Source organism: Paenibacillus sp. Z6-24 (genome assembly GCF_054161335.1).
This window is the reverse complement of record NZ_CP096398.1, coordinates 173,014-288,356: the sequence shown is the minus strand read 5'-3', so window position 1 is coordinate 288,356 and position 115,343 is coordinate 173,014. Positions and strand designations below refer to the sequence as shown.

93 protein-coding genes and 2 riboswitches (2 of these 95 only partly in view) are annotated in these 115,343 nt (G+C 50.1%); of the genes, 39 read left to right on the top strand and 54 right to left on the bottom strand.

The genetic code is table 11. The features are described from left to right. From pepT to M1D61_RS01220, 4 genes are all read left to right on the top strand, one after another. Nucleotides 1-811, top strand: partial view of a peptidase T gene (gene pepT / locus M1D61_RS01235; RefSeq protein WP_458120822.1) — the 3' portion only. It extends 419 nt beyond the left edge of the window; only the last 811 of its 1,230 coding nucleotides appear in the window; the start codon falls outside the window, past its left edge; the stop codon is at nucleotides 809-811. 93 nt (nucleotides 812-904) lie between these two features. Beyond that, complete coding sequence (locus M1D61_RS01230; protein ID WP_458120821.1) at nucleotides 905-2,026, top strand: 5-methyltetrahydropteroyltriglutamate--homocysteine S-methyltransferase; 1,122 nt, start codon at nucleotides 905-907, stop codon at nucleotides 2,024-2,026. A gap of 55 nt (nucleotides 2,027-2,081) precedes the next feature. Next, entirely contained in the window at nucleotides 2,082-2,348 is a 267-nt protein-coding gene (locus M1D61_RS01225) for a YkgJ family cysteine cluster protein (protein WP_458122390.1), read from the top strand. Between the two features lie 345 nt (nucleotides 2,349-2,693). Continuing rightward, the gene (locus M1D61_RS01220) at nucleotides 2,694-3,536 is read left to right on the top strand and encodes a methyl-accepting chemotaxis protein (RefSeq protein ID WP_458120820.1); all 843 of its coding nucleotides are present in this window, start codon (nucleotides 2,694-2,696) and stop codon (nucleotides 3,534-3,536) included. 107 nt (nucleotides 3,537-3,643) lie between these two features. Here the strand turns inward: M1D61_RS01220 and gntK are convergent, their stop codons facing one another. The 7 genes from gntK to M1D61_RS01185 all read right to left on the bottom strand — a co-directional run bounded on the left by gntK (nucleotide 3,644) and on the right by M1D61_RS01185 (nucleotide 12,622). Further along, entirely contained in the window at nucleotides 3,644-5,197 is a 1,554-nt protein-coding gene (gene gntK, locus M1D61_RS01215) for a gluconokinase (protein ID WP_458120819.1), read from the bottom strand. Between the two features lie 140 nt (nucleotides 5,198-5,337). Next, a complete protein-coding gene (locus M1D61_RS01210; protein WP_458120818.1) occupies nucleotides 5,338-6,699 on the bottom strand; it encodes a GntP family permease in 1,362 nt (453 codons plus the stop codon). A 303-nt stretch (nucleotides 6,700-7,002) separates the two neighbouring features. Next, nucleotides 7,003-7,674: a GntR family transcriptional regulator gene (locus M1D61_RS01205; RefSeq protein WP_458120817.1), complete on the bottom strand. Its 672-nt coding sequence runs from the start codon at nucleotides 7,672-7,674 to the stop codon at nucleotides 7,003-7,005. A 344-nt stretch (nucleotides 7,675-8,018) separates the two neighbouring features. Beyond that, nucleotides 8,019-8,636, bottom strand: a complete 618-nt coding sequence (locus M1D61_RS01200; RefSeq protein WP_458120816.1) for a class I SAM-dependent methyltransferase — start codon at nucleotides 8,634-8,636, stop codon at nucleotides 8,019-8,021. A 253-nt stretch (nucleotides 8,637-8,889) separates the two neighbouring features. Further along, the gene (locus M1D61_RS01195; protein ID WP_458120815.1) at nucleotides 8,890-9,987 is read right to left on the bottom strand and encodes a carbohydrate ABC transporter permease; all 1,098 of its coding nucleotides are present in this window, start codon (nucleotides 9,985-9,987) and stop codon (nucleotides 8,890-8,892) included. Beyond that, a complete protein-coding gene (locus tag M1D61_RS01190) occupies nucleotides 9,987-11,087 on the bottom strand; it encodes a carbohydrate ABC transporter permease (protein WP_458120814.1) in 1,101 nt (366 codons plus the stop codon). Before M1D61_RS01190 ends, M1D61_RS01195 begins: the two co-directional genes overlap by 1 nt. Nucleotides 11,088-11,194: 107 nt before the next feature. Beyond that, nucleotides 11,195-12,622: an ABC transporter substrate-binding protein gene (locus M1D61_RS01185; protein ID WP_458120813.1), complete on the bottom strand. Its 1,428-nt coding sequence runs from the start codon at nucleotides 12,620-12,622 to the stop codon at nucleotides 11,195-11,197. Nucleotides 12,623-13,092: 470 nt separating this feature from the next. On the opposite strand from M1D61_RS01185, the gene M1D61_RS01180 reads away from it, so the two are divergent. Continuing rightward, a complete protein-coding gene (locus M1D61_RS01180) occupies nucleotides 13,093-16,950 on the top strand; it encodes an immunoglobulin-like domain-containing protein (protein ID WP_458120812.1) in 3,858 nt (1,285 codons plus the stop codon). Between the two features lie 259 nt (nucleotides 16,951-17,209). Beyond that, nucleotides 17,210-20,329 carry an immunoglobulin-like domain-containing protein gene (locus M1D61_RS01175; RefSeq protein ID WP_458120811.1) on the top strand — a complete coding sequence of 1,040 codons (3,120 nt, stop codon included), beginning with the start codon at nucleotides 17,210-17,212 and terminating at the stop codon, nucleotides 20,327-20,329. Nucleotides 20,330-20,538: 209 nt separating this feature from the next. Here M1D61_RS01175 and M1D61_RS01170 read toward each other — a convergent pair whose 3' ends face one another. The 4 genes from M1D61_RS01170 to M1D61_RS01155 form a co-directional block, all read right to left on the bottom strand. Beyond that, entirely contained in the window at nucleotides 20,539-23,247 is a 2,709-nt protein-coding gene (locus M1D61_RS01170; RefSeq protein ID WP_458120810.1) for a S9 family peptidase, read from the bottom strand. Continuing rightward, nucleotides 23,247-23,600: a cupin domain-containing protein gene (locus tag M1D61_RS01165; protein ID WP_458120809.1), complete on the bottom strand. Its 354-nt coding sequence runs from the start codon at nucleotides 23,598-23,600 to the stop codon at nucleotides 23,247-23,249. Before M1D61_RS01165 ends, M1D61_RS01170 begins: the two co-directional genes overlap by 1 nt. A gap of 53 nt (nucleotides 23,601-23,653) precedes the next feature. Further along, complete coding sequence (locus tag M1D61_RS01160; protein ID WP_046212560.1) at nucleotides 23,654-24,895, bottom strand: MFS transporter; 1,242 nt, start codon at nucleotides 24,893-24,895, stop codon at nucleotides 23,654-23,656. Between the two features lie 116 nt (nucleotides 24,896-25,011). Next, complete coding sequence (locus tag M1D61_RS01155; protein ID WP_458120808.1) at nucleotides 25,012-27,354, bottom strand: tetratricopeptide repeat protein; 2,343 nt, start codon at nucleotides 27,352-27,354, stop codon at nucleotides 25,012-25,014. Nucleotides 27,355-27,954: 600 nt separating this feature from the next. On the opposite strand from M1D61_RS01155, the gene M1D61_RS01150 reads away from it, so the two are divergent. Next, nucleotides 27,955-28,890 (top strand): aldo/keto reductase, encoded by a 936-nt coding sequence (locus tag M1D61_RS01150; protein WP_458120807.1) that lies wholly within the window; start codon nucleotides 27,955-27,957, stop codon nucleotides 28,888-28,890. Between the two features lie 170 nt (nucleotides 28,891-29,060). Here the strand turns inward: M1D61_RS01150 and M1D61_RS01145 are convergent, their stop codons facing one another. The 5 genes from M1D61_RS01145 to M1D61_RS01125 all read right to left on the bottom strand — a co-directional run bounded on the left by M1D61_RS01145 (nucleotide 29,061) and on the right by M1D61_RS01125 (nucleotide 32,903). Beyond that, the gene (locus M1D61_RS01145) at nucleotides 29,061-29,570 is read right to left on the bottom strand and encodes a DinB family protein (protein WP_458120806.1); all 510 of its coding nucleotides are present in this window, start codon (nucleotides 29,568-29,570) and stop codon (nucleotides 29,061-29,063) included. A gap of 67 nt (nucleotides 29,571-29,637) precedes the next feature. Continuing rightward, the gene (locus M1D61_RS01140; protein WP_458120805.1) at nucleotides 29,638-31,011 is read right to left on the bottom strand and encodes a sodium-dependent transporter; all 1,374 of its coding nucleotides are present in this window, start codon (nucleotides 31,009-31,011) and stop codon (nucleotides 29,638-29,640) included. A gap of 153 nt (nucleotides 31,012-31,164) precedes the next feature. Further along, a complete protein-coding gene (locus M1D61_RS01135) occupies nucleotides 31,165-31,746 on the bottom strand; it encodes a GNAT family N-acetyltransferase (RefSeq protein WP_458120804.1) in 582 nt (193 codons plus the stop codon). A 27-nt stretch (nucleotides 31,747-31,773) separates the two neighbouring features. Continuing rightward, entirely contained in the window at nucleotides 31,774-32,097 is a 324-nt protein-coding gene (locus M1D61_RS01130) for a hypothetical protein (protein WP_458120803.1), read from the bottom strand. Between the two features lie 125 nt (nucleotides 32,098-32,222). After that, entirely contained in the window at nucleotides 32,223-32,903 is a 681-nt protein-coding gene (locus M1D61_RS01125) for an oxidoreductase (protein WP_458120802.1), read from the bottom strand. A 174-nt stretch (nucleotides 32,904-33,077) separates the two neighbouring features. On the opposite strand from M1D61_RS01125, the gene M1D61_RS01120 reads away from it, so the two are divergent. Beyond that, nucleotides 33,078-33,242 carry a hypothetical protein gene (locus M1D61_RS01120; protein WP_458120801.1) on the top strand — a complete coding sequence of 55 codons (165 nt, stop codon included), beginning with the start codon at nucleotides 33,078-33,080 and terminating at the stop codon, nucleotides 33,240-33,242. A gap of 115 nt (nucleotides 33,243-33,357) precedes the next feature. Beyond that, a complete protein-coding gene (locus tag M1D61_RS01115) occupies nucleotides 33,358-34,011 on the top strand; it encodes a universal stress protein (protein ID WP_458120800.1) in 654 nt (217 codons plus the stop codon). On the opposite strand, the gene M1D61_RS01110 is transcribed toward M1D61_RS01115, so the two are convergent. Continuing rightward, nucleotides 34,006-34,197 (bottom strand): hypothetical protein, encoded by a 192-nt coding sequence (locus M1D61_RS01110; protein WP_458120799.1) that lies wholly within the window; start codon nucleotides 34,195-34,197, stop codon nucleotides 34,006-34,008. The genes M1D61_RS01115 and M1D61_RS01110 overlap by 6 nt on opposite strands. A gap of 35 nt (nucleotides 34,198-34,232) precedes the next feature. Between M1D61_RS01110 and M1D61_RS01105 the strand changes: the two genes are divergently transcribed. Together M1D61_RS01105 and M1D61_RS01100 are read left to right on the top strand one after the other, a co-directional pair. After that, nucleotides 34,233-35,123 carry a DMT family transporter gene (locus tag M1D61_RS01105; protein ID WP_458120798.1) on the top strand — a complete coding sequence of 297 codons (891 nt, stop codon included), beginning with the start codon at nucleotides 34,233-34,235 and terminating at the stop codon, nucleotides 35,121-35,123. Nucleotides 35,124-35,156: 33 nt separating this feature from the next. After that, the gene (locus M1D61_RS01100; protein WP_458120797.1) at nucleotides 35,157-35,606 is read left to right on the top strand and encodes a hypothetical protein; all 450 of its coding nucleotides are present in this window, start codon (nucleotides 35,157-35,159) and stop codon (nucleotides 35,604-35,606) included. A 108-nt stretch (nucleotides 35,607-35,714) separates the two neighbouring features. Here the strand turns inward: M1D61_RS01100 and M1D61_RS01095 are convergent, their stop codons facing one another. Both M1D61_RS01095 and M1D61_RS01090 read right to left on the bottom strand, forming a co-directional pair. Next, nucleotides 35,715-36,119, bottom strand: coding sequence for a hypothetical protein (locus M1D61_RS01095; protein WP_458120796.1), 405 nt, complete (start codon nucleotides 36,117-36,119; stop codon nucleotides 35,715-35,717). A 64-nt stretch (nucleotides 36,120-36,183) separates the two neighbouring features. Beyond that, on the bottom strand, nucleotides 36,184-37,929 hold the full coding sequence (locus tag M1D61_RS01090) for a DUF4153 domain-containing protein (protein ID WP_458120795.1): 1,746 nt from the start codon (nucleotides 37,927-37,929) through the stop codon (nucleotides 36,184-36,186). Nucleotides 37,930-38,274: 345 nt separating this feature from the next. Between M1D61_RS01090 and M1D61_RS01085 the strand changes: the two genes are divergently transcribed. Both M1D61_RS01085 and M1D61_RS01080 read left to right on the top strand, forming a co-directional pair. Further along, nucleotides 38,275-39,993: an ABC transporter substrate-binding protein gene (locus tag M1D61_RS01085; protein WP_458120794.1), complete on the top strand. Its 1,719-nt coding sequence runs from the start codon at nucleotides 38,275-38,277 to the stop codon at nucleotides 39,991-39,993. Between the two features lie 239 nt (nucleotides 39,994-40,232). After that, on the top strand, nucleotides 40,233-40,565 hold the full coding sequence (locus M1D61_RS01080; RefSeq protein ID WP_458120793.1) for a KGG domain-containing protein: 333 nt from the start codon (nucleotides 40,233-40,235) through the stop codon (nucleotides 40,563-40,565). An 88-nt stretch (nucleotides 40,566-40,653) separates the two neighbouring features. Here M1D61_RS01080 and M1D61_RS01075 read toward each other — a convergent pair whose 3' ends face one another. From M1D61_RS01075 to M1D61_RS01050, 6 genes are all read right to left on the bottom strand, one after another. Beyond that, on the bottom strand, nucleotides 40,654-41,115 hold the full coding sequence (locus M1D61_RS01075; protein WP_458120792.1) for a hypothetical protein: 462 nt from the start codon (nucleotides 41,113-41,115) through the stop codon (nucleotides 40,654-40,656). Continuing rightward, nucleotides 41,115-42,116 (bottom strand): asparaginase, encoded by a 1,002-nt coding sequence (locus tag M1D61_RS01070; protein WP_458120791.1) that lies wholly within the window; start codon nucleotides 42,114-42,116, stop codon nucleotides 41,115-41,117. Before M1D61_RS01070 ends, M1D61_RS01075 begins: the two co-directional genes overlap by 1 nt. A 320-nt stretch (nucleotides 42,117-42,436) precedes the next feature. Continuing rightward, a complete protein-coding gene (locus M1D61_RS01065) occupies nucleotides 42,437-43,072 on the bottom strand; it encodes a DinB family protein (RefSeq protein ID WP_458120790.1) in 636 nt (211 codons plus the stop codon). A gap of 117 nt (nucleotides 43,073-43,189) precedes the next feature. Then, complete coding sequence (locus M1D61_RS01060) at nucleotides 43,190-44,131, bottom strand: helix-turn-helix transcriptional regulator (RefSeq protein ID WP_458120789.1); 942 nt, start codon at nucleotides 44,129-44,131, stop codon at nucleotides 43,190-43,192. 213 nt (nucleotides 44,132-44,344) lie between these two features. Continuing rightward, nucleotides 44,345-45,691 (bottom strand): nucleobase:cation symporter-2 family protein, encoded by a 1,347-nt coding sequence (locus tag M1D61_RS01055; protein WP_458120788.1) that lies wholly within the window; start codon nucleotides 45,689-45,691, stop codon nucleotides 44,345-44,347. Continuing rightward, nucleotides 45,691-46,389, bottom strand: coding sequence for a xanthine phosphoribosyltransferase (locus M1D61_RS01050; RefSeq protein WP_458120787.1), 699 nt, complete (start codon nucleotides 46,387-46,389; stop codon nucleotides 45,691-45,693). Before M1D61_RS01050 ends, M1D61_RS01055 begins: the two co-directional genes overlap by 1 nt. A 193-nt stretch (nucleotides 46,390-46,582) precedes the next feature. Next, nucleotides 46,583-46,686: riboswitch (purine riboswitch) on the bottom strand. Between the two features lie 727 nt (nucleotides 46,687-47,413). Here M1D61_RS01050 and M1D61_RS01045 point away from each other — a divergent pair. After that, nucleotides 47,414-48,970, top strand: a complete 1,557-nt coding sequence (locus M1D61_RS01045) for an ABC-F family ATP-binding cassette domain-containing protein (protein ID WP_458120786.1) — start codon at nucleotides 47,414-47,416, stop codon at nucleotides 48,968-48,970. Nucleotides 48,971-49,163: 193 nt separating this feature from the next. Here M1D61_RS01045 and M1D61_RS01040 read toward each other — a convergent pair whose 3' ends face one another. The 3 genes from M1D61_RS01040 to M1D61_RS01030 form a co-directional block, all read right to left on the bottom strand. Further along, nucleotides 49,164-50,099 (bottom strand): dihydroorotate dehydrogenase, encoded by a 936-nt coding sequence (locus M1D61_RS01040; RefSeq protein ID WP_458120785.1) that lies wholly within the window; start codon nucleotides 50,097-50,099, stop codon nucleotides 49,164-49,166. Continuing rightward, nucleotides 50,080-50,856 carry a dihydroorotate dehydrogenase electron transfer subunit gene (locus M1D61_RS01035; protein ID WP_458120784.1) on the bottom strand — a complete coding sequence of 259 codons (777 nt, stop codon included), beginning with the start codon at nucleotides 50,854-50,856 and terminating at the stop codon, nucleotides 50,080-50,082. The genes M1D61_RS01040 and M1D61_RS01035 overlap by 20 nt, the downstream gene beginning before the upstream one ends. Nucleotides 50,857-50,939: 83 nt before the next feature. Further along, complete coding sequence (locus M1D61_RS01030) at nucleotides 50,940-51,959, bottom strand: YdcF family protein (protein WP_458120783.1); 1,020 nt, start codon at nucleotides 51,957-51,959, stop codon at nucleotides 50,940-50,942. A gap of 176 nt (nucleotides 51,960-52,135) precedes the next feature. Here M1D61_RS01030 and M1D61_RS01025 point away from each other — a divergent pair, with 176 nt between their 5' ends. The 5 genes from M1D61_RS01025 (at nucleotide 52,136) to M1D61_RS01005 (ending at nucleotide 56,940) form a co-directional block, all read left to right on the top strand. Further along, nucleotides 52,136-52,306 carry a hypothetical protein gene (locus tag M1D61_RS01025; protein ID WP_458120782.1) on the top strand — a complete coding sequence of 57 codons (171 nt, stop codon included), beginning with the start codon at nucleotides 52,136-52,138 and terminating at the stop codon, nucleotides 52,304-52,306. Nucleotides 52,307-52,433: 127 nt separating this feature from the next. Next, nucleotides 52,434-53,141, top strand: coding sequence for a response regulator transcription factor (locus M1D61_RS01020; RefSeq protein WP_458120781.1), 708 nt, complete (start codon nucleotides 52,434-52,436; stop codon nucleotides 53,139-53,141). Continuing rightward, entirely contained in the window at nucleotides 53,138-54,130 is a 993-nt protein-coding gene (locus M1D61_RS01015) for a sensor histidine kinase (protein WP_458120780.1), read from the top strand. Before M1D61_RS01020 ends, M1D61_RS01015 begins: the two co-directional genes overlap by 4 nt. Nucleotides 54,131-54,323: 193 nt before the next feature. Then, the gene (locus M1D61_RS01010) at nucleotides 54,324-55,088 is read left to right on the top strand and encodes an ABC transporter ATP-binding protein (RefSeq protein WP_458120779.1); all 765 of its coding nucleotides are present in this window, start codon (nucleotides 54,324-54,326) and stop codon (nucleotides 55,086-55,088) included. Beyond that, nucleotides 55,063-56,940 (top strand): FtsX-like permease family protein, encoded by a 1,878-nt coding sequence (locus tag M1D61_RS01005; RefSeq protein WP_458120778.1) that lies wholly within the window; start codon nucleotides 55,063-55,065, stop codon nucleotides 56,938-56,940. The genes M1D61_RS01010 and M1D61_RS01005 overlap by 26 nt, the downstream gene beginning before the upstream one ends. Nucleotides 56,941-57,174: 234 nt before the next feature. On the opposite strand, the gene M1D61_RS01000 is transcribed toward M1D61_RS01005, so the two are convergent. Continuing rightward, nucleotides 57,175-58,266 (bottom strand): metallophosphoesterase, encoded by a 1,092-nt coding sequence (locus M1D61_RS01000; RefSeq protein ID WP_458120777.1) that lies wholly within the window; start codon nucleotides 58,264-58,266, stop codon nucleotides 57,175-57,177. Nucleotides 58,267-58,629: 363 nt separating this feature from the next. Next, nucleotides 58,630-59,118 (bottom strand): transcription elongation factor GreA, encoded by a 489-nt coding sequence (gene greA / locus M1D61_RS00995; protein WP_046212531.1) that lies wholly within the window; start codon nucleotides 59,116-59,118, stop codon nucleotides 58,630-58,632. 306 nt (nucleotides 59,119-59,424) lie between these two features. Here greA and M1D61_RS00990 point away from each other — a divergent pair, with 306 nt between their 5' ends. Further along, nucleotides 59,425-60,918, top strand: coding sequence for a peptide MFS transporter (locus M1D61_RS00990; RefSeq protein WP_458120776.1), 1,494 nt, complete (start codon nucleotides 59,425-59,427; stop codon nucleotides 60,916-60,918). A 152-nt stretch (nucleotides 60,919-61,070) separates the two neighbouring features. On the opposite strand, the gene rlmN is transcribed toward M1D61_RS00990, so the two are convergent. Next, nucleotides 61,071-62,177, bottom strand: coding sequence for a 23S rRNA (adenine(2503)-C(2))-methyltransferase RlmN (rlmN, locus tag M1D61_RS00985; protein WP_458120775.1), 1,107 nt, complete (start codon nucleotides 62,175-62,177; stop codon nucleotides 61,071-61,073). Nucleotides 62,178-62,704: 527 nt separating this feature from the next. Here rlmN and M1D61_RS00980 point away from each other — a divergent pair. Beyond that, a complete protein-coding gene (locus tag M1D61_RS00980) occupies nucleotides 62,705-64,123 on the top strand; it encodes an amino acid permease (RefSeq protein WP_458122389.1) in 1,419 nt (472 codons plus the stop codon). 187 nt (nucleotides 64,124-64,310) lie between these two features. Here M1D61_RS00980 and M1D61_RS00975 read toward each other — a convergent pair whose 3' ends face one another. The 5 genes from M1D61_RS00975 to tenA all read right to left on the bottom strand — a co-directional run bounded on the left by M1D61_RS00975 (nucleotide 64,311) and on the right by tenA (nucleotide 69,031). After that, entirely contained in the window at nucleotides 64,311-65,096 is a 786-nt protein-coding gene (locus M1D61_RS00975; protein ID WP_458120774.1) for a cyclase family protein, read from the bottom strand. Between the two features lie 291 nt (nucleotides 65,097-65,387). After that, nucleotides 65,388-66,128 carry an energy-coupling factor transporter transmembrane component T family protein gene (locus tag M1D61_RS00970; protein WP_458120773.1) on the bottom strand — a complete coding sequence of 247 codons (741 nt, stop codon included), beginning with the start codon at nucleotides 66,126-66,128 and terminating at the stop codon, nucleotides 65,388-65,390. Beyond that, nucleotides 66,125-67,774, bottom strand: a complete 1,650-nt coding sequence (locus tag M1D61_RS00965; protein WP_458120772.1) for an ABC transporter ATP-binding protein — start codon at nucleotides 67,772-67,774, stop codon at nucleotides 66,125-66,127. Before M1D61_RS00965 ends, M1D61_RS00970 begins: the two co-directional genes overlap by 4 nt. Then, nucleotides 67,752-68,348 (bottom strand): ECF transporter S component, encoded by a 597-nt coding sequence (locus M1D61_RS00960; RefSeq protein ID WP_458120771.1) that lies wholly within the window; start codon nucleotides 68,346-68,348, stop codon nucleotides 67,752-67,754. Before M1D61_RS00960 ends, M1D61_RS00965 begins: the two co-directional genes overlap by 23 nt. After that, nucleotides 68,345-69,031 (bottom strand): thiaminase II, encoded by a 687-nt coding sequence (gene tenA, locus M1D61_RS00955; RefSeq protein WP_046212520.1) that lies wholly within the window; start codon nucleotides 69,029-69,031, stop codon nucleotides 68,345-68,347. Before tenA ends, M1D61_RS00960 begins: the two co-directional genes overlap by 4 nt. A 168-nt stretch (nucleotides 69,032-69,199) precedes the next feature. Beyond that, a riboswitch (TPP riboswitch) is annotated at nucleotides 69,200-69,302 on the bottom strand. 413 nt (nucleotides 69,303-69,715) lie between these two features. Here tenA and M1D61_RS00950 point away from each other — a divergent pair. The 5 genes from M1D61_RS00950 to M1D61_RS00930 all read left to right on the top strand — a co-directional run bounded on the left by M1D61_RS00950 (nucleotide 69,716) and on the right by M1D61_RS00930 (nucleotide 75,271). Continuing rightward, nucleotides 69,716-70,624 (top strand): SDR family NAD(P)-dependent oxidoreductase, encoded by a 909-nt coding sequence (locus tag M1D61_RS00950; RefSeq protein ID WP_458120770.1) that lies wholly within the window; start codon nucleotides 69,716-69,718, stop codon nucleotides 70,622-70,624. Between the two features lie 127 nt (nucleotides 70,625-70,751). Continuing rightward, on the top strand, nucleotides 70,752-71,669 hold the full coding sequence (locus M1D61_RS00945; RefSeq protein WP_458120769.1) for an SDR family NAD(P)-dependent oxidoreductase: 918 nt from the start codon (nucleotides 70,752-70,754) through the stop codon (nucleotides 71,667-71,669). A 596-nt stretch (nucleotides 71,670-72,265) separates the two neighbouring features. Further along, on the top strand, nucleotides 72,266-73,153 hold the full coding sequence (locus M1D61_RS00940) for a TIGR01777 family oxidoreductase (RefSeq protein ID WP_458120768.1): 888 nt from the start codon (nucleotides 72,266-72,268) through the stop codon (nucleotides 73,151-73,153). 165 nt (nucleotides 73,154-73,318) lie between these two features. Further along, nucleotides 73,319-73,627: an ArsR/SmtB family transcription factor gene (locus M1D61_RS00935; protein WP_458120767.1), complete on the top strand. Its 309-nt coding sequence runs from the start codon at nucleotides 73,319-73,321 to the stop codon at nucleotides 73,625-73,627. Nucleotides 73,628-73,897: 270 nt separating this feature from the next. Continuing rightward, the gene (locus tag M1D61_RS00930; RefSeq protein ID WP_458120766.1) at nucleotides 73,898-75,271 is read left to right on the top strand and encodes a hydroxysqualene dehydroxylase; all 1,374 of its coding nucleotides are present in this window, start codon (nucleotides 73,898-73,900) and stop codon (nucleotides 75,269-75,271) included. 140 nt (nucleotides 75,272-75,411) lie between these two features. Here the strand turns inward: M1D61_RS00930 and M1D61_RS00925 are convergent, their stop codons facing one another. Both M1D61_RS00925 and M1D61_RS00920 read right to left on the bottom strand, forming a co-directional pair. Further along, nucleotides 75,412-76,743 (bottom strand): hemolysin family protein, encoded by a 1,332-nt coding sequence (locus tag M1D61_RS00925; RefSeq protein WP_458120765.1) that lies wholly within the window; start codon nucleotides 76,741-76,743, stop codon nucleotides 75,412-75,414. A gap of 250 nt (nucleotides 76,744-76,993) precedes the next feature. Next, nucleotides 76,994-77,767: a sugar phosphate isomerase/epimerase family protein gene (locus M1D61_RS00920; RefSeq protein WP_458120764.1), complete on the bottom strand. Its 774-nt coding sequence runs from the start codon at nucleotides 77,765-77,767 to the stop codon at nucleotides 76,994-76,996. A gap of 257 nt (nucleotides 77,768-78,024) precedes the next feature. On the opposite strand from M1D61_RS00920, the gene M1D61_RS00915 reads away from it, so the two are divergent. Next, nucleotides 78,025-80,706, top strand: coding sequence for an EAL domain-containing protein (locus M1D61_RS00915; protein ID WP_458120763.1), 2,682 nt, complete (start codon nucleotides 78,025-78,027; stop codon nucleotides 80,704-80,706). A gap of 131 nt (nucleotides 80,707-80,837) precedes the next feature. Here M1D61_RS00915 and ypfJ read toward each other — a convergent pair whose 3' ends face one another. Beyond that, nucleotides 80,838-81,689: a KPN_02809 family neutral zinc metallopeptidase gene (ypfJ, locus tag M1D61_RS00910; protein ID WP_458120762.1), complete on the bottom strand. Its 852-nt coding sequence runs from the start codon at nucleotides 81,687-81,689 to the stop codon at nucleotides 80,838-80,840. Between the two features lie 700 nt (nucleotides 81,690-82,389). Between ypfJ and M1D61_RS00905 the strand changes: the two genes are divergently transcribed. The 4 genes from M1D61_RS00905 (at nucleotide 82,390) to M1D61_RS00890 (ending at nucleotide 86,670) form a co-directional block, all read left to right on the top strand. Then, the gene (locus M1D61_RS00905; protein WP_458120761.1) at nucleotides 82,390-84,723 is read left to right on the top strand and encodes a glycoside hydrolase family 65 protein; all 2,334 of its coding nucleotides are present in this window, start codon (nucleotides 82,390-82,392) and stop codon (nucleotides 84,721-84,723) included. Then, on the top strand, nucleotides 84,723-85,409 hold the full coding sequence (pgmB, locus tag M1D61_RS00900; RefSeq protein WP_458120760.1) for a beta-phosphoglucomutase: 687 nt from the start codon (nucleotides 84,723-84,725) through the stop codon (nucleotides 85,407-85,409). Before M1D61_RS00905 ends, pgmB begins: the two co-directional genes overlap by 1 nt. Before the next feature lie 402 nt (nucleotides 85,410-85,811). Continuing rightward, a complete protein-coding gene (locus M1D61_RS00895; protein ID WP_458120759.1) occupies nucleotides 85,812-86,372 on the top strand; it encodes a hypothetical protein in 561 nt (186 codons plus the stop codon). Nucleotides 86,373-86,412: 40 nt separating this feature from the next. Continuing rightward, nucleotides 86,413-86,670 carry a hypothetical protein gene (locus tag M1D61_RS00890; RefSeq protein ID WP_046212509.1) on the top strand — a complete coding sequence of 86 codons (258 nt, stop codon included), beginning with the start codon at nucleotides 86,413-86,415 and terminating at the stop codon, nucleotides 86,668-86,670. A gap of 263 nt (nucleotides 86,671-86,933) precedes the next feature. Here the strand turns inward: M1D61_RS00890 and M1D61_RS00885 are convergent, their stop codons facing one another. From M1D61_RS00885 to M1D61_RS00830, 12 genes are all read right to left on the bottom strand, one after another. Next, nucleotides 86,934-87,764, bottom strand: a complete 831-nt coding sequence (locus M1D61_RS00885; RefSeq protein ID WP_458120758.1) for an energy-coupling factor transporter transmembrane component T family protein — start codon at nucleotides 87,762-87,764, stop codon at nucleotides 86,934-86,936. Then, nucleotides 87,761-89,467: an ABC transporter ATP-binding protein gene (locus M1D61_RS00880; protein WP_458120757.1), complete on the bottom strand. Its 1,707-nt coding sequence runs from the start codon at nucleotides 89,465-89,467 to the stop codon at nucleotides 87,761-87,763. The genes M1D61_RS00885 and M1D61_RS00880 overlap by 4 nt, the downstream gene beginning before the upstream one ends. An 83-nt stretch (nucleotides 89,468-89,550) precedes the next feature. Next, nucleotides 89,551-90,111 (bottom strand): ECF-type riboflavin transporter substrate-binding protein, encoded by a 561-nt coding sequence (locus M1D61_RS00875; protein WP_458120756.1) that lies wholly within the window; start codon nucleotides 90,109-90,111, stop codon nucleotides 89,551-89,553. Nucleotides 90,112-90,392: 281 nt separating this feature from the next. After that, on the bottom strand, nucleotides 90,393-90,548 hold the full coding sequence (locus tag M1D61_RS00870) for a hypothetical protein (RefSeq protein WP_458120755.1): 156 nt from the start codon (nucleotides 90,546-90,548) through the stop codon (nucleotides 90,393-90,395). 39 nt (nucleotides 90,549-90,587) lie between these two features. Next, the gene (locus M1D61_RS00865) at nucleotides 90,588-91,985 is read right to left on the bottom strand and encodes a contractile injection system protein, VgrG/Pvc8 family (protein WP_458120754.1); all 1,398 of its coding nucleotides are present in this window, start codon (nucleotides 91,983-91,985) and stop codon (nucleotides 90,588-90,590) included. Nucleotides 91,986-92,003: 18 nt separating this feature from the next. Further along, a complete protein-coding gene (locus tag M1D61_RS00860; RefSeq protein ID WP_458120753.1) occupies nucleotides 92,004-93,236 on the bottom strand; it encodes a hypothetical protein in 1,233 nt (410 codons plus the stop codon). Nucleotides 93,237-93,258: 22 nt separating this feature from the next. After that, the gene (locus tag M1D61_RS00855) at nucleotides 93,259-94,461 is read right to left on the bottom strand and encodes a glycoside hydrolase family 19 protein (protein WP_458120752.1); all 1,203 of its coding nucleotides are present in this window, start codon (nucleotides 94,459-94,461) and stop codon (nucleotides 93,259-93,261) included. A gap of 18 nt (nucleotides 94,462-94,479) precedes the next feature. Then, nucleotides 94,480-95,586: a discoidin domain-containing protein gene (locus tag M1D61_RS00850; protein WP_458120751.1), complete on the bottom strand. Its 1,107-nt coding sequence runs from the start codon at nucleotides 95,584-95,586 to the stop codon at nucleotides 94,480-94,482. After that, on the bottom strand, nucleotides 95,587-98,409 hold the full coding sequence (locus M1D61_RS00845; RefSeq protein ID WP_458120750.1) for a phage baseplate assembly protein V: 2,823 nt from the start codon (nucleotides 98,407-98,409) through the stop codon (nucleotides 95,587-95,589). Between the two features lie 29 nt (nucleotides 98,410-98,438). Next, nucleotides 98,439-98,816, bottom strand: a complete 378-nt coding sequence (locus tag M1D61_RS00840) for a DUF4280 domain-containing protein (protein ID WP_458120749.1) — start codon at nucleotides 98,814-98,816, stop codon at nucleotides 98,439-98,441. Between the two features lie 42 nt (nucleotides 98,817-98,858). Continuing rightward, nucleotides 98,859-99,380 carry a hypothetical protein gene (locus M1D61_RS00835; protein ID WP_458120748.1) on the bottom strand — a complete coding sequence of 174 codons (522 nt, stop codon included), beginning with the start codon at nucleotides 99,378-99,380 and terminating at the stop codon, nucleotides 98,859-98,861. A gap of 53 nt (nucleotides 99,381-99,433) precedes the next feature. After that, a complete protein-coding gene (locus M1D61_RS00830) occupies nucleotides 99,434-100,048 on the bottom strand; it encodes a hypothetical protein (RefSeq protein ID WP_458120747.1) in 615 nt (204 codons plus the stop codon). 162 nt (nucleotides 100,049-100,210) lie between these two features. Here M1D61_RS00830 and M1D61_RS00825 point away from each other — a divergent pair, with 162 nt between their 5' ends. The 4 genes from M1D61_RS00825 (at nucleotide 100,211) to M1D61_RS00810 (ending at nucleotide 106,659) form a co-directional block, all read left to right on the top strand. Further along, nucleotides 100,211-100,738, top strand: coding sequence for an RNA polymerase sigma factor (locus M1D61_RS00825; protein ID WP_458120746.1), 528 nt, complete (start codon nucleotides 100,211-100,213; stop codon nucleotides 100,736-100,738). Next, nucleotides 100,725-102,422 carry a DUF4179 domain-containing protein gene (locus M1D61_RS00820; protein ID WP_458120745.1) on the top strand — a complete coding sequence of 566 codons (1,698 nt, stop codon included), beginning with the start codon at nucleotides 100,725-100,727 and terminating at the stop codon, nucleotides 102,420-102,422. The genes M1D61_RS00825 and M1D61_RS00820 overlap by 14 nt, the downstream gene beginning before the upstream one ends. Before the next feature lie 386 nt (nucleotides 102,423-102,808). Further along, entirely contained in the window at nucleotides 102,809-105,568 is a 2,760-nt protein-coding gene (locus M1D61_RS00815; RefSeq protein ID WP_458120744.1) for a DUF4084 domain-containing protein, read from the top strand. A gap of 92 nt (nucleotides 105,569-105,660) precedes the next feature. Further along, nucleotides 105,661-106,659 carry a catalase family peroxidase gene (locus M1D61_RS00810; protein WP_458120743.1) on the top strand — a complete coding sequence of 333 codons (999 nt, stop codon included), beginning with the start codon at nucleotides 105,661-105,663 and terminating at the stop codon, nucleotides 106,657-106,659. A gap of 131 nt (nucleotides 106,660-106,790) precedes the next feature. On the opposite strand, the gene M1D61_RS00805 is transcribed toward M1D61_RS00810, so the two are convergent. Next, nucleotides 106,791-107,642 carry a DUF6612 family protein gene (locus M1D61_RS00805; RefSeq protein WP_458120742.1) on the bottom strand — a complete coding sequence of 284 codons (852 nt, stop codon included), beginning with the start codon at nucleotides 107,640-107,642 and terminating at the stop codon, nucleotides 106,791-106,793. A gap of 203 nt (nucleotides 107,643-107,845) precedes the next feature. Then, nucleotides 107,846-108,631 carry a class I SAM-dependent methyltransferase gene (locus M1D61_RS00800; protein WP_458120741.1) on the bottom strand — a complete coding sequence of 262 codons (786 nt, stop codon included), beginning with the start codon at nucleotides 108,629-108,631 and terminating at the stop codon, nucleotides 107,846-107,848. A gap of 409 nt (nucleotides 108,632-109,040) precedes the next feature. Between M1D61_RS00800 and M1D61_RS00795 the strand changes: the two genes are divergently transcribed. Further along, nucleotides 109,041-109,865, top strand: coding sequence for a YkgJ family cysteine cluster protein (locus M1D61_RS00795; protein ID WP_458120740.1), 825 nt, complete (start codon nucleotides 109,041-109,043; stop codon nucleotides 109,863-109,865). A 112-nt stretch (nucleotides 109,866-109,977) separates the two neighbouring features. Continuing rightward, the gene (nudC, locus tag M1D61_RS00790; RefSeq protein ID WP_458120739.1) at nucleotides 109,978-110,823 is read left to right on the top strand and encodes an NAD(+) diphosphatase; all 846 of its coding nucleotides are present in this window, start codon (nucleotides 109,978-109,980) and stop codon (nucleotides 110,821-110,823) included. A 324-nt stretch (nucleotides 110,824-111,147) separates the two neighbouring features. On the opposite strand, the gene M1D61_RS00785 is transcribed toward nudC, so the two are convergent. Next, nucleotides 111,148-112,179 (bottom strand): hypothetical protein, encoded by a 1,032-nt coding sequence (locus tag M1D61_RS00785; protein ID WP_458120738.1) that lies wholly within the window; start codon nucleotides 112,177-112,179, stop codon nucleotides 111,148-111,150. A gap of 333 nt (nucleotides 112,180-112,512) precedes the next feature. On the opposite strand from M1D61_RS00785, the gene M1D61_RS00780 reads away from it, so the two are divergent. Both M1D61_RS00780 and M1D61_RS00775 read left to right on the top strand, forming a co-directional pair. Continuing rightward, nucleotides 112,513-114,693, top strand: coding sequence for an NAD-dependent epimerase/dehydratase family protein (locus M1D61_RS00780; RefSeq protein WP_458120737.1), 2,181 nt, complete (start codon nucleotides 112,513-112,515; stop codon nucleotides 114,691-114,693). Beyond that, a protein-coding gene (locus M1D61_RS00775) for a hypothetical protein (protein ID WP_458120736.1) crosses the window boundary here: on the top strand, nucleotides 114,686-115,343 show its 5' portion. It continues 242 nt past the right edge of the window; the window shows 658 of its 900 coding nt (coding positions 1-658); the start codon lies at nucleotides 114,686-114,688; its stop codon lies beyond the right edge, outside the window. Before M1D61_RS00780 ends, M1D61_RS00775 begins: the two co-directional genes overlap by 8 nt.

The following is a 115,343-nucleotide window of genomic DNA, read 5'->3' as shown; positions in this document are numbered from 1 at the left end:
GGACAACAAAGCCGGCATCGCCGAGATCATGACGGCCATGCACCATTTGATCCGCAATCCGGAGATCAAGCACGGCAAGATCCGCGTCGCCTTTACCCCGGATGAGGAAATCGGACGCGGTCCGCACAAGTTCGATGTGGCTGCCTATGGCGCACAGTATGCCTACACTGTAGACGGCGGTCCGCTCGGTGAACTGGAATATGAGACATTCAACGCAGCGGCAGCCAAAGTGATCTGCAAAGGCACCAATGTGCATCCCGGCACCGCCAAAGGCAAAATGATCAATGCCGCCAAGATCGCCATGGAGCTGCACCGTCGCCTGCCGGTGGAGGAAGCGCCCGAATTTACAGAAGGCTACGAAGGATTCTATCATCTGACCTCCATCCATGGTGATGTGGAACAGACACAGCTCTCCTACATTATCCGCGACTTTGACCGTGAAGCTTTTGAACATAAGAAAAATACGCTGACCAGCATTGTACACGAGTTCCGCCAGACCTACGGCGAAGACAGCATCCTGCTCGAAATCAACGATCAGTATTATAATATGCGCGAGAAGATCGAACCGGTTATGCATATCGTGGATACAGCCGAACAGGCGATGAAAAATCTCGGCATTACGCCGCTGATCAAGCCGGTACGCGGCGGTACGGATGGAGCCCAGCTGTCCTATATGGGACTGCCTACACCGAATATCTTTACCGGAGGCGAGAACTACCACGGCAGATACGAATATGTCTCTGTCGATAATATGGTCAAATCCACTGAAGTGATCGTTGAGATCAGTCGTCTGTTCGAAGAGCAGGCTTAATCGGCTTCGATTCATCTGACCGTTTACATCACCTGCAATCTCTGCTACGATGCAATATAATATTATTCCCATCCAGAAAGTAGGTTATAATCCATGACTTCTTCTCCATCTTCCCTGCTGCGTACGACTGCACCTTTTCGTGCAGATCATGTAGGCAGCCTGCTTCGTACTGACAAAATCAAACAAGCCCGTCTTCAGCAGTCTTCCGGCGCAATTACCGCCGAACAGCTGCGCCAGATCGAAGACGAAGAGATTCGCCGTATCGTCGCCAAGCAGGAGGAAATCGGCCTGCAGTCCATTAGTGACGGTGAATTCCGCCGGGCATGGTGGCATTTTGACTTCCTGGAAAATCTGGATGGCGTTGAAGCCTTTGAAGCGGAACAGGGGATCCAGTTCCACGGCGTAACGACCAAGGCACGCGGGATCAAAGTCGTCGACAAGATTGACTTTACCGGTCATCCGCACCTGGACGATTACCGCTTCCTGCACAGTGTGGTCAGCCCGGATCGTACCGCTAAAATGACGATCCCAAGCCCGAATATGCTGCAGTTCCGCGGCAAAATCGAATCCGATCTGTACGCAGACAGCGATGTACTGCTGAATGATCTCGGTCTCGCCTACCAGAAAGCGCTGCGCGCCTTTTACGATGCGGGCTGCCGTTATCTGCAGCTGGATGATACGTCCTGGGCAGCCTTCTTCTCTGACGAAGCCAAAGCCAAGCTGCGTGCGGAGGGCAAGGACCCGGATCGTATGCTCGCCGATTCTGTCAAGCTGGTGAATCTGGCTGTTGCGAACCGTCCGGACGATATGGTTATTACGATGCATATTTGCCGTGGTAACTTCCGCTCCACCTGGACCGCTTCCGGCAGTTATGATGGTGCGGCGGATGCGATTATGGATCAGCTGAACCTGAATGGACTGTTCATGGAATTTGACGATGAGCGTTCCGGTTCACTCGATGTACTGCGCCATGTGAAGCGTCGTGATCTGCAGATCGTACTCGGTCTCATCACTTCCAAACATGGGGAGCTGGAGAGTACGGATGATATCAAGCGCCGGATCGATGAAGCGGCCAAGTATGTCAATCTGGATCAGCTGTGCCTGAGTCCGCAGTGCGGATTCGCTTCCACCGAGGAAGGCAATCTGCTGACCGAAGAGCAACAATGGGAGAAGCTGCGCCATGTCATCCAGATCGCCGAGGATGTATGGAAATAAAACAGCTCCGGCTGGCAGCCCCTTCCGCATCATGAACCCGACAGGAGAGATTACAATGGAATGCCGTCCCGGCTGTGCAGCATGCTGTATCGCCATATCCATATCATCACCGATTCCCGGTATGCCGGAAGGCAAGCCTGCCGGTATCCCCTGTATCCATCTGACCTCCGAACGCCGCTGCGGTCTGTTCGGCCGGCCGGAGCGCCCGGATGTATGCAGTGGACTGGCTGCCTCACTGGAAATGTGCGGTACGTCGGACGAGCATGCTTATGCCTATCTGGAAGAGCTGGAGCGTCTGACTGCACCGGATGTACATCAGTAACAGGCAGCTGCGATTGCGGATGATACTTTCTTCATCATAGAACACTTTTATACTGGAATCCTGTACTTACAGGAGCGGCTGACTAGGGTTGGCCGCTCCTTTTTTATTAGGTATAAGACTTCGAAAAAATATTCTCACTTCCTTTATTAACGTATTTTGCCTGTTATTTATGGAAATGAGGTGGATTGCAGCGCATTATCAACGTATTCCGTCCGTATTTTTGCACATTATGGATAAATCGCACTATTATCCATATATTACTAATTGTAAGCAGCTAAGTATTATTTTGTTTCTCGCCGATAAATAGGGTAATGTACTGCAATTGACCGAAAAGGAAGGGATAATATGAGTGTTGTCGATGCTCTGATTAGCGTAATTCCATACTTCACCAAAGGTCTGCGTGAAAAAGCCGCCGTCTCCGTATATGATCACGAGAAGATCCTGTTCTACGAACAGCTGGGAGATTTTAACCTCGGGTATTCGACAGGCAATGCGCTGGACCCCAGCTTTCAGAACTTTAACGGTGTAAAAGATAAAAAGAATCCATCCATCTCTTTCTTCCCCGCCGAGGTATTCGGCTATCCGCTGGAAGGCATTTCGGTGCCGATCATCGAGAACAACAAACTGGTAGCGATGTTCAATGTGTTTTATGAACAAACGACCGCCATTAATCTGGATATAATTGTGGATGAGAGCCGCTCCATCTCCAACAGCCTCTTCGATATGGTTCAGCATGTGGCTGCCCATGCCGAAGAGCTGCAGGCAACCAGCGAGCAGATTCTGCAAAACAGCAAAACGACTGTACAAAAGTCGTCCAAAATCAATGAAGTGGCAACCCTGATCAAGGAAATCTCCGAACAAACCAACCTGCTCGGTCTGAATGCAGCGATTGAAGCTGCCCGTGTCGGCGAACTGGGTGCAGGCTTTGGCGTCGTGGCGACCGAAGTGCGCAAGCTGTCCGTCAATGCCAAGCAGGCGACCGGCGATATCGAGACGGCACTTCGTGATGTACAGGAGTCGATCCGCAACATGGAGCGGGAAATCGAACAGATCACCTCTTCCTCCAAGGAGCAGGCAACGCTGGTCAGTTCCTTTACCGATGTGATTGAACGTCTACAGAATACCAGTGCGACCATGCAATCACTGGCTGACAATCTGTACCATTACAGCATACCGAAAACCAAGTAAGTCGCTGTATGCTTATTGTATCTTTGTTTTACAGAACAACAAAAAAGACGCTCTGTCCATCAGAGCGTCTTTTTGCTGTGTTTTCCATACGTCTTTTTTTCTAAAATTCAGGACTCTGCCATACGGTTCTGGAATTCGGCTATAGCGCTGTACTGCTGCTCCAGACTGCGGAAGATGGAGATATAGATCGGCAGCAGCTGGTGATAGACAGAGGTCGCTTCCGGCTGCGGCGGATGACTGTGAGTAGAGCCAATCATCCCCGACACGATATCCAGTGAATCGATCCGTCCAGTGCCATACAGTCCAAGCACCACCGCACCCAGACAGGAGCTCTCGATACTCTCCGGCACAATCACTTCCTGATCAAAAATATCCGCCATCATCTGGCGCCACAGCGAGGAACGGGCGAATCCGCCGGTCGCATGAATACGGGCTGGGCGTCCGATCTGCTCTTCCATTGCCAGCATGACGGTATACAGGTTGAAAATAACCCCTTCCAGCACCGAGCGGATCATATGCTCTTTGCGGTGCTTCATCGTCAGCCCGATAAAGGAGCCCCGTGCATCCGGATTCCACAGCGGTGCCCGTTCTCCGGTCAGATATGGATGAAACAGCAGTCCGTCCGAGCCGGGCCGCACCTGCTCGGCGATCCGTGTCAGCACATCGTACGAGTCAATGCCCAGACGCTTGGCCGTCTCCACTTCCGAGGCGGCGAACTCATCCCGTACCCAGCGGAACAGCATCCCGCCATTATTGACCGGTCCGCCGATGACCCATTTGTCTTCGGTCAGTGCATAGCAGAAGATGCGTCCCTTCGGATCGGTCACCGGCTCATCCACCACGGTGCGGATCGCACCGCTTGTCCCGATCGTCACCGCGACGACACCCGGCTCAATCGCACCCACACCCAGATTGGACAGCACCCCATCACTGGCACCCACGATAAATGGCGTCGACAGCGCCAGCTTCATCTCTGCAGCGGCTTCGGCATTCAATCCTTCGATCAGATGCGTGGTTGGTACCAGCGTCGACAGGCGATCCGGCGTAATACCGGCCAGACGAAGTGCTTCCGCATCCCAGTTCAGCTGCTTGAGGTTGAGCATGCCGGTACAGGAAGCGATCGAATGATCGACAATATACTGACCGAACAGACGGGCAAATACATACTCCTTGATCGAGATAAATTTGGCGGTCTGGCTGAAAATCTCCGGATGCTCTTCACGCAGCCAGATCAGCTTGGTGATCGGGGACATTGGGTGAATCGGCGTACCGGTGCGCAGGTAGAGCTCATGTCCATTCCACTCTTCCTTGAGCTTGCGGGCATAGGGTGCGCTGCGGTTATCCGCCCAGGTAATGCAGCGGGTCAGCGGTGCCCCGTCTTGGTCGACAGCGATCACACTGTGCATGGCCGAGCTGAACGAGACGAACAGAATGTCATCTGCCTTCGTACCACTCTGCTCCATCACACCGGCGATCGTATGCAGCACAGCGCGGTAAATTTCTTCCGGGTCCTGTTCGGCAGTGGCAGTGGTTGGCGTGTACAGCGGGTAGCCGATATTGGTCGAAGTGACGACGGTGCCGTCCTGCTCGAACAAGACCGACTTGGTGCTGGTCGTTCCGATATCTACGCCGATCATTCGTTTCATGGTGGAGTCTGTCATTGGTATCAACCTGCTTTCATTGTAATGTGGTGCCGATAGGGCAAATACGCAGTAAAGCAGAACGGGTAAGGTGTATCTTCCCGCTCTGCTTTCCGGTTGGTGTGCTGCATGTGATTTCGATAGGATGATCCAGATTTGTATTAGACGAATACGCTCAGGATCATAATGAAGATCAAGCCGACGACGGACAGGATGGTCTCCATGGCTGTCCAGGATTTCAGGGTTTGACCGACGGTCATGCCGAAGAATTCCTTGATCATCCAGAAGCCTGCATCGTTGACGTGGGACAGGATCAGTGAACCTGCACCGGTGGCGAGTACGACCAGCTCAATATTGACGCCAGTGCTGACGGCCAGTACCGGCGCGACGATACCTGCTGCGGTTGTCATCGCGACGGTAGCCGAACCGGTAGCGATACGGATCAGTGCCGCTACGAGCCATGCGAACAGGATGACGTTGATATGGGTCTGGCTGGCGATATCGGCGATTGCGCCGCCGACGCCGCTGTCGATCAGTACCTGCTTGAAGGCACCGCCGCCGCCGATGATCAGGATGATGCTGGCGGTAGGAGCCAGACATTCACTGGTGAAGCGGGATACATCTTCCTTGCTGAATCCGCGGGCGAATCCCAATGAGAAGAAAGCAAATACGGCCGAGATCAGCAGGGCAATCACTTCATGTCCGATAAATGCTGCGACATGGGTAAATCCGTTCACACCCTGCGGGTCCATGATGTCGGCAATCGATCCGATCAGCATCAGGATGACCGGCAGCAAAATCGTGAACAGGGTAATACCGAAGCCCGGCAGCTGGCGGTCTTCCTTGGAAGCAAACTGGTCTGCCAGTTCCTGCGGCGGATGTACAATAATACGGTTACCGATAAATTTACCGAAGATCGGGCCGGCGATAATCGCTGTCGGCAGGCCGACGATCAGGGAATACAAAATGGTACGGCCCAGATTGGCATTGTATGCTTCGATCGCAATCATCGGTGCTGGATGCGGAGGCACCAGTCCGTGTACCGTCGACAGACCGGCCAGAATCGGAATCCCGATTTTGAGCAGGGACATGCCTGTCTTGCGGGCGACCAGGAAAATAATCGGGATCAGCAGGATGACACCGACCTCAAAAAATACCGGAATGCCGACGATAAAGCCGACAATCATCATCGCCCAGTGGACGCGTTTGACACCAAAACGGTCGATCAGTGTAGTGGCGATTCGCTCGGCACCGCCGGATTCGGCCATCATTTTACCGAGCATTGTACCCAGACCGATAACGATCGCTATCGTTCCGAGCGTTCCGCCCAGACCGCCGGTGACGGACTTGATCAGATCCTGCGGATCCATGCCTGCCAGCAGCCCGAGCATCAGTGCGGACAGCAGCAGTGTGACAAATGGGTTCCATTTAAACTTCGCAATCAATACGATCAGGAATACGATCGCAATCAGTGTCCAGATAAGCAGTGTTGCATTATGACTGAGTCCAAATAATTGATCCAACGCGAAAACCTCCCTGTTTTCCTGCCTGAAGCCGGATGACTTCGGCTCTATTTATGATGCCATGAAAAACTTTCAATCCTCTTTATGAAAATTTGAAATATTTTACGTAAAATTATAGAGCGCTTTCAATACGCATGAATAATCCACATAAAATTTAATTGTATACTTGTCGACAAGTTAGATATGAATATCCCGATTTATCGCAGACATTCATTACTACATACCGATTCGACAGCTTATCATTCGCTGTATGTGCTGCCGAATTCTGGTGCTGCCCTTGTTCTACTCCGTCCAGCCTGCCAATCAAGGCAGGCTGCGTTTGAGCGTCTGGGCAGAATCCGCAAAGTAGTTATTGACTACTTTATGAATAACTTCGGGGTCATGGGAACGCAGGCCGTCGAGGATCATGTAATGCTTGTCTGCGACCCAGTTCATCCGTTCCTCACCGGTCTGAAATCCCTTCTCGGTGGTGATCAGGATAACCGTCATCACAATCTGGCGAATGCTGTTCCACAGGTGGATCATCCGCTTGTGCTGTGCCTGCAGAACCAGCGTCTCATGAAACGTAAAATCCTGATACGCAAAGTCCACATAATCCCCATGCTTCACAGCGAGTTTCATTTTATCAATGATCCGGTCTAACTGTATCACCAGCGCTGCATTATCCTGCTCTGCCAGCTGCTGCTGGGCAAAGCTCTCGATCAGATAACGCACATCATACAGTTCTTTGACATCTTCCAGATTAAGTCCCAGCACAACCGCACCCATTCGCTCCAGCCGGATCAGTCCTTCACCCGACAGCGTCTTGAGCGCATCCCGTACCGGCGAGCGGCTCGTACCGAAGTCGGCAGCGACCCGGTTCTCGGAGATGATCTCCCCCGGCTTGATCTGTTCATTTATAATTTGCAGCCTGAGCTGGCAGGCGATCGCTTCCCCGCGGGAAGCTCCCTGCATCCAGGCAGATGGATATTGCATGATCCAACGTCTCCTCTTATGCATAATAGGCACTGGCCGAACCGGTAAGCTGCGATAGGTAGATGTTCCATCCGGCTCTGACGGCTGCTGCCGTTTCTTATTAATTCTAGCATAGATTCATGCGTGGGATGCATCCTCTTGCGTATTCCCAATTCCGGGTACAGGCCTCACTTCCTTACCTTGATTAATAACAGGATACAAACGGCAAGCTGCCATTTTCAAGCATCAGTATACTTGTATACAACTTTGAATATAATCTTACTACTCCCGATTTGCATTTGTAAAGAATAAATTGTAAGCGTTTCATAGCCGGGAGTATTACGGACTTTAATCTATACCCTTTTTTACACCTTATAAACCCGGCTGCCGGTACGATAGATATAAATACGTGTCCGATGCACATCCTGGCACGTAATCACCTGCTCCGGTTCCCAGTCCGGCAGGGCAAAATAAACGCTGATAATATAAGTGCCCGGACGGGTCCGTTCGCGGAGGATAGGACTCAGCCGGGTCATCGCACCGGGAAATAAATAACAGACGATCATATCCCCCTGCCCATAGGGATACTCATACATATCACCTCGGATCAGACGAATGGGAGCATGCCCCGGCAGCAGAGCAAGCAGCCGTGAGACCACCAGCGGTACGAGCGAATTCTCAATACCCACTACACGGCATGGCTGACAATAACGTGCCAGATGCAGCACCATCGTTCCCCAGCCGGAACCGGCTTCGATGATCAATGGACTGGCTGCAGATCTATTTTCTTTCTCGGCATCGGCATACCGGCCGATTGCCTGCTGAACAGCCGCAAGCCGTTTCACTTCCCGCTCTACCTGACGGCGCAGAATGAGTGACGATGGCAGCGGCGAGATGCCGTTGCGCCAGCTGTAATAGACGATCGACAGTAACATAAATAAAGCCATGATGAGCAGCAGCATTGATATTGCAGCAGAGAGCATATCCACATCTCCTTCATTACCGTGCGGGGTGCAGGTCATTATGTATTTTTCGTATAGTATCCCATCTATTGTACTCCACATCTTCCCAGCAAATAAAATCCGCCTCCCTGTAAGGAAGGCGGACAACTACTGCATCCAAATGCGATATAGCCGGATATTCGGCGGCTATACGCTGTTCCAATCATCTTGCAGACGTTACCTTATGAAGCGATCCAGCCGCTGCTTGCACAGCAACGGGATCATCGCTTTGCTCTTATCCTTTGACCGATCCACCAAGCAGTCCGCGTACAAAGTACTTTTGCAGAGCGAAGAATACAGCCAGCGGTGTCAGCATGGAGACAAATGCAGCTGCGGTCAGCAGATGCCAGTCACTGCCACGTGATCCGACCAGGTTGGCAATACTCATGGACAGTACCTGTACTTCCGGCTGGGAGCCGAGGAAGATAAGCGATACCAGATAGTCATTCCATACCCACAGGAACTGGAAGATACAGATCGAGGCAAGCGCCGGTACAGACAGCGGCAGAATCAACTTGGAGAAGATCGTAAAGTTGCTCGCGCCGTCCATAAAGGCCGATTCGAACAGATCCTTGGGCAGCTGGCTGATCGAATTATACATAAAGTACGTAATCAGCGGCAGACCAAAAGCGGTATGCGCCATCCATATCCCAAAGTACGTCCCGTTCAGTCCAAGTGCGGTATAGTCACGCAGGATCGGGATCAGTGCAACCTGCAGCGGTACGACGAGCAGTGCAATAACGACGATAAAGAATGCTTTGCGTCCCTTGAACTTCAACCAGGCAAACGCATAAGCGGCAAAGGAGGCAATAAAGATCGGAATAACGGTCGACGGTACAACGACCGCGATCGTATTCCAGAAGGAGCGGCCCATACCGCTGCCCTGCTCTGTCTGCACCGTACCGTCCGGCTGGGTGATTTTGTACTCTTTACCACCGAGCACGGTCTCATAGTTCTGCAGAGTAAAGTTGGTCGAAGAACCCCATTTCTTTTCCTGCACGTCTACCGTACGAGAGCGGCGATTTTCCCAGATCAGACGCTGGTCGCCCACCTCTACCCCTGCTTTGAGCTGATCATCCTGAAACGTCTGTCCGTTCACCTGAATCGGCTTGCGCAGATCGGTCTCACGGTCCAGCTTGATCTGGCCGACGCTGTCCCACTGACGATGCGGGATAACGGTCCACCAGCCGGTCTGCAAAATATCTGCGGCCGGACGTACAGAGGAGATCAGCAGCCCCAATGTCGGGATGAACCAGACAACGCAGATAATGCCTAGAATCAGATTGACCAGCCAGTGACCTTTGCGGCGTGGAGCTTTGACTTTTTTGCGCATTAGAGGTTGCCTCCCTTCTGAAGCTGGCGAACGTTTAGGATGATGACCGGAATAACGGCGATCAGCAGCACGATCGCAAGTGTGGAACCGTAACCGGCATTCTGGTACATGAACAGCTGACGATAGAACTCGGTCGCGACGACCTCGGTACCATACTGACCGCCAGTCATGATCATGACCACATCAAATATTTTCAGTGTAAATACAATAATGGTTGTTGTTACAGCGAGCACAGTGCCCGAGATCACCGGCAGCATGATTTTGAAGAAAATACGGATCTCGCCCGCGCCGTCCATCCGTGCCGCTTCCAGCATATCTTCGGGAATCCCTTTGATCGCCGCCGAGAAAATAACCATCGCGAACCCGGTCTGCATCCAGACGAGGATGACGATCAAGAACAGGTTATTCCACGGCTGCACCATACTGAGCCAGCCCTGCGGCTGGAAGCCAAACTGGATAATAATCGCATTCAGCAGACCGATCTGTTCGTCGCCCGGCTGGTAGTAGTAGATAAATTTCCAGATAACCCCGGCAGCGACAAAGGAAATCGCCATCGGCATAAATACAATCGCTTTGGCCAGCCGCTCAAAGCTGCTGCGATCCGCCAGTACAGCGACCAGTAGTCCCAGAATGACGCAGGCCAGCGTGCCGATGACGACCCACATCAGGTTATTGCGCAGCGCGGTCAGCAGCAGTCTGTCGGTAAAGACCGCCCCAAAGTTGGCCAGTCCGACAAATTTGGTGGAGTCCGCGTTAAAAAAGCTTAGATACAATGTACGCAGCGTCGGCAGGAACAGCAGCCATCCGAGCAATAGCACAGCAGGTCCGACGAATACATACGGGGTGACCCTTTCTTTCCATTTATCCGGATACTGCTCAACGACCCAGTTCAGGGTAAAGTAGATGGAATAGATGCCGAAGATCCCCCAGATTACAGCCAGCAGTGCATTAAACATCGGAGGAAGACCAGAGTCACGGAAGAACAGGAATATTAGCGTATGCACTCCCAAATTCAGTAAAGGAACGAGGATGGATAACAGAATCAGGCGCGGTGTGAAGCGCTGTTTGCCCCTTACATTGATTTCATTGCCTGCGTCCATTTGCTTTCCCCCTTTGGCATTTGCAAAAATGCTCCCTTAATCACACCAAACGGACCGATCAATACCGGTCCGTCTGACGTGTTGATCTCATGTTGTATAAAGGCCGGTTATTTCTTCCAGCCGGATTGGATTTCCTGCATGGCCTCATCCAGATTGGCTGTACCGCTCACATAGTCGGTCATGCCTTTCCAGAACGTACCTGCGCCGACAGAGCCTGGCATCAGGTCAGAGCCATCAAAGCGGATGGTGTCTGCAGTCTGTACAAATTCGGACATGCGGCGTTCCTGGTCATTCGCGAACCAGTCGTCCGGTGTACCGTTCATCGGAGGCGTTACGCCACCGGATTTGACCCAGCTTTGCAGTGATTCGGCAGTTGTAAAGAATTCCATAACTGCACGCACTTCCGGACGGTCGTTGAACATGGCATAGATGTCACCGGAGATCAGAGCCGGTGTACCGTATTTCTCATCGATGGATGGGAACGGGAACCAGTCGTACTGGTCAGCCGGCAATCCTTCAGGGAAGAACGATACGATAAATCCAGCCTGGCGATGCAGCCATGCTTTTGGAGGATCGGTGAACAAAGGTTTTACCGCATCCCCGAAGTTCGTTGTTACGATGGAACTGCGTCCGCCGTATACATAATCTTCGTTAAACCAGATATCGGACATTTTGGTTACTGCATTTTTAACGATAGGATCGGTGAAAGGCAGTTCGCCGCTTACCCATTTATCGTAATTTTCCGGAGTAGTGGTACGCAGCATGATATCTTCCAGCCAGTCAGTCGCCGGCCAGCCAGTTGCTGCGCCGCTCTCGATGCCTACGCTCCAGGCAGGATCGCCATCAGCAGCGATTTGGTCGGTCAGTTTCATCATTTCGTCCCATGTTTTTGGAACAGTGTAGCCTGCTTCTTCAAAAGCCGCTTTGTTGTACCAGACCAGACTCTTCACACTGCTGCGTGCCCACACGCCTGCGGTGATGTCTTTATTGTCCGGACCAGTCATTTTCGCCATATCCAGCCAGCTTTGCTGGTACTGCTGCTTCATGTAGTCATCCGGCATAAAGGAAGCTACGTCAATAACCTTGCCGGATTTCACGAAGCCTTCCAGCAGACCCGGCTGCGGAAAATCGGCGATATCCGGTGCATTGCCGCCGTTGACGCGTACATTGATTGTAGCTTCAAATTCTTTGGAGCCTTCATAAGCGATATCGATGCCTGTGGCTTCTTCAAATGCCTTGATACTGGCATTGAACTTCTGCTCATCCGCGTCTACGAAAGGGCCGTACATCGTTACCTTTTTACCTTTATATTCACCATTTAGCGCCTTTTCCAGTTCAGAGCCTGCCGGTACTTTGGCAGTCTTGATCAGGTCAGCGCCTGAAGTTGTCGTTGCGGCCGGATTTCCTGTTCCCTCGTTGCCAGTCTGCGAACTGTTTGTGGTTCCGGTGTTGCCGGAACACGCACTCATTACTACGGAAAACAACAATACCATCATCAAAGTCATAGAACCGTTTTTCTTCCACTTGCGTTTCATAGACTCAACCCTCTCATTTGGTATACTGGTTTTGCAAAATGACGGCCACAAATAGATAAATTTTACTTTTATACCATTCTCTTATTTTTGGTACAAAAAGTAAACAAGATTTTGTTAGCGGTTTCAATTTATTTATCAAATTCTCGCCGCTGTCTCTGTCTATTCTTCCCCTTCTTTGAAAGTAAGTTAATTATCTATTTGAAAGCGTTTACAGATGGCTGCAAGAACATTTTATTCCATCGCTTCCTGATTAGCAATCCTTTTTTGTACATTTCTCACAAAATTTTTATCCATATCTTTCCTTAATAGAAATGTTGAATATTAATATTTCCAAAGATTATTTTGATTAGAGCATTCGTTTGCACAATAACAAGGATTTTTATCAATATATTAGGATAGTGCCTTATATCGAATGCAGGATTTTAAAAGGGAGTGTGAGTTTCCTAAATAATGAGTCCGTATTCCTCAGAATGAGATATTCCAAATTAAAAAACATTGCTAAGTGCCTATATGGTACGGTTAGCGTATGCTGTTATATTAGGTTGGTAGCAACAGATTTACCAATAAAAAGGAGGTTTATAATGAAAAAGTTTATTTCAACCTGTCTGGCATTTTCTCTGGTATTGCCGGGGCTGACAGGGAACGCTGCTTTTGCGGCAGAAACTAGCTCAGGAGAAGCATCTGTAGCGGTGGATGTATCTTCCAGCGAATTGCCTGTTTCTTCATCCAACGATGTACAATCCAGTGTATACGAATTGCCGGTGATCAGCCCGCTGCCAAGCTCCACGACTGTATCTGACATTGTGTACAAGCCAGATCAGTTCTATTTTCCATATGTATATGATATGACCTACCGTAATGGAGCGCTATACTTTGCACAAGGTTCGAATGGCATATCCAAGATATCCCTTACGACAGGGCAGACTACCACTATTTTGAAAAGCAATTATTACTTTATTCAAAGTATTGCTGTAGATTCACAAGACAACTTGTATTACATTCCGCTTGGGAGCTCTTACATAAAGAAAGTCAGCCTTCGCTCTCTTCAACTTCCGCTTACTTTTGAGCAGCTATTGAATGTGAGCACTGATTATGCCAATTATTCCTCTGCCTCAAGCGATGTGGAAATTACAGGTATGGCTTTTGACTCCAAAGACCAGCTTTACGTTACGATTCCCGATCGTAATTCTGAAAATCTCTCGGGTGTAATGAAATGGAACAGCGATTCACAAAGCCTTGAGCCTGTTCTCTCCAATACAAGCCACAAAATTGAGAAAATTGCTTTTGACTCCCAGGATAATCTGTACATAGATACCTACGGATACTCCACAACTGATGGAACAACCATCCGATCAGGTATCCAGAAAATCGAAGCCAGCTCGCTGCATTCTTTGCCCGTCAATGATAAGATGCTAACGCCTTACAAGACTTATCCTGATCTGAAGTATCTTATTAGTGGAATGGTATTTTTACCGGATGGAACCTCCTACTCTACAGATGGTACAAAAATTCGCCGTATCTTTATGGATGGGCGTCCTCTGATCACCCTGAATGGAGAATCTTCCATCACTCTCATCAATGGAGAAACCTATCAGGAAGCCTCGGCTTATGCTGAAGACGAAAAGTATCATGATCTCAAAACACAGATCACCTACTCTCTGAATGGAAAACCTGTAGAAGCCATTGATACTCATATGGTCGGAACATATACTGTCCACTATAACGTAACTACACCGGATCAGCGCTCTGCTAAGGAAGTTACACGTACTGTTGTTATCAAAGAAATACCTAAAAACCTGACAGAAGTCGACTTCACTAATCCTGTCAGTATGGATTATGCCAATAACGCCGTCTATATTGCCAATCCATCGACTATAGATAATCCAGATGGCGGTATCTACAAAGTATCTTTGAAAGACTACAGCCGCAAGCTTGTCGTCAAGTTGTCCGATGTACAAGGCGTCGCTGTTAGCAATTCAGGTGATCTTTACTTCTCAGCTGCCAGGGATCATGGCTGCTTCTTCAAATTGGAAAGCCGCTATCTGAATGAGAATCAGCCTTTGACAAGTTCAGCATTATGGGCAGCTGCCGAGGAAATAAAGCCTTTCTCTGCAGAAGAGAGTGAAAAAGAACGTATTGAAATCATGGGTCTGGACTTTGACAGCCAGGGTCGTTTGTACATTTCGGCAATACAACCACTCAACGGTCGTTATGAACATGCAATCATTATCCGCTCAATGGATAACACACTTTCTTCGTTCCAGCAATTTGGCGAAGGAGATGACATTATCCGCAAAAATCTGAGTGACATTGCAGATATTGAAATTAGCCCTGGCGGTAATCTGTATGCCAATTTTACAGGCTTTGATTATCATGGCACATACAAAATCCCTGCCAGTGTACTGCAGGAAGATCAGCCCGTGTTAACTTCCAACATATTGGATAAAGGTGTAGACGATTCCACCCGCCAGTATCATGGAATAACCTTCCTCCCGAACGGAGAAGGTTACGTTACCAATATGGATTATTCCAAGGCACATATTTATAAGACTTCTTTTTACGATGGAGCACCTACCAGCCCAGGAGTAGCAGATCCCTATCGGCTGGAGACTCTGAATATTCCCACACCTTACGGCATGGCATATTATAAAGATCACGCCTACATCGCCCAGGGCAATAATGGTTTGTCCAAAGTCTCCCTATCTACTCGTACCGTTACACAGCTGGTATACGGCTCTAATACGCTGAATCTGCAGGCTGTGACTGTCGATTCCAAGGGCGGCTTGTACTACACCGTACCGAATGCCAAAAATCCGGAATATACGTATATCAAAAAAGTTGATGCCGCTTCTCTAAATCAACCACTAACTGCCGATCAGCTGCTGGCGAAGAGTATTAACTACGCCTATGTTCCCACCAAAGGAATCAGCGGCCTTGCCATAAGCAGCAGCAACCAAATGTATATCTCTATTCATAATAATCGGTTTGACGGATATGGCCTGATGCGCTGGAATACTACATCCAAAACGCTGGAGCCTGTAATCGATGAGGTAGAGACTATTATGGGGATTGGCTTTGATAGCGCAGGAAATCTGTACTTTAAAACCGACCTTTGGACGAGTTCCTATGACTTTGTCAGAGGCCTCAACAAAATCCCTGCTGCCGAGCTCAAAGGAACACTGCCTATAGATGACAGCAAACTGAAGCCTTACAAGTCCGATCCATTACTAGCCAAGGATGCACTGGGTATTCTGTTCCTGCCGGATGGTAAATCGTATACCAGCGATGGAAAAAAGCTGAAACGTGTCTTCCCGGATTCCCGACCTATTATTACGTTAAATGGATATTCCGATAACGTGGTTCAAGGCGATATTTATACAGATCCTGGTATTCAACTTATTGAGGACGAGAAATATTCGAAGTTTGATACCCGGATCACTTATTCCCTTAATGGTACATTTGTGCCTGAACTGGATACCAGTAAGGTAGGCATCTACACTATTCATTATGTAGCAGTAAATCCAGCCGGTATTGCTTCTCTGGAAAAAACGCGTGAAGTGACTGTCAAACCTACTCCTAGCCAATTAACCGACTGGTATATTACCGGAATTAACAGCATGGATGCTGACAGCCAGAATCTGTATCTGTCCAATTATGCTTATAAAGACAACCCCAATCACGGACTGTACAAGATCTCTTTGCAGACCATGCAAAAAACGAGATTGGCAGCGATTGAAGATACATCCGCTGTAGCCGTTAACTCAGCCGGCGATTTGTTCTTTACACGCTATGACATGGATAACATGATTTTCAAAATCGAAGCCAAACATCTGCAGAGCGGCAAAACCCTTACAGCCGATCAGCTGATGAAACTCAGCCGTACGTACATGCCTTTCTCTGCCAAAGAAACTAGTGGGGCTCCGCATAAAATTAGAGGGCTTGAATTTGATAATCAGGGTAGATTGTACGCTGCTGTAACAATTTATGGTAAAAAAGGGGGCTCTTCCGAAATTGTTCGTTTAACTGGAGATGACTGGAATAAACAAACACTGATCACTACGCTGCCCATTTCATCTTGTGATATGGACTTCTCTCCAACCGGCGATCTGTATATTACTACAGTTGAACTGCCTATGGTGCGCTATGCCACTTACAAGGTTACGGCCGAACAGCTGAAGACAATACCGGTACAAACGGACAGCTTAACGAAAATCCCTTATACAGGAGGGAATTATGGTATTGCATTTTTGACGGATGGTACAGGATATGTAAGCCAAACCGAAGATTACGAAAAGCGTAAACAGACCATTTTGAAGCTTAATTATTAGAAGCTATCCACTCCATTTTATAATTCCCTCTGCAAACCAGCCCGTCTTTCACTACGAAAGCGGGCTGGTTTTTTATTGTTTCCAGAAAATATATAAATAAATTTGTATAAAAATAGATTCGAATCTAAACTTTTTTATTCATACCGTCGATAACATTCCATATATTATTTCAGCAACTTAGTCATTTCGCAGAAATTTTCAGTTGCTGCTGTTTAGGTCGCTTCGCAGGCTTGGAATTTACACAAAAGGGGATAGCTCATTGCAAAATGCCAAAAAACTGATTTCATTTTGTCTGGCCGCATCACTCGTATTACCTGGAGCTTCATTGTCAACGGCTTACGCAGACGGGGAAAGTACGGATACCGGCAGTGTATCCAGTGGATCATCGGTTACCGGAGATACGTATGCTTCACCCGATTCTGCGGCCGCTGCACCAGTTGTTCAGTATGGCGGCAGCGGGTACAGCGTAGCCACTTCGGTATATGCCACCAAGCCGATCATTACGCTGACAGGTGATCCACAGATTACACTGACTGCCGGACAGGCATATGTGGAATCCGGAGCCACCGTACAGGATGACACCTACCCGGATCTCAAGGCAGCCAACGTAACCTACACCCTGAATAACATGGATGTTAACAGCGTGGACACCAGCACACCGGGCATCTATACGGCACATTACAATGTGACCAACCCGGCTGGGCAATCGGCCGATGAAGTACAGCGTACGATCGAGATCAAGCAGGCGTTACCTGCCTATGTAGACCTTTCCAAGCTCGGCATTACCGCAGCCTATGGCGTAGCGTATCATGATGGATACGTCTATGTCGCCCAGCGCTACAAAGCACTGATTCGTGTATCTGTAACGACCGGCGAAGTGACTACCATTGCCGATGCATTCAAAGCATTTATGGCTGTTGCTGTTGATTCAGAGGGCAATCTCTACTACAGCATTGACAGCGATCCGCGCATTTACAAATTAAACAGCAGCTATCTGTCTTCTCTTCCAATGACGGAATCGGAACTTGCCAGCCGCAGTACGGTATATTATACGCATCCTGGTCCGACTTATATTTATGGACTGGTTGTTGACGGCAGCGGTAACCTGTATTATTCGGATTATACCAACAAAGCGATTATCAAGGTTCCACCGGTCACCAAGCAGCCTGTGACGGTTATCACCAATTTCCCTACCTCGCTCAGAGCTTTTACTTTTGATAATGAAGGCAATTTTTATGCAGGCGGCAATGATTCCCGCATCTATCGTGCATCTGCCCAAAACTTCGGCAGTGCGCCGCTTGCTCCCAATGCGATCGTCAATATTACTCCCAACAATTATTACAGTGCCTACGGACTGGTATTCCTGCCGGATGGACAGGCCTATATGGGTACAGCAGGCAGTATCGTGAAAATCTCTCTGCAGGCAGCCAAACCGGTAATCACGCTGAAAGGCAATGCCACCGTCCAGGTTGAGGCGGACGATGTATACACCGATCCGGGTGTAACCATTGCAGATCCATCTTCCTCTTCTCCACTGCTTCCGAAAGTAACGTATACCTTCAACGGTTCTACCGTGTCTGGCGTGAATACAAGCGTACCGGGTACGTATATCGTTCATTACAATGTCACCAACTCATCCGGCACAGCCGCCGCTGAAGTGACACGTACCGTCATCGTTAAACCGGCACCGACCAAGCTGACAGAAGTGAAAGTCGATCGCCCGTTTGGTCTGACGTATTACAATAATGATGTGTATTATGCGGACTACAGCCTGGGTATTTACAAGATCTCGGGTACTACGTTCAAGAAGCATCTGATCGCTGCCGATCAAAATATGATCTCGCTCACATTCAACAGCAGTGGCGACCTGTTCTATTCCAAGACCGGTAGTGCCAATGTGTACAAGGTGCTTGCCGCCAATCTGCAGGGTGATCTCCCATTGACTGCACAGCAGCTGGCGAATTACAGCGAAGTCTATTACACCGCTGACGGTCAGGTCGGTGTAACCGGTATGACGTTTGACAATCAGGGACGTCTGTACCTTTCCCTGCAGTACAGCAGTCATCTGAATTCCAAAATTGTTCGTTTCAATGACAATCTGGCCACTGCTCCACAGCTGGTAGCCGAGTACCCGGTTGCGATGTATGGCATTGCTTTTGGCCCGTATGGCAATCTGTACGTGAATGCAGGCAACTTCCACACGTACAAAATAGGCGCTCCACAGCTGCGCAAGCTTCCGGTCACAAGCAGCAGTTTCCAGGATATAGGCACCAATAATGGAGGCTACGGTCTCGTCATTCTACCGGATAATAATGGCTATCTGAGTCATGTACAGCCGAACACACCACTGAGCCGTGCAAGCTTTACGGATCAGATGGAAGCCGTACCGGTGGACAGCGTCTCTCTGGACACACAGACACTCAGCCTGAAGAAAAGAGGCACGACCCAGACGCTGACAGCAACCGTACTGCCGGCAGATGCCAGCAATCCTGCTGTACTCTGGACAACCAGTGATCCGTCTGTTGCAACTGTAGCCAATGGCGTGGTTACTCCACTGAACAAGGGTACAGCGATCATTACCGTAACGACGGTAGATGGCAGCTATTCCAGCAGTGCGATCGTTACCGTCAGGGATACGGCTCGCGGCAGTTCCAACAGCACTTCGGAGACGATCAGCCTGTCTACCGGTACCGGCACATCCAGCACTACTGGAAGCTCTTCCGTATCCAATGCGGTTACAGGCGTACGGACCATTCAGCCGGACGGCAAAAAGACCGATATGATCACATTATCCAGCAGCGGACTGAACCAGGCAGTTGCACGCCTGACTTCCGGTGAGACGACAGCACGACTGTCTGTTCCGGATCTGCTGAATGAAGTCGCTTCGACCAGCATCACTCTGCCTGTATCAGCTTCACAGTCACTGAAGCGAACAGGCACCGATCTGGAGATTATGACTAATAATGTCTCGGTGACCATTCCGGTATCCGTACTGAACAGCATCAATAACGATCTTCATTTCAACCTGACACCGGTCAAGGATGGCGCTCTACTGCAGCCGCTCCGTAATACAGTTGCCAGCCTGACTCCATCCCAGGCAGGTACCATTCTGGGGAACCCGGTCACTGTCGAAAGCAATCTGCAAAACCAGCTGGTTCAACTGACTCTGCCGGTGAGCAGCAAGCTGCTCTCGCAAAACGCAGAAGCCCAGGCAAAATGGCTCCAGCAGCTGCGTATTTTCTCCAAGTATGCAGATGGCAGTTCCGAACTGATCCAGCCAAAAGTTGTTAAGGATGCAAGCGGCAACGTGGGCCTCCAGTTCGCCAGCGGCCAGCTCAGCACGGTAGCTGTAGTCGATCAGGGTTCAGCCTCCAACTAAGAAAAGATAGCTGCCGGAAAGACAACTTGGCCATCCTGTCATCCTGTTCCGTCAGCTGCTTATGATCTACAGCAGCACCCCTCTGTATAATATGCAGAGGGGTGTTTGTTATTTCAGAAATATGACAGGCCTAAGTATCTGCAGCTGGGTCTCGGATGAAAATACTGTCCTCTATATCAGCGCCAATCAATCAGTACGTCTATAGCCACTTAATCCAATGTAATTTCAATCTCTGATCCGGTTAGTTCTTCCCACAGCTGCGGGTTCCGGTTCAGATACTTCTCGAACCAGGCCACTATGTATTTCTGGGAAGCGCCATAGGCTCTTGGCTTGGAACGAATGGCATGCTGTTCATTTGCAAAGATCATCATCTCTGCCGTTTTGCCCTGCATGCGCAGCGCGGTGAACAGCTGCTCGGATTCGCCGACCGGCACATTACGATCCTGTTCTCCATGCAGCATCAGAACCGGTGCCTGAATATGCTGACTGTAAAATAAAGGCGACTGCTGCACATACAGCTCCGGATGAGACCATGGATAACTGCCGGACAATGCAGACAGACCATACAAATACCCCACCTGGCTGCTGCCCCAGTAGCTCGTAATATTGCTGATTCCGCCAATGGTACATACCGCACTGAACCATGATGTACGGGCTGCCAGCAGATAACTCAGAAAACCGCCATAACTGCCTCCGTAAATGCCTGCAGCCCGCCGATTCAGTACCGGATACCGTTCCAGTACCTCTTCCAGCATCTCGCTGATTTCTCCAACCGCTTCCCGTCCCCAGTCGTTGACATGCCGATCCGCGGAGGATGTTCCATAACCTGCTGCGCCCAGCGGATTCAGCACCAGTACCGCCATGCCGTGGGTTACCAGGCACTGGTGCAGCGGATCGAATCCCTGCAGCAGTGGAGAAGCCCCACCGTACAAATAGACGACCAGCGGGATGGACGATTGCTCTGCGGCAGCGGACTGTTCCGGCCAGGCGATCCACATCCTCGCCTTCTCTATACTACCTTCACTCTCTCTTTCGGAGGATTGCCGGGCAATCGGCTGATAGCCCGCCCAGCGATAGGCGAGCGACCCTTCCGCCAGCAGGGAGGAATCGGCATGGAGAGCAAGCGTATTCCACTTCTTCTCCGTATCCGCAGCCGGGTGGATCGGATTCTGTGCATACCATGCAGGCTTGTAGGGGTGTCCATATTCGGAGTGTACTGCCAGCGCTTCTCCGGCAGCAGTAAAGCTGTGCAGCCGGGACGCTCCGGTATCCAGCCGAATTCCATATTGAAGCTGGCCTTCAGCGATACCGTGGCAATCGGCTATACCGGTGATCGAGCCTGCTGTAATCACATAGCGCAGATGATCTTCGCCTACCCATGCCAATTCCTGATTCAGCCGGGCTATGCCGACAGGAGTGCCGGACTGCGCCGGAGACGGATGATCCAGCTGCTGAATGGAGCCGTCGGCCAACTGCAGAATATGAGTGCGCAGGTCATAAATATTGATGCCGTATCCGTATGCCGCCTCTGAGCCGATGACGGCCGGATCGGCAGCAGAGGGAGCTGCCTGTGCGTCTGATTCCTCTGATGAATTGGCACTATTTCGATCTGCTCTTTTCTTCTTTTCCTCCCCCGCTTCGCCCTGCCAACGGGAACCGATGTAAGCCAGTTGCTGCCCGGAGGGAGACAGCTGCATACCGGTAATGATGGCATTTGGCAGCTGCTGCATTTTGTCCGTACCCGATAACAGATTCAGTCGATGAAGCAGCAGTGCCGGGTGGATAGAGCTGCCGCGCTGTTCCTCCACATAATACAGATATTCACCATGAACATGCAGATGCTGGATATCGTACATTTTGGGAGATATACGCTGGAGCAGCACTTCTCCACCTGGCATGAGCTGATTCAGCAGCAATCTTCCGATCACCTTTTGCGGTCGCCACCAGGGCAGTCGCTGCGGCAGTTCCCGGATGTGCAGCACCCGGTACTCTTCCGGACCATCATGATCATCACATACAAAAAACAGCTCATCCCTCTGTGGATGCCAGGCTAATTGTCCGGCATGATGGAGCCCGGAGATCAGAATGCGCTCCCGACCGTTCGCCAGTTCCAGACAAATAATCATATCCCAGTATCCTTCGCTGGCAACGGCGATAAAGGCCAGACGCCGGCTATCCGCAGAGAAACGCAGGGTATGCGGTTCCCGGACAGACAGGCTCCGATGAAGCTTCAGTCCGGCGGATGTCACCCGGTAGATCCCGATTGGATAATTGTACTGATCCTGCTCCAGATCGGTATGACGGGTAATGATCGCTGCCCATTTTCCATCCGGAGAAACGGCAGCTTCTATGTATTCACTCAGCGTATCCATATCATGCAGGCTGAATCGCAGGTTGGCCGCATCAGGGGCCAGCGGCAGAGGACCTTCCTCATCCTGCAGCAGGAAGAGCAATTCGCCTTCGCCTGGATCGTAGTCTGCATCCTCCAGCTGGAATGATAATCTCTCTTCACCCGAATCGGGATCGGAGGATTCCTGCTCTTCCTCCGGCTTGGGGCTGTACAGCAGCAGAGAAAGGCAGTGCGAACCCGGATACAGGGTCAGGGGCTGGGCACTTTCTTCCATATACTGACCATTCCAGTACAGCCGTGCAGTCTCCGGCAGTTCGTTATTTTCCAGCCCGATCACTTGAATATGTGCGGCTGCCGATACAAGCACCCTCGTTCTCCACAGACAGATCGTGCCATACTGCGCCTGTCTCTCCTGCTTGCCCTCCAACGAGAAAGGCGAAGCGCTGGTCGGTGACAGCATCGCCGCATACCGGTCCATCATCTCTTCCAATTGCTCCTCATCATAATGAAAAGGCAGCGCCATCTCCGCTTCCAGACTCCAGCCGCTCCAGCAGGCGCGGGTATCCATCAGACGTTCTCCTGCTGCATTTCCGTAAATACGGTTGCCGCTTCCTCCCGCTCAAAGCACAAATTCACGGTCCGCACCTCTGCACGTGTACGATGCACTACCCCGGCAGGCACTTTGAATACTTCTCCCGGTCCGATTGCCAGCGTAATGCCATCCGGCAGATCCATGAGCAGTTCCCCTTCCAGCACCATGAAAATCTCATCCGAATCCGGATGGTAATGCCACTGATATTCCCCCGTAAAGACAGCGATCCGTACACAATGGTCATTCGCCTGCTCCAGTACAAAATTGCTGTATTCGCCCTGTACCTGATCGGCTATCGCCGACAGGCTCAGCTTTTTCCATTCCGTCATGCATACACCCCATTTTCTTCAATATACATACTTACCGTATACATACCTACCGCTTACGTCTGCTTGACCGGATCGGCTGTGACGGCCTGCTCCCTTTTCTCCGCCTGCGACTTGAGCAGCACATAGATCAGCAGCAATACCGCCGAGACCCCTGCCGACACTGCGCAAAGAGTCAGAAACAGCGATAGCACCCCAACCGATGCCGAAGATAATAAAGTCGCGAATAATATAGCATTTAACGCTACCCCTGAGAAGGTCGCATACATAAACAGCCCGGTAATGCGTCCTGTCTGGCTGACCGGATTATTTTTCAGCAAATAGGAATGAACCCCGACGCCGAACAGCTGGCCAAACAACAACATGAGCGAGGATGCCACAATGGACACCACAAACTGATTCAGCAGCCCCATCAAGAACAGCGACAGTGCGATACACAATGAAGCGACGCCCACAATATGCAGCAGCTGAAACTTTTTGCGCAGCTGTGCGATCAGCAGTGCACCCAGCAGCCCTCCCAGTCCGTTGGCAAGATACACATAACTCAGACCGATCTCGCCCACCCCGTATACATTGCGGGCAATGACGTTCGGATAGAGATTGATTACGCCAGCACCCAGATTCAAAAAGAAAATGGACAGCACGGCCAGATTGATCAGCTTGCCGGCTGGAGCTGCTTCCGGCTGAGCGGAGGCAGCTGTCTGAGGCGCCTGCTTGCCTCCGGTATTTTTCTGCAATAATGCGTAGAATATCAGAATGGATGCAATGAAGGTCAGCAGGTCGATCATTACGATTTTCTGAAAATCCAAATAAATCAGCAGCAGCGGACCGCACATCGTACCGATCAGCGTACACAGCCAGTCCAGATTAGAGATAACTGCCAGGGCAGGTGTAATATGCTCCTCATCGATCTGCTTGCGGATATAGACGGACTGGGCAGAAGAGAATACCGGTGTAAACAGGCTGAGGATCATGACCACGACCAGACTCATTACTACCACACCCGTATTGGCAAAGTCATGAATAAACAGCAGCGGCAGCAGCAATACCGCCCGTGAGATATCGATCCAGATCAGCGTGCGGCGGCTGTCAAAGCGGTCGGTCCAGGGAGACAGCAGCTTCCCGCCGAGCAGCACCGGTACATAGACGAGTACAATTGTCCAGCCCAGCACCGAGTTGGAACCATTCTGCTGATCATACAGCGCATAGACAAAGCCCGCACGAAACGCCCAGTTGCCAAACTGACTGAGCGCATAGGCCAGATATACCGGCCATAATCGAACCAGAACCATATTCATTACGACCTACCTCCTCAAAGACATTCATATGGAATACCGGTATCGACGCAGGTGAGGACATTACGACAACCGGAATCTCCGCGTCATAATGTCCTCAGACCAGCCGGCAAAAATACTCAGGAGACAGTCGTCGTCTCCCGGATCAATTGATCCACATAATCATCCGCCTGCTTGTGCTGACGGGCATATTCAAATTCCGCCAGTGCCTGCTCGGTATCCTGTAGCGCCCGATAGACAATCCCGCGGTTAATCCGGTAATCCGGATCGGCATCCAGTTCAATCGCCTGGTTGATCAGCGTCAGGCTCTGCTCATACTGTTCCTGCTCGAATGCCAGCACCGCTGCATTGCTGTACGCTTCCGACAGACGCGGATTGCGGTGAATCGCCTCTTCAAAGCACTGCCTGGCTTCGTCATGACGCTGCTGCTCCTGCAGGATCAACCCTTTATTGTTGTAAAACAGGGCTTCGCCTGTTTGGTAATAGATCGCCTGGTTGATCCATTCCTCCGCCTCATCATACCATTCCTCCTGATAGCACAGCGTACTAAGCTGGCTGTAGGCATGGGCGGTATCCGGCTTGAGTTCAATCACGCGCAGATAATCCTGATAGGCCTGTTCGGACTGCCCCAGCTTCTCATACACGCCTGCCCGGTTCATATGGGCTTCATAGTAGGGCGGGCATAGGTCAATCGCCTGCTGATAGTAATCCAGTGCCTGCTCCAGACGGCCATGATTTTGCAGCAGATTGGCCATATCGTTGTAATACTCTCCGTAATAGGGATCGAGGCGGATCGCATGGTCATACATTTCGTACGCCTTATCAAAGTCTTTGAGAATCTCGTAGATCTGGCCGGTATTGTAGACGAGGATAGACTGATGCAGCGCATATTTGTCCTCCCCGTAAATGTCTTTCATTTTGTGAATACCTGCCGTGCACAGCTCGATCGCTTCATCGAAACGACCCTGCTTGGCCCGGATATACGCCAGCGCATTCTCGGCAAATACTTTGACATACACATGCTTCGGATGATCCTTGAACATGGAATCAATCTTTTCCAGATTCATCATGGCAAAATGTTCGGCCTTATCCAGCTGGACCGGTACCTGATACCGTCCATAGGTCATGCTCTGGGAATAGAGAATCATCGGAATCAGCTTGCTCTCCGGAAAGTTCTCATAAAAGAACTCCAGATAGGGAATCGACATTTTGGCAATACCGAGTGAATACAGAATGAACGACATTCGTACAAACACAGCATTATGCAGTTCATCCCCATCCGGCAGCATCCTCAGATCCGCGTTGATGAAATAGCGGGAGAACAGGTCGAACCAGGTGTTATACACGCCGATCTCCTGCAGCTTGATCGCTACCGGAGCGAGCAGTGTCAGCTGTTCCACTTCGGAGCTCAGCGAGACATAATGAACAGGATGCATAATCCGCTCTTCCATCGGCTGCTGCTCCATCTCGCGTATACGTTGACGGTGCAGCTGGTCTTTCAGTTCAACCGGGCTGATCGCATAGTTGCGGACAGCCGCCGGATGATCGTCGATACCATCCTGCTGGATATACTGCTTCAGCAACGCATAACGGAAAGCCTGCCCTTTGCGGCTCAGATAAAAATCGGTGTATGTATCCAGGGTCAGGTAATTGAACACGGGCAGGGAATCATTCATGCATTCGGTCAGCAGCAGCAGACCTGCCGTATTACCGGAAGCGATATGCAGCATCTCATCCAGCACACGCGCCTGAACGGCAGGGATATCATGGACAGCGAGAATCTCCACCGCCTCTGCATGATCCAGCGGCTCAATGTGTACCTGCTCACAGTGACGCCGCAGTTCGTAATTCATATCGCCATCAAATAAGAGGACAATCCGGATCGTCTCCTGCCATTCCTGACGGTAGCTCATAATGCGGAGCAGCATCTGAATCGTCGGTGAGAGCTGATCCGCATTATCAATGACCAGCACGAATTGCTCCCGGGCATGCTCGCAATAATCGATGAAAAATTCATAGATCCCATGCAGCAGCTTTTCCTGAAATTCATGATGATAAAAACGTGTCCGTTCTTCCTGCAGAGCCAGATTGGTGAGATCTGCCGGCACCTGGTAGGACGCCGACGGGATAAATGGAAATAGGCGCTTGATGGACTGTTCGTGCCGGGCAATAATTTCGGGATACTCGGCCTCGCAGGCGGCCATCATATACATAAACAGCGGGTAAAAACCGGCAAAATACCCGTTGGCCAGCTGACTGCCATTTGTGTAAAATGCCTGATGAGGCGAATGGTGGGATTCGGCAAATGCCCGAAAGGTATCCAGTTTCCCGCTTCCACCAGCTCCGGTAATCGCCAGAAAGGAAGTTTCCGATTCCGTCGACATACGCTGCCAGGCCTGCTCGATTAGCGGAATATAGCGGCTGCGATACCGCGTTAGTGAAGTTACCGTGGAACTCGTCATTTCTCATCTCTCCTTGGAGTAGGATAAAAAGCCAGTAAAAGAAAGAATGGGTCCAAGTGCAGACTTGGACCCATTCCCTTACTCATTATGAAGCTGTGTAAGGAGTTGTTGTACGCAATGTACCTTTCTTTTTGGAAGACTTTTTAATCATGATAAATTCCTCCTTTCACTGATTTTTTGTAATTAATTTACTTTTATTCAAAATATATTAATTACTGAACTCAATATAATTTAAATAATTTAAATTTACAATAATATTTTCGGGTATTTGAGTAACCTAATTTAACATATAAGTATTTAGAAATCAGAAAAACCTCTTTCATGTAAAATAAACTAACATTACTTTAAAGGAGAAAGCTTATATAATAAGGTTTTTTCCACGCTCACTCGAAATGCGAATTCCATGTTATATTTGTAAGCATTTCGTCATCCTTATATAAAAATTCAGCGTTTTATGGCTGATTTAGTTGTGACCGACAAGTTTCATTACAGGCTGGTTTGGTCCAATATGTACTTAATGTCTTATTATCCTGATGATTTCACTTTACTATTATTTCTGCTACACTATACAGCACACTACGCAAAAGGAGATGAATGACGATGACCAATCATACACGTCTGGGCAAAAGCGACCTGCAGGTGAATCCGATCGGGCTCGGTGCCAACGCTGTCGGCGGGCACAATCTGTATCCGAATCTGGATGAAGAAGCAGGCAAGGAAGTGATTCGTACTGCTATTGCCAATGGGATAAACTTTATCGATACCGCATTCATCTATGGTCCGAAGCGCTCGGAAGAGTTGATCGGCGAAGTGCTCAAAGAGACCGGCAAGCGGGACGAGGTCGTAATCGCGACCAAGGGCGCACATAAATTTACCGAGCAGGGTGAAATCGTCTTTGACAACTCCCCGGCATTTCTGCGCGCAAGTGTCGAAGGCAGTCTCAAGCGGCTGCAGACAGACTATATCGATCTGTACTATATTCATTTCCCGGATGAACATACGCCCAAGGATGAAGCGGTCGGCGAGCTGAAAAAGCTCAAAGACGAAGGCAAAGTCCGTGCAATCGGCGTATCCAACTTCTCGCTGGAACAGCTGCAGACAGCGAACAAGGACGGCTATGTCGATGTGCTGCAATCCGAATATAATCTGTTCAAGCGCGGCGCCGAGCAGGATCTGCTGCCGTACACTGCCCAGAACCAGATCAGCTTTATCCCCTATTTCCCACTGGCTTCCGGTCTGCTCGCTGGTAAGTATGATGTAAATACCACCTTCGATGATCTGCGGGCACGCGATCCGCTGTTCACGGGCGAGGCATTTGCCCATAACTTGCAGAAAGTGGAAATGCTGCGTCCGATCGCCCAGGCCAAAGGCGTGGAAATCGCCCATCTGGTGTTGGCATGGTATCTGACGCGCGACGCTATCGATGCGATTATTCCGGGCGCCAAACGTGCCGATCAGGTGCTGGATAATCTCAAAACACTGGATATCCAACTAACGCCGCAGGAGATCGAGCAGATCAGCCATATTTTCGTTTAAACGAATACAACGGGCGATGTTGTCCGGCGATCTCTTGTACTTTAATTTATGCTTCATATTTCCGTTCATGGTCTATCACAGGATAGAGCATATAGCAAAAAACACGCAGGTTTCCGGGGTAATCCTCGGTAACCTGCGTGTTTTTGTTATTCCATGTATTCACATGTTATCTATACTGCCGGATCAGGCGGATAGCCTCCGCCAGGTGGCGGCCACTTGCCTGCCAGTCTGCGCAGCACCACGATCTCGCCCAGATGGTACGTATTATGGGAAGCGATATTGCGAAGCAGCCCGGCTGCCGTCTCCCCGGGAAAATGCTTGAGTCCAGCGGACAGATCGACCGTCCTTGCCAATTCACAGGCGGTATCGATTCCGTGAAGAAAGTCGTCCAGCAGCTGCTGCCAGGTAATTTCATCTATCGCCTGGGACTCCTGCGGCCAACTCTCGCTCACGTTCTGTGGACGCTCCGGCTGTTCGCCGCGTACATGGGCCAGCATATACTCCTGCCAGTAATTCATATGACTGACCAGCTGATAGATGCTGTAGGGCACGCCTTGGACAGTCCGCCCGGACAATTCCAGATCAATATCCGACAAAGCCTTGGCGATAGGCAGATGCCCGCGCTCGCCAATCAGCGACTGGACCAGCACTCTGGCAAAATACTGCTGTTCTGACATCATCGTTCAACTCCCTCCCGTTTCTAGTGTACAGTATACCAGATCGGGAACCGCTCTCGCATCGGATGGTCTATTCGTCGCCGAGGTCCAACAGTCCAACGGAATACAGGAAGATCAGAATGATCAGAATCGGGGCAATATAACGGATCAGGAACATCCATACCCGGTACCACCAGCCGCTCAAACCCACTTCGTCTCCTACCCTTTTCCATGCATAACCGGTAAAGAGGGTGACGATCAGACCGCCAATCGGCATCAAAATATAGGAAGTAACAAAGTCAAACAGATCAAAAACACTCTTATCGGCTACCGTTATGAAGCTCAGCACGCCACCTACAGAGAGCGCTGCCGGTACACCGATAATGAAGGAAGCGATCGATACGATAACTGCCGCTTTTTTACGGCTCCATTTCCACTCACCCATTGCGTAAGCAACCGGTACTTCCAGAATGGATACACAGGAAGTCAGTGCTGCAATCGCCAGCAGCAGGAAGAACAGACCGCCGAATAGGAACCCGAGCGGCATCTGAGCAAACGCAGCCGGCAGGGCCATAAATGCCAGACCTACACCCGCTTCCGGCTTCATACCGTAGGAGAAAATTGTCGGGAAAATGATCATGCCTGCAATAAAGGCATACAACAGGTCACCGGCGCCAATCGCCAGCGTGGCCTTGCCGAGCGACTGATTCTTTTGTACATAAGAACCATAGGTCAGCATACAGCCCATTCCCAGTGACAGGGAGAAAAAGGCGTGTCCCAAAGCTGTCAATGCAGAAGCAGCCGTTAGCTTGGAGAAATCCGGTGCCAGGAAGAATTCCACGCCTGCCGCTGCTCCAGGCAGGGTAAGTGCGCGAACCATCAGCACCAGCAGGATAATCAGGAAGCCGGGAATCAGTATCTTGTTGAACTTCTCGATACCACCGGAGATTCCTTTGGCAATGATAATTCCGGTTATGAGCATAACGATCGCCTGCCAGAACAGCGGCATATAACCGCCGGCAAAGCTGGTGAATATCGCCGAATAATCGGTACCTGGCTGATACAGTCCCCCGCTAAATGAGTTAACTGTATAATGCAGTGTCCATCCGGCTACCACTCCATAGTACGACATGATCAGGAAAGCCGTAATAACCGAGATGACACCGACCCACTTCCACTGCTTCTTCCCTGTAATGTTGAAAAGTGATGAAGCAGCATTACCCCGTCCACCGCGGCCAATAGCCATCTCCGCTAACAGAATCGGCAGACCAACTACGATCAGACAGATGATAAACAACAGGAAAAAAGCTGCCCCGCCATACTTACCCGTAATATAGGGGAATTTCCACATATTCCCGAGACCGACCGAACTGCCGATCGCCGCCAGGATAAAGCCCGACTTGGTGAAGCCGTCCATTTGGGGTGCCGGAGAGGCCGGACCCGGATTTGAAGACTTTTTATTCATACACACACTCCTGTTCATGGATGCAGCGGTCAGCTGCCGGGCACTGTCACTTCGGACACAGGGCCCGGACATCAGCCGGCGAAATTAATTATGCTTATGTTACACAAAATGCAACCGCCTGTCCATGAAAAAGAAATAGGAGCGTGAAAAGTGTCATAATTTGCAATTATTAAAGCGAAATGACAACAATTGTTCATTTTCCGGACTCTGAATCAGCTGGCTGCTGTATTCATTGCCGGTATAGTCCGTCAGCACCCGCTGCCAGAAGCGGCGGGCATGTCCATTTCGCTCCGTCGGGTTGGTATGCAGACCCCAGGAACCTCGGAACTGCGCGAATATTTGCCGGGCAGCCTGCTGGGCCAGCCCCTGTCCACGGAATGGACGCATAATGAAAAATTCATGCATAAAATAGTCAATATTCTCATCGGAAGGAATATACGGAGGGGTTGCCACCAGGGCGAATCCGGCTGGAACTTCGCCGACACGGATCAGATATGGAAACAGAATACCCGGATGCTGCCACCAGATCCGGAATACTTCACTCTGCTGGGCAAGGGTATGGTAGCTGTCTTCTTCTTCGAAAATGCCATGCCGGTTCGGCTGGCGATCCCAGATCTCCGACAGGTCATACAGGTAGAGCGGATACAGATTCAATATCATATGGGACTCTTCCGCCGGGCACAGGGAAATATACAGCGGCTGGACCACAGGCGGGATATTGCCGGGCTGGTTCATGATGATCCACCTCAATCAGCACTTCATCTATTTTTGGAGAAAGCCTGCGGCAAACTGAAGCGCAGTCATCGATTCTTTGACAAATGCACGGTTCTCCGGCTCCCATTCATTCTGATCATCCATAAAGGAATCCTCGATAAATTCTTCCAGGGCAGCAGCGACCTTTTTGCGCTCGGCCGGAGCTGTCGGTCCCTTGCCGCGCAGCGCCTGAATCGCTGTGCGCATCTGACGGCAGGATGTCTGAATAAATGGATAGTCATCCTTGTCCCAGGCTTTGGCATTATCCATATCGTAAAAAGAAATCCAGCGTTCGATCATTGACGCCGCTTGTTTGGCATCCAGTTGAGGCATGTGATTGTACTCCTTCTATAGTTAAAATTCGCATCCGTTTGAGAACACGGACCTGCTTTTACATTATACTTGCTTCTGTCGATATTACCATGCCGATCCGTTCTGCAGCATGATGAATTGCTCCCTTAATGGGTTGCGGGACGTGCAGCAATTTGCAGCTGGTTGGACAGATAGACGACAGTTCCTTGGGGCTTGCGGCAGGCAATCCGGTACATGCCTTCGGCAACAATATCCGCAGAGATCGCCTTGTATTTGTTCATTGGACCGATAAACAGCGGCGATAGTACCCGCGCCAGTATCGCGCCGGTACGCTCACCGAGCCGGAACTCCTTGCGCTTGCCCAGCAGCAGGGATGGGCGGACAATGGACAACGACTCATATCCGATCTGTGCCAGCTGCTGCTCCAGCTCGCCCTTGATCCGGGAGTAAAAGACCGGGGAACGCGCATCGGCGCCGATCGCACTGACGACGAGGAACTGTGCTGCTCCTTCTTCATGGGCAATACGGGCCAGCTCCAGCGGATAGGTCACGTCAACCCGGTACATGTTCTCCTGCGTCCTGGCCTTGCGGATGGTCGTACCCAGACAGCAGTATATATCATCTGCCTGCAAGTCCTGACGCTGCTCCTCCAACTTCTCATAATCAATAATGACCTGACGGAGCTTTGCATGCTGCTTCCATTGTTCCACCGGCCGGCGCACCAGCACAATGATTTCCCCGTACTCGGGAGCCTGGAGCAGCAACCCGGTCAACGCCTGACCCACCAATCCGGTCGCGCCTGCAATCAATGCCGTTTTCTGTTCCACTTCAATCATCTCCGCCTCTATGGGATAGGCCAGCTTCTAATACAGCGGCCCAGCAGTTCATTACCCATTTCGGGACCTGCAAAAGCGGCTACCCCACTGGAGCAGCTATTTTCCCTTCAATACAAATGTATAAATATACGTTCACAGTAAAAAAGTGGCACTGCCGCCATTCGTATGGATAATATGATTCGCCCCCAGACCTTTGTAAATCATTCGACGGCAGACGGATCGGGCTGGGCAGAATATGAATTCTCCGATGGTCAGCGGCGGCTGAATCTGGTACGCTGGGCTTCTGTATTCCGGCAGCTCCAGAGCTGCCTGTTCATCGACATCCTCTGACCGAACGGCAATTTCTCGGCGATTATGCGGAAGCCTATTATTCTTTCTGAACGAAGCTGGTTAAGAGTCCTTATGGATACAAACAACCCATTATCAAAAAAAGGAGACCTGAGCGATGAATGATGAGAGAATTATGGTCGGAGTCTATTATGGCCCCAACGGCGAACGGCTGATCAGGCGGGGCATCCGTCTGGCAGAACTTCTTCACTCTCCTCTGTACGTCATTACGGTGCTGAATGAACCGGTCAGCGAACTGGACATGCAGCAGGAGAAGTATTTGAATTCCTGGAAAAAGCTGACCGAGGAAGCTGGCGGTACCTTTATCATCAAAGTGGATGAGGAAGGCGAACCGTCAGACATTATTGCAGACGCAGCACGCCAGCAGCAGATTACCCAGCTCATTATTGGTCAGTCCGCACAATCGCGCTGGCAGGAAATCACCCGCGGCTCCATTATAAATGATCTGCTGGAGAAGCTGGGGGCGGTCGATATCCATATCGTAGCAGTGCAGCGGATGAAAGCACGACTCGAAGAGACTCATGAAGACGGGGTTGAGGTTGATGTGATTCGCACTCCTTCCGGCTATCAGATTCGCTACGAGACGAGCCAGCCTATCGTAACTCAGGGAATTTTTTTCAAAGACCAGCATACGGACTTTGACAACGGGCTGCTGAAGCTGCGAATGAATGGCGAGTATAAGTACCTGAAAGTATTTAAGGGCCGGGTAATCGATCTGCTCGAAGGAGAGATTCAGCATACAGGCTCATAACGGGATCATTACGGCTGAAGAAAGGGCACTGCCAGCAAAGCGCAGCGCCCTTTTTGGGCTTGCCCGGGTGACCTCCTCCATATTGAACTCCTGTGCAAAAAGGCGTATGATCAGAACTGCTGCTCTGGCAGCATTCATGAGCGATCCGGCAGGCAGTGCAGCCGGGTGCGGATGTGACTGCCGCAATATCGCTCGATCCAGAAACAGAAGGGAAGAACAAGATGAACACCCTGACACCACTCAAACGGGCAGGGCTGATCGCTGCACTGGTATTTCTGTGGGGCATCTCCTGGTCCATTTATAAATTGGCGCTCGATTATACCCCGCCCCTGCTATTCGCCGGCCTGCGTACACTGGGAGGCGGCGTCCTGCTGATGCTGATCCTGCTGCCGCGCAGACGACTGATCCGCTGGCAGGACAACTGGAAAGCCTACACCATCTCCGCGATCCTGAACGTGGTTCTCTTTTATGGACTGCAGACGCTCGGTCTGCTCTATATGCCATCCGGCCTGTTCTCCGTACTCGTCTATTTGCAGCCGGTACTGGTCGGGCTGTTTGCCTGGATGTGGCTGGGCGAATCCATGTCCCCACTGAAGATTATCGGGCTGGTGCTTGGCTTTGCCGGGGTCATCTCTGTCAGTGCAGGCGGATTCTCCGGCCATGTCGCCGTGATCGGCGTTGTACTGGCTCTTGTCACCGCACTCAGCTGGGCACTCGGTACCGTCTATATCAAAAAGGCCAACCAGAAAGTCGACGCCCTGTGGATGGTGGCCTTTCAATGTACACTCGGTGGGCTGGTGCTGACCATTTCCGGCTCGGTGACCGAGAGCTGGGCAGATATTACATGGAATGCGCCTTATCTGATCGGGCTGATTTTTGGCATTATTTTCGGAATTGCCCTGTCATGGATTATTTACTTCACACTTGTCGGGGCCGGAGATGCGAGCAAAGTCGCCTCCTATACATTCCTCGTGCCGCTGCTGTCCGTATTCATCGGTACCCTGCTGCTGCATGAGCCCTTCACCTGGTTCCTGCTGCTCGGTCTGGTACTGATCGGGATCAGCATCTATCTGGTCAACCGCAAGCCGAGAATAGTGAATGTACGATCCTGAGTAGAACACCAATACAGCATAAGGAGGCTGCCTATGAGAGCACGTCGATATTATGTACTGGTATGTATCCTTATCCTGGTAGGTGCAGGGATATGGATTTTCAACATGAATCCGGACAAAACGTCACTGGACGCGGTTATTTGGCAGAAGTTTAATACGGGTCAGGTACGTTCCATTAGCATTGTGAATGATCAGGGCAAAGGAAAACAGGTAAACCTTACTGATCCGGATGACATCCAGATGTTCATACAAAAGACGTCCGGCATGGAGATCCGCAAAACATCCGATGCCAACTTGCCGTTTGACGATTCATATACGATTATTGTGAAAGACGATCAGGCAAGAAGATTCGGAATGATTCTGTATAATAATCGGTACATCGATATTTATGATTATGATCAGCATGGCAAAAAGAATGCTTCCCAGCTGTACAACATCTCAAATGATTGGGATGCGAACTTTATTCGAGATCTATTGAAATAAATGATCTTATCTACGAAGTCTATACGTTTAAAAACCCGTACTATACAACCAACAAAAGAAGCCGTGATGCGAAGTCACGGCTTCTTTGCTGTCTATTTTCGTTGAACCTTAATAAGGCTGCATATGCCGGTACGGCTGCCAGCCATGCATCTCATCGCCGTGGTATCCGATCTGCTCCTGCAGATACCGATACGGACGAAGCGGCACACGCGGACTCTCCAGCAGCACCACTTCCCCGAGATCGCCATGATCCCACAGCGTGAATACATCGCCTGCCTGCAGGCCGGATTCCGGCAGCATATGCGCGGGTATCCGTACCTGTCCATACGTATTCCATGAATCAGGGATGCAGCTGACGATACGAATCTCCAGCCCCTCCCTGTCCATGTCTGTAGTCCGGTCGGTCTGCTGCGGGCAGCCTTCCTGCGGATCATTGAGATGCTTCAGCCATTCTCCCACCGGCAGATGAGCCGGGTCACTGTTCCAGCGAATCATTGCCTGTAACGTAAACATGCGTTTATTCCCCTTTCCTGTACTGGTTATGATGTCATCGAAATGTTGTCATCGAATGATTCAGTTAGTGCTGACTGTCCTGGCGCAGTGCCCGGATGGCCAGATAGTCGCTCAGATTGATCGACTGCCAGTCGGTATTTTCATCAAACAGATATGCCCAGTGCTCATGCAGCGCACCTGCAAGGCCATACACTTCATGCTCACGGCTGAACTTGAGCAGAGCCGGCACCGCCTCGGCGGACAATCCAGTCAGATAATCCATATCCAGCTCGCCGGACTGCTCGTAACGTTCCATATTGCGAACCGCAATCTGGCGGTCCATTCCTGCATAGTTCACCAGCACATAAGCGGCCAGCGCCAGAATAATATAACAGCGTGCCAGCGGCAGACGACGGAAATGAATCCGCAGCCCTGCCACGATCAGCAGCACACCGAGGAACAGCATAAATGCATGAACGAGAAAGCGAACGGTCGTATATCCATACGCCTGCTCATATAATAAAAGACGGGTAAATGCCGAATATAACATCACACCGGAGCATAACACGAGCACATACAACAGCCCGTTATTCAAGCGCTGCAGCCCTTTGCCTGCCGGTCCTGCATACAGCAGTCCGCACAGCATGATCACAAAGTTGAGTGCTGTTACCATGACCAGCTCCATAAATCCGCTGCGGGCATACTCCGCATAGGTACTGCCATCCGGCAGATTGCCCTGCGGCGCTCCGAACAGATAGGAGAACTGCAGGAAAACGAACAATACATAGACGATATTGATCAGCACGAGTACCGTGCCGAGAATAACCGGATCGATCCGTACCGGATGATGCGGCTGCACCTGCGCGGGAACCTGCTGGGCTGGGTGCGGGCGGGATGGCGTGTCCGCGGCTGCCGGGGATGCGGGAAATGCCGAAGCTGTCTGCCCTTGCATCTGAATGGGTGCAGTAGCCTGTCCATTCTCGCTGCCGGGCAGCTGTGGCTCGGTATTCAACGCTTCCCCAGTTACAGCATTCGGACCCGGCTGGTGATTCGCTGCTGCCTGCGCATTGGATGGAGGCTGTACGCCGGGCACCGCCCCTGTTCCCGGCGGTGGTGTCTGCCAGACCGGCGGTGCATAGATGAGCGGTTTGACGAATCCCCACAGATAACCGAACAGGATCAAACCCATGATGATCACCCAGACGAGCCGGAATGTACCTTCTCCCGGCGACAGGTTCAGAATCCAGCGCGGCATCGTGCCAAGCAGCTCATTAAACATGCGGTCCGCCGATGTTAGCAGCGCAATAATGATGAACAGCAGCGGCAGAGCAGCCAGTACACCGAGCATGATTTTACGGAATGTCGCCCGCTGCCCTTCCTGCATGCGCCGGGAAGCCTTGTTCTTGAGCATTGCAAACGGGGTGACAAAATGACGAAATGTCTGCGGAAACAGATGATCCAGTGCATCAATGATCAGCTCTGGGCGATTCCAATCCAGCCGTCTGCGGCTCAGCATATACGCCAGATGAAGCGAAATCAGACAGGGAATAAACAATGCATTCAATACACGAAAAAACTCATTTGCAAACAATCCGTACGTGCAGGACAGCAGTATAATCACGACCATCACCAGTCTGCTGAACCATGACCCCTGCCGGAGCCGGTCGCCTGCATAAGTATACATATAGAGGTAAAACAAAATCACGAATACCGGATATGAAATACCAAAACTGTGCCCGTAAAATAAATATTGATGAACGACCGCCAGAATAAAGGCGCTGATCAGGGCAACCCACCCCCGCTGGGGTACTACAATTAACTTATCGTACAAAGCTCTCTCCTCCGGTCAAAATTTAATTTTCATAATAAGCTGTTGGTATAGGTTAAATACGAAGTGCAGCAGACTTCAGGTAAATCACCCATCGGTACAGCCTGCTGCCGGGCAGGTTCAATGTGGTTATTTTTATTGTAGATGATAAAATAAGAAAATAAATAGAAGAAATAAACTGGAAAATTTCCTATTTTACATGTGCAGGATTTTTAACTAGCTATTATGCGGAGCAGACTAACTTTCTGCATTTCAAGCATATCGATAACCATGTATTTTTTAGCATAAATATACATTTACAATTGATGGATACTGATGGATACCAATGCCATTACAGGAGGTTATGCAATGAAGTTACACCGACAATTTCTGCTGCTGCATTCCCAGTATGGCAGTCAGGCCGAGCTGGATGTGACGCTGGATGAGCTTGCTGCCGTACTGGAATGTACACACCGCAATGCCCTTAACATTATCAACCGTATGAGTGAACAGGGATGGATCACCTGGCAGTCCCAGCGCGGACGGGGACGTCGTTCCCTGCTGGCCTTTACCGCTTCGCCCGAACAAATCGCCATGGAATCGATGATGCATACGATCCAGCGCAGGGATATCCGGGACAGCATTGAGCAGATCCGGCTGCATGCACGCTCATCGGTACTGGATGAACAGCTCCAGGACTGGCTGCTCAGTTACTTTGGCCCTCATTCGGAGATCCAGCGTGACCGGCAGATTGACCAGCTGCGGCTGCCGATTCGCCAGCGTATTCATACGGTGGACCCGCTGTATATGAATCTGCTGGCCGAATCCTTTGTCTCCAGTCATATTTTCGATGGACTCGTTCGCAAATCCGGCGATAGCGGCAAGATCGTACCGCATCTGGCTCATGCCTGGGAGACGGATGCACAGCGGACCGGCTGGACCTTTTACCTGCGCAAGGATGTGCTGTTTCATCATGGGCAGATCCTGACCGCCCAAGATGTGGTTTATACATTTGAACGGCTGATCCGTACGTCGCGGCGGGCCTTGTACCGGTTTGTGTTCAAACAGATCCAGTCCGTCCGTGCGCTGAATTCGACGACCGTGCATATTCAGCTTCAGGAACCGAGCGAGCTGTTTTTGCCCTTTCTGTGCACCAGCCGGGCCGCAATCGTGCCAAGGGGACTGAACCGGCGCAGCGAGCAGGAATTCGGGCTCAAGCCGAGCGGTACCGGTCCTTTTCGAATGGTCGAACAGAGCGCGGAACGCTGCGTGCTGGAAGTATTCAAGCCTTATTTCCGGGGACGGCCCCATCTGGACCGGGTGGAGATTATTCATATTCCCTGGTCGGTCAGCGGCGAACGGGCAGAGCCTCTAGATCCGGTCTCCCCTTTTCACCTGATTCCTAATCCTTCGGTGCCGGATGACCATTCCTGGAGTCAGCTGCCGTCGCCGGTATCGGTGCGCAAGTTCATTACGTTCAATACGCAAAAGGAAGGACCGCTGCGTGATCCCGCTGTTCGTGCTCATATCTGTGCCTGCCTGCAGGGAGAGCAGGAGTCCTCTCCAGCTCCTGCATCCGGCATAGAGCAGACAGGGGCATCGCTGCAAATTTTAACGATTCCGCAGTACCGCCGGGATGCTCGCCAGATCGCACAGACGCTGCGGCAGCATGGATATGCCTGTGAAGTACTGTCCACACCGATTGAGCAATTCCAGGGTCCTGTGCGAATGGAGTCCGATCTGATCGTCTTCTCTCTGACTCGTGATCAGGATGAGCAGCTGCGGCTGTATGATCTGTATCTGACCCTGTCCCAGCACGTCGATACCCATACCCGTGTTGATATCGAGCACGCATTGGACGAGATTCGGCGGCAGGCCGATCCCCAGCTGCGGGATACCCTTTTCCAGCGGATCGGAGACCGGCTGGCTGCAGAGCACCAGCTGTATGTACTGTATGAAAAGCCGGTTCAGACCGCCTATCTGCCAACGGTGCGCGGCATTACCTTTAACAGCCAGGGCTGGGTCGATCTGAGGCATATCTGGTTCCCTGCCCGGCTGCCCGAACATGAATCTACAGCCGGGCAATGATCAAAAAAATTCGAAAAAAGTTAACCTCGAAATTGCTGGCTGACTGAAATGCCACAAGCCCAATGCTGACAAGGCTTGTGGCATTTTAGAATTCTTTTTCTCAAGCAGGACAGCAATTTAGCACTTTAGAAATTTTGCTTTTTGGGGTGTTTATTCTATTTTGAGCCGGGTAATACAATATCGTGGCGCTGATCATACAGCGTACTACCAACTAGAAAATTCAGAGGAGTGAATAGAACATGGCAAACAACAACAGCAATAACAACAACGACAAAATGAGCAGAGAAGAAGCAGGTCGTCTGGGTGGGGAAGCCACTTCTAAAAATCACGACAAAGAATTTTATCAAGAGATTGGTCAAAAAGGCGGCGAATCCACCGCAGATTCTCATGGTAAAGAATTCTACCAGGAAATCGGTCAAAAAGGCGGACAAGCCACTTCCGATTCCCATGACAAAGAGTTCTATCAGGAAATCGGCAGCGAAGGCGGCAAAGCACGCAGCGACTCCGACGGTATGAGCCGCGAAGAAGCAGGCCGCAAGGGCGGACAAGCACGCTCCAAAAACAACGACTAAGCACGATTGAATTTCCCGCGGAGTATGCGGGTCAAAAGCTGCTAACAACGAATATGAACGCCTAAAAAGGCAAAAAAGAGCAGTCCGATTAGGGACTGCTCTTTTTTCCATGCCCTGAAAAAACAAAATGATAAAATATGCCGATTAACAGTCTGGCAAATGGCACTGTAACCGGAAGCAATACAAAAGCGTAAATCGTGCCCCATGTGAGCGTACCCTCAACATTAATGGTCTCACTCTCGCCCCGCGCAATGTATTCACCAAAGATTGCGCCGATCGTTCCGCTGTACAAAGTCACTGCAAAGGCAACAATCAGACTAAGCAGCCACAGCTTTTTATTGGAGACTTCATTTCTGTTGTGAAAATAGCCTCCCAACAGCATAAATACCACCGCAAACGGGATGATAACAGAGAAATATAACCAGCTCTCTCCCCATAATGAGGTGATGCCACCTGCTGTAATTTGACCGACCAGCATAAACAAAAAAGCGGTAATCACAGCCAGCAGCATGCCAAAAATCAAACCTTTGAACACAAAGGTACTTTTCATTATATGACCGGCATCGTAATCTCATCCACATAATTGGTTGCCATCATACGGGCGACTTCGGCCGGACTTTTCGCCTGTCCAAGCACCCACATCATTTTGGTCGTCAGCGCTTCGGTCGTCATGTCATAGCACGGGATAACGCCTTTCTCCAGTGCACGCTGTCCGACCTCATAGATCGTCAAATCGCCGCCTTCGTACAGACACTGGGTGGTCACGACGATGCTGATCCCAGCCTGTACCAGCTCTTCGATCTTGTCGATCAGATTAATCTCTTTGAAAGGAACCCCGCCAAGACCAAATCCTTCAACGATGATGCCCTTGTAGCCCAGATTACGAACGGCATCGAAAATATCCGGGCGCATCCCTGGAATCAGCTTGAGCAGGAACACATCGGGCGAATACTGATCATTATACACATGTCCTTCTGGATAGACAGACGGCGCAATCTCGTTGTAGACGATGTGATCCTCATCCAGATAACCGATGTACGGATGATTGATGCTCTCGAACGCATCATAGCTTTTGGTTTTCACTTTGGATGCCCGGGCACCGTTGATGATTTTGCCGTTGAATACAACAAATACGCCAGCCAGCTCGCTGGAGGCTGTCCGGAAAGCGTCCTTGATATTTTTGCGGGAATCGCTGTATTCCGCCAGTACCGATACCTGGGAACCGGTAATCACGACCGGCTTGTCGAGCGCTCCCAGCATAAAGCTGAGCGCAGAGGCCGTGTAGGCCATCGTATCCGTACCATGGGCGATAACGATGCCATCGTATTTGGGCAGCTGCTCATGTACCGTGCGTGCGATGGTCACCCATTCTTCCGGCTGGATATTCGTACTGTCCACGCTCATCAGCGTCATTGCTTCGATATTACAGATCTCCCTGACCTCGGGTACCGCTGAGATGATATCCGCTGCCGATTGTGTCGGGGTCAGCCCCTGTCCTTCTGCTGAAGAGGAGATCGTGCCTCCGGTATTGATAAACAAAATATGCTGCATGAATCCTTTTCCCTCCGCCCGTTAATTCCTGTAATTGGATATCTCCGTTGCCGGCTCCGGCACTCGCTGTCTCCGGAACATTCCATGCTGCATGGTTCGGCGGGTATCCCTGATAAGTACTAAATTTAACACTTTTACATAGTCGTGTACATGAACGTTAATATATTGATTATAAAGGAAATAGCCGGACCGTACTATGTAGGATTATGGAGTGGCCACAGAATCACTGCGCATGCAGAAGGCCCTGTATCCTATGCAGAATACTGCAGGATACAGGGCCTTTCGCAGGAGGGTATGCTGGTACAGTTTGCTCTCCGCTTTTACTTTACAGTCATATTCAGAAACTCATCCAGACGGCGCTTCTGGTGCAGGTGATGACGATAATGCATCTCAATCAGCACCATCCACTCGGCTGCATTGAGATCGCCAAAACTCGGGTGCCGCTCTGTATAGCGGGCCGGAACCGCTGCTGCCTGCGGTGCTAGCTCGCGGGCGCGAATGCGTACCTGTTCCAGACCGTTCAGCAGCTGTTCCCGGCTCTCCGGCTGTGCTGGCTCCGGAACGCCCGGCACCTTGACCCGCACGGGAGGGAAACTTCCATTTTCAAAAATATTCTCTCCCATCTCTGTCTTTCCCTCTGCAGCTGACTGTGCGGACGGATTCTCAGGTTGGGCATTGTGCTGCTGCAGATCATGCTCATACTGCATGATGCATTTATCGATATTCCCCATCTGCATGTACAGTGCAGCAGCGATCAGGTGCTGGTACATCTGTCCGAGCGACCACTCTTGTGCGCTCGGCTGCCGGGTGAGCTGTTCCAGTGTATAGCGGTGCAGCTCCTGCCCGTATTGATCCAGCTGCTGCTCCAGACGCTGCAGGGTTATTTGCATATGTGCGGCTTTGTCGGTATGGAGATTGGTGTCCATGCTCGTGTGTTTATCCATTTTGCTGTTCATAATTGCTCCTCCAGGTAAGTTGATAGTAGTCCCGCTTGCGGCGGCTGCTCATGCAGATATCCGCAGCAGAATCAATAACTGTACCCAGTATAGCCAACCGCTGCTGACAGCATAGTGTCAGTAGCTTTCCAGCATATTTTGCAATTCCTCACGTATTCGTATTCGCAGCTCGTCCGGCTCCAGCACTACAGCTCCCCGGCCCCAACCCAGAATGGTATGAATAATCTCTTCCAGCCGGCGCACCCGCAGTACTGCGATAATACGGCCGCCCTCTTCTTCCAGACGTTCCAGATAAAAGCTGCCATCCTCCCGCAGCCGCGCTGCAATCTGCTCACTGATCTTTACTTTTACCAGTGTATTCCGGTCATCTTCCGGTCGGTAGCAGCCGAGCTGGAAATGCTCCGGCCATACAAATTCCTCATCGGTCACCATCAATTCCGACATACGTGACAGCCGGAAGTGCCGGATCTGCTGCCTCTTCATACAGTAGGCGACCAGCATCCAGCGGTTGCCGGTCAGCACCACTCCATACGGACAGACGGTACGTATATTATCTCCCTGCCCCGATGTATCCGACGGCTTGATGTAACGAAATGTGATCCTGTGCCTCGCCGCGACCGCTTCACAGATCTGCTGCAAATGGGTCGTTTCGTCCATTTTGTCCACGTTGCGGCCTGCAATGAGCAGAACCGATTCACGTACCGCAGCTGACTGAATATGAATGGATTCCGGTAAAATGGACTGGATTTTACGGCGAGCAGATGCAGCGTCATATTGATATTTGGGACTCAGATATTTCCCGACAAAGTCGGTTCCGAGCCACATCGCCACCGCTTCGTCCGCTGTCAGACTGACCGGCGGTAAAAAGTATCCTTCCATCAGCGAATACCCCTGACCCGGCGAACCCAGCAGCGGCACTCCCGATTCACTGAGTGCCTGCATATCCCTGTAGATCGTACGCACACTCGTCTCAAATATATCCGCCAGATCCTGTGCACGCAGACTGCGGTGACGCTGCAGCTCCAGCACAATCGCCATCAGCCGTTCGGTTTTGTTCATTCCATCTCCCCGTTTCCACACGATTCGTTCTCTTCAATATAACAAAAAAGACCCTGCAGCATACACAGGGTCTTGCATCAGAGTATTTATGCCAATTGGTCAGGCATCCGGAGCATTTTCATCCACTTGTCCCACAGGTGTGAATCGCTGGTGTGGCACCAGAAAATACATAGGGTTGCCCGGATACCCAGACCGATCCGCCAGAGCCGCTTATTACAGACCCGTGGAAGCTTTAGCGCTGGCGCCAGCGTCTACGCCCAATCCGGCGACGGGTTCTTCATTGTCTTCTTCCGCATCCACGGTACGCTTGTCCGAGAGAATCAGGTTCAGAATCACTGCTGCGACCGAGCCGGTCACGATACCGTTTTGCAGCAGCGGCTGCAGGAAGTTGGGCATCTTGGCGAAAATATCCGGCAGAACGGCCGAGCCTACGCCGATCGCAATACTGCAGGCAACGATCATCAGGTTACGATCATTGCGCAGATTAATCTCACCCAGGATAGACATACCCGAAGCCGCCACCGAACCGAACATGACGACCATCGCGCCGCCCAGTACCGCACTCGGAATGACTGTAGTCAGTGCCGCCAGCTTGGGCAGCAGACCGAGCACGACCATAATCCCGCCTGCAGCAAAGATGACATTGCGCGTCTTGACCTTGGTCAGCGAGATCAGACCGACATTTTGCGAGAAAGCGGTATACGGGAATGCGTTGAAAACGCCGCCCAGCACGATCGCCAGACCTTCCGAACGCAGTCCGTTGACGATCTGCTTTTGCTCTACTTTTCGCTCGGTGGCTTTGCCGACCGCGATGTAGACGCCGGTCGATTCCACCATGCTGACAATGTTCACGATAATCATTGTCGCAATCGCAATCCAGCTGAACTGCGGTGTGCCAAAGTAAAATGGCTGTGCCACCCGGAACCATGACGCATCCGCCACCGAGGTAAAATTCACCATGCCCATTGCATAGGCCAGCACCGTACCAACGACCAGACCAACCAGTACGGAGATCGAGCGCAGGAATCCTGTCGCCAGACGGCTTACGATCAGGATCACCAGCAGGGTAACACCCGCCAGCAGCAAATTATGCGGTGCACCAAAGTCCGGACTGCCCTGTCCACCCGCAACATTGTTCATCGCTACCGGAATGAGCGACAGACCGATAATGGTCACGACCGAACCGGTTACGATTTTCGGGAAGAAGCGCAGCAACTTGCCGTATAATGGGGCTGCCAGCACGACGAATATGCCGGAAATAATAATCGCTCCATAGGCGGTCGGCAGATTGGTCGTCGAAGCAATCGCGATAATCGGCCCGACCGCTGTAAACGTACAACCCAGTACAACCGGCAGCCCGCTGCCGAAATACCGTGTGCCCAGTACCTGCAGCAGCGTAGCCAGACCGCAGGTGAACATATCCGCTGCGATCAGATAGGCCATCTGTTCCGGCGACAGATTCAGCGCGTTCCCGATAATGAGCGGTACGGCAATCGCACCGGCATACATTGCCATCACATGCTGGAGTCCCAGCGTAAATACTTTGCGTTTACTCAGCATCAGATCCCCGCCCCGATTCTGTTAGGTTCTGCAGTCGTCTGTTCGGACGGCTGGTTAGCTTCATTTACATGATCCGCAGCATGAGCGGTCTGTGCAGATAACTCTGTTTTCCCGGACAGCGGCTGTTCAGGAATGAATTCCACCTGTCCAGGTGACATGGACAGGATGCGTGCCAGCGATTGTACCGGAATCCGGCGCTGTTCCAGCAGTCCGCGTCCTTCCTGGAAAGTCTTCTCGATCACACAGCCTACACCGACCAGCGTGGCACCGGACTCTTCCACAATATCGGCCAGTCCAACCAGCGCCGCTCCTGTAGCGAGAAAATCATCCACGATCAGTACCCGGTCTTCCGGCTTGAGATAGTCTTTGACGATGCTCACCTGGTATGTCTCGCCGCGGGTAAAGGAATGCACCGATGCCGCATATACCTGATCTCCCTGGGTCACGGCCTTTTTCTTTTTCGCGTAGACAAAAGGTACATTCAGCGCAATCCCTGTCGCCATCGCGAACTGGATACCGCTCGCTTCAATCGTCAGCACCTTGGTAATATGTTCATGGGCGAATGATCGGGCCAACTCCCGGCCGATCTCCACCGCCAGCATCGTATCCACCTGATGATTCAGAAAAGCGTCCACCTTGAGCACTTTGTCCGACAGAATCTGTCCTTCCGCCCGTATCCGTTCCTCCAGCAATTTCATATTGTTTCTCCCCTTTGGTTATCTGTTTGTCTGAATGTCTGTTAAGCGTATGGACTCCAATCTTCATGTATAAAACAAAAAAGGCAGGCCACCCGAGTTGGTACACTCAAGTGAAGCCTGCCTGTATGCATGTTCATATACAGAATGCGCAAAAAGCCGCATCCTGATCCCTTTTGCCGTTCAGCAAAGAAGGATCAGCACGTTCTTCACTCATAGTCGGACAATTACAGTGGTTGTCCGGTAGAAACTCCTGGGCCCTATTCCCAATATTATATGAGTGGTCGCAGTGAAGAAGTGTATCCGCAGCAAACCCTCCATAACAGAGTGATTGCGCCGCCTTCTGCACTGCCTGTATCAAATTATATATGTATACTACACGCATTCATGTTATGTTTCAAGGATATTTTTCATGCTTTCAGTAAGTTTCATAAGTCATTGTTTCCATAAAAGGTAATCGTCTTGTTTGGCTGGAAAAGCCTGTATATTTTTATTCTTTAGTTGTGAATAGTCAAAATTCTGATAAATCCGGCATGAACATCGCGATGGATTCAGCGATGTCTGAAAAAAATTGACAATCCTTTACTTGCTTCCTATAATTTACAGCATAACTGCATGATCATAAATGGTCGCAGTTATTGCACAGCATAGACTGTACAGAAATTCAAAATCATCCAAACGAGGTGGAAGGGAATGAAAATCGTATCGACTGTTCTTCAAAGAGTATTGGCCTAGAAACGGGAGAAGTCTGCCCATTTTTGGAAAGCCAACTGAAGAACAGATGATATGGATTCGAATCCTTTCTTACTCTCCGTATAGATCAACGGGTAAGGTGTGTATTCGCTTTGCCCGTTTTTTTGTGCAGATGCATTGCCCGTTTACTACCATTGCCCACTTTATTTTACAGGAATTACTGGAATACAAAGGGTTATGCGGTAAGCGGCGGCTGACTTTGTCCTCACCTGTCTCTGTTCTTCCAGATGGCTTTCTGATTCATTTTAGAAATCCATAAGGAGTGAACGTAGTTATGAGTCTATTGGAAGTGAATGAACTTACCCATATGTATGCAGATCAACTGACGTTTCAAAATCTGAGCTTCCGGCTGCTGGCCGGAGAACATGCCGGTCTTGTTGGTGCGAACGGAGCGGGCAAGTCCACCCTATTTCGGCTGCTCACCGGAGAACTGCTGCCGGATCGTGGCAGTGTCGAATGGACAGGCCAGGTTCAGGTGGGCTTTCTGGAGCAGCATATTGTGCTGGAGCCAGGAACCACTATATTCCACTATCTGCAGACCGCCTTTCGGTATCTGTATGATATCGAACAGGAGATGGAACAGCTCACCGGGCAGATGGCTGAAGCTGCCGGAGAAGATTCACAACTGGAGTATATTTTGAAGCGGTATGGTCAGCTGCAGGAAATGCTGGATCACGGGGACTTTTACCGGATTCAAGCCCGGATTGAGGATATCTCTGCCGGTCTTGGGCTGCGAGAAATCGGACTGGACCGGGATGTAAGTACGCTGAGCGGCGGCCAGAAGACCAAACTGCTGCTGGCCAAGCTCCTGCTGGAGCAGCCGGACGTACTGCTGCTGGATGAGCCGACCAACTATCTTGATGAGGTGCATATTCGGTGGCTGAGCCGGTATCTGCAGGAGTACATCGGCGCCTATATGGTCATTTCCCATGATGAGCATTTTCTAAATGAAATTACAGATGTGATCTTCCATCTGGATCACGGCACCATTCGCCGCTATGCAGGGAACTACCAATATTTTCTACAAGAATCCGAGCGGCTGCAGATACAGCTGCAGGCGGCGTATGCCCGGCAGTCCCGCGAGATCGAGAAGTTGGAAGCTTTTATTGATAAAAACCGTATCCGCAAAGCCAGACAGGCCAAAAGTCGGGAGAAAATGCTGAGTCGGATCGAACGGATCGACCCGCCGGCAGACAGTCTGCCTCCGCGCTTTCGGTTTCATACCAGCGGCAATCCGGGAGCTGTCGTTGCAGAAGCCCGGGAACTGCAGATCGGCTATAAGCATCCGCTGCTGAAGCCGCTGGATCTGATGCTTCGCCGTGGGGACAAAATTGCGATCACCGGGGAAAATGGTACCGGCAAATCGACTCTGCTGCGCACACTGCTTGGACAGATTAAGCCGCTGAACGGACAGCGGCTGCTGGGATACCAGGTAGTGCCGGTCTATTTTGAACAGGAATTGCATCCGTCTGCAGAGACACCACTGTCCCGGTTATGCGCCTATCGGTTGGACCTGACCGAGAAGCAGATCCGCCGGGTGCTCGCCCAGTGCGGTCTGAATGCGGAACAGATTCGTCAGCCCTTGCGCCAGCTCAGCGGCGGCGAACAGGCCAAAGCGCGTCTGGCAGAGCTGATGCTGACATCCGGCAATCTGCTTGTACTGGATGAGCCGACCAATCATCTGGACGTGCGGGCCAAACAATCGCTCCAGCAGGCACTGATGCAGTATGATGGCACAATCCTGCTCGTCTCGCATGAGCCGGAATTTTACCTGGATTGGGTGACAGATACCTGGGATGTGGCCGGATGGCGGCTGAACGAAGTAAAGTGAGGCAGAGCAGCAGCTATCTGATGGCTGCCTCGTCCCATCACGCCAGCCCGGTTATCTGCCAGTTTGTTTAATGCTTGGGTTGCGCAACAACTTACAGAATCACATATAGTCCGCATATTATGATACACCCCAAAACCGCTCTATTTAGCAGAGTGGTTTTGGGGTGTTTTTTAATATTTTCAGTTTTATCCGATTATCCAATAATCCCGCGAATCTCTGCCAGCGACTCCACTCCCTGCTGCTCCATCCACAGCTGCAATCCTGCCACCAATTCGCTCCCCGCGTGCAGGTTGACGAAATTATATGTGCCCACTTGTACCGCCTCTGCGCCGGCCATAATGAACTCAATCATATCCTCCACACTGCTGATTCCGCCCATGCCGATGACCGGGATGGACACGGCTGAGGCGACCTGATGCACCATCCGCAGGGCGATCGGCTTGATCGCTGGACCGGACAAGCCTGCATACAGGTTGCCAAAAGCACTGTGCCGCCGGTAAATATCAATCTTCATCGCTGAAAATGTATTGACCAGCGACACTGCATCCGCGCCCTCCTCCTCACACATCAAGGCCATCTCCACTATATCCTGTGCACCCGGTGACAGTTTGACCAGCAGGGGCAGCTCCGTTACGCTTCGGACCTGCCGCACGATGCTGCGCGCGGTCTCCGTATGAATGCCGAACTGAATGCCGCCTTCGCGGACATTGGGACAGGAGATATTCAGCTCCAGCATATCGATTCCGCGGCTGCCCTGCTGCCGCAGTCGATGTGTATGCTCGGTCAACAGACGTGCGCCTTCGATATATTCCTCGGCATTGGAGCCGCCCAGATTGGCGATCACTGCCGTATCTAGTGTAGTCATATAGCCCAGTTCATGATCCAGAAATCCCTGCACTCCCGGATTCTCCAGACCGACACTGTTCATCATGCCGGAGGCGGTCTCCTGCACACGGCAGCCAGGATTGCCCGGACGGGGATGTAAAGTCAGTCCCTTGCAGGATATCCCGCCGAGAATGCCAGTATCCACATAGGATGCATATTCGCGGCCAAATCCATACGTGCCGGACGCCATGATGACCGGATTGCGCAGTTCCACGCCGCCGATATTACACTGTAGTGAGGTCATCCCAGTTCACCTCCTCTGCTGCGAATACCGGCCCTTCCACACAGGTTCTGCGATTGCCACCATTCGTCTGCACCGTACAGGTCAGACAGGCTCCAATGCCGCAGGCCATATGCTTTTCGGTGGAAATATACAGCCGGATATCTCCCCGGCTGCCGCCAGTCTGCTCCATGGAATGCCTATTCGCCGCTGCTGTACATTCCGCCAGCGCTCTCAGCATTCCGGCCGGCCCACACGCCAGAATGGTATCGTACCGAGATGGATCGAGCAGCTCCAGCACGCTCTGCTGCCTGCTGTTCATCACCTGCACCTGCTCTGCTGAATCCACAGCCTGACGGAAAGCGTTCACCGCGAACATTTCCCCGGAGAAGCCCAGGTAGATATCCGCCGCCGTATAATGCCTGGCCGTCAGCAGGAGCGGCGCGCAGCCCATCCCGCCGCCGACCAGAGCGACCCGACCACAGTCCTTCAGCAAAGGGAATCCATTGCCAAAAGGCCCTTCCAGCAGCACCTGCTGCCCTGCCGCCAGACGAGACAGAATTGCCGTCCCCCGTCCATGCACCCTGTACAAAAAGGCGATGTAGTCATCGCCTCTGTCATGGATGCTGAGCGGGCGTGACAGTAGAGGATAGCTGTCTCCCCGGTATCCGTCATCTCTGCGCAGCATATAAAATTGTCCCATCCCACCTGCATGCTGCCCGGCTACTCTCATTACAAAAACATCCGCAGCCACCTGTTCATTGGAAATAATATAAGCCATACATCCGCCTCCTTTGCGCCGCTATATATCATACCAGCGGCTCGCGGATACGGTTGTAACTCTTCTCACAATATCAGACCGATTCAGACAATCATCAATACCAGCACGGCCATCAGCGCCAGAATCAATCCGGCTGCAATAATCCGCAGATGAATGCGGCGATGCATCACGATAATGGCGATATACTCACGGATAAAGGCATTGGGCAAATAATACAGCGCTGTACGCGAACCGATACCATCGCCCTGAATACCTGCCTTGCGCGCGTAGATACCGGCGCGGAACAGGTGAAAATTATTCGTAACAAAAATGCAGGAGTACGGCTTGCCTGCCATCAGCTCATCCATCTTCTGCTTGGATAGACGCATATTTTGCAGCGTATTGGCCGATTCATTTTCAATAATGATATGCTTGGCCGGGATGCCCTTCTCCAGTAGATATTGACCCATCGCTTCGCCCTCGGCAGTCTGTTCATCGCTGCCCTGTCCACCGGAGACGACGATCCGCGGCGGCTCTCCATCCTGATAGCGGAGATAGATGGCGATTCCCTGATCCAGACGGCTCGCCAGCAGCGGCGGCACTTTGTTGCGGATCAATCCGCTGCCCAGTACGATGATAAAGTCCGGCCGATAACGCGGTCGATGAAAATTATACAGCAGGGAAGACACCAGATAGCAGATAAGCAGAAATCCAAAATAAGCGAGACAAAGCTGCACCACGATGACCAGCGGAGCCAGTACGCTGTTGTACGGAGCCAGCAGAATCAGAAGCGGCAGTACCAGAATTCCGAACCCGGTCAGCATGGACAGCAGGTTGGGCAGCTTCCACCCTTCTTTGCGCAGCAAAATCCGTCCATTGTAGACCAGCGCCACACCTATGCCAAGCACGACAACCGGTGCCAGCAGCAGCATAATCAGCACGAGCAGGACAGCAATATACGGTATATTGCCCTGCAGATGGTTCATTGTATAGACGATCAGACCAAACAGCAGCAGAATAATACCGATGGTCAAAAATACACCGTTCTGCAGACGCCTGCGGTCTTTTGTGTAGCTGATCACAAACACGGCCATACATAATGCAACCACACCCAGTATGTACATCAATTTCTCTCCTCTTTTCCAGTTATGAACATGATACCACGACTCCACTCTATTCTTACCCTTATTTTAAACTTACAAAAGTGTAAGAAAAGCGTAAGGAAAGATTAAGACAATTCGATATTATCCGAATATTTGCTGTGTTAGGATAAAAGTATTATTCATCCAAGGAGGAATCAATGATGGGAAAATGGCTGTTCAAGACGATAATGGCTGTCCTGTTTATCGGTATCATCGTATATATCGGCCTGCATCATAAATGGCCCGAGCTGGATCAGATCGTACTGCTGGCCAAGCAATATTCGCATCAGCTTATCGATACCCTGCCGGTCTCCGGCGGAGTTTCCTAATTCCAATAATCCGGCTGCAAGCATGAGCCGGATACTTTGCAGTGAACATAGTATAATAACGATAACATCCCACCGAATCTGCGGATACGTGTGGGATCATGCCGTTTATTCCAAGGAGTCCATAACTATGCAGAAAATCATGATCGTTGAAGATGATCCCAAAATTGCCGGTCTGCTGCAAAATCATATTACCCGGTACGGTTACGACGTGATCCTGACCCGAGATTTCAGCAAAGTACTGGAAGAGTTCCTCGAGGTACAGCCGGATCTGGTGCTGCTGGATGTGAACCTGCCCAGCTTTGACGGGTACTATTGGTGCCGCCAGATTCGCAATCATTCCATCTGTCCCGTGCTGTTCATCTCGGCACGCTCCGGGGAAATGGACCAGATTATGGCATTGGAAAATGGTGCGGACGACTATATCACCAAGCCGTTTGACTATGGCATCATGATGGCCAAAATCCGCAGCCAGCTGCGCCGCGCGTATGGTGAATATGCCGCACGGACGGAAGAGAGCCTGGTGGAAGTATCCGGTCTACGGCTCTACCCCGAGCGGCTGGAACTGATGTATGACGACCGCAGCATCCCGCTGACTCGCAAGGAATGCGATATTATCGGCAGCCTGATGGAGCGTCACCCGCGTGTGGCGAGCCGGGAAGCGCTGCTGGAGAAGCTGTGGGATGATCAGAACTTTGTCGATGAGAATACGCTGAATGTCAATATTACCCGTGTACGCAAGAAATTTCAGGAGTTGGGACTGGAGGATGCGGTGGAGACAGTACGCGGCATCGGTTACCGTCTGTATGCTTCCTGGACAGAGGAGGAAGGTCGTTGAGACTGTTTCTGCGGGAACATGCGCTGCTAATCGTGCTGCATGTGATTCAGTTTTTTGCAGTGCTGGGCATTTACTGGCTGGACGGATATCACCGTCTGGCACCGGCACTGTATTCTGTTTTTCTCGGGCTGTTCCTGCTGGGCAGCTATCTGACCTATCACTATCTTACCCGGCGCCGCTATTTTGAATTGCTCAGTCATCCGCCTGCGACCATGGAGGAATCGGTACAGCAGCTGGATCAGACACCGGTCGGGGAAGCGCTGGAAGAACTGCTGCGTCTGCAGTACCGTTCGTATTATGAGCAGCTGGCCGCCGTACAGCGTGAGCAAAAGCAGCATCTAACCTTTATGGATCAATGGGTGCATCAGATGAAGACTCCTTTGTCCGTTATCGAGCTTACCGTGCAGCAGGTGGATGAACCGGAATATGCCAGCATCCGTGAAGAGACCGAACGCATGCGCTCCGGTCTGAATACCATTCTCTATATGGCCCGGCTGCGTACCTTCCAGCAGGATTTCCATCCCAAATCCGTTTCGCTGTCACAGATCATGCATGAGGTCATCCATGAGCACAAGCGGTCTTTTATCCGCAATAATGTCTATCCCGACGTACAGGATCAAGATGGCGTACTGATGGTGGAATCGGATGAGAAATGGCTGTTCTTTATGCTGTCCCAGCTGGTAATGAACGCGGTCAAATATTCTTCGGGCAGCGGAAGAAAGATCCATATTCATTCCTTTATCCGTGACCGTCAGGCAGTACTGGAAGTGCGGGACTATGGAGTCGGTATCCCGGCTTCGGATCTCAAGCGGGTATTCGATCCTTTCTTTACCGGCGAGAACGGCCGGCATTTCCGTGAATCGACCGGGATGGGACTGTATCTGACAAAAGAGGCTGCCGAGCATCTGGACCATACGCTGGAACTGGAATCCGCTCTGGGCGAGGGAACGACCGTCCGTATTGTTTTCCAGTCCTGGCAGCAGGCCTGATCCCTTCTACTGTTCACCCGGTTTCTTTTCAGGCTTTACAGGTTGATATGCCTCTATGTCCTGGTCGCTCCCTGCACTACCTTACATACATGTAAGCCGGATGAAAGGAAGATCGATAGCAGGCTCCCCGGCCCCGGACTATACTGGGCACATGAGAACAACCATGAAGCCCATGGACCAAGGAGGATCAGACATGCTTAACGTTAACCAGATCAGCAAAACATACGGTGGCAAGATTGCCTACAAGGCGCTGACCGATATCCAGTTTACGATTGAAGACGGGGAATTTGTCGGCATTATGGGACCATCCGGCAGCGGTAAAACGACGCTGCTCAATCTGATTGCTACCATTGATGAACCGACCAGCGGACAGATTCTGATGAATGGAGAGAATATCAACCGGATGAAAAAAAATGAACTGGCCCGCTTTCGACGCCGGGAGCTGGGGTTCATTTTCCAAGACTTCAACCTGCTGCATACGCTGACTGTACAGGAGAACATCGTGTTGCCGCTGACACTCGATGGCAGCAAAGTCAGTGAAATGAAGCAAAAAGCTGCGGCTATCGCAGACAAACTTGGCATCACCTCTATCATGAACAAGCGCACCTACGAGATCTCCGGCGGACAGGCCCAGCGGACAGCGATTGCCCGGGCGATGATCCATTCCCCCAAAATGCTGCTCGCCGATGAGCCAACCGGGAACCTCGATTCCAAGTCAGCCCGTGATGTGATGGAGATGCTCGAAAATATCAACCGGGAACAGCAGACAACCATGATGCTGGTCACCCATGATCCGGTCGCCGCCAGCTACTGCAGCCGGGTTATCTTTATCCGCGATGGTCATCTGTACAGCGAGATTCATCGCGGAGACAACCGACAGGCCTTTTTCCAGAAAATTATTGATACCCTGTCGCTGTTGGGAGGGCATACGAATGACATTTCGTCAATTCGCCTATAATAATGTCGTCCGAAACAAGCGTCTGTATGCCGCCTATTTTCTGAGCAGCATGTTTACGGTCATGGTGTTTTTCACCTTTGCGATTTTCGCTTATCATCCACTGCTCGCTGACGGGCAGATCAACCACAATGTGCAGGGCGGAATGTCTACCGCCAAATGGATGATCTATGCATTTTCCTTTTTCTTTGTGCTGTATTCAATGAGTTCTTTTCTGAAGACACGCAAAAGGGAATTCGGCCTGCTGATGATGCAGGGAATGTCTCCCGGGCAGCTGCGCCAGATGGTATTTCTGGAAAATATCATTATCGGCTTTGCCGCGACACTGGGCGGGATTGTGCTTGGACTTGTATTTGCCAAGGCGATCCTGCTGGCCGGTGAACATATTCTGGTCATTGAGGGCGGATTGAACTTTTATTTCCCGACGCGGGCAATAGGGGTTACCTGCTTTTCCTTTTTCATCCTGTTTCTGCTGATTTCGCTGTTCATCTCTTCCGTACTACGAAGCGGCAAACTGATCGACTTAATCAAAGGCAGCCAGAAAGCCCGCAGCGAACCGAGAGCTTCCATGCTGCTGTCGCTGCTCGTGCTGGTACTGATCGGCACCGGGTATACGCTATCCCTGCTGGCGCGTGGAGGAGATGCTTTTATCCTGCTGCTGCCTGTCAGCATCATTGTCACTATTGGGAGCTATCTGTTGTTCACCCAGCTCAGCGTCTATATCATCCGCCGGCTCAAAAGCAGAGAGTCCTTTTTCTGGAAACGGACCAATATGCTGCTGCTGTCCGATCTGTCCTACCGGATGAAGGATAATGCGCGGACTTTCTTTCTCGTCTGCATTGTCTCTACCATATCCTTCTGTGCCATTGGCTCCCTGTATGGCCTGCAAAGCGTTGTTGTCCGTAATGTAGTGCTCAGCAATCCGTATGTGACCAGCTATCTGGCCAAAGGCAGTGAAGCGGATGTACAACGTCATGCAGAGGTGATTGATCAGACGTTCCGCAAGCATGGCATTCAGGCGGCCCGGATCGATGAGGTATTGACGGAATATAATATGAAGGATGATGCGTTCACCCAGATGATTGTCAGCGAGTCCATGTTCAACCGGTTGGCAGCCCGGGTTGACCAGCCGCCGATTCAGCTGGCGGCGGGAGAGACGGTTGCCGTCACGCCATTTCAATTGCAGCTGGATCGGCTGGATGTGCCTTCCACTACCGCCAGCGGCGTTCATGTACGACCGGATCGGCTGATCCAAACAGGTGTGCTGGCTGTCGAAGGCATACCGTTTGTCGTCCCGGATGAGATGTATGCGCGTCTCGGCAAGCCAGCTGCGCAGCGTTCTCTTCATGTGTGGACAGGTGACCAGGAGCAGCAGGGCGTCCTTGCGGCAGGCAAGGAAATATACACCGAGCTGGACCCATCTACCGAATCGCACCGGATTGCGGTTCCCGCCTATGATGTCAATCAGGAGCTGGGCTCCTATGGAGCGGTTCTGTTTATCGGGCTGTTTATCGGCATTGTCTTTTTCGTCTCGGCCGGCAGCTTCCTGTATTTCCGGCTGTACAGCGATCTGGACGAAGACAAGCAGAAATTCAGATCCATTGCCAAGCTGGGGCTGACCATTCCCGAGCTGAATCGGGTGCTCAATCGGCAGATTGTACTACTGTTCTTTGCCCCGATCATCGTCGCCATGCTGCACGGCGCAGTAGCGCTGACGACGCTTGCAAATATGTTCCAGACTTCCCTGCTCAGAGAGTCGTTGACCGTACTGGGTATCTTTTTCCTGATCCAGCTTGTCTACTTCCTGATCGTGCGTTTCTTCTATATCAAGCAGGTACGGGCAGCGATTCGCTGATCTGTACAACACAGTCCTGCTGATTGATTCAGACTGCCGGATTCTCTGCATCATACAGTTCTTTGCATAATAAAAAGCCCGCAGGGTTCAATGCCATAATGGTATTGAACCCTGCGGGCTTTTCGAATGGTAAAAGTTATGCCGATTGCAGGAACAGCCGAAGCTGCTCGGGTCAGCATGACTTGTATGCTGCCGTCCTATTTTATAAATGACAGCCGGGATGATCCGGACTCTTTATTCCGGCTGGAACTTCACATGAATCTGCACAATCTCGGAACGTGTACCGATCCGCAGCGGACTGCCCCAGAAGCCAAAGCCGGAGGAGACGATTGAGTGCAGCTGGCCTTTTTGCAGATAACCCCAGTCATTTTCAAAAAGGCGCTTGGTAATCAGATGGAACGGTGCCATCTGGCCGCGGTGGGTATGACCGGATACCATCAGATCGACACCCAGCTTCTGCTCGGCATCCAGCTCGTACGGCTGGTGATCCATCACGATAATCGGCCGGGAATGATCGACCGACTCCAGCAGCTTGCCCAGCTCCGCACGTGGACGGTCGCTGTAATCCTGACGACCGACCAGTGTAATGCCGTTATCCAGCACGACCGATTCGTCGTACAGTACATGCAGATTGCTTTTGTTCAGGGAATCAATCAGATCAATCCCCTGCTCAAACCGGTCATGGTTACCAAGTGAGGAATAGACTGGCGCTTTGAGCCCTTTGAGAATGTCGGGGATGTCTGTCTTGACGTAATACGGCAGGTTATCGTCGATCACATCGCCGGGCATCAGGATCAGATCCGGCTGCAGGGCATTCACCCGTTCCACCAGGCGGCGGGCATGGGACTCATTGGACAGCACGCCAAAGTGCATGTCTGAGGCCATAACAATGTTCATTTCCTTTTTGCCTTCGACAGGCTTGTTGATCGTAATATCGTAGCTGCGTACGACCGGGCTGTAGGCGTTGTACATGCCGAATGACACCACCACCGCAAAAGCCGCGACCGTGATCCAGCCGGCCCATACGATAACCGAATGCTGGGACAGCGATGAGAAGCGGGTCAGACCAACCACAATGTTCATCACCGGCATCCACAGCACCGAGAAATACAGCAGGGCAATCCAGCCTGCACCAATCATTTTAAAAATAACGAGTTCCCGCTGCCAGAATCCAAGGAACAGCGCATACGCAAATATTAACAATACGACAATCCAAATATAACGCGGATAGGCATGATGCGGAGACAGCTCCGCCAGCCACACCCATCCGTTCCATCCGATATAGAACATAATCAGATGGTACAGTACCAAAATTGCAATTCCCATCCACACAGTGACAATCTCCTATCCGGTTATCTTATTCCTATGCCGCATATATCTTTGATTACGATAGAAAATTCTTAATTTTGAAGTATCGGCAGGTCATACAATAGTATATAAGATTGCACGCCCAGGAACAAATAAAAAGTACAAATTCAGTATGTATCTTAAAAACGTTTATTTTAACTCTTTAATACGCTAAAATAAACTCATATAAGATATTATATATACTATAATCCTCAGATGATTAGGAGGCACCAAACAATAAACAGCCCGCCTTTTACGTATAACCGTAAAAGGCGGGCTGTCTTCTGTATTTATCACCCGATCTGCCAGTGATCCCGAACAGCGGGACAGCACATACTGTGCTTATCCTGCGCTCTTGATCTCCAGCAGCTCGTAATGGAAGGTTCCCATGGGAGCTTCAAAGGTAATCTTGTCTCCTGCCTGGTGACCCATCAGCGCTTTGCCGAGCGGGCTCTCGTAGGACAGTTTGTTGTTGGCCAGATCCGCTTCTGCCGGACCTACCAGCTGATACTCGATAATTTCATCAAACTCGATATCCTTCAGTACGGCAATCGAGCCGAGACTGACTTTGGACACATCAAGATTGGACGCGCTGATTACTCGCGAATTGCGCAGCATGCGCTCCAGGGTCAGGATGCGTGTCTCCATAAACGCCTGATCTTCCTTGGCGGAATGGTATTCACTATTTTCCTTCAGATCGCCGTAGCTGATAGCTGTCTTCAGGCGGGCAGCCAGTTCCTGGCGCCGTGGCCCCTTCAATTCCTTGAGTTCTTCTTCCAGCTTGGCCAGACCGTCAGGGGTCAGGATTACTTCTTCATTCTCGTTTGCCATCTACTCTCAACTCCTTACATTCTATTATACCTTATCTGCGGCGATTTTCCTTGCATTGTTATAAATCGTCTGCCAGATGCACGTTCCTCTCTATCTTTTTACCTTCATTTGCACAGTCATTAACGCAATCCTGTGGTTTTCTGCTAACTTTTGTTATTGATGAACCCGCACAGGTATTGTATTCTAATGGTTCGAGTGTATAAGCAATTTCGACAGACATGATTCAGTATCCGGGAAATCCCTTGGCAGCTGACGACACTCGGTCAACTGTCTGTATGCATATTAAGTCATCAAGGAGGTTCATTTGTGTCCGATATCACTAAAGAAAAAATTGTAGAAAGTGTGCCTCAGCGCGGATTCTTCGGCCATCCCCGTGGACTGTTCACACTATTCTTCACTGAATTCTGGGAACGTTTCTCTTATTATGGCATGAGAGCGATTCTGATCTATTACATGTACTACGAGGTAACCCGCGGCGGACTCGGTATGGATCAGAATACGGCTACAGCTATCATGTCCATCTATGGCTCGCTGGTATACATGTCCGGTATTATTGGCGGGTGGCTCGCCGACCGGGTATTTGGCACGTCACGGGCTGTATTTTATGGCGGTATATTTATTATGCTTGGTCATATCGTACTGGCGATTCCGGGTGGAGCCGGAATGCTGTTCATCTCCATGGCCTTAATTGTCCTCGGTACAGGACTGCTTAAGCCTAATGCTTCCACTCTCGTCGGTGAGCTGTACAGCGAGAAGGATGCACGCCGCGATGGCGGCTTCAGTATCTACTACATGGGGGTCAACCTCGGTGGATTTGTAGCACCGCTGACGGTAGGTACAATTGGTACGGAATACAACTTCCATCTGGGCTTCGGTCTGGCAGCAGTTGGTATGTTCTTCGGTCTGCTGGTATTCATGTTTACCCGTAAAAAGAGTCTCGGTCTGGCAGGAACGAACGTGCCAAACCCACTGACTGGCGGGGAAAAGAAAAGAGCACTGACACGCATCGGAATCGGTCTGGCTGTCATTGCGATTGTGGGCATCATTGCCGTGTGGATGGGCTGGCTGACCCTGAAGTCCTTTGTACTTGTGGTCGCCTGTCTGGGTATATTGATCCCGATTTGCTACTTTACGGTTATGTATCGCAGTGATAAAACGACAGATGTGGAGCGTTCCCGTCTGCTCGCCTATATCCCGCTGTTTATCGCTTCGGTTATGTTCTGGTCCATTCAGGAACAAGGCTCGACCATTCTGGCACGATTCGCGGATCAGCGTACACAGCTGCACTTCATGGGTATCGATGTCTCGCCAGCCTGGTTCCAATCCCTGAATCCGCTGTTCATTATTATTCTGGCACCAGTATTCGCATGGCTCTGGACCAAAATGGGAGATCGCCAGCCGATCATCCCGCGCAAGTTTTCGATCGGCATTCTGTTCGCCGGACTGTCGTTCCTGGTTATTCTGCTGCCTGCATACTTCGGTGGCGATAATGCACTGGTGAGCCCGCTGTGGCTGGTACTCAGTTACTTCCTCGTCGTGATCGGGGAACTGTGTTTGTCACCGGTTGGATTGTCGGCGACAACCAAGCTCGCACCAGCGGCATTCTCGGCGCAGACGATGAGCTTGTGGTTCCTGTCCAATGCGGCAGCCCAGGCGATTAATGCACTGCTGACCAACTTCTACAGCGAAGAGACCGAGATGGTCTACTTTGGTGTTATCGGTGGCGTGTCCATTGTGCTGAGTGTGATCCTGTTCCTCTTTGCACCGAAGATTCAGAGCTATATGAAAGGGATTCGTTAATCCCCTGCTCTGGAAAAGTAATTATGTATGCTCACAGGTTCATGCGGCTTCATAAGCGTGCTTCTGATCCTGTACATTAATAAAAGGCTGCTTTTCCCTGTAATATTCAGGGAAAAGCAGCCTTTTTGTATTCATACGATGCTGCGGCAGAATTAACCGGTCACTGCTTCGCTTTTGGATGATTCGGCTTTGCGGGATTGGGAGTCTTTGCGGATCTGCTTGCTGCGCAGCTGACCGCAAGCTGCATCGATGTCCGTACCATGTTCCATACGGATCGTGCAGTTAATACCGTTCTTTTTGAGAATATCGTAGAAGGCCAGGATATCCTCCTGCTTGCTGCGCTGGTACTGGCTGTGCTCGTCAACCGGGTTGTACGGGATCAGATTAACGCTGGTTACCTGCTTCTTGTCTGCCAATAGATCGGCCAATTCCTGGGCCTGTTCCTTCTGGTCATTAACACCTTGCAGCAGGATATACTCCATCATAATCCGGCGGTTGCTCTTCTTCAGATAGTAATCCACTGCATCCATCAGCTGTTCCAGCGGATAGGCGCGGTTGATTTTCATAATGCGTGTGCGCAGTTCGTTATTCGGCGCATGCAGGGACAGTGCCAGATTCACGAGCAGATCGCTGTCAGCGAATTCGCGGATCTTGTCCGGCAGACCACTGGTGGAGACAGTAATGCGCTTCGGTGCGATCACGAGGCCTTTTTGGTCTTTGACAATATTGATAAAGTTGACCATATGCTCGAAATTATCGAACGGTTCGCCGATCCCCATCACGACAATATGCGTCACCAGCTGATCCTGGCCTGCCGCATCCAGATGGAACTGTACCTTCATGATCTGCTCGACGATCTCGCCGGCGGTCAGATCGCGGCTTTTCTTGATCAGTCCGCTGGCGCAGAAGCTGCAGCCGATATTGCAGCCGACCTGTGTAGTGACACAGACGGACTGGCCGTACTTTTGCTTCATCAGTACGGTCTCGATCAGGTTGCCGTCCTGCAGACGCAGCAGGAACTTAACGGTACCGTCAGCGGATTCCTGCTTGACGAATTCTTCCAGTGTCTGAATGGCAAAATGCTCATCCAGCAGTGCCCGGCATTCCGGACGTACATCGGTCATTTCCTCAAATGTCGTAACCCGCTGACGATACAGATAGTTCCATACCTGTACAGCTCGCGAGCGCTTGTGTCCGTGTTCTTCCAGCCATGTACCCAGCTGTTCTAATGTAAATCCATATATGGATGGTTTATTCATTGGTTACCCTCTTTTCCTATACCCTGTTCTGTCATCCTATGTCTATGGAGAACCGATGGTATATACCTGATCCGGTCAAATTGTGTATGCGACTGCGTTATATGCCAATGTGATCCTAGCTTCCTCTCGCTTCTGTTGAAGCTGAAGCCTCATTCACACATCCTGTACACCATAAAATGCAGTACAGGCCCAGCCAACCGTCAGCTAGACCCATACTGCTCATGCCTCCTATTGTCCCAAAATTCACACGTGAAAACAATAGAAAATACACAGTTATTACAGCAAATTTGATAAATCCGCTTTTCCTTTTACCAAAATTCACTCTTTCGCTTTACCAGAGAAAAGTGTATAGTAGGATACTGTCATGATATTTATATGACGGCAAACGTCAGCAATGACTGTGGATCAGCCTCGATGCATGAAGCAGATCCCTGCTAAGACTGACGCTAAATCATCAAATCCTAATGATGCAGCCTGCTGTATGTCCGGCTAACGGTCATCCGGCAAGCTCTCTATACGTTCTGGTCATGGAAGGAGTCTTCAATGTGAGCAACAATAAAGTAGGCTTTTGGATTCTGACCGCCCTCGTCGTGGGCAATATGGTCGGGTCCGGAATATTTATGCTTCCCCGCTCGCTGGCGGAAGTATCCAGCCCGGCAGGTTCGGTGCTGGCGTGGAGCATTACCGGATTCGGAGTGCTGATGCTGGCGCTTGTCTTTGGCAATCTGGCACTGCGCAAGCCGGAACTGAACGGCGGTCCGCAAATCTATGCCAAAGAGCTGTTCCCCAATAATCCGATACTGTCCGTACTGTCCGGATTCATGTCGTCATGGGGCTACTGGGTCGGTAATGTGGCCGGATTCGTCGCAGTCATTACGACGTTCTCCAGCTATCTGTCCACCTTTATACCGGCGATGAAAAGCAGTGCAGTCTGGTTCAGCATCGGTGCGCTGGATATCAAGACAGGCAATGCGCTGAACTTTATCGTCTGCTCGCTGCTGCTGTGGGCGACCCATGCGCTGGCGCTGCGCGGTATCGAAGGTGCCGGCAAAATGAACCTGATCGCTACGGCGACCAAGGTGATCGGCTTTACACTGTTTATTATTATCGCCCTGTTCGCTTTTCAGGAAGCGAATATCGGACCTTTTGCTGCACCACATGTGAATGAGGACGGACAGACGATGGGCCTGCTGTCACAGGTGAACAGCGCGGCTGTCGTGACGCTGTGGGCATTTATCGGGGTCGAGTCGGCAATGGTCTTCGCTGCCCGTGCCCGCCGCAAGCAGGATGTGAAGCGGGCGACGATCGTCGGTCTGCTGATGGCGCTGGTGCTGTACGTCGGTATCAGTATCCTGACGATGGGATTGCTGCCGGGTGAGCAGCTAATCCACTCGCAGAATCCGCTCGTCGATGCAATGACTGCCGTACTCGGTCCGGTCGGCGGCTATCTGCTCGCTGCATTGGGACTTATCAGCCTGATCGGTTCCACCATCGGCTGGGTGCTGCTCAGCGCCGAGGTGCCGTATGAAGCCGCCAAGCAGGGCGTGTTCCTGCGTCCTTTCCGCAATGTGAACAGCAAAGGGATGCCCAAGCTGTCTCTCTGGATCTCCAATGCACTTGGACAGCTGCTGATCTTCTCCACGATCTCCGGTTCGATCTCGCAGGCGTTTGACTTTATTATCGCGATTGCGACGCTGGCGTACCTGGTGCCTTATCTAATCTCGGCGCTGTATCAGCTGCGGCTGGTCATTACCGGCGATGGTTATCGTCCGGGTGAGCGCCGTCACTGGGATGGATTGATCGCTGCACTGGCGACCATTTATTCGTTGTGGGTGATCTATGCGGGTACCGCGGACTGGAAAACATTCTGGTTTGGCGTGCTGATGATTGCGAGCGGGATTGTTTTCTATCCACTGCTGCTACGTCAGCTGCGCAGCAAAGTGTAGAGTGAACGGCAATATTCGTTGAACGTCATTTTTCAGGACATGAAAGAAATATAGTAGATGATGAAGTCCAATATAAATACAAAAATACCAGATCAGGGCATTGCGCCGTTGATCTGGTATTTTTGTTGGTTGGTTTCTATCCCCTAATTGGATCATATAAATTCCAAAGCCGTTAGTCTAGACGCAATCAGAGCGGCGAATGCAGTACAGCCACAGGCCGCGCCCAGCCAGCAGAAGCCTTCTCGATTTTCACCGGGAAGGAAATCACCTGAAATCCATGCGCAGGCAGCAGCTCCAGATTGGCCAGCTTCTCGATCTGACAGTACGGAGTCGTGCTGCCTGCATAATGTCCTTCCCAGATCATCGAAGGGTCCTGCTCCTCCGCATAACGACGGGCTGTATGGCTGAATGGGGCATCCCAGCTCCATGCATCCGTGCCGACGAGCCGTACGCCGCGCTCGGTCAAATACAGCGTAGCTTCACGTCCCATACCGCAGCCTTTCGCCAGAAAATCGGCTTCACCATATCGCTCACCGGCAGAGGTGTTCACCAGCACAATATCACCCGGCTGCAGCCGATGATCGATCCGGTTCAGCTCCTCTTCAACCTCCTGTGCAGTGACGATATGACCGTCCGGCAGATGACGAAAATCCAGCTTCACCCCCGGTCCGTAAAACCAGTCCAACGGAATCTCATCAATCGTCGGCATCGGCTGACCATCATCCGTGGTGGAACGGTAATGATACGGCGCGTCCACATGTGTACCGACATGGGTCGTCACCCGTAGCTGTTCAATCGCCCAACCCTCCCGGCCTGGCAGATCTTCTACATTCAGCCCGGGAAAGCTCGCCACCAGCTGCTGTGCCCCTTGCTGATGATTGATGTAGTCGATTTCGGGCAGGCCAATCGGCGGATCGGATGCAATGCCTGTTTTGAGCGTGACGGACAGATCGATCAGTTGATGCTGGTTCATGATGCATTCCTCCATTTTCGTTATTTTGATTCGTATATAGACCGATTGTAGCGTCTTTGAAGAGCAGTAACAACTTTGGAGGAAGGCCGGTATGCTATAAGAATTCGGATCTGTTTGCCTAAGCTGTCATGCCTATAATCTTTTGCTCTCATAAATTGCAAGCAGGATTCTCCGCCCCTTCGACCAACTTGCTTATACATAACAAAACCTGCCACTACAAAGCGGCAGGCCAGAGCTTCCATATTTCATTTACATCTTTCCAGTACAACCTTCCAGACTCAAATTCCTTTATCACCAAGGCAGCAGCCAGGCAATACATCCGGCTGCAAGAAGCAGCGACGCGGCGTAGACCCAGTCTCTTCCCGTCATCACCGGCGTCAGATAATACGTCCGGTCCCGCGTTCCCGTGAATCCTCTCGCCTCCATCGCCACTGCAATCCGTTCGGACTTGCGGATGCCCTGGGTGAACAGCGGCAGCGCGTAGCGTGCAAAGGCTTTCCAGCTGTTTTTCTGTTTGTAGCCGCGAATCTTGTGGGCGGACTTCATCTGCTGCAGCTCGCTCTGAAACAGCGGGATAAAGCGGAATCCGGCCAGCATGCCGTACGCCCACTTGGGCGACAAGCGCAGCTGGTGGATCAGGCTCATCATGAGCGCCGTCAGATCGGTCGTCGAAGTGAACAGCAGCCCGTACGTGACAAAGCCCAGCATCCGCAGCCCGATCGTCAGTCCGTTGTTCATGCTCTCCTCGGTAATACGGAACCAGGCCCACTGCCAGAGAACATGTTCGCCTTTACCAAATGCCGCCAGCATCCAGAAGATCAGCACGAAGAAGAGCGTGTACGGCAGCAGACGGCGGAGCAGATAGGATAACCGCCAGCCGCCCAGCGTAATGCCGATCACAACAGCGAGCAGCCAGAGGCACAGCGTGATCACTGGATCGGAGATGCCCATCAGCAGGAACATGACGAGCAGATGAGCGATCAGCTTGCACGATGGATTGAGCGTGGACAGCCAGGAGCCGTTACTTTTCATATGATAACGCGCTCCTCTCGCTGATGGTTCAACCGGTAATGCAGCGGCGCGATAATGGCGCTGTCCTGCAGCAGCTTCTGATCGGTGAAGAGGCGATACGGCGTACCATCGTAAGCAACCTCGCCCTTCCCGAACAGGATCACCCGGTCGGCATGCTCATCGACCAGATCCATATCATGGGTCACCATGATAATCGTCGTGCCCTGCTGCTGACGCTGCTTGAGCCGACGGATCAGCTCTGCCGCTGTCCGGGCATCCTGGCCAAATGTCGGCTCATCGAGCAGCAATAGCTCCTGGTCGAACAGCAGCATCGTGGCGACGCTGAGCCGGCGCTTTTGTCCGAGACTGAGAGTAAAGGGATGCTGATCCTGGTAATCCTCCAGTCCGAACTCCTGCAGCAGCTGTACCGTCTTCTCCCGCAGCAGCTCTTCCGGCCATCCCCGCTGTCTGCCGCCAAAGGCAATCTCGTCATACACCGTATCGGTTACAAACTGCAGCTCCGGATTCTGAAAAACAAAACCGGCCTGCGCATACAGGTCACGATCCGGCCATTTGCGCAGCTCCTTGCCCTGCAGCATAATCCGTCCGGACAGCAGCGGCTCCAATCGCAGCAGGCTTTTGAGAAATGTGCTTTTGCCGCTGCCATTCTGCCCGGTGATGGCGATCCACTCCCCGGCAGGCAGCGACAGATTGATCTGCTGCATGACCGGACGCTTGCGGTAACCGATGCTGAGCTGGTCGGTTTGTATGATCACAGTGCCGTTCGCAGCGGATACATTGGAGGATAAGGTATGGATTGACGATGCTGCAGAGGACGAAAGTGAAGCCTGACGGTCACGCTCCATCCGCTCCCTTAGCTCATGGCGCAGCACATCTGCCAGCGGATGCGATGGATCATTCACCACCTCCTGCCAGCTGTACGGAAACAGCCGTGGCAGCCAGATCCCTGCCTCTTCCATCTGCTGCCGATAATGGGTCACGATATGTGCCGGCTCCCCATCTGCGATAATCCGCCCATGGCGATCCAGCAGAATGACCCGGTCCATCCATTCGATACAACCGTCCAGTACATGCTCGACGAATACCATCGTTTGACCCGTTTTGCCCGCAATCTCGCGGAGCAGCCCAAATACGTCCCGGCGGCTGACCGGGTCCAGTTGGGCAGTCGGCTCGTCGAAGAACAGCACTTCCGGTTCCAGTGCCAGCAGACAGGCCAGCGCCAGGCGCTGCTTCATGCCGCCGGACAATGTGTCGATCGGCGTATGAGGCTCCAGCTGTAAGCCGACCATCTGCATCACCTGCCGGATGATGCCATCCATCTCGCCGCGCGGCACACGCCGATTCTCCAGGCTAAAGGCGATCTCCTCATCCACATGCAGCATGCAGAACTGGGTATCCGGGTCCTGGAACATCACGCCGCAGGCTTCCTGCCGGTAAATCTCTCCTTCTACTTCGGCTTCGACATGATCGGGGATAATGCCGGACAGTGCCGACAGCAGCGTTGATTTGCCGCTGCCGCTCGGTCCGAGGATCAGTACCTTTTCCCCGCGGGTGATGGACAGGGTGATTCGATCCAGCACCCGCACCGTCTCTTCCTGATGATCAAAGCCGACCGACAGTTCCTTACACCCGAGATGCCACTGCATGCGGTTTCCCCTGTTTGCGGCGTGACTTCATGATTTCATACGGATTCAGCACACCGGTACGGGCCAGTGCTTCGACGATCACCTTGGCCAGCAGTCCGCCCAGCACGATGCCGCTGATCACGTGAATGCCCAGCGTCAGGAAGAACATCTGGGTGGTATAATAGCCGAGTCCGTTGGCGACCAAATTGTAGGCAATGCTGCCCACCGCAGCCAGTGCTCCAGACAGCATCAAGGTGAATACGTTGTACCGCTTGTATCCGAATATGGCAAAAGCAATCTCCGCGCCCAATCCCTGAAATACCCCAATCAGCAGCGCAGACAGTCCGAAATGGCTGCCGGTCAGCATCTCTACTGCCGCCGCCGCGACTTCGGCGATCAGCGCGGCGCCCGGCTTGCGAATAATATAGGCGACGATTGGACTGGCAATAATCCAGATGCCAAACATAAATCCTGCTCCGATCGGCCCGACCAGCGCGGAGATCGGAATCCACAACGTCGACCAGCCCAGATAGAGTACCCCGCAGGCCACCGCGAGAATAACGGTCAGCACGACCTCTTTCATTTTCCAGTTCATACGGAGGTCACCTCCAGCTGCACCGGCCAATCTTCCAGCGTATAGGCCATCTCCCAGAACATATATTCAAACTGGCAGCTGAGGATAAAATGCTGCTTCATCCGCTCCCTGTGCGCCGGTGTCGATGCCGCGGCAATCTCGTCCAGTCGTGTACAGAATCGACTCGTAATCGTATCGGTACGATTGCCGTAGAAATCGATCCAGTCATAGAACGGATGGGATACATCCGGCTTCACGTCTTCCAGCAGCCGCTTGCCGATCTCCCAGTACGTCCATGGACATGGCAGCAGTACGGCGAGAATATCGCCCAGATCGCCTTCCTGTGCAGCGGTCAGCATATGACGGATATAGTTATGCGCGGACGGCGCTACCGGATAACCCTGCAGCTGTTCGTACGGTACTCCGGCGACATGGCAGAAGTTGTTGTGCGGATGCACCTCGCTGTTCAATACAAAGGATATCTGCTGATTGAACATGTCCATATCTTCGCGGCTAGTACATTTGGAGATCGCGGTACCATAGATCCGCATAAACGAGTTCAGGTATTCAAAATCCTGCTTTACATAATGGACTAGCTGCTCCGGCTTGAGGTCCCCCCTCGCAATACCCTGCACGAACGGATGGTGATAAATCGCCTCAAATACCGGATCGGCCGCCTGTCTGATTTCTGCTGAAAAACTCATACTGTCATCTCTCCCTTTGCTGATGTGTTCGGAAAGAACCTCCCTTGGGAAAATGGATGCTCACCGGCGGCCCGCTCTAGGGACAGTGCCGGATCACGTTAGCTGATGCTGCATATCCACGCAAAAAAGCCGCTCCATATGGAGCGGCAGAATAATGGCATAGTTAGCCCTGCTCGGTCTCCACTTTCCTACGCTAGTACGAACTAGATCAGGTTCCAAGGGTCCGAGGCAATCTCGTCTCAGCCAGTGAATGGCTCCCCTAGTGGTCTTTCACAATATAAGATTGCTGTCGCAGCATTCCTGTACAGGCTGTACAAAATACATGTGACAGAAGTCTCTTTGATTGCCTCTTACTCTACACAGCATCCGGCCGGCTGTCAAGATCATCGATGGCGATCATAGACCGGATGCCTGCGGCGGTATGCCACCTTGCTCTGCACTTTGCCAGCCAGCCAGTTTCATGCATGACTTTATGAAAGAACTATGGAAATTGGTGCAACAACGAGTAAACGCCGGTTCGATCGGGTATGTGTATTACATTGGAATGCAGGAAATAACAGGAAATCCATGACTCGTCGCCCACTCTGTGCCCGTATCGGCAAGGGGGCATGACGAGAATATGTGCAAACGATATCCCAACGAACGCATATTCAGACATCAGCTCTATCCTGGGAGGGAACATAAATGCCACGAAATATACCGCACGACCAGCTAAATGTAGTCATTACCGGAGCTTCCAGCGGCACAGGACTTGGACTTGCACAGCGGCTCGCCGCCGAAGGCGCAAGCGTCGTTATCGCTGCCCGCCGCACTCATCTGCTCAAGCAAATGGAGCAGCAGTACGCGCCCAAAATCTTTGCCGTCACTGCCGATGTGAGCCGGGAAGAGGATATTGCCGCCGTATATGAAGCAGCGATGTCCCAGCTTGGCCAGATCGATGTATGGGTGAACAACGCAGGCGCGATTGCGATCGGCCCCTTTACCGAATCGCCGTTATCGTCACTCGTACAGATGACCCGGATCAATCTGCTCGGCAATATGTATGGCAGCCATTATGCGCTGCGCCAGTTCAAGCAGCAGGGCTACGGGACGCTGATCAATGTCTCTTCCTTTGCCGGCAAACTCGCCTTTCCGTATCTGGCTGCCTACAGCGGCAGCAAAGCGGCAGTCTCCGGCCTCAGCTATGCGCTGAATCAGGAGATGCAGCTCGAAGGACATCAGGATATTCATGTCTGTGCCGTCCATCCATGGGTGATGAATACGCCGTGGACCGGTCATGCTGCCAACTACAGTGGTCACGAGATTGATATGAAGCCGCTCGATGATCCGGATGATATTATCGATGCCATGTACCGGCTGATCGACCATCCGCAGGAGAGTGTCGAAGTCGGCTTCAAGGTTAAAGGAACAGCCCTATCCAGCAATCTGCTGCCGCGAATGACCGAGAAAATCAGCGGCCAGTTCGTCCAGAACATGATCTACGAAGCACCACCGGCCGAGTTCACCGCAGGCAGTCTGTATGATCCGGTATTTGAAGGCACCGGGGTTCACGGAGACGGGCATGGTCATCCACGGCCCGATGATGGGAAATAATCCACTGTCCTCTGACACATAGGCAGCATGAGGATTCTACTTGTCGATATGCAGCCGATCCGATTGGCCCCGGGAACACACGGGTATTGATGTACAAATCCATTTATCCAGAACAGGAGGAATGAATATGGTTCAGAAAATTCCGCATGACCAGTTAACTGTCCTCATCACCGGTGCATCCAGTGGTATCGGCAAAGGGGTCGCCCAGCAGCTCGCCGCTGAAGGCGCCAATGTAGTGCTCGCTGCCCGCCGTACCGAATTGATCGAGCAAATGGCTGCCGAGATCGGTCCCAATGCGCTTGCCGTAACAACTGATGTCGGCCGGGAAGAAGATATTGCCCGCCTGTTTGACGCGGCCATGTCTGCTTTTGGCAAAATCGATGTATGGATCAACAATGCCGGTGTTGGCGCGATCGGTCCGTATACCGAGATTCCGACAGCCGACCTGACCCGTCTGGTCGAGACTAATGTGCTGGGTACGATGTATGGCAGTCATTATGCATTGCGCCAGTTCAAGCAGCAGGGACATGGCACACTGATCAACCTCGGCTCGATCGTCAGCAAGGTTCCTTTCCCGTATTACACCGCTTATGGAGCGACCAAGTTCGCTGTAGCCGGATTGAGTGCTGCACTGTATCAGGAGATGCAGCTGGAAGATCAGCAGGATATTCACGTCTGTACCGTGCATCCATGGGCGACCGATACGCCATGGTTTGAGCATACCGGCAACTATACCGGTCACCGGGCCGAAATGAAGCCGATGGACGATCCACAAAATGTGATCGATGCCATCATTGATCTGATCGACAACCCGCAAGAAAATGTGGAAGTCGGCGCCAAGACCAAAGGAACGACCATTTCCAGCAATCTGATGCCCGGTCTGACCGAGAGCCTCAATGCCAAATATCTGCAAAAAGTGATCCAGAGCGCACCACCCGCCGGCTCCACCTCCGGCAGTCTGCATCAGCCCATGCTGAGCGGGCAGGATGTGGATGGTGGTATCCGTGAACGTATGAAGCACGAACCGAACCAGCTGCCCGATTAAATGGATAGATAGCGGGTAAAGCATGGAAAGCCTGGCGAGCAATCAGACATATGGAGCCCCGGCTTCGCTGCTGTCTTTTGCTTCTGGCATACAAGAGATATCTATTGACGGCTCACCACTTTGCAGCTGTTCTTTTCCGCTACGGGAAAGGGCAGCTGTTCTGCTGTCTGCTTGCTGCGGCAGCATTCGACGTTATCATTGCATAACAATATCATGTATCCTAATAAATACATCGCCATGTAGATGACAAAGCTCTCTTCTACCTATAGAATAATAGGTTGGAAATAGCATTAAACAGTAGATACATAACAATAATAGGTCGGTATATTCCTATTTTGCTTTTGTGCGGGCAGAATCATGGAGCGGCGGCAATATCTTGCAGACAGCTGTTTGCTATATCGGGCAGCCTGCCAAATAGTGATCCAAATCCGTTTTATTTTACGAATCACCTTTCGTAGCCTGCTTCCGTGGTTTATTAATATAGTGAACAGTTGTTCCGTTTATTCGTGTTTTAGTTTAATTTCGAAATATTTCCCATCTGCTGAATCTGCGAATAACCGGGGAATTCACTATACCTCATGAAATGGGCTGGTACTATGTCTGGTAAAATTGTGCTCGCTGGCGGCACAGGATTTATTGGCCAGTATTTTGAAGCCGGATTCAGGGAAATGGGTTATGACGTCGTTATTATTTCCAGGCGGCCGGGTCATGTATCCTGGAATCAACAGTCTGAAATTGTAGACGCACTGGAAGGTGCGGAAATGGTCATTAATCTTGCCGGAAAATCGGTAAACTGTCGCTATACCGAGCGCAACAAACGGGAGATTATGAATTCCAGGCTGGAGACAACACGTATCCTTGGAAATGCTATTCTCTCCTGCCAGTCACCGCCGGCTCTCTGGTTTAACTCCAGCACAGCTACGATCTACCGGCATTCCGAAGATCGTCCGATGACCGAGTCGACAGGCGAGATTGGTACCGGTTTCTCTGTAGAGGTTGCCAAGGCGTGGGAGCAGGCTTTTTTTGAATTTGAACTGCCTCATACCCGGCAGATTGCCTTGCGAATCGCTATCGTGCTTGGCCGGGGCGGAGGGGTTATGGTCCCCTATCAGAATCTGGTACGCTATGGTCTTGGCGGCAGGCAGGGTTCCGGCAATCAGCGCTTCAGCTGGATTCATGTGGATGATCTGTTTCATATCGTCCTGTTCTTGCAGGAACGCAGCCATCTGGATGGCGTGTTCAACTGCTCTGCGCCGACGCCGGTAACCAATAGTGAACTTATGGCTGCTCTTCGCCAGGCAATGGGGCGCAGGATCGGTCTGCCTGCGCCCCGCTGGATGCTGGAGCTGGGTGCACGGATAATTCGCACAGAGACCGAACTGGTTCTCAAAAGCCGCTGGGTTGTGCCCAATCGCCTCGTCAAAGAAGGTTATATGTTCCGTTATGGCAGGCTGGAGAGAACGCTGCGTGATGTTCTTCAATAAGATAATCAAGCACGAATCACCTTGTTAGCCGCATTCATGTTTGTTTGACTCACCTATACGACTACGCTATATTCCACATTAACTTTATGGCCCCGGACTTGTCGAATCCATTTACTGGCCGTTCGGCAAGCGGGATCAAATTTACCTACTAACGGGAGATCTACAATGAACCAATCTTACTTGGATGCCAACAATATGGGGAAAACGACACGTTTCCTGAACGGTCTAAGCGACCCGATGAGACTGCAAATTCTGTCAATTCTCGGTAAGAAAGGCAGAATGAATGTCGGTGAAATTTCCTCCAATTTCAAAATCAGCCGGCCAGCCATCTCGCATCATCTCCGTATTCTGAAAGAAGCCGGAATCGTACAATATGAGAAAATTGGTCAAGAAGTATACTACTGGATGGATCAGGATTATATCGTGTATCATCTACGAAATCTGGCCAATGAGATGAGCTCTTTTTCCAAGTGACCCGGGATCGGTGATCCTTCCCGAATCTCTATTGCTGACAATCTGTAATCTGCAAAAGAACCTGCATCAAAACGCGGGTTTTTTTTGTACATGCAGTCCGCCTCTTTTTCATTCCCCTTCTGAATAGATGCTTCGTATTCCGTCTTTCGCTTCCGTTCCCTGCTGCTTCTGCCGTCTGTACAATTCGGCTGGATTGCTTTTCTCCAACCTTTATCGTCAATCAATCGCTTCATTCTGGTTAATAACATACTAAACAACCAAGGTAGGTGAATGATCGTGCTACATACTAACCAGGAACCATTGCAGGAAACATCGGAAAAACCCACTATTATTATCGGATCGGGACTGGCCGGTCTGAGTTGTGCTTTTGAGCTGGCGGATAAAGGCAAAAAGGTGATCGTACTGGAGGCTGCCCCTTATATCGGCGGACGTACGGCCAACTGGAATGAACATGGAATGGGCGTCGAATCCGGCTTTCACAAATTCATCGGCTATTATGTCGCACTGCCGGAACTGCTGAAGCGGGCGGGAATCGTACTGGACGAGATTGTGCACTGGGAGACGACGACCAATATCCGTCATCCCGAAGCCGAGGGAACATTTGGACTCGATCTGCTCAAGGCTCCACTCAAAACGCTGGCTGGCGCACTGGGCAATAATGACCTGCTTTCTCCACTGGACAAAGCTTCGCTCGGTCCCTTCTTTGCCGCAGGATTCAAAGATTATCTGGCGCATCCGGAAGAGCTCGACCAGATGCCGATCAAGGAATATGCCAAAAAGCACGGCGTAACCGACAAAGCGCTGGAGCGTCTGATTCAGCCGCTGTCCTCCGGTATTTTCTTCCTGCCGGTAGAACAATATTCCTCTTATGCGTTCTTTGGACTGTTCGCTCCGGCGATTCCAAGACCGCATCTGATCCGGATCGGTGCCTTTAAGGGCGGCATGACCCAGGTGATGACCGAGCCGCTCAGCCGGGCGATCGAAGAGCGCGGCGGACAGGTCATGACCGGCAAGCCTGTCGCCCATCTGCTCGTGGAAGAAGGCTCTGTTACCGGTGTCCAGCTGGAAGACGGCACACAGATGCATGCCGAACAGGTCGTGGTCGCTGCTAATGTACGCCGCTCCCAGATGCTGGTCGGCGAGCATTTCGCAGACCAGGAATGGTGCAAGAATTTCCTTGCGCTGGAGATTATGCCTTATGTCACTGCCCAGTTCGAAGCGACCGAGAAACTCGCTGGAGCCGATCATACGACATTCGGCCCGGGAACGCAGCTCGGTTCGTTCAGTGAGCAGTCACGTACGACGTTCCAGCGGCCAACAGGCCGAGCTTCGATCATCCTCGTGGACCCGGACAAGCTGATCGATCTGCCGGATGAGGAAATATGGGAGCTGACCCGTAACTCCCTGCATGCGGTGGATCTGGATAACGTCGATACGATGACCCAGTACCGCATCATCCGGGGCAAAGAGAATTTCTATCGGTTATCCGCCGGCAATGAGCAGCATCGTCCGCAGCAGGTCACCCCTGTACCCGGACTGTTCCTCGCAGGCGATTATACCAAGCAGCCGCTGCTGGCCACTATGGAAGGTGCCGTCATCTCCGGTCAGCGGGCCGCACGCGGTGTGCTGCAGGGCCATATCTAGGCAGCTGCGAATAGATCGAATAAAAATAAAACAAGCCCCGCAGATCTTCCTCATAAGAGGAGGCTGCGGGGCTATTTATGCGGCATGTACCGCTGCGTCTCATTGCATCCGTTCTTCCGTGCTGCCTGCTTCCGAAGCGATTATTCTGCCGAAGAAGTCTGAAGCGCTTCTGCGGTATTCAGTCGATGGACACGTACCCGATTGATCCGCTGTCTGCCGACTTCCTCCACTTTGTAGCGGAACTGCTCATATTCGAATTCCGGCTGCTCGCTGCGCGTCGGTATCCGTCCGAGCGTACCGATCACGAATCCGCTCAGTGTATCGTAATCCTCCAGCGGCAGCTCGGCAGGAACGACCCGGCGCACTTCATCCAGCCGTGCCGATCCGGGAAAAATATAGGTGCTCTCATCGATCTGCTCATAATCGGTCTCATCCAGATCATATTCGTCATAGATGTTGCCAATAACCTCTTCGATCAGATCCTCGATCGTCACAATACCGGCTGTACCGCCGTATTCATCCACCACGATCGCCATATGCACCCGGTTCTGCTGCAGCTCCTCCAGCAGGGTATCTCCTCGTTGATGCTCGGATACAAAGTAGGCCGGCCGCATAAATGCCCGTACATCCCATGGCTCCGATTCGTCACGAATCAGGTGACCGATCATATCCTTGACGTGCAGCATGCCGATCACATTATCGATATGGCCTTCATATACCGGGTAACGAGTATACTTTTCCACAGTAGCCAGAGCAATGGCATCCTCCCGGCTAATATCGACAGGTACCGCCGCCAGATCGGTCCGTGGGGTCATGACATCAGCTGCATCCTTGTTATCCAGTTCGAATACATTATTGATAATAATGCGCTCATTCGGCTGAATCGTGCCGCGCTCCAGTCCGGTGTCGATCATCATTCGGATCTCTTCTTCGGACGCTTCTTCATCCTCTGCATTCGGATCGACGCCGAACAGACGTACCGTCACATTGGTCGAGAACGTCAGCAATTTGACAAACGGCGCGACCACTTTGGACAGAATATGCAGCGGACTGGCCGCCAGCATGGCGATCGACTCCGCCTTTTTCATCGCCAGACGCTTGGGTACCAGTTCACCAAACACCAGGGTAAAGTAGGACAGCACAAGCGTAATTACAATGACCGAGCCGGTGGACAGTATATTGCGCGACACCGGAACGTTCTGGGCAACCAGATAATCGACCAGCACGGTCGCAAATGTATCTGCAGCAAAAGCACTTGCCAGAAATCCGGCCAGCGTAATCCCGATCTGGATCGTCGCCAGAAATCCGCTCGGCTCCGAAACCAACTTATGAATAATAGCTGCCTTTTTGTTGCCGTTCTCCGCCATAATCCGGATCCGGTTATCATTGACCGTAATCAGCGCAATCTCGGATGCCGCAAAAAAAGCATTGATCAGAATCAGTACAATTAGCACTACAATCTCAAAGCCCAAAAAATGTGCACCTCCTGTGAAATGAGAAAGGTCAGCCGTTATATGAGATTATGCACTATCCGGTGCGGACCTTTACTAGTATAGTAACCGATTTCAGCAGCTCAGAAGCTTTGAATCTTTCACAGTAATGACAACTTGGCGAACAACGATGCAGCCAGATACCATGAGCAGCATGCCAAAGACAGGCTTTCCCTGGATCGGAAGCCTGCCTTGTTATAAAATACAGATCATACACTGCCTTTTCAGCGATTCAAAGGCTATCAAAATACCGCGCACTCTCCACCATCGGCGTACAGTCGATATGTCCGCCGTTCAGATTGATTTCAAAAATATAATCCTTGCCGCTTACCAGCCGCTTGACCATTCGCCAGTCGATCAATCCCTGACCGAGCGGCAGTGAATCATGATATTCGCCCATGCTGTCGACCAGATGATAATACTGCGCATACGGTGCCGTCCGCTCCAGCACTTCACGCAGACGCTCATTGTCGCCATGGAAGCTGATAAAAGTATGACTGACATCGACATTGACCGGCAGCTCCAGCGGGATGATCACTTCATCGATCAGATACGGATTGGCATAACAGAACAGCCCATCCGTCGAATCTTCCCACAATAGTACGTCCCGTCCGTACGTCAGTATCTTCTCGATCTCTGCCTTCATCAGCAGTGTACGCTCCAGCGAGATCTCGCCATGCTCGCTGCGGATATAGTTGGCGTGAATAACACACTTGGTGCCTTCCTCGTGACAGATCTTCACCAATAGTTCCGTTGATTCCTGATAGTACCGGTAACGGTCCGGGTCCGGGCTCAAAATATCCAGGAACTGGCCGTTATACCGGGTCGGGTGATGCAGATAGACCCGGATGCCGCGCTCCCGCAGTTCACGAATCCTCGCACGTATATGATCGCTCTGCTGCAGATCCTCCGTACTGAGGAACAATTCGATAATCTCGGGATTATACTGCAGACGGTCATCCAGACTCTCCCGGTCAAGGCTGCTTTTCAGACGTATATTATTCATACTGCCACTCCTCTGTATCTTTCTCTAATTATTCGAAATCAGCAGGTCTCTTCTAATCATATAATACACAATTGGGAATTCCCAATCTTCACCGTCAACCAAATACCAAATCACCATTTAAGCTACTTGCCTATTCAGTTACTTAGTTTTAATGCCGTTATATAAAACAAGGACTTTTTGACTACGAAGAGATAGTATGCAAGTCATACAAAACTTCCGGTCGAATGGTTGGATGTGACGATTAAGGGGTTTTGAAAATGATACGACCGAGCAAACTGCTTGCTGCCTTTCTGCTGATAATAGTATATATGGTACTGCATTATGCCTGGATTCTAATCTGGCGCGGTAATACTGCGATGTTGAACTGGGGCGATCTTTTGACCATACTGGCCGGGCTGATTGCTATGGTCTGGCTGTTGAGCGCTTATCGTCGTGGTGAAAAAGATTGTCGTCCGTTATGGCTGCTGATGGCCCTCGGCTGTCTGAGCAGCGTGATAGCGAATAGTATCTGGTTTTATCATGAGTCGATTCTGCAGATGGAATTTCCTTTTCCCAGTATTGCCGATGTTTTTTATGTACTTCAACCATTACTCTATTTATCGGCATTCTTCTATCAGATTTCACGCAAACTAAAAACCTACGGCACCGTACGCTTTATATTTGACATCGCCATTGTTATGACGGTAGCGATCAGCTTGAGCTGGCAGTATGTGCTGCAGCCGATCATAAATACACCGGGTATTCCTCATTTGGCCATGGGGATTGCGCTGGCCTATCCGATTGGCGATCTGATCCTGCTGCTGGCGGCACTGGGCATTTATTTTGGCTTTCGCACGATCTGGCCGGAGCGCCTGTTGGTCCTTTTATTTGCAGGGCTGCTCACCCAGATTATCGGCGACTGCCTGTTCTCCGTCGCCATCTACGAGCAAGATATGGACTGGATTGTTTGGTCCAATCCCTGTTTCGGACTTAGTCTGATGCTGATTGGCCTGACCGGCATTGTTTATAACAAATCCCTTCAACAATCGCAAACCGATCCGGAAATTCACCTGCCGGTCGAAGTATTGAAAAATCCGGACTGGATACGCATTCTGCTGCCGTATATTACGGTTATCATGCTGTTTCTCATTATGGTCACCGATTCGAGCAGCAGTCACGCTATTACGCTCGGTTCCGGATTCTCCATTCTGCTCGTCATTATCCGTCAGCTGCTCATGATTCTGGAGAATCGCAGGTTGATCCGAAATCTATCCGAGAAAACGGTAGCACTGGAAAACAGTGAAGAACGCTACCGCTCGCTTTTCCGGTATCATCCGGATGCAGTCTGCTCGCTGGATCTGTACGGCAACATTATGAGCATAAATGAATCCGCTTCGCGCATGCTCGGTTATCAGGAGAGTGAGCTGGAACTGCTGACCAATACCACGTTTCTCCCCGAGCAGTACCGGGAGTTGGCATTTGCCTATTTCAAGCGATCCTGGGAAGGCCAGCCGCAGAGTTACGAACTCTTTCTGCAAGACAGGGCAGGCAAACTGATTCAGGTACAGATGACCAATATCCCGATTATGGTCCAGGGACATACGGTTGGCGCCTTTGCGATTGCCAAAGACATCACAGAGAAAAAGAATAACGAAGAGCGTATCCACTATCTGGCTTACCATGATCCGCTGACAGGCGTCTACAACCGGGCTGCCTATGACGAGATTCTCAAGCGGATGATAGCACAGTCATCGGTTACCCGGTTTGCCGTGTTCTTTATCGATCTGGACCGCTTCAAGCATGTCAATGACACTTTGGGTCATGATGTGGGCGACCAGCTTCTGCTCTCTGTAGCCGGACGCCTGACCGCCCAAATGCCGGAAGGCAGCATTGTCGCCCGTAGAGGCGGGGATGAATTTACTCTGATCCTGCCGATGATGGAAGGGAGTCCGCCAATTACCGATACGGCGCAGTGCATGCTCGAATCCCTCCAGCAGCCGCATTATATCGGACCGCACAAAATCGTATGCTCGCCCAGCATCGGCATTGCCATCTATCCCGATCACTCCTCTGATATAAGTACACTGGTCCAAAAAGCCGACCGGGCCATGTATCAGGTCAAAGCCAATGGTAAAGCCCATTATCTGATCTATGACGATAACGATGAGAAAATCGCGCGCAAGCTGCTGCTTGAGCAGAGTATCGGCACCGCGCTGGATAACAATGAACTGCTGCTGCATTACCAGTCTCAGGTCGATGCCTCTACCGGTAAAGTCATCGGTGTCGAAGCGCTGCTGCGCTGGCATCATCCGCAGCTCGGCTGGATTCCGCCGCTGGAATTCATTCCTGTCGCCGAAGATACCGGCAGCATCCTCTCCATCGGACGCTGGGTACTGTTGGAAGCCTGCCGCCAGGCCAAAATCTGGTCCGATCAGGGACACGCTATCAAAATGGGAGTCAATCTGTCACCGCGTCAATTCCAGCAGGGTAATCTGGCAGACACCGTGGCCGAGGTACTGCAGGAGACCGATCTCGCCCCTCAATATCTGGATCTGGAGATTACCGAATCGATTGCGATGAGCCATATTCACAATGTGATCCCGCAGCTGCACGCCCTGAAAAGTCTCGGTGTGTCCATCTCCATCGATGATTTTGGAACAGGGTATTCCTCTCTCTCCTATCTGGCCAGCTTCCCGATCGACAAGCTCAAGATCGCCCGTGAATTCATCAGCAAGATCAACGAACGGGACAGCCACTCCATTATCGCTTCCATCATCAATCTGGCTTACGGACTGAATCTCAACATTATTGCCGAAGGCGTCGAAGACAGACAGCAGGCCGAGATTCTTCAGGGAATCGACTGTTATGAAATGCAGGGCTATCTGTTCAGCAAACCTGTCATCGCTGCGGAAATCGAGAAAACATTTCTCCATAACCATCTGCAGCAGGATTCCGATTGAATCGCCAGCAAACAGCACCATCCGTTCACAGTCAAAAAGGCTGGCCTTCTCTGTGCAGCAGAGCAGGCCAGCCTTTTATTTTTTATGCAAAATGCTTCATGCAATCGGCAGTACTACTCCTTATCTGCCGATCACAGATTAGCGTCACTTACGCTGAATGTATCGCCGCCCTGAATCGTTCCGGACTCAAAGCCTTTGTAGAACCAGCGCTTGCGCTGCTCGGAAGTGCCATGAGTGAAGCTGTCCGGTACCACATAACCCTGTGCACGCTGCTGGATCGTATCATCACCGACAGCACTGGCTGCGGTCAACGCTTCATCCAGATCGCCCTGCTCCAGTAGATTCTTGCCCTGCTCATAGTGAGCCCATACACCGGCATAATAATCGGCCTGCAGCTCGATGCGCACCTGGTATTTGGTATTGAATTCCTTTTCGCTGAGGCGCTGACGGTACGGTTCCACCTTGTCCATCGTCCCCAGCAGGGTCTGTACATGATGTCCCACTTCATGAGCGACGACATAAGCCATGGCAAAATCACCCGGTGCCTGGAACTGCTGCTTCAGCTCATCATAGAAGCTCAGGTCGATGTACAGCTTCTGATCGCCCGGACAGTAGAAAGGCCCGACGGCCGAACTCGCCGTTCCGCAGGCAGACTGCACGCTGCCGCTGTAGATGACCAGCTCCGGATTTTTGTAGGTCATTCCCTGCTGGCGGAACATATCGCCCCAGACATCTTCCGTATCCGCCAGTACAACCGATACAAAGTCCACCAGTTCTTCTTCCTGAGCAGTACCCTGATAATTGCCAACGGTCTGCGTGCCGCTGGATGTCATATTGTTGATCAGACTGGAAGGATTACCGCCCAGCAGCATCACGATAATAATAACGATAATACCGCCGATGCCACCGCCCACGATCGTCTTGCCGCCTCTGCCGCGGCGATCCTCCACATTGGTGCTTGCTCTTCTGCCCTGCCATTTCATAATGCAACCCCCTGCTGTCTCATTCTCCGTCCTGTTTTACACACTTCCCTGCTGGGATCAGCCTGTTCCTATATGGTAATAAGGCATGTGTACGTATGACGCTAATATCTTGTACCCATAATCGGGAAAACCGCCTACATTTACGAATCATCCGGGGCAAATGGATGCTTTTCTACTCTGACAGTCTGCTTTGCGGATTCTTTGGTCGATGAATTTCCCTTATGGCGGAAATACACAAAATTTAATTTTTTATATCCAAAAATCAGTTTAATTTCTGCGCAAAAGCCTTAATGAATATTACAGTATTCCATTCACTGCACAATCACCCCACTCATCGAACCCATGATCATACCACTTGCCGCAGCACTCACCGATCCATTTACTGCTCTACTTATCGAACCATTCTTTGCCATATATCAGACTTCCAACCATCTCCAAATTTATATAAAGACAAGAAGGTGCATAGATGCCGACGCCAGGTAAATGATGCGCAGAGCATACCTTTTCCATATCCTCAAAACTGTTTGTCAGCAAGACTGAATGCGCTATCAAAAAAGGTACTGGCGGGGCAAATGGTAATGATGTATAATGAGTCTCAAATCCAGCTTGATGGCCAGGGCTTTTTTTTCGTCGCTTTGGGCAAACGTTTGCACAATAATCGCCAGCTGTACCCTACTCCCCAAGAAATGAGTGATTTCTCATGAAACGATTGTTTGATGTCCACCCGTGGAAAATTGTTGAACACCAACTGCATGAAGAAGACTTCCGCCTCGCGGAAAGCATGATGAGCCTGGGCAACGGCCATATGGGCATGCGCGGTAATTTCGAAGAGAGTTACAGCGGTGATATGCACCGCGGCTCCTATATTGCCGGCGTCTGGTTCCCGGACAAGACCCGTGTCGGCTGGTGGAAGAACGGCTATCCGCACTATTTTGGCAAAGTAATCAATTCCATTAATTATATCGGTATCCGCCTGCTGCTGGACGGCGAGGAAGTTGACCTCAGCCAGTCCCGGATCAAGGATTACTACCGTGAACTTGATATGCGCCAGGGCGTGCTGTCCCGTCAATTTACGGTACTTCACGGCGAAAAGGAAACCCGTATCGAGACGTCCCGCTTCCTCTCTGTCGCAGAACATGAGCTGGCGGTCATCAAATACGAAGTGACTCCTGTCAACTACACCGGCGAAGTGACCCTGATCCCTTATCTGGACGGCGATATCCGCAATGAAGATTCCAACTATGACGAAGACTTCTGGGTTGAGATCGATCAGGCTGCTGCCGAGCTAAGCGGTCATCTGGTGATGCAGACCAAGGATAACTCCTTTGGCACGCCAACGTTCCAGGTCGCTGCTTCGATGCGCCTTGAAGTGACCGGCGGTACACCGGCAGTATCATTCTCCTCCAGAGAAGAGTATGTGGAGAATACACTGACATTTAACGCAGAACAGAGACAATCGGTTACCCTGTACAAATATGTCGCTCTCACAACCGACCGTGATTATCCGCGCGGCACACTGCCGGAGCAGGGACAGACCGTACTGGACCGCGCTGCCGGACAGGGATATGAAGCACTGCTCGCCGCTCATGCCGAAGGCTGGATCAAGCGCTGGGAGATGGCCGATGTAACGATCGAAGGCGACGATGAAGCCCAGCAGGGGATTCGTTTCAACCTGTTCCAGCTGTTCTCGACCTACTATGGCGAGGATGCACGCCTGAATATCGGACCGAAAGGATTCACCGGTGAGAAATACGGCGGCGCTACCTACTGGGATACTGAAGCGTATGCACTGCCGCTCTATCTGTCTACCGCCAAGCCGGAGGTTGCCCGCAACCTGTGTATTTACCGCCACAACCAGCTGGACGGCGCATATCATAATGCCCAGCAGCAGGGTCTGCAGGGCGCGCTGTATCCGATGGTTACCTTTACCGGGGTGGAATGCCATAACGAATGGGAGATTACCTTCGAAGAGATTCACCGTAACAGCGCCATTGCCTATGCGGTATACAACTACGTGAACTATACCGGCGACCGCGATTATCTGCATCAATATGGTCTGGATGTGCTGACAGGCATTTCCCGCTTCTGGGCAGACCGCGTGCACTACAGCAAGCGTCAGGGTCAATATATGATCCATGGCGTCACCGGTCCGAATGAATACGAGAACAACGTCAACAACAACTGGTACACCAACCGCATCTCTTCGTGGACGCTGGAATATACGATTCAGGTTGTGCGTGAACTGCAAGCTTCCGGTCATGCCGACAAGCTGCAGCAGCTGGATATTACCGATGAAGAACTGGCCAAGTGGCAGCACATCGTCGATTATATGTATCTGCCGTATGATGAAGAACTCGGTATCTTCGTGCAGCACGATACGTTCCTGGACAAAGACCTGATGAGCGCCGCCGATCTCGATCCGGCCGACCGCCCGATCAACCAGAAATGGTCATGGGACAAAATCCTGCGCAGCTGCTTTATCAAGCAGGCGGATGTACTGCAGGGACTGTATTTCCTGAACGATCAATATACCGCCAAGGAGAAACGCCGCAACTTCGAATTCTACGAGCCGATGACCGTTCATGAGTCTTCGCTCTCCCCTTGTATCCACAGCATTCTCGCGGCGGAACTGGGTATGGAAGAGAAAGCGTACGAGATGTATAACCGGACTGCACGCTTGGATCTGGACAACTATAACAACGATACCGAAGATGGTCTGCATATCACGAGCATGACCGGATCATGGCTCGGGATTGTACAGGGATTTGCCGGTATGCGTACAGCCAACGAGACGCTCAGCTTTGCTCCATTCATCCCGCAGGCGTGGGATCGTTACAGCTTCAACATCGTGTACCGCGATCACTTCATCAAAGTGGAAGTGTCCCGTGAGCTGGTTCAGTTGAGCCAAGAAGGTCCGGAACTGTCGCTGCAGCTGTATGGTGAGACCGTGACCCTGCCGGCAGACGGCAAGCATACCGTACCGGTCCTCAAAACCGGTACAGCCCCAGAAATGCTCGTAGGAGGAGAAGCCTGATGCGTCCGGAACTGCAAGCCGTTATCTTCGACCTCGACGGTGTCGTAACAGACACCGCCGAGTATCATTACCTCGCCTGGAAAGCGCTCGGCGAAAGTATCGGTGTTCCTTTTACCCGTGAATTCAATGAGGAACTAAAAGGCGTATCCCGCATGGATTCGCTGAATAAGATCCTCGCGCTGGGCGGCAAGGAAAACAGCTACTCCGATGAAGAGAAGCTGGAACTCGCCAAGCAGAAAAACGATCACTATGTAGAGCTGATCAAGCAGGTGACGCCGGATGACGTACTGCCCGGCATCCGCGAGCTGATCGCGGATATTCATGCAAGAGGACTCAAGATCGGACTCGCATCGGTCAGCAAAAATGCATTCTCTGTCATGGATTCCCTGCAGCTGCACGACTCGTTCAATACCATCGTCGATGCCGCCAAGATCCGCAACTCCAAGCCGGACCCAGAGATCTTCCTTACTGCTGCCGAGCAGCTCGGCGTTGATCCGGCTGCCTGCATCGGAATTGAAGATGCGGCGGCGGGTGTAACGTCCATCAAGGTCGCGGGTATGTTCGCGGTTGGTGTGGGCGATAGCAGGACGCTGGCTGAAGCGGATATTGTGTATGCGAGTACAACCGAGCTGTCGCTGGATCAGCTGCTGGTGCAGTATCAGGGTGCGTCTGTAGAGCAGGTATAGATGCAGACATGAACTTAAATCATTCTTCTATGTAATAACATTTCATAATAAAAACCTCCATTGTTAAAGTATTAACAATGGAGGTTTTTATTATAGGTATTGATTAATAATTTATGAGGTAGAACATACATAACGTATATTTTAGGATTCAGACTTTGTTCTTATGACAAACGGCCCTAATATAATGTCGAAAATCCAGCCTATTTGTAAATAAACAAATCTTCTTAACCGGGACTAATGAATGAAAATGGGTAAATTTCTAAATTTTATTGCATCCATTTATTGGATTATGTTAGTTTGATGACAGTACCGGTACTAAAAAAGAATAGCTACAAGTAGTCTACCTTGTCTTTTAGGTTCGTAGTTTTCAAAATAAAAATCAGTAAGAAAAGGAGACTTATAATGCTCATTGAAAAAAGAAAATACATCAAGCAATTTCTACTTTTTCTTTCTTTATGCACATTTATGGCGACAAGCTTTTCAGGTTCCGCTATTGCAGCAACAGAAGTTAATGACAATGAACGTGCAAAATTTCATAGTACCTCTCAAGAATCCATTGAAAATGTATTACAGGATATTAGCAATATTCCTGATGAAATATTGAATACTAACGACGCAGATACGATTAACAACTACTTAATAAATTCAGGCAGTCCGATCCGTGTAACTAATTCTGAACAGACCCCAGTTTTGCCTGACAATTCAGGCTCCATTAGCACAAATGGTGCATGGGATTGTGGACTCTCTATTGCAGGCGTTTTGGTAACAACAGCAGTACCTGTAACTAAAATTGTAAAGATTGCAAAATTGGTAAAAGCTCTTGGTGGATCTGCAGAGGCTGCAAAGATTATATGGGGCGCTTCATTCACTAGTGAAAAATGGGCAGCCTTAGGCGGAGCAGCTAAAGATCTGGTAGCAGAATTAGCAGGTATTACTGCTGTCAAAAAAGCATGTGGATTATAAATAAACACACCAATCTATCTTTAAGTAAGGAGGAAGAGAAATGGACAATACGACAATTGTAAGTTTATTTTTGTTGATTGCTCTTGTCTTCTCGGTTATGACAAACTTCCTTAACTCCAGGAAGATGAGTACTATGGAGAAAAATCTTTATGAAGCCTATAAGGATAATTCAGAGCTAAAGACATATATCCAGCAAGATTTAAAACAGGAATCAAAAATTGATTCCATCAAAAAGGTGCGCGGCAGATATGGTCTTTCGATTGAACATGCTCAAAAGATTGTAGATATGTATAAATAATTGCTGTAGCTATTATCAAGCAATGGCCCTTCTCTAATTTTATGAGGAGGGTCATTTAGCTTTATTCGCTTAACAGATGCATCTTGGGAAAAGGATAGACCTAAGATCTCATAGTCCGCTACCTGAACCTGGACAGTCCTTACTGGTCGGATACATCATTTCTGTCACACACTTTGCCTAAATATATAAAAAGCCAGCCATTATACATCATGGCTGGCTTTTTTATATATTTTACTCATTTGGTATATTTCTCTACAACCATTTCACTCAAAAATATTATAAAATCTCGATCCATCCGCAAATGTCACCGCAAAGCTCACTACAGCGACCAGAATCACCAGCGTCAATGCCACATAATCCCCTGTTTGAAACGGACGGCTCTTGTACCAGGTCCGTTTATTTTTGCGTCCGAATCCACGCAGTTCCATCGCGGTGCTAATCTTTTCGATCCGCTCCACACTTGTCAGGATGAGCGGCATCAGGATGGAGATTACATTTTTCAGCCGTTTGCCAATTTTCTCTTTGCGCGAGATGTCGATGCCGCGCGCCTGGGCGGAGAAGGCAATATTCTGAAAATCCTGCTGCACATCCGGGATATATCGCAGTGCAATCGCGACCGAGTAGGCGATCTTGTAGCTGACGCCGATCCGGTTCAGCGATGAAGCGAATTCGCTTGGGTCCGTCACCAGCAGGAACAGCAGCGCAATCGGGATCACGACCGCATACTTGAGCGCCACATTGAACTGGTAAAACAGCTGCTCCCAGGTCAGCGTGTACCGCCCGGCAATATGCACAATATCATGCTGCGATCCATACAGCTCCACCCCGTATAGCGGCGAGAACAGGAAGATCGCCACCTGATTGAGCAGGAAGAAGATCAATATCAAATACAGGACAAACGAATACTGCTGAAACGGTACCCTGGCCATCCCGAAAATGACCAGACCGATTATCAGCATGATCAGCAGACAGCGGGTATCGTAAATAATCATCGCCGTCAGGGCCCATACCATAAAGAAGACCAGCTTGGTCACACCGGTCAGCCGGTGAACCGGCGTATTAAGATTGGTGTAGGATAACATAGGTGTACTCATGACTGCCGCATCCCCCTGTCATATGCGATAAATCGGCTGACCAGCTCGGACGGTTCGCCCACCCCGGAGCGTACCGCCAGCTCATGCAGCGAAGTCGTCTTGAGATGCGCTGCCGCTACGACCGCTTCATCACTCAGTACGCGTGCAGGCACATCATCCGCAATCTTTTTCCCTTCGGACAGCACAATCGTACGCTGACCGTATTCCATCATCAGGTACATATCGTGGGTGATCATGATGATCGTGATCCCCTGTGCATTTAGCTCCATCAGGAACTCCATCATTTCATTGTAGTGGCGGTAGTCCTGTCCGGCGGTCGGTTCATCGAGAATCAGAATCTCCGGACGCAGCACAAGGATCGACGCGATGGTGACGCGCTTTTTCTGACCATAGCTGAGTGCGGACACCGGCCAGCTGCGAAACGGATACAGTCCGCATACCTGCAGCACATCATGCACCCGCTGCTGGATCTCTTCTTCCGGTACACCGCGTGTTCGCAGTCCCAGTGCCACTTCGTCATAGATCAGCGGCTTGGACAGCATATGATTCGGATTCTGCATCACAAAGCCGATTTGGTCCGCCCGTTCCTTGATCGTATCCCCGGCCAGATCACGCCCGCCGAGCAGAATCTGCCCGGAGGTCGGACGGTAGAATCCGCAGATCAGCTTGGAAATGGTCGACTTGCCGGCACCGTTGCGTCCGGCGATACAGACCATCTCGCCGCGGCGGACTGTGAGAGACACATCGTGCAGTACCGGATTGCTTTTGCTGTAGCCAAAGGATACATGCTGCAGCTCCAATATTGGCTCTGCTGCAGATACAGCCATATCGCCCTGCTGCCCGTGGTACCAGTCATTCAGTACAGGAATGCAATCATCCAGCCGGATCGTCTCGATGTGCTGGGGCTGCATATCCGGTGTAATGATGCAGCCGGCATAGCGGAGCGCATTCAGATACAGCGGCTCCCGGATGCCCGTCTCGCGCAGCAGTCCGGAGCAGAGCAGCTCGGCAGGCGTCATATCCGCTGCGATCCGCCCGTCATTTACGACGATGATCCGGTCCACATGACGATGCAGCATATCTTCCAGTCGGTGCTCAATAATGACGACCGTGCGACCGGTCTCCCGGTGAATCCGGTCGATCAGATCGACGGTCATGCGGCCGGTGTACGGGTCCAGACTCGCCAGCGGCTCGTCGAACAGCAGCACATCCGCTTCGCTCACCAGTACGCCGGCGAGCGTCGTTTTCTGCTTTTGCCCACCGGAGAGAGATTGCGGCGAAGCTTCCAGAAATGTGGCGAATTCCACCGTCTCCGCCGCTCCGGTCACGCGCCGGATCATCTCGGCCTGTGGTACCCGGTCATTCTCCAGCTTGAAGGCGATATCCTCGGCGACCGTCAGCCCGACGAACTGCCCGTCCGGGTCCTGCAGCACCGTACCGACCCGATCCGACAATTCGGCGATACTCAGCTCGCGCGACTCCTGTCCCCCGATCTGCAGCGATCCGCTCATCTCCCCCTGGTAAAAGAAAGGAATCAACCCGTTCATGCAGTGGGACAATGTACTCTTACCCGAACCCGATGGGCCCACGATGAGCACTTTCTCTCCTTCGTAGATGGTCAGGTTAATATGATGAAGTGTAGGCTCGGATTGAGCCCTGTATTGAAAGCTGAAGTCCTGAAACTGTATTACAGGTTTTCTCATGCTTGCCCTTCCTTCCTGTCCCTGTTCAATAGAAAAAGCCGGTGAGACTCACCGGCCTGAACTTGTGTAATTCGTATATGCGATTAGGCTTCGCGTGAAAGACTGCCGCGCTTGGTGCGGGTCTTGGAATAAGCGATTGCCAGCAGTGTGCCGAGAATGGCTACTGTAACGATATTGGAGATTGCAGCTACAATTCCCTGAGTAAACACCTTATTCATTGGCTCTGAATAAATCAGAATATCCAATACAGGAGCGACTACGATCCATGCGATAATATTGGCTACGATCTGGGCGATATTAAAACGCAGAATTCCACCCTTACCGAATTCTCCGTCATGAATGGCAATACGTCTTGTCATCAGACCAATCAGGAGACCTACAACAGCGGATGCGATAACCCAGCTGAACCACGGCTGCCCGTAGAAAATAGCATCCTTGAGCGTATGTCCGATCAGTCCAATCAATAGACCCGCCACCGGTCCGTATAATAATGCAAACAGAGCCAATAATGCATAAGTCGTCTCAATATTCGTATTGGGTATACCTGTTGGAATAGAGCCAAAACGTCCCAAAATAATAAACAACGCAGAACCGATCCCGATGGCCACGATCGTTTTTACGGATAGTCCGTTTGTTTTTGCCATCTTCTAACCCCACTTTCAATTGTAAAATAACATAGCGACTGAATAATATGTACGTTCTGTACGATTATACAATCGAATGTTAGGAAATACTATAGTTTTGTAAGGGAAAAGAGGGGGATTCAGCGGATTTTTCGTTATTTTCATTATGGGAGATAGTCAGAATTTTCAATAGGATGACATTAAATGGAGAATAAGTATTTATTCAGAAGATATAATAATTAATTTTATAGAATATCACTCTCAAAATATACTTAAAACATCCTACATACTCTTCTCCATACTCATAGGCTTTCTTTCGCCAATTTATTTTTCGTAAAAATCATAGTGTTAATAAAAGGATACTCTTCTTGCTCGATTTTACGCTTCCACTCTTTAATTACCTCTTGCTGACTTATCGCTTGTTCCATATTGAAAGCTCCTGTTGTCACTTTGCCCATTATCATTCCTCTTTCCGATTATTAATATATCGATTACGTTTAGAGAATATTGTGTTTTTCTCCGGTAATCTGAATATCTTTGTTCATTATTAGTTCACTGGTTTTACATTTCAATCCTATTGCCTCTTTGGCTGTAATTTGCAGTGTTTTACCTGCTTGAAAAGTAAGATTACCGTCCGCTTTTACACGAATATCCTTCTTACTGCGCAGCTCAATACCGTGATCATCCAGAAGCCGAATAACCACCTCATCATCGTTACCTGTGATCAGTATTTCATTCTCTTCAAATATAATCGCTTTACGATACTTGGTCATAAAAATTTTAACAGCAGGGTCTTTGATGATATCCCCACCTTTGGATCTTTTGCGTATGGAGTGAGTTACGATTGCATCTTTTTCTTCCGCTGTCGGGAAGTAGATATCGACAAAATCATATAATTCCGGCATACAGTACCAACCTGTATTTCCTTCCGAAGTATAAAAAGTAGCATAAGGAAACGCACAGGTATCCGCCACTGCCGGCTTAACTTTATCTATTTCATAGAAAAATACTTTTACATGATCTTCTTTAATGCCAATCACCTTTGATTTTATCGTCATTCCCTGGATCTGCCGGTTCAAAATGAGTTCCTGCTTCATCCCTTCTTTGGAAGTCAGCCAATATTCATGCCACAGATCATTATGACGAACAATGCTGGTCGCTTTTTTGACAATAAGCTCTTTGCCACGGAATTTGACATGGTCTCCTACATTCAGACTGATATCACGGGAGCCTGTCGTCTGCACCCTGTAATAAGAATGGGAATTTTCTTTAGCGGATTTATTAGGCAGGGATTCATGGGTAACTGAATAATTGAAGTTCTTTAACTCTGTTTTGCTCTTCTCATCAGGCAGGCCAAAATGAAAACGAATACTCTCATCAAGCGGATCTGCAATAAGCCCCCATCCGAATCTTGAAGCCATGCGTTTAAGAAACTCCCAGTCTGTTTCATCATATTGCATGGTGAATTCCCCGATTGTCTGGTGCTGCAACTGACTTATGTAATGAGATTTTTTATAATCAACTGTAATCTGTTCCAGCAGCTTCTGATAGGTCAACTTCTTATTTTGGAATGTGCGTCGTTCGATTTTCTCATCCATCTGACATGTATAGGATGAAGCTTCAATAATCAGATATGACACATTAGCTACTGATTTCATACGCAGGCGTGAGATCAACCCTTTGAATAAAAGGGTACTTTTCTGATTATCATCCTGAAAGAAAATTGCCAGCTTCTCACCTGCATCCATACTGTTCATAAATTCCTGTTTATGACTATCAGAGAGCACGCCAGTCAGCTGCAACCTGACATGCTCATTGATAGTTTGAGTGATTTTAATTTTGGGATTTTGAATGGCTAAACGACTGCCATTGTAATGAATGATAGGATGGCTCATATGCATACTCCTCTATATTTAGTTCACTTTTATGTGCTGCTGACTTGCATATTTAACGACTTCTGCAATTGTACGATTGTGTGCAGTAGTACCATTTAATTTATCGTCTAAAGCAGGGATCGATTGAAATGTTCCATCCTGATCCTGAAAATAAATGCTAGCTACCGGGAACGGCTCTGCTGCTTGCTTACCTACAGCTGTAGTATACTCAGCAATGATAACAACATCTTTACGTTTATCACCATTGACATCCTTAAAAGAGACTGCTTTAATTCCATCAGCAAGCCATTTTCTATTTCCATAAAATTCAGGAAACATATATATAACGTCTCCATTTTTGTTAGATAAAAAGAATTGTAATTCTTTTAAACTATTTAATTTGTTTGTAGTAGATATAAATTTTATATCTCCCCAGTGTTCCAGAGTTACATCAAAAGACTGATTTTCATTAATCTCATAATCTGCTAAGTTGATTGAGCTATGCATATTGGAAGAAATGTTATAGTATGGGCTTGATTCTAGTATTTGAGTAAATTGCGACTGCTTTATTTCTTTTGGGATATCTTGTATTTTGATCTCATATTCTGCATGGTCTCCTAATGCATGAGTAACAGGAAGACTAAGTCCTATAAACCCATTTTCTAAATAGGAAAATACATAAGATTGATCCATTGCTCCTAAATGCTCTGAAGAATCTGCAGTGTGTAATAGCTGAATAAATTGATTCTCAGAAAAAATTTCTTTTAGATCTTGTTGCTCTTCTAAAACTGCTTTAAATTGATTACTTTTAAAGAGCGAAAACAATTGACTATCAATTTTTAATAAATCATTTATTTTCAACAATTTTCCTTTAGTTATATCTATATTGGTAGTATAAAATTGATTGGTTGGATAAGCATCGCCTTTTTTATAGCTTAGGCCGCTATATTTTACACTTAGTACATTATTATTCTGATAGCTTATTTTATATTCGATTTCTATTCGGGTTGATTCGCTATACCCATATTGTAATATTCTTAATGCTTGATTTTTTAATATATCGTTTATTTTCTCCTCTCTCCTTGGATCAGTTAATTTTTCAATTTGTGGGTAGCGAATGTTAACATTTTCTTTTTGATAACTCCTATTCTTGATGGTATACGCCATATTCTCATTTTGATTACTATTTACCGCTTTTGTAAGAGCATTTGCATTACTACACGCGTTCAAAAAAAGTATTACTAAAAATAGAACCATCAATTTTTTATACATGATATTATTGTTTACTCCTTTTTCACTTGAAAATTCTTAAACATTTCTCGTAATACTTCTTTCGATCTGCCAGCCCATTATAACCACCGTTAACACGCTTTGTTACTTGTTCTACTGTGGCACCGCGATCACATAAAGAATTCATATTATTTTTGTGCCACCAGAAACCAGCGGAAGACCATGGGTATACTTTTGAAACGTAGTTTACCCCTTCCATTATTCTTGAGTCTCCTATAGCATTAGCAAATTGCTGATAGTTAGATCTTCCAGTCATTTGGATATAACCTGCTCCCTTGTATTTAGGTCCATCTCCTGGCTGAGTATTCCCCAAATCTTTTCTCCCATTATATGCCTTTCCGCTAGCAATCTCTTTGGTATAAAGACCTGCTACAGATTCATGGCTACATTGACTAATAAAATGACGTATTCTATCTGGCGTAGTAATATCATATCGGGATAAACAGTTATTCAAATCTTTAAGCATTTCATCATTGAGATTTCTCCAGCCTACTTCTTTCAATTGTTCTTTAGTAATATACTGTTTGGGATCATTAGTTTCTTTAGGTGCCACTTCGCTTTTTGGGGTATTCTTCTCTTTTATTACTGGGAGATTGGAGTCATCTGGATTTTTCTTTTTTATTTCTACCAAACTATATTTATCAATAATAGCTTGCGCCTGTTTACTGTATTTCTCCTCCGCCGCTTTAGCTGCTTTGGAATCTTTTTTGATTCCTCCCACTAATCCATGATCATGTGCAGCATACCACTTTGCAGTAAGGTCACTTAATTCTTTTGCATCCGCTGGCGATTTTTTTGCAATCTCCTGGATTAACTTGCATTTTTCCCTTATTGACTGCGCTTCTTTCTGAGCAGCTTTTTGGGCCAGTACGTTTCCTACGGTGTTAGCTTCCATCCAGCGAACCGTCTGTTTCTGCATCTGCTCTTGAGCCCACTTGGGCATTTTATTTATTTCTTTCAGTTTGGTCCGCAGCCCATCAGCCAATTGCTGCGCCCTACGCATCCCAGCTATATCTCCCTTTGATTGGGCCAGATTCCAATCTGCTTTATATTTGCGCATCCATTCCTGTGCCCAGCTTGGATAATTTAATTTTTGCTTCTTCTGTTCCTTTATCAGATCATATGCTTGCGCCTTACGCTTGGCATTGGCGGATGCCAGTACTCTCAATACAGGTGTAGGTCCAAATGTAGGTTCTTTCCACTGCATAAATAGGTCCCTTCTTTTCTAGAAAAATCTTAATCCGGTTATACAGGTATCATGATATTTCTCACCAGGATCGACTTCGATAATTGTCATTTGTACAGAGGATGCAGTGACAGGTACGTTAAAATATTGCTCCATAAAGTAAGTATCGAGCGTAAGTGCACGGCCATCCGAAAATTGAAGCTTGATCTTCTTCACCCGATTGTTCGCTTTATAGGCTTTCTCCGATGTAGCCAGGCCATTCACCAGCTCCATCCCGCTAATCATCTGTTCTTTGCCAAAGTTAATCGTAATGGATTCTCCGACCCCATCGCCTTTCACCCCTTCGCACCAGCCTGTTCGCATATCTCCATCTATCAGATTTTCCGGTCTATAGGAATGCCCGGACTGATCCGCCAAGCTCGAGGAAGCCTTAATTGAAGCTATGGGAATACTCTGCCTGTACTGCATCAAATCAACTTTACTATCGAAGGTCTGGACCGGCGAAAAAGCAATGCCCATGCGTTTCATTACATTATGATCCTGCAGATCGGCAGCCGGCGTCTCGTACGGGTAAAGATCGTAAATGCTCATGCCGTCAGCATCTTTATCCAGTTTTTTCAGGACTTTACTTCCTGCATCGAACTGATATATACCGGTATTGGCTGTATCCTGAACAGCGTATACATAAGTTTGCAGATCAGGAGAAATGGCGATATCTTCGTTTTTAAGATTGAACTCATTGATTTTGCGCTTGGTATCCAAATCAAAAATCTTAACGACCTTATAGTCTAACTCTGTTCCTTCTCGAATAAGCGCAATACTATTGCCATTTTCGCTGATTCTTCCAAGATAGAGTTCATTTTCCGGATAGCTATCGTGCTCATGCACATATAAGACATGAATAATATCATTAATACGGACGTAACTGTTCCCTGCTGGATCATTCAGGTTGCTGATGTAATCGAGAGGCTCGCTGTCATTTTCACCGCGAAATAATATCCATTTAGTAAAAGTATGATTCGGCGGTGCTGTGTCTACATCTTTATGATGCAGTAAAGTGTCACTTTTACTTAATTGGTTGCAACCACTAATCAAGAAAATTAGTATAAAAATCCATAATAATGTACTTCTTTTTGATGTTAACAATTAACTTCTATCCTTTCTATCGATAATCGCTAATCCTCTTATTTTTTTAGGACTTTCTGATAAAGAACTCTGGACTACTCCCACTGCTGCTAAGAAACCAATATATTCGTCCTTATGAATAGTTATACAACCTGTAGAAGTAGGTCGATCCGGATTATCTCTGTTGTATCCTTTGTGGATATTAATTCCAGTAGCAGTATAACTTCGACCATCTATCTTTGAAGATACAGCTCCCCCATCTCTTATTCTGAGTGCTGGGTAACTCCCTCTATGAAGTCCACCGACAAATTCATATACTCCTTCATTTACAGTTGCTGATTTTTTTTCATGGTCTGGTAGTGTACTTGTGTTAGCACTTGTATACTTAATATGCCCATCAATAACTACTATTACACTGGCACCATATCTGCCTTCTGGGTGATCTGATTGTGCATGGCTATAGGATCCATCGCCTTCAAAAAAGAATACTAGTGGGATACTTTTATTAGCAGACAAACTATCACGTATAATAGAATTACTGCTATATTCATTCACTCTATAAATTGCTTTAGCTCTGTTACCTTTTAAATTATGAGCATTAATATAAGCTTCAATAACTGATTTTTCTAAAATTCCATCTTTATAATTTGTTTGTGGAATTTCTTTATTAGAAACTTCTTGCTTAGGAATAACTTCATTCTTTTGATTTATTTCTAGGGTGGTTGGTCTAATTTTAGTCACTGGCTTTACTTTTGGCCATGGTAGAACAGCGTTTGCCACTTGATACAGATAAACCTCCAATACTTCACGGCTGTATCCTTTATCCGCTAACCCATATTTCTTCGCAAAATCATAAAGCGCACTATTCAGTTCTTTATCCCACTCGCCCTTAATCGGTAGTTTATAATGGAAACTATCCGGATATTTATGAGCTAGTTTATTCAAATTTTGCCGTGCTGCCAGATCGCCAACTCCATACTTGCTTCGAAGTTCTGCTGCTTCTTGAGCCAGTACCTTCTTATCTCCTGGTGCCAGATGATTGACTGTATCTGCATACTGACGGGAAATCTCTTCAAGACGATTCGCATCTTTATAAGCACCTCCAGGGCAATCTCGAATCAATGCATTGACCTGTACATTATCCCGCAGCCGACTAGCCAGGCCGTGAAGTCTATTTTCTTCCTTTTTGTCATTTATGGCATGAGCTGCCCACCACTGAGCAGTGTAATCATTCATCGGTTCCCGCGCCCAATCCGGCAGCTGACATATCGACTTCCACTGCTGACGCAGCTGTTTGGCTTTTTCAGCCGCTCGTTGGCTAGCCTTTTGGTCTCCTTTGGCATTAGCCTCATAGTATTGCTTTTTGAATTTAAGCAGTCCATTCTGCAACCACTGTGGATAATTCTGACCATTCATTTCCTTAATGAGTGAATAGTATGCTTTAAGCTCGGCAGTGGACAATCCTTTTTGCATGAGTCTGGCAGCATGTGTCTGAAACGTACCATCCAGCTGTATATAGCTGCCTTTGCTTGCAGCTTTCAGTATACCGCTGGCACGCATCTCGACTTTTTTGCCATGCAGTACAATGTCTTCATCTGCATGAAACGTGATGTTATGGTGACTGTAAACATGCAGACCTGTTCCTTGATTAAGACGGATGATGATTTTTTCCTCTTCCGTGGAGAATGCTGCCTCTTTGGGATCAAAACGGGCTACTTTTCCCTGTCGGGTATGGAACCTTTTGTGATCTGGTTGATGAATCAGATCATTTTTGCCCGCTTTTTTACGAACAGCCTGTGTAATGTAGGCTTGCTGCTCTTCATCTGTAGGAAAATAAAGTATTACTGTATCTCCATATTCAGGCATACAGTACCATCCAATGCTATCTCCGGTATACATAGTGCTATATGCAAACCAGCAGCTCTTTAATTTATCCTGCTGCGCATCGATGCTCAGGTGAACCTTTACAAAATCCTCCTTGGTATCAATAACTCTGCCTTCCAATGAAGCTCCATGCAGACGAGCATTAGCATACTTTTTTCTGGGTATTCCCTCTTCTGGAACCAACGTATAGTTGTATTTCAATGTGCTCTTCTCAAGTTCGATAAAACATTGATCGATCGACCAGGTACTCGAATGAAAAAGCACTACATCACCCAGTTGAAAATACTGATTGTCCTGCACTTCAATGTATTTGTATCTGGGTACTGTATCTGATTTCTGCATGGAATAATTATGACTGTTAATTGTTCCTTTTATTCTACCCTTGGAGGCACCCAGCCAGAGGCGAGGATACTCAGAGATGACTTCTGCTATAATACCTGTGTTTAGACGGGATGCCATCCTGCACAGGAATTCCCAATCGGTCTCTTCATATTGCAGTGTAAATTCATTCAAATGCTGCTCCGCATCAATTAGATCAATAAAGTCACCATGAGGGTAGCTGTCTACAATTTCTCTAAACAGTTCATAGTAGGTTATTCCGCTATTTTGATATGAACGATTTTTGTTCATTGTATCCAGCAGGCTGCTGTATGAAGCAGCCTCCAACCTAATGGTATAGACACCGTTTTTGTACCTGATTTCGGTTGAGATTATTTTTCCTTTGAACAGACATATGTCTTGTTTATGTAAGCCAGTATCGAAAATTTCGATTTTATCTGTACGCATCTTGTCCTGCTCGTAAGACTCCCCTTCTTCATCCGATAATACTGCTGTTAAAAACAACCGGCCATGGTCATTAACTTTTTGTGTAATATGCATATCGAGTATACTGACCATCCGGTAAGGGGCATAAATGCCAATTGCTCCATATCTGGCTAATTGATCTATGGCTGTACTCATTTTCTATACTCCTTTATATATTGAGGATTCTATCCTTGCCCATCTTCCTTGAAAGTAATCTGACCGCACCACATACATGAATTTTTGGAACAGCTAAGCAATGCTGGATGCCCATCTATGTATACATTTTCCTTGCCTTGAATCCATCTCATCGTTACTACTGGTCTGCAGGGCTGTGGAATCCATTGTCCAGGTCTGCCTTTGTTAGCTGCAATCACATCCGGGTTCGACCTGCTGCTGCATAGACCAAATGTTGGAATATGGGTATAAGGCTTATAATCTTGAATATTCCCTTGTATTTTATGATTGATATGAATTGCCCGATCCTTCTCCGCTTTAAATTGCCCTGTTTGACTACCACAGTTGCATTGAAGAGACGCTCCATCCACTACATAGCTGTCTTTCATTATCGATTAATCCCCTTTTTATCTTCATTCTTCACTCAATTCTTATGCCAACCCGTCTACTGTACTGATTGCTGTCAGATAGATCCCCTTCAAATTAAATTTCAGCAGGCATTCTGCCACATCCAAATCAACAACCAATTCGTGAACTGGTGAGTCAGTCAATCGGAATATTTTATGTTCTTTAATCATTTCTTCATTCAGTATTATTTTCTGCAAGGTCCCATTTTTGTACCAGATGCTTTGTTTGGACAGAGCTGATACTTGGGGAAATTCAGGTATCCAGTAAATCTGTTGTGTCATTTGCTGAATATCTGCCAAGATCGCAGTAGTCCATTTTATTTCATTTTCATAAATAGCCATTAGAGATTTCATTTGATCAGACACCATACAAATTGGCCTATCCATCCAATCCAAATAATCCTGCGAATTTTTCACATAGAATTGAAGCAGTGACTGATTATTCTCTCTTGCCTGCTCCAACTGCTTTAGGCCTTCTGCCCGGCTTATATCTGGATGTGCATAGCTGGGGATTCTATGATCCTGTGACAAAGTATAATATTCCATTTTCCACTCCTCGTTACCACTGGGGATCGGGCAACCTATCTATTAATCCAGAACTATAAGTATTCTATTTCTTTTGGTCTGATCGATTCAGCCCGATAAATCACTTTGCTAATTCCTTTGTATTCGCCAATCCTGATCTCAAAATCAGATTCCTTTTGAATTTGGGAGAAGGACTCTGTTCCCAGCATTTCAATAACGGCTTCTTCTACCAGCTCAGCAACCACTTGATGAAATGTATCTGCTGCACGAAGAATAGCCCATTCCACATCCGGTGGATGAATCAGATTCATATAACGTTTTCGGATATCTTCCAGTTCTCTCCAAGCGTTCTCCCAATATTGAAAAGCCCAGCTGGCATCATACAATGTACAGTGCGGTACCGTATCAAAAAACCAGTTTTTATCATAGGCTTCAAAAAAATACGAATAATTGCGTTTTAATAGATACGTACGTCTGAAAGAATAAATCAAATAACCTGTTCGAGGATAGTTGTGTTCAATCTGTTTTTGAGATAATTGATGGCACATTTTGCAAAAAGAAGCTTTAGTATCTGAAATCAATTCTTCCTTATGGCTATCCGCGTAACTTTTTAAATCATCTAAGTTTTCCCTGATTATTTCTTTTATATATGTATTCTCAAAATGATCCATTGCTTCTTTTCTTTTCATATTCACACCTCTTTTACCATTATAAATTATACTACTGATATGTCATTAGTTACCCAGTCCTTTTTTCGCTATCATATTTATGCAAATCCATCCCATAAAATGAACCTTATCTACTCCTCGTTTGTTATACATATAAATTCACCCAATCAAGGAGGACCTACAGTGACAAACAAGGAGCTGTTTGAGACCTATAACAGAGAGGTATACCGAACCTGTTATTACATGGTCCATCATGCTTCCGATGCGGAAGATCTGTGCCAGGAAGTGTTTATTACGGTGTTCCGCAGCGATTGGCAGCAGATTCAGCAGCTGCGGGCCTGGATGATCAAGGTAGCTGTGAATCTGTGCCTGAATCATCTCCGTCGCAAGCGAAGCCTGCGGGACAAGCTGCTGTCCTATCCCTATTTCTTCTCCGGCCCTGCTCCCGCTACCCCCGATATGCTGGCGGCAGGCCGGGAATCTGCCGAAGAATGGGCCGCCTGTATCAGCCGGTTACCAGTCAAGATCCGTACTGTGATCTCGCTTCGTTATGTACATGATCTCAGTCTCAGCGAGATCGCCGATATTCTGGAAATTCCGGTCGGTACCGTCAAATCACGTCAGCATAAGGGGTTACGTCTGCTGCGGCATATGCTGGAGCCGCAAGAGCAGTTCGGCAGCCTAAAGGGAGGACATTATGAAAAGTATTGAAGACACACTGAAGCAGCGCATACCGCAGGAAGATCGTTTGGCCTATCCTGATTTCGACCGGATGTGGGCACGTATAGAGACAGCCGAGCGGGCAGATTCTCAGCCTTTGCCTACTCCGGATAGGCATGCTCCGCCTTTCCGGCAGAAACGAACAGCGTGGAAAAAGTCCGTGTTTATCGCTTCCCTCAGCTTGCTTATCGCCGCCGTTCCCGTATATGCAGCGATCCAGATCGACTGGAGCCGCGTGCTGCACTACCGCGGCGGCGTGGAATCCGCATTGGCCCAGCATCTGGGGCAGCCTGTAGAGCAATCGGTTACCGAGGATGGCGTAACTGTGACGATCCATACGGCGGTAGTCGACGAGAATCGAACAGTCTTCCTGTACAGTCTCGATCCCGGCGAACATAGAGCGAAGAGCTTCGGATTTTTACAGATGGAATTGACCGATGCCAGCGGGCAGATGATTCCGGGACTGACCCTGCACCAGCAGTGGGACAACGACACCCAGCGGTTTACCGGCTATCTGGAGACCAGCTGGACGCCTCCTTCCCCCACTTCTTCTGTACATTTGTCTCTTCGGAATCTGCAATGGCTGATGCCTGGCGAACAGCCGATTCCTGTAAACGCCCAAAATGCGTATCCGCAGCAATTTGCTTTGCAGCAAGATGGGATGGATCAGCTGGAAGTCCAGATGATCCGGCAGGGCCCGGAACAGATGCTGGTCAGCTCGGCGATTTCTTTTACCAATGAAGAAGCCAGAACATGGAGTTATCCTCAGTTGAGCATATATACAGCGAAAGGCACAGTCATCCAGCCTATCCACAGCGGTACCTATGGCACTCCCGACGAACAGGGACGCTATACCGGACAGGATTATTATCTTCCTGACGATCTGCAGCAGCCGGGACTCTCTTACCGTCTCGAATATACCCGGGAAGCGCAGCGGCTTGCAGACAGATGGAATTTTGATATCCCGCTGGATAAGCGGCAGATGGAGAGCGGTACAATCCGACAGCCGCTGAATCTTCCGCTGGAATCGGGCAATTCGGATATACTGCTGAAGAGTATGGTCATTTCGCCTACCCAGATTCGGATTCTGCTAAGCGAATCCCCAGCTGGAAATGTACCGCCATTTGCCAGATATGATCTGCATGTGGGCGACAAGACTCTAACCGGGTATGCAGACATCTCTTCGGATACACACGGAGAGACAGTCAGACAGTCGGTGCTGATTTTCGAACGGCCGCTGGGAATGGAGATTGACCGTCATACTTCCATTACTTTGACAGCGCAGCACCGGATCATATCTCATCATGGAACTGATCAGCCGGTTACGCTCTCCAATATTACAGAACAGCGGCAATCCCTGCGAACTATGATCGGCGGATTCCCGGTTGTATGGACGTATTATCGGCAGAATGGTCATCTGTATGTGCAGACCGAGAGTTCTGATTCGCATTTTGGCGGGATCAGCCAGACCTCAATCCGGCGAAGTGGCAAGCAGCTCATCGGACAGCCGCTGACAATACATCCAATAGGAGATGGCAATAATAAAGCGATCGAAGTATATCCGGATTTTACCGATTCCCATGCAGCCGTTGATGTTCTCTTCTATACGGAAGAGAATCCGGATCAGACAGCAGACGTTACACTTCCTCTGTCCTCGTTACCAGCAAAGCCCTGATCATTCGGTAATAGTATCGTAACTCCTTTTCTTGCTAAAGGTTTTCTGCTCCCAGCTTCTCTGTTTGCACTCCGCTGCCGTATCAGCGAAGTGCTGCGGAGAAGCTTTTTTATCCCTTCAAACCTTAATTTACATTTTCATCCACAAATCTTTTCCATATCGAAACTCCCTCCAATTTTTCGTCTCCAATCCCGCGATATGTCGATATTTACCGTAGTTTTTTCCCAAAATTCTCATTTATGTATTTCATTTATGTTTCAAATCCTTTAATATTAACTTCCTAAGCTATTTACCTTTAGACCTATATTTCTTCCTTATTTTTCTAGGTATAAAATTCTATTTATTGGGTAATATAGTCTAAAATATCGAGAATTAGAGGGGTTATAATGCACAAATGGCCGCGGTATAAACCTATTTTAACTTTTTTATTTATTATTGGATTCACATTTTTCTATTACTTTTGGATTAATTACTGGAATGACAATGAACCGATTCAGACCTGGGGCGGTAATCTCCTGTCTACGGGTGGGAGTCTGCTTGCTGCAATCTGGCTGACTTCTGCCTGGAAAAAGAGCAGCACGGACCATCGTCTCTTCTGGCTTCTGGCGGCCCTTGGCTGCTACAGTTATTTTGTCGCGGAAGTGATCTGGCTGACTCACGAGAATATTCTGGGAATTGAAGTACCTTTCCCCGGCCCCTCTGATATCTTTTACATTCTGCAAGTGATCTTCTACATGTCCGCATTCATCTACAAACTGACTCGTGAGAAAAGAGGCTATCCGGTGATCCGGCTGCTGCTGGATATTTCTATTGTTATGACCGTTATCTCAACGTTCAGCTGGGAGTTCCTGATTGGACCGATTATCTCGACACTGGGATCTGATCCATTATCTCCTTCCATTATGCTCTCCATCGGTTATGCACTGGGTGATCTGGCGTTGTTGTTCGGTGCGATGAGCATTTACTTTGATATTCGACACACCTTGTCCAACAAGGTAATCCTCATTTTATTTATAGGGCTGCTCTCCCAAGTCGTTGGAGATTCGATCTTCCTGTGCATGATTTTCGATGAGACTTACTCGTCGAGCAGCTGGTCGGACCCGCTGTTCATTCTTGGACTGCTGCTCGTCGGGTTCTCCGGTTTCCTTCACAAAAATGAAGTTCGTGTGCCTCGACTGCCTGCCGCAAAATTTATGATGCAGAAGCTGTCCATACCCGATATTTTTCGCCTGATGCTGCCTTATATCGGGCTGGCGGGATTGTTCGCCTTTATGGTGTTCTTTCCACAGGGAAGCTCGGCGGTAACGATTGGAGCCAGCATTGCTATTCTACTCGTAGTTGCACGGCAGCTGATGATTATTCTGGAGAATCAGAGGCTCGTACGCAGCCTGTACGAGAAAACCCAGCAGCTGGAGATCAGCGAGCAGCGGTACCGTTCGATTTTTGAATATCATCCGGATGCCGTGTTCTCGTTCGGGCTGGATGGTACGATCGACAGTGTCAATGTGGCCGGTGCCCAGCTGCTGGGTGCCAGCATCGAGGAACTGATCGGTCAGAACTGCTGTGATCTGGTGACAGATAATTATGCCGAAATGGTAGAACAGCACCTGCTTCTGGTCGCCAAGGGAATCCCGCAACAGTACGACCTGTCCATTCGCAATCTCAAGGGAGAGTATTACCATATCCGCATGACCAACATTCCGATTGTCGTGATGGATGAGTTAGTCGGAATCTACGGATTGGCCAAGGATATTACCGAGAACAAGATAAACGAGGAGAAAATAAAATTTCTCGCCTATCATGATCCATTGACCGGCCTCTCCAACCGTCTGGCCTTTGAGGAGGCGCTGAGTCAGTCCGTAGCGGAAGCCCAAATGAATAACAGTATGTTTGCCGTTATGTTCATTGATTTGGACCGCTTCAAAAATATTAACGATACGCTCGGTCATGATATCGGTGACCAGCTGCTGCGCTCGGTCGCCGAGCGTCTGCAGCACTGCGGCAGACAGCAGGATGTGATTGCACGTCAGGGCGGTGATGAATTCACCCTGATCATCCGCAAGATTACGAGCAATGAAGAAGCTGCCAACGTAGCGAGCCGTATTCTGGAGAGTCTGAGCCAGCCGCATTATATCAAGGGCCATGAGATTATCGCGACGCCAAGCATCGGAATTGCCCTTTATCCGCATGACGATCTGACACCGGTCACTCTGATGAAAAAGGCAGATATCGCCATGTATCAGGTCAAAGCCAATGGTAAAAGTCATTACCGATTCTACCGGGATACGGATCGTATGTATTCCAAGCAGCTGCTGATAGAAAAAGAACTCAGCCAGGCGCTGTATCATAATGAGCTGTTCCTGCATTACCAGCCGCAGATTGATGCAAGGCAGGGCAAAGTCATCGGTATCGAAGCACTGGTGCGATGGAAGCATCCGGAGATTGGACTCATTATGCCGGGGGACTTCATTCCCATTGCGGAGAAGACCGGCCTGATCGTGCCAATCGGGGAATGGGTGCTGCGAGAAGCCTGCAAGCAGGCCAAAAAGTGGCAGGATGAAGGCCGCTATATTACTATCGGGGTCAATCTGTCGCTGGAGCAGTTCCGCCAGGACAATATTGTCGAGCGAATCTCCCATATTCTCGCCGAGACCCAGGCCGATCCGCGTTATCTGGAGTTGGAGCTGACCGAGTCGACCGCGATGACGAATATTCACAATGTCATCGACAAGCTGCATGAACTGCGGCAGCTGGGACTGTCGTTATCCATTGATGATTTTGGTACCGGCTATTCCTCCCTCTCCTATCTGGAGAATCTGCCGATCAACAAGCTGAAGATCGCCCGTGAGTTCACCAGCAAAATCGGCAGCAGCCAGGCCAATCAGATGATTATCAGCACCATCGTCAATCTGGCTCGCAATCTGAATATAGATGTTGTCGCCGAAGGAGTAGAGAGCGAACATCAGGTGAATATGCTCAAGGAAATTCACTGTAATGAAATGCAGGGCTATCTGTTCAGCAAGCCGGTCTCTTCCGAGGAGCTGGAGCAGCTGATGCTCTCCTATTCGTCATCCTCTCCTTCCTCTGCACGCAATCGTCGTTCGAATCGGATCTCATCTCCCCGCTCACCCGAAGGAGACCGTTAAATCGGCAGGTAAGCAATCGATACGCGTTGGCAGTCGACTTAACGGGTAAATGTAGGTGAATCCCAATCTTTCGAATAGATGAGGTGATCCTGATGCATAATTCCCATTCTTCTTCCGATTCCGCTGCCGGGCAGTTCCGCTCGGACGACGAAAATCCGAGGGATCTGGATGTACAGGCTGTTGATGAAATCGAGAAATTGACCGGACGCCATCCCGGCTACCGGCGTGCCCATGCCAAAGGAACGTGTTACCATGCCGTTTTCCAGCCGAGCGGCGAAGCGGCTGCCTGGACCACTGCACCCCATTTGCAAGGGCCGCAGGTCGAAGCACTGGTCCGTTTTTCCGAGAGTTCGACCGATCCGGCACTGGCCGATCTGTTATCGCCGGCTAAAGGCATGGCTGTACAGTTTCGCCTGCCGGAAGGCAAAGTGAGCAATCTGGTTGCTGTAACCGTACCTGTTTTCTTTGCCCGTACACCGGAATCCTTTATGGATATGTTAAAAGCCGTCAACAAAGCCCGTGCCGGCAATCTGGGGATCAAGGAGATTATCCAACAGATCACCGGACATTTCGGTGAAGCCCGTGAGAGCCTGCTGTCTGTACAGCGGCTGCGCCCACCGGCCAGTTATGTGACCAATCTGTATTATTGTATCCACGCCTATCTGCTCGTCAACGAAACAGGGCAACGACAGCCCGTCAAATTTGAATGGCTGCCGGAGGCTGGTGTACATATGCTGTCCATCAAGGATACGACATCCCAGCCGCCGGATTACCTGGAACGTGAATTGAATGAGCGTCTGCAGCAGCAGACCGCCGCCTTCCGGCTGAACATTATTATTGGCGAGGAAGGCGATTCCACAGACGACCCGACGACCGCCTGGCCCAAAAAGCGCCAGCGGATCGATGCCGGACGATTGGTGCTGACCGCTCCCGTTGCGGAACCGGAAGGCCTTGTTATGGACCCTACCGTCCTGCCGCCGCAGGGCATGGAGCTGTCCGATGACCCGATCCTGAATTTCCGGCGGGCTGCCTACGCAGAGTCATGGAAACGGCGGAGTGGTGAAGCCGCTTCCGGCGTGGATACGGAATAAAGCGAGAGAGGCTGCTTCTTCCTCTCATCCAAAAACATCAAAAAAGCTGCTGACATTATATGGTCAGCAGCTTTTCTTTATTCATTGTGAATCCTTCATATTCTTCGTCGCCTTGTCGCCTGCCTGTGCGGTTACATCGCCGCTGCCTTTACTTCCTCAGGCACCGTAATTCCTTCGATCCGGTCATAATCGGAATATACCGCAGTAATCTTCATATCGGTGATCCGGCTCTTTGTCTCATCATCGGGCAGCGGGCTCGCCAGCCGGATCGTCGCTTCGCTGGCGGTCGGCAGCTTGCTCTCGGCATCCAGCGTATAGCTAATTGTCATCTCTTCCACCGTAGACAGCTTTATGCTGCGCTGCATGCCCGGTGTGTACGAACTCGCTTGATTCAGCAGCATCTGGGTCAGCTGCCGCCTGGCGGTCTCGTCTTTTACCGAGCCGGTCAGTATGTAGCTGCTGCCCTGCCCGGTTACGGTCATGTCATTCACCGCCGCCTGGATCTGTTGGAGCTGTGCAGCAATATTGGTGAATTCCCTGAGATTGGCCTGAGTCTCGTACAGCTCCTTGTCGTCCCGATACCATTGCTCACTTCGTGCGGAATAAATGGCCTCGCTGGTAATATACTTTTGGAGCTGATTGGAATCATTCATGGCTCCTGCCAGCTCCAGTTCAATCCTCTGATAGGCAGCCGGAGGCTCTATGGTAATCTGGCTGGTAATCATATAGCGGGAATCCGGCGAATCGATAGTTTCCCCGCTGTGCGTCTCCTGCTGCTCGGTCTGCAGCGCATAACTCTTTACGCCGCTTCCGGCTTTGGCAGCCTGATCCAGCAGTTCTTTTGCCGCAGGCAGATCGGCCTGCGACTGCTGAGGTTGAGCCGAAGCTCCGCCAGCCGCCACTTCCGCATTGTTGTTGCTTCCACAAGCTGTCAGACCCGCAGACAAAGTCAGTACAAGCAGTACCGCTGCACCTTTCTTCATTCCGTTATTCCTCCTGTCCTGATAAAACCATTCTCGGACACTCTGTAAAAGAGCATCCGCGTCCATTTTAGCGGACATTCCAGGCAATGAGGGGATTTTGGCGAAGAATTAACACCGTTTTTACATTATTTACAAAGTCAGCCATTGCACGCGCAGCAGAGACTCTCTCCGTCACGTACAGACAGGAAGATGGACAGACCTTATTATCGCTCGGCCACAATGGTAAATGTTTTGGGGATGCCTTTATCAAATACATCGGAAGACAGGTTCGGCAATTCTTCCAACACCTTGATGACCAGACCGGTTGCAGCTACTGCTGTGACGATCTCGCCGAGTGTCCAGTTGCGCAGGTATACTTTCTGCTGCTGTTCGTCGACAGGAGCAGATTCGGCGAACTTGGAATAGGAGACTTCCTTCTCCACCAACGAGGTATCAAAATAATCGCCATCAACCTTGTGCTTGCGGATCTTGGCGGTCGTGCCGCGTGAAGAGATCAGCTTGGTGGAGATCGGGTGGAAATCCTGCAGGATCAGTCTTCCACCCGGCTGGAGCAGTCGGCGCACTACTTCAAACAGCGGATGCAGGTCGGTAAAATAGTGCAAAATCCCGAACTCCATAAAGACGATATCGTACGATCCATCCAGCTCTTCCTCCGGCATCTGCAGCACATCGGAGACGATGTACTTCAGCTCTACACCGGCAGCCTGTGCCAGCTCCAGCGCATACTGGCGATTCTCCTCGGAGAAGTCGGCAACGGTAAGCGAAGCGCCGAGCAGCGCCAGCGCGACCGCCTTGTTGCCATTGGAGCCCATCAGGTTAATGATTTTGCGTCCCTGCACATCGCCCATATAATCCAGCGCGGTGCCGAGGCGCTTGCGGGGGTCGGACTTTATTTTCTCGGCCGCTTCGGCCGGTGTTCCAAACCGGTTCAGCCAGGACTCGTAAGCGCCGCTGTTCCAGGCATTTTTATTTTGTTCTGAAGATTGCATGATTGTGCCTCCATGCGTGATCACACGCCGTATTCATCAAAATTGATCTTTCTATTCTACCATCAACTTCTACGGAAGAGACAGATTTTGCTCAGGCAGGTTTATTTATCTTCTTTTTACGTTCTGTTCACACCGGCAGACTCTTAACGAATCGCCGAAAAATAGACAGGTTAACTTCTTTGCAAGCTTTTGGCAGTTAGGTTAAAGTTAAAAGCATACCTGAATACGCCTATTCTGCATTAGGCAGTATTCATAGGGTGCTATTCATGGCTTTATAATCCAGAACAGACGGATTGCAAACGTTCTGTTCATCTCTTGTGTTACTGTTAACGATCCAGACCTGCGCCCCCGGGTACAGGTCCTGTTTATATTCGGGATACCAATATCCCATTACAAAGGACGTGAGTACATGCCGGATGAAACAACCCGTCCACTATCGGGCAGCAGCCCCTGCTTTTGCGGCAGCGGTCGCAAACTCCAGCACTGTCATAAGGGCGCCGCACCGGACAGCCGGGCGGCTCATGTACACCGATTGTATCAGGAGGTAGACCGGGCGATCGAGGATTACCATGCCCATCATGATGCCCATCCTCCCTGTGCGGCTGGCTGCAGCAGCTGCTGTTCGGATTACTTTCCCGTCTCCCAGGTGGAGTTTGAACTGCTGCTCACTTATATGGAGCGCCACTGGAGCAAGGCGGAGATTCAGGCGGTATTTGAGCAGTCGCTGGTCAATCTGGACATTTTCCAGTCCGAGAATCCGCAGATGTATGCATCGCTGACGAGCAGGACGAACCAGGAGCAGGAACTGGAGCAGATTCGCCGGTATGCCGGACGCAACGGATTTGCCTGTCCGCTGCTGGACCCGGAAAAGGGTATCTGCCGTGTCTATCCGCTGCGCCCGTTTATTTGCCGCACTCATGGCAGCTCCCATACCTTTTACGGATCATGGCGGGAACGGCTGCGCCCGGAAAAGGTATGCGAGCATATCCCCAGCAGCCGTGCACATCGCAAAGTCACGCCCAATATTGTCGACTACTGGCCGCAGTATGAGCAGCTCGCCGACGTACGGGTCGGAGCCAAGCAGACGCGGATGCGCCAGTATCCGATCTTTTACTGGTTCGTGCTGTATGCCAGGCATGGCGGCGGCATGACGGCCGAAATCGGCAACCGCGATCATTTTGACCTGCCGCTGGCAGAGCATAACGCCAGAATGGCCCGGCATGAAGCGCGCTAGGTTGGTTCCTTCCTCCCTGTCATCTGCTGTATGCCTCATTCCAAACGTAGTTTCCTTTATGGGTATAAATGATAGATAGACAACTCTGACTAACTTCACGAAAGGTTCTGAGATGATGAGAAAGCCCAAAGAAAGCATTTATAAACGATACCAGCCTGCCATGGCCCCTGCCGAGCAGGAGGAAGGCATCGGTTACTGGTTCATTTTCCGAGGCAGCGAGCTGCTCGTTCATGAACATGAAGACCAGCTTATCCTGCCGGTGACCGCCGGACCGGAGCCATATGGGCTGCCAACGCTGCGTTCGCTCTATCTGGGCAGCATCGAGCAGGCTTCCTGTTATACCGCCGAGCTGGGTCCTGATACGGAGGCTCCGGCAGGCATGGTGTTCCTGCCGCTGTTCGCGCTGTATGACCGGATCGACGAGGATCTGTTCCATCTCGCCGGACGCGGATTGCAGATGCTCGCATGGGACGCTACCCACCAGTTCTGCGGACGCTGCGGCAGCCCGCTCGGTCATGCGGATCATGAACGCAGCAAAGTATGTCCAAGCTGCGGACTGTCCCATTATCCGCGTCTGGCGCCGGCTGTGATCACCCTGATTCTCAAGGATGATCAGCTGCTGCTGGCTCGGGCGGGTCATTTCAAAAACAATATGTACGGCCTGATCGCCGGCTTCGTCGAACCGGGTGAGACGCTGGAAGACTGCGTCCAGCGGGAGACGATGGAAGAGATCGGCATCCGGATTACCAATATCCGCTACTTTGACAGCCAGCCGTGGCCGTTTCCCCATTCGTTGATGGTCGGATTTATCGCGGATTACGAGAGCGGCGAGATTCAGGTGGATGGTGAGGAGATCGTGCATGCGGACTGGTTCGGAGTGGACAATCTGCCGAATATCCCGCCGCGTATCAGCATTGCACGCAAGATGATTGACTGGTATGTCGAGGAGTACAGCTAATTATTCTGCTCTATCTATGTATGCACATATTTGACAGGATAGGCGCTGCAGTATCCCATAGGCTGCACTGTAGCCCATGTAAAAAGCATTCTTTCCCTTTACTGTCTGTAGAGAGAAGGAATGCTTTTTACATAGGCTTGTTATTTCATATAGAGATATTGAACAGGGACCTACTGCGATTATTACAGATGCGTGTAAGATTGGCATATCTCTGTTCGAAAAGACACTTCCAGACTCAAATCATCATTCCGGTCAATGTATCGCCTGCTTTTCACCATTTGAGAAATATTCCTACCATATTTACGGTAGATCAACATGATGTTGTTAATACACCGCTCCATCCGGGAATGCGTATTTGTTCAGTCCCTTGATCGACAGCAGACGGAAGCCTTCCCGGCTGAAGTCCTGGCCGCCGCGGAAGCTCTCGTACTGCGGCTTGAGCGTGTAAAAGTCCATATAATTGCTCATATACGGGAAAGTCCGCACGACATCCGAATTCGGTTTGGAGGAGCTGTAATGTACTGGTGAGACGCCATATCCATCCAGGGAGAACACGCCTGCGGCCGCTTCGTTCATTTTGAAAAATTGGTTCAGCACACCGTCCGTGCTCGCCTGATAATCAATCGTGCTCACACTGAGCATGCGCACACCCAGCACTCTGCGGTACATCATGCTCTTCTCCATTTTATCCTCAAAATAATCGCGATAGGCGCTGAAGATACGACTACCGTTCAGATTCGCCGGCAGCAGAAAGCTCTCCATCAGATACAGGTCGCTCGCATTCATTTTGCTTTTCAGCCCGTCCGGGTTGAACTGCGCCTGCTTGGCACTGCTCATTACGTCTTCCGGATGCCATGCATTGACAAAGGCGGCCATGCTGCCATCATGCACAGCTGTCACCGCTTCATTCAGCCGCTCACGGGATACGCCGTAATCATAACCGGCATCATCGAGGAAAATGCCGTACACGCCGGCATCTTTCCACAGTGTAATCCGCTGCTTGATCGTATCCATGCTGAGATTATCCGTCGAATCCGTTACTCCCAGATCGACATAGCCGAAGATCTGGATTTTCGGATTAATTTGCTTGATCCGGGCAATAATCTGCAGGGTGCTCTCATGCTGCGCATGCTCCGGCAGTTCCAGCTTGTCTCCCAGTACAAGATAGTCGTATTTTGCAAAAATCTGTGCCGCTTCCTCAGGGGTCGATGCATTATTGACCGACTCCGGAATTCCATAATAGATTAGCAATTTGTAGCCCGAGTTATTATTTGCCAGCGCAGAAGCGCTCGTCGTCACAGACATCATCGCCACCAGGGCGAATAGACACAGTGCTATTCGGCCATACCTTTTCATCGTTGTAGTCTCCTCTTCTATCGTACCGGTATTTGCTGCCTGAAGCCGTACCAGAGATTAGTTTAAAAAATAACACATTTCTCGCAAAAGTAAACGATTTTCTTTCACTTACATATCGCTTCAAACTCATCGTCAAACAAGGTCTTAACACCTGTATTTCGGCGAATTATGTCACTGATTTATTATTTCAAATATTTACATACTAAAATCGTGAGTAATATTACTGAAATGTAAGAAAATAGTTGTCAAATTTACTTAATTACCTTTAAAATAATTGAATCCAGTTATACGTTACATGGACGGATTGGACAAATTATTTTAGGAGGAACATACGTGAATGTGCTGGTCACAGGAGGCTACGGTTTTATAGGTTCGTTCGTAGCCGAACGGTTTCACAAAGAAGGTCATCAGGTCTATATTATCGACAATTTGACCTCCGGACGTAAGGAGAACGTGAACGTTCCCCACAAGTTTTATGAGTTAAGTGTAGAAGATGAACGGTGCGAAGAGATTTTCCAGAGTATCAAACCGGATATCGTGATTCATCTGGCCGCCCAGGTCGATGTATCGGTCTCCATGCGTGAGCCCCGTCAGGACGCCCAGACCAATATCCTGGGTCTCGTCAACATGCTGGAATGCGCCAACAAGTACGGCGTATCCAAATTCCTGTTTGCTTCTTCAGCAGCTGTGTACGGCCCTAATGAACAGGTCCCCCTCAATGAACGGATGAAGACTGAACCGGTATCCCCTTATGGCATCAACAAACTACTCGGGGAAGTATACTGCAGCAAATGGAATGACATCTACAAACTGCCTACCCTCGCTTTCCGCTTTGCCAATGTGTATGGCCCGCGCCAAGGCACGATCGGCGAAGGCGGCGTCGTCTCCATCTATATGCAGCGCATGATGGAAGGCCGCAGCCTGGATATTTTCGGTGACGGTGAGCAGACCCGTGATTTCATCTACGTGGAAGACATCGTGGACGGCATCTACCGCGGCGCGATCAGCGACGCAACCGGCATCTACAATCTGTCCACCAATACGGAGACAAGTCTGAATGAACTGATCGGCATTCTGGAACAGCTGGAACCGATCCAGGACGTTAACTACAAGGAATCACGTGCAGGCGATATCTACCGCTCGTCTCTCGACAACACCATGGTCAAAAAGGATCTCGACTGGCTGCCCCTGTATTCGGTACAGGAAGGCATGGAGAAAACCTACGCCTGGTTCCGTGAGCATCACAGTCGCAAACCTGCAATCAGTGCCCGAATAGGCGGCAAATCCGGTTACACCAACTGGTTCCCGATGATCCGGCCGTATGCGGAGAACCTGCTCGCTTTTGCCATTCTGTTCATGATCTCCCAGTATGGCAGCAAATGGTCCATCTCCGCCGATATCGACTTCAAGCTGGTATATATTATCCTGCTCGGTATCGTGTACGGTGCACGGCAGTCGATTCTGTCGTCTGTGCTCGCCTCCGGACTGTTCTTCTACGAAGCCCTTTCCAATGGACGCGACTGGCAGACCTTATTGTATGACCCGGAAGCCCTGTTTATTTTCGCGATTTATCTGTTCTTCGGCATGGTGGTCGGCTTTGTGTCCGACAAGCATAAGCGTGAATCGGTATCCATTCATAACGAACTCGCCGCCGAGAAAGAACGCTATGTGTTCCTCAGCCATATTTACAAGGATACACGCAAGATCAAGGAAGAACTGCAGCGCCAGCTGATCGGCAGCAAAGACAGCATCGGCCGGATCTATACCATTACCCGCAAGCTGGAAAGCTTCGAATCGGAAGAAGTCATCACTGCCTCGATAGATGTGCTGGAGAATCTGCTGGATACCCGCCATATCTCGATCTACTCCGTGAATGAAACGAACCACATGCGTCTGCTCGTTCAATCCAAAAATGCCGGCTTTAGCCTGCCCAAGACGATTCGTCTGGATGAGCATCCTTATTTCCGTGAAGCGATTGAAAGCAAGACCATGTTCGTCAACAAGGCGATGGATGCCGAAGTGCCAATGTATATCGTGCCCGTTATTCACAATCAGCAGGTGATTGCGCTCGTCTCCCTGCATGAGCCTTCCTTTGAGAATCTGAACATGAATTATGAGAATATGCTCAAAGTCAGCGTAGACATGATCTCCTCTTCCCTCGCACGTGCCTTCCAGTACGAAGGAGCCACACGCCAGCACCGGTATATCGATGATCTGCCTGTACTGAATGAATCGGCGTTCCGCCAGATTCTGCGTGCCCGTGAAGAAGCGTACCGGATGCATGGCAGTGATTATACACTGCTGACCCTGGCCGAACAAGGACGCAGTCTATCTGACCTCGCTCATCTGGTCAATGGCGTCAAGCGGGATTCCGATCATCTCGGCATGATCGAGGGGCATCCTGTACTGCTGCTGTCCAATGCCAATCATGCGGAAGCACAACTCGTGATCAACCGTCTGGATTATCATGGTGTGGAGGCCAGCGTGCTGCAGGAGGAGATCGCCTATGCTTAGTCTCCTGCTGCTGTATTACGTACTGGCAGCGGTGTACAGCGTACTGCGCTGGAAATACCGTGCCCGCTGTGGAGAAGATACAGCCGGAGCGATTACGCTGGTCATGCTGCTGCCTCTGTTTGGTCTCTTCATCTCCCTGCTCCGCGACGGACTGCGATCCGGCTATCTGCGCCTGTCCCGTTCCACCGGCCATCTGACCGATGAGACGCCGGCCGAGCAGCCTGTACGTGTATTCCGCAGTCTGGATGTGCGCAAGGAAAGCAACCTGGTGCCGCTGGAAGAAGCGCTGCTCGTGAATGACCATACGAGCCGCCGCCGATTGATGCTGGACTTTCTCAAGGACGATCCCGGGGCGATGATGCCGCTGCTGGAACAGGCGGTCAGCAATGAAGACACGGAGACTTCCCACTATGCGGTGACCGCTGTCGTGGAGATCAAGCGCAAGCTGACTCTGTCGATCCAGCATTATTCCGTTCGTCATGAACAGGGCGATCATTCGGTAGCGCTGCTGCGCGAATATGCGGAAGTGATCCGCCAGTATATGCACAGCGGATTCATGGACCGTGCTACCCGGCATACTTACCTGTCCACCTATGCCCGTCTGCTCGGTGAACTGATCGAGACAGGCGGCGGGGATGAGCAGACATTTA

Coding starts and splice junctions, on each gene's coding strand:
- M1D61_RS01230 (WP_458120821.1), top strand. CDS start 905: ATGACTTCTTCTCCATCTTCCCTGCTGCGTACGACTGCACCTTTTCGT.
- M1D61_RS01225 (WP_458122390.1), top strand. CDS start 2,082: ATGGAATGCCGTCCCGGCTGTGCAGCATGCTGTATCGCCATATCCATA.
- M1D61_RS01220 (WP_458120820.1), top strand. CDS start 2,694: ATGAGTGTTGTCGATGCTCTGATTAGCGTAATTCCATACTTCACCAAA.
- gntK (WP_458120819.1), bottom strand. CDS start 5,197: ATGACAGACTCCACCATGAAACGAATGATCGGCGTAGATATCGGAACG.
- M1D61_RS01205 (WP_458120817.1), bottom strand. CDS start 7,674: ATGCAATATCCATCTGCCTGGATGCAGGGAGCTTCCCGCGGGGAAGCG.
- M1D61_RS01200 (WP_458120816.1), bottom strand. CDS start 8,636: ATGCTCTCTGCTGCAATATCAATGCTGCTGCTCATCATGGCTTTATTT.
- M1D61_RS01195 (WP_458120815.1), bottom strand. CDS start 9,987: ATGCGCAAAAAAGTCAAAGCTCCACGCCGCAAAGGTCACTGGCTGGTC.
- M1D61_RS01190 (WP_458120814.1), bottom strand. CDS start 11,087: ATGGACGCAGGCAATGAAATCAATGTAAGGGGCAAACAGCGCTTCACA.
- M1D61_RS01185 (WP_458120813.1), bottom strand. CDS start 12,622: ATGAAACGCAAGTGGAAGAAAAACGGTTCTATGACTTTGATGATGGTA.
- M1D61_RS01180 (WP_458120812.1), top strand. CDS start 13,093: ATGAGATATTCCAAATTAAAAAACATTGCTAAGTGCCTATATGGTACG.
- M1D61_RS01170 (WP_458120810.1), bottom strand. CDS start 23,247: ATGGATACCCGCGCCTGCTGGAGCGGCTGGAGTCTGGAAGCGGAGATG.
- M1D61_RS01165 (WP_458120809.1), bottom strand. CDS start 23,600: ATGACGGAATGGAAAAAGCTGAGCCTGTCGGCGATAGCCGATCAGGTA.
- M1D61_RS01160 (WP_046212560.1), bottom strand. CDS start 24,895: ATGAATATGGTTCTGGTTCGATTATGGCCGGTATATCTGGCCTATGCG.
- M1D61_RS01155 (WP_458120808.1), bottom strand. CDS start 27,354: ATGACGAGTTCCACGGTAACTTCACTAACGCGGTATCGCAGCCGCTAT.
- M1D61_RS01150 (WP_458120807.1), top strand. CDS start 27,955: ATGACCAATCATACACGTCTGGGCAAAAGCGACCTGCAGGTGAATCCG.
- M1D61_RS01145 (WP_458120806.1), bottom strand. CDS start 29,570: ATGATGTCAGAACAGCAGTATTTTGCCAGAGTGCTGGTCCAGTCGCTG.
- M1D61_RS01140 (WP_458120805.1), bottom strand. CDS start 31,011: ATGAATAAAAAGTCTTCAAATCCGGGTCCGGCCTCTCCGGCACCCCAA.
- M1D61_RS01135 (WP_458120804.1), bottom strand. CDS start 31,746: ATGAACCAGCCCGGCAATATCCCGCCTGTGGTCCAGCCGCTGTATATT.
- M1D61_RS01130 (WP_458120803.1), bottom strand. CDS start 32,097: ATGCCTCAACTGGATGCCAAACAAGCGGCGTCAATGATCGAACGCTGG.
- M1D61_RS01120 (WP_458120801.1), top strand. CDS start 33,078: ATGGATAATATGATTCGCCCCCAGACCTTTGTAAATCATTCGACGGCA.
- M1D61_RS01115 (WP_458120800.1), top strand. CDS start 33,358: ATGAATGATGAGAGAATTATGGTCGGAGTCTATTATGGCCCCAACGGC.
- M1D61_RS01105 (WP_458120798.1), top strand. CDS start 34,233: ATGAACACCCTGACACCACTCAAACGGGCAGGGCTGATCGCTGCACTG.
- M1D61_RS01100 (WP_458120797.1), top strand. CDS start 35,157: ATGAGAGCACGTCGATATTATGTACTGGTATGTATCCTTATCCTGGTA.
- M1D61_RS01095 (WP_458120796.1), bottom strand. CDS start 36,119: ATGTTTACGTTACAGGCAATGATTCGCTGGAACAGTGACCCGGCTCAT.
- M1D61_RS01085 (WP_458120794.1), top strand. CDS start 38,275: ATGAAGTTACACCGACAATTTCTGCTGCTGCATTCCCAGTATGGCAGT.
- M1D61_RS01080 (WP_458120793.1), top strand. CDS start 40,233: ATGGCAAACAACAACAGCAATAACAACAACGACAAAATGAGCAGAGAA.
- M1D61_RS01075 (WP_458120792.1), bottom strand. CDS start 41,115: ATGAAAAGTACCTTTGTGTTCAAAGGTTTGATTTTTGGCATGCTGCTG.
- M1D61_RS01070 (WP_458120791.1), bottom strand. CDS start 42,116: ATGCAGCATATTTTGTTTATCAATACCGGAGGCACGATCTCCTCTTCA.
- M1D61_RS01065 (WP_458120790.1), bottom strand. CDS start 43,072: ATGAACAGCAAAATGGATAAACACACGAGCATGGACACCAATCTCCAT.
- M1D61_RS01060 (WP_458120789.1), bottom strand. CDS start 44,131: ATGAACAAAACCGAACGGCTGATGGCGATTGTGCTGGAGCTGCAGCGT.
- M1D61_RS01055 (WP_458120788.1), bottom strand. CDS start 45,691: ATGCTGAGTAAACGCAAAGTATTTACGCTGGGACTCCAGCATGTGATG.
- M1D61_RS01050 (WP_458120787.1), bottom strand. CDS start 46,389: ATGAAATTGCTGGAGGAACGGATACGGGCGGAAGGACAGATTCTGTCG.
- M1D61_RS01045 (WP_458120786.1), top strand. CDS start 47,414: ATGAGTCTATTGGAAGTGAATGAACTTACCCATATGTATGCAGATCAA.
- M1D61_RS01040 (WP_458120785.1), bottom strand. CDS start 50,099: ATGACCTCACTACAGTGTAATATCGGCGGCGTGGAACTGCGCAATCCG.
- M1D61_RS01035 (WP_458120784.1), bottom strand. CDS start 50,856: ATGGCTTATATTATTTCCAATGAACAGGTGGCTGCGGATGTTTTTGTA.
- M1D61_RS01030 (WP_458120783.1), bottom strand. CDS start 51,959: ATGTACATACTGGGTGTGGTTGCATTATGTATGGCCGTGTTTGTGATC.
- M1D61_RS01025 (WP_458120782.1), top strand. CDS start 52,136: ATGATGGGAAAATGGCTGTTCAAGACGATAATGGCTGTCCTGTTTATC.
- M1D61_RS01020 (WP_458120781.1), top strand. CDS start 52,434: ATGCAGAAAATCATGATCGTTGAAGATGATCCCAAAATTGCCGGTCTG.
- M1D61_RS01010 (WP_458120779.1), top strand. CDS start 54,324: ATGCTTAACGTTAACCAGATCAGCAAAACATACGGTGGCAAGATTGCC.
- M1D61_RS01005 (WP_458120778.1), top strand. CDS start 55,063: ATGACATTTCGTCAATTCGCCTATAATAATGTCGTCCGAAACAAGCGT.
- M1D61_RS01000 (WP_458120777.1), bottom strand. CDS start 58,266: ATGGGAATTGCAATTTTGGTACTGTACCATCTGATTATGTTCTATATC.
- greA (WP_046212531.1), bottom strand. CDS start 59,118: ATGGCAAACGAGAATGAAGAAGTAATCCTGACCCCTGACGGTCTGGCC.
- rlmN (WP_458120775.1), bottom strand. CDS start 62,177: ATGAATAAACCATCCATATATGGATTTACATTAGAACAGCTGGGTACA.
- M1D61_RS00980 (WP_458122389.1), top strand. CDS start 62,705: ATGGAAGGAGTCTTCAATGTGAGCAACAATAAAGTAGGCTTTTGGATT.
- M1D61_RS00975 (WP_458120774.1), bottom strand. CDS start 65,096: ATGAACCAGCATCAACTGATCGATCTGTCCGTCACGCTCAAAACAGGC.
- M1D61_RS00970 (WP_458120773.1), bottom strand. CDS start 66,128: ATGAAAAGTAACGGCTCCTGGCTGTCCACGCTCAATCCATCGTGCAAG.
- M1D61_RS00965 (WP_458120772.1), bottom strand. CDS start 67,774: ATGCAGTGGCATCTCGGGTGTAAGGAACTGTCGGTCGGCTTTGATCAT.
- M1D61_RS00960 (WP_458120771.1), bottom strand. CDS start 68,348: ATGAACTGGAAAATGAAAGAGGTCGTGCTGACCGTTATTCTCGCGGTG.
- tenA (WP_046212520.1), bottom strand. CDS start 69,031: ATGAGTTTTTCAGCAGAAATCAGACAGGCGGCCGATCCGGTATTTGAG.
- M1D61_RS00950 (WP_458120770.1), top strand. CDS start 69,716: ATGCCACGAAATATACCGCACGACCAGCTAAATGTAGTCATTACCGGA.
- M1D61_RS00945 (WP_458120769.1), top strand. CDS start 70,752: ATGGTTCAGAAAATTCCGCATGACCAGTTAACTGTCCTCATCACCGGT.
- M1D61_RS00940 (WP_458120768.1), top strand. CDS start 72,266: ATGTCTGGTAAAATTGTGCTCGCTGGCGGCACAGGATTTATTGGCCAG.
- M1D61_RS00935 (WP_458120767.1), top strand. CDS start 73,319: ATGAACCAATCTTACTTGGATGCCAACAATATGGGGAAAACGACACGT.
- M1D61_RS00930 (WP_458120766.1), top strand. CDS start 73,898: ATGATCGTGCTACATACTAACCAGGAACCATTGCAGGAAACATCGGAA.
- M1D61_RS00920 (WP_458120764.1), bottom strand. CDS start 77,767: ATGAATAATATACGTCTGAAAAGCAGCCTTGACCGGGAGAGTCTGGAT.
- M1D61_RS00915 (WP_458120763.1), top strand. CDS start 78,025: ATGATACGACCGAGCAAACTGCTTGCTGCCTTTCTGCTGATAATAGTA.
- ypfJ (WP_458120762.1), bottom strand. CDS start 81,689: ATGAAATGGCAGGGCAGAAGAGCAAGCACCAATGTGGAGGATCGCCGC.
- M1D61_RS00905 (WP_458120761.1), top strand. CDS start 82,390: ATGAAACGATTGTTTGATGTCCACCCGTGGAAAATTGTTGAACACCAA.
- pgmB (WP_458120760.1), top strand. CDS start 84,723: ATGCGTCCGGAACTGCAAGCCGTTATCTTCGACCTCGACGGTGTCGTA.
- M1D61_RS00895 (WP_458120759.1), top strand. CDS start 85,812: ATGCTCATTGAAAAAAGAAAATACATCAAGCAATTTCTACTTTTTCTT.
- M1D61_RS00890 (WP_046212509.1), top strand. CDS start 86,413: ATGGACAATACGACAATTGTAAGTTTATTTTTGTTGATTGCTCTTGTC.
- M1D61_RS00885 (WP_458120758.1), bottom strand. CDS start 87,764: ATGAGTACACCTATGTTATCCTACACCAATCTTAATACGCCGGTTCAC.
- M1D61_RS00880 (WP_458120757.1), bottom strand. CDS start 89,467: ATGAGAAAACCTGTAATACAGTTTCAGGACTTCAGCTTTCAATACAGG.
- M1D61_RS00875 (WP_458120756.1), bottom strand. CDS start 90,111: ATGGCAAAAACAAACGGACTATCCGTAAAAACGATCGTGGCCATCGGG.
- M1D61_RS00870 (WP_458120755.1), bottom strand. CDS start 90,548: ATGGGCAAAGTGACAACAGGAGCTTTCAATATGGAACAAGCGATAAGT.
- M1D61_RS00865 (WP_458120754.1), bottom strand. CDS start 91,985: ATGAGCCATCCTATCATTCATTACAATGGCAGTCGTTTAGCCATTCAA.
- M1D61_RS00860 (WP_458120753.1), bottom strand. CDS start 93,236: ATGTATAAAAAATTGATGGTTCTATTTTTAGTAATACTTTTTTTGAAC.
- M1D61_RS00855 (WP_458120752.1), bottom strand. CDS start 94,461: ATGCAGTGGAAAGAACCTACATTTGGACCTACACCTGTATTGAGAGTA.
- M1D61_RS00845 (WP_458120750.1), bottom strand. CDS start 98,409: ATGAGTACAGCCATAGATCAATTAGCCAGATATGGAGCAATTGGCATT.
- M1D61_RS00840 (WP_458120749.1), bottom strand. CDS start 98,816: ATGAAAGACAGCTATGTAGTGGATGGAGCGTCTCTTCAATGCAACTGT.
- M1D61_RS00835 (WP_458120748.1), bottom strand. CDS start 99,380: ATGGAATATTATACTTTGTCACAGGATCATAGAATCCCCAGCTATGCA.
- M1D61_RS00830 (WP_458120747.1), bottom strand. CDS start 100,048: ATGAAAAGAAAAGAAGCAATGGATCATTTTGAGAATACATATATAAAA.
- M1D61_RS00820 (WP_458120745.1), top strand. CDS start 100,725: ATGAAAAGTATTGAAGACACACTGAAGCAGCGCATACCGCAGGAAGAT.
- M1D61_RS00815 (WP_458120744.1), top strand. CDS start 102,809: ATGCACAAATGGCCGCGGTATAAACCTATTTTAACTTTTTTATTTATT.
- M1D61_RS00810 (WP_458120743.1), top strand. CDS start 105,661: ATGCATAATTCCCATTCTTCTTCCGATTCCGCTGCCGGGCAGTTCCGC.
- M1D61_RS00805 (WP_458120742.1), bottom strand. CDS start 107,642: ATGAAGAAAGGTGCAGCGGTACTGCTTGTACTGACTTTGTCTGCGGGT.
- M1D61_RS00800 (WP_458120741.1), bottom strand. CDS start 108,631: ATGCAATCTTCAGAACAAAATAAAAATGCCTGGAACAGCGGCGCTTAC.
- M1D61_RS00795 (WP_458120740.1), top strand. CDS start 109,041: ATGCCGGATGAAACAACCCGTCCACTATCGGGCAGCAGCCCCTGCTTT.
- nudC (WP_458120739.1), top strand. CDS start 109,978: ATGATGAGAAAGCCCAAAGAAAGCATTTATAAACGATACCAGCCTGCC.
- M1D61_RS00785 (WP_458120738.1), bottom strand. CDS start 112,179: ATGAAAAGGTATGGCCGAATAGCACTGTGTCTATTCGCCCTGGTGGCG.